Source organism: Nocardiopsis nanhaiensis (assembly GCF_054778635.1).
In genome coordinates, this window is the sequence record NZ_BAAGZJ010000024.1 from 1 (window position 1) to 90192 (window position 90192).

The window sequence follows — 90192 nt, forward strand, 5'->3', positions numbered from 1 at the left end:
GGGGTAGCGTCGGGCACGTCGAGGTCTTTCGGATGGATGGCGTAGGAACCTCCATCGTCGGGAGACCTCGACGTCTATCTGCGGACCGACGCGCCCGGCCGACCTACACCTTCATCTGGGAAGAGCCGGTTTCACTCAGGGATGGTGTGGCTACGGAGAAGCAGAAGTGAAATTCGGAGAATCTCCTACACACAGTGGCTTATACCCCGAAAAGGACAGACGGGCACAAAAATACCCCGACAGCCGAACTGGGAAGGCGCGGCTGCCGAGGTGAATGCCCCACCTGGACGACGAACGAGGTGAGACGAGTGCAGTATACCGCTGAGCCACCCACCCAGGCCAGGCCCACGCCTGACCTGGTCCCGATCGACTACGGTGGCGCGCGCCATGCGGTTGGCATCATCTGCGGCACCACTCCGAGCGCGCTTTTCGAAGCGCAGGACTGGGTCCAGGCCCACGCTGGCGAAGGCATCACCAACGCCCAAGAAGCAACGCGGATCGCTTGGGCGGCAGCCAGTATCGCCTGGGTGCTCATGGACAACGCCGTCCAGCACACCGCCTCTGGACTTCCTGGTGGCCGCATCCAGGTTGAGCTTTCCCGTAGCGGGTTCCTGCTCACTGTGGCGGTGACCGACAGCGGATCCGTCCCCGGGCGGCCGTTTTCTTTTCCGGATTCCGGCGTTGCCCGCAATGGCGGCCTGCACCGCGTCGAGCAGCTATCCATGTTCTGGGAACCGGAGATGCTGGCCGACGGGTTCGTCACGGTCCGGGCCCGGCTGGAACTTCCTTGACCGGGTGGCCAGGGCCAGGCCGTGTTCCCTCGGCAGGGCTTGCCCCTCCACCCTTGTCGGGTCCCGCTATCGGCACGGCGGGACCCGGCCCAACCCCCGCGTGGAAGGAGACCAGGATGGTCCCCCCAGAGCCAGCAGACGCCCCGGCGATCGTCCAACCCTACCCACCGTTGTTCGAGGAGACCGCACCCGCCCAGATGAGGGCAGGCCAGCGCAGCGCTGCCGACATTGCCACCGACCTAGCCCGCCTCCGACTGACCGCGTTCCTGCGGCAGTTGCCCGACGGAGGCCAGGCACGCGAATCCTCCCGAGCGAACCAGGACGCGCACGCCAGTGGGATGAGCACGAGCGCGCAGACCTGGTTCGCCCTGAAATCCACCAACCAGCCAGGGCCCTGCCCCGTCCCCGCTCCGCGGCAGGGAGAACCGTAGACGCCCACTGACTGACACCCGTGTCGACCAGATCTTCCTGGTCAGCACCGCCACCGCGCCCCGGAGGCCGTAGGAGACAGGTACCTGAAGGCCCAACGGCGGCCACGCCACCAGGCGCTCGCACTGCAGCCGATGCGACGTCCAGACCTCCTTCTCACAGCCCTTTCGCGCCAACCGTCACAGGCACACGATCCACCCGCGTTGGAGAACTCATGGCACACCCCGGCGCCGCCCGCAGCGGCACGCTCATCAGCGGCGATGCACTCAGCCTCCCCACCTCAGCCCGGGTGTTCTCCTACCTCGCCTCAGGCAAGGGCTCCTACAACGATGACCGGCAGGTGGCCGAGAGTCTGGTCGCGCACTGGCCCGGGATCATGCACCAGGTCAAGGATCAGCCGATTGCCCGGCAACTCCTGTGGAACCTGGTCACGGACCATGCCAGTCAGGTCGTTGACCTCGGATGCGGCCTGGCAGGCGCCGTGTCCGTGGACGACCCCATGCCCACCACACTTCATGCACAGAACCAGTACCGCCACAAGTCCATGGCCCACACCCTGTACATCGACAAGGACCTCGAAGTGCTGGCTCAGGCGCGGGCGTGGTGGGAGTGGCCAGCTCTGGTGGCCGGCCACAGGGTCGGAGTACTCGACCTGGACCTGACCGATTCCGACTGGGTGATGGCCGCACTCGAGCTCCGGTTCGACCTGTCCGCCCCAGTGGGCGTCGTGGCGACCCTGACGCTGGCGCACCTGGACGACGGGCAGTTCCAACGACTGGCCCAGGCGCTCGCTGACCGCCTCGCCCCCGGCAGCGTCTTCGCCCTGACTCATCTATCCGCACCCGCGGACGTCGAGATCGGTGCGGTCTACAACGAACGTGTCGCTGACTATGGCGGCCACAGTCAGCTCGTGGACCGAACCGGCGAGCAGGTGCAGGAGCTCTTGCACCGCTCGGGGTGGCCCCGGTTTCACTACTACGCGGACAACACCTTCTCCCATCAATCGGGCTTGATCGCCGCCTTCGCTGAGAAGGGCTAAAAGGCTCGGTGCCCCCACCACCAAGTGGGGGCACCGTCGGGCCCACGCGGGCCCACCCCTGGGGATTCGCGGTAGCAGCCGCCCCCAGGGTCCGACCGATATCGGATCTAGAAAGGCTACTCATGCAGATCGTGGAAACCCAGGGCCGTAGGTCCCTCACCCACGGGGTGTGGCACAAGGCCGAGGCATCGCAGGGCGCCACCAACTGCGCGGCTGCCCAGCTCCAGGACAGTGGCGCGGTGGTGCTGGGTGACACCCAAAATCCCGACCGGGTCCAGCTGGCCTTCCCCCGCGGGGCCTGGGCGGCTCTGGTGCGCACTTCGGCCTAGTGGCCTGATCCCTCGCAGGGCGTGCGCGCCCCGCTAACCCGTCTGCTGGGCCCTCTGGCTCAGGGCTCTTCAGGCGGCCGCCCGTCGACGGGTTGGGGGACGCCGTCGGCGGGCGGGTGGTCCCCGAAGCGCTCCTCGGGGACCACCCTGCACCGGTCCTGATACGGGGCCTTCTCCCAGAGCTCGCACCCGACCCAGAAGGAACGTATGAGCACCCCCCTTGTGGCAGCCGAGCAGCAACCCGAGTCCACACTGGCCCTGGCCGAGAATGGTCGCTTCTCCGGGCAGGTGCGGCGCACTGTCCTTGCTGGTGGGCTGCGTGTGATTACAGAACACGTGCCCGCGGAGTCCACGGCGACGTTCTGCATCGTCGCCGCCAACGGGTCCAGGGATGAACCCGCCCAGCTAGCGGGCGTCACCCACTTCCTCGAACACATGTTGTTCAAGGGCACTACCCGTCGCAGCTGGGCACAGATCAACGCAGAACTCGACAGCGTGGGAGCTGAGCACAACGCCTTCACCAGCCGCGAGCAAACCGGGTACTGGGCCGCCTCGCTCGCCGCTGACCTGCCCGCGGTGGTCGATGTGATCTCCGATGTTGTCGCCAACGCGATCCTGCCCGCAGACGAGGTCGCCACCGAGCGCCCGGTGATCCTCGAGGAAATCTCCACGCGCCGCGACCGGCCAGACGTTCACGCCCATGACGAGCTGGCCACAGCGATGTTCGGTGAGGACTCTGCCCTGGGGCGACTGGTCGTGGGAAACGCCCAGAGCCTCGCGCGAATCAGCCGTGATGAGTTGGATGCCTATTACCGGAGCCACTACACGCCAGCCAACCTGATTGTGACCGCCGCGGGCGGTGTGGACCATGATCGTCTGGTCGAGCAGATCCGGCAGGCATTCTCCACCCGGCTGCAACAGGCTGGGGCGACAGCCCCGTCGCTGCCCCGCCAGGCGAACAACTTGGTGGAGGTGTTCAGCGGCACCAAGCACGTGGTTCGTCACAACGAGCAGATGGTCATCACCATGGGGCTGAAGGGCTTGGCGCACAGCGACCCCCGCCTACCCGCCGTGCAGGTGCTCAACGCAATGATCGCCAACGCCCCCAGCTCCAGGCTGTACCAGGAGGTCCGTGAGAGGCGAGGGCTGGTCTATACGATCCGCTCCCGGCATGTGGCGATGGCCGATACCGGGATCTGGTCTATGCGGCTGGGGTGTAGCCCACGTAGGGCCTCTGAGGTGATGCAGGTCTGCCGAGATGAGCTGGCCGCGATTGCGCAGGAAGGGCTCACTCAACACGAGGTGGCCCGCGCCCGCGGATATGTGGCCGGACAGGCAGGGCTGGGCATCGCTTCGACCGGTCATCGGACCGCAGCATTGGCCCAACAGGAGTTGTACGCGAACTCCGGCTACTCCGACCTGGACCAGGAGCACGAGCGCGTGCTCGCCGTCACTGACGAGGACGTGCGTCAGGTCGCCAGTGAACTACTGGGCCAGGCAGAGACCGTGGTCATGGTGGGCCCCGATTTGGAGGACCCGGTGCCCCCAGCACGGAACGGCCGCACGGCGCAGTGAACCCCGCCCCAGGCCGGGGTCCTCTTCTCCACTTCAGGGCGAACCCAGAAAGCACTCATGACCTCTCCGCAACAGGCCGTCAACCAGAAGCCCTGCACCGCAGTGACCCGCCTCGAACCCGGGGACCACACAGGACACGTGCAGCGTACCGTCTTGCCCAGCGGGATAAAGGTGGTAACGGAACGCCTACCCGGGGTGGCCTCCGTGCAGTGGACCGCCACCACTACCTACGGGTCACGGCACGAGCGGACCGAGTGGCGCGGCAGCGCCCACTTCCTTGCCCAAGCCCGCCCATCCGGTCGCCGATGGAAGGCACTCAACCCCAGGAATCGCATTGCTTGACCTGTGCACCAACTGCGGGCGATCTCGCAGCGCATCGTTACAGCCCTGCGCGTGCCTGCCCCCCTCCCTATGGCGCCTACCGGCCATGGTCGAGGCGATCGAACGACTCGATGTCGTCCATGTGGTGCGACTGCTGCGCGCGCACCCGCTCACCCGCCACCTGTCCCAGTCCGCGCTCGCTCGACTGACCGGAACCAGCCAGGCCACCATTTCCAAATGGGAGTCAGAAAAGAGTTCCCCGGACATACGTCGCTCACTCGAGGTCCTTCGCACACTGGGCGTACCGGGCGCGCCTGGGGAGCGGCGGTGGATCCTCCCCAGCGACTACGCCCGCCCTACCGATCCTGTGTGGACAGAACCACCGGCCGAGTGGGACACGTACGTGGTCATCTCCGCCCCCGTGCCCCTGGACGTACAGTCCAGCGCGGACCGGAAGGTGCACTACACCGCAGACGCGGTCGTTATGGTCGTCGATCGCGGCGAGGTGCGACTCCATGTCCCACACGCACGCGACTGGGGCATGACCACCGTCTCCACCGGTGCCACCACCGCCTGGATCCCCTTGAACCCCAAGGACCCACCTCTCGAAATACCCACGGGCCTCATCCCCCATGACGGGGCAGATCAAGGCAGAACCTCCGCGCGCCCGACCAGCGCCACCCACCCCAGACCAGAGTGAACCACCTCCCCCTGCGCCTCAGGATCTGAAATCGCACTCACTAGCACCGGCACGCAACAACCAGCACAAAGGCACACCGCTTTACACCCGGACCGACCTGCACCGATCATTCGTCACACACAGAAACAACCCCGCGGATCCACGAACCACAGGACATCGTAGTCAACGCGGCTTTGCCCTTTCCCTACTGCCTTCTATCCTGTTCAAAGCCGAGTCCACACAGCAGGTGAGGTTGAAAAGGTGTTGTGCACTCACTGCGGCCGCCCACGAACCCGACCTGCCACGAAAGGATGCACCTGCATACCCGCGACATTCTGGACCGCGGAAGACGTGGCACAGGCAATCCAGGACGAGGACGCCGCCACCGTAATTCGTCTCGCTCACCACCAACTCCCCCACATGTCGCGCGAGGCCCTGGCCCGCATCACCGGCTTATCCACAGGCACCATCCACCGCCTGTTGTTAGGCGCTCCACTGATGCGCCTGGACCGCAACCGCCAAGCTCTGATGGGCTTGGGAGCGCCAGAGCACCTGCACCACGACACAGCGAGCCCGCTGACGAGCCACGCAGATCAGGTGCAACACCTACTGGATCGCCCTGAACGGGTGGATGCAGCAACGATCGAGGTCGTCACCCGCATGCTGGCGACCCAGCGGCGGCTGGACGACCTCATCGGCGCCGAGGCCGTTCTGCCCTCGGCCCGATCACACGCAGCGGCCATGGCTGCGGCCGCCGATCGAGCACGTGGGCCCCACTCCGCGGCTCTGAGGACGGTGGCGGCCGAATGGGTTCAGTTCGAAGGGTGGCTGTTGGCTTCTGCCGGCCAACTGGATCAAGCGGTCACCGTCCTGGAACGCGCCGCAGCCCTAGCAAAGGAAGTGAACCAGGGCCCGCTCGTGGCCCAAGCCCGCAACTTTCTGGGCTACATCGCGCGTCGACGCGGGGATGCTCCGACCCTGTTGGCCTGGTTCTCAGCCGCGTGGCACACCCCCGGCGCTCACCCCGCGCAACGGGTGGGCGATGCCATCCAGGCCGCCCACGGGCACGCGCTCCTGGGCGAGTACGAGCAGGCCCAGCGCACGCTGGACAGCGGGATGCGCATCGCCGAGGTGGCGGCAGCACTTCCGCCCCCGCCCACCGCGTACTGGCTCACCCCCACCTTTCACCACCTCAACCTCGGGTTGGCCCACATCGGCCTGGGCAACACCGACGTCGCCCGCGACCTGCTGACCACCGGTTTGGACCACCTTCCGGCCGAGCAACAGGGCGCCGACTGGACCCACGAATACCGGCACGCCCTGACCACCATCGACCACTGACCCCGGGAAGGTAGCTGCTGTGGCCTGCAGCAATTGCGATCAGGACCTTCAACGCTGCCCCTGCATCCCCGCAGGCCTTCTGGCAGACCCCCAACTGCACGCCTGGGTGGCCGACCGTGACCTGACCTCCATCGTGCGGTTGCTCCTGGACTGCACCCGCCTCACGCAGACTCAGGTCGGAGCGGTTCTGGGCGGACTGCGCCAGAGCACCATCTCCAAGATCAACGCCGGGTCACTCATTGTCCAGGACCGGCGTACACTGCAGCGCGCCCTGGCCCGCTTTACGCCCCATGTGCCCGCCGTGCGGGGTCAGCAGGTATCAGCCGCGCCCGAGAGGGAACCCCTGACGGCACCACCGCCCCAGTGGGGAGATATTGACGCCTTGACCGCCTTGGACCGCGCACTCGCACCACCCAACCGACGCACCGCCCTCACCCTGGCTGGAGCAGGCCTGGTGGGACAGGTCATGGGCTGGGCCCTGGCCGCCAGTACACCCCCCATGGCCCACCAACACGGCGTCTCCGATGAATTGTGCGACCAGTTCGCCGACATCGTCGATGCCATCCGGATGGCCGACGCCCAGGGCGGCGCCAGCGCGACGCTGCGTGCGAGCGTGGCACCCCAACTGCAGATGATGCGCCAACTCCTCTCGCGAGGAGGCGCATCCGAGGCTCAGCGACACCGCCTGCTGCGACTGACCGCCGACCTGACCGGCCTAGCCGGGTGGATGGCCGTCGACGCCGGCGATGACAACGCCCAGGAATTGCTGCTGGCCGGGCTGGGGCTGGCCCACGACGCACACGACCCTCTCTTGGGGGTCGGCATCATCTCCTATCTGACCGTGCACGCCTACAGCAACGGCCAAGGCGAGGAGGCGGCCCTGATGGCCTCCACCGCTCTACACCGGGTGCGCGGCCTGGCCAGCCCCCGGGTGGAGTGCCTGTTGTGGATTCGCCAGGCCCGAGGGCATGCGGCCGCCGGGGATGAACTCCGAGCTCGGCGCGCCCTCGACCAGGCCTACGAGGCCTTCGCCCAGGGCCGCTGCGCAGATGACCCGGGGTGGCTGTACTGGATCGACGAGGGTGAGCTGGCCTGCCAGGGCGGAACCGTGCTGCTGCAGACCGGCCACACACAGCAGGCTCTGACCCAGATCGATCAGGCTCTGCTCGGATACAGCCCCGCCCATGTGCGCAACCAAACCAGCGCCCAGGTGCGAGCCGCCAAGACCCTGGTAGCCATGGGAGAACCGGGCGAGGCGTGCGCGCGCACGCACCTGGCCCTGGACCGGCTGGAAGGCCTCAATTCCGCCCGCACCGAACAGCAGATCCGCGACCTGCTGGACCTGCTGTCCCCTTACCGCGGCCACACTGACGTCACCGAAGTGTTCGGCCGCGCACGCACCCTGTTGGAGCCCCTTCCATGAGCGCCTCTTCCCTGATTCTGTGGGACATCGACCGCACCCTGGTCTACGTCGGTGAGACCGACCGGCTCATCTACCGTCAACTGGTCCGCGATCTGCTCAACACGTCGGCCGAACACCTGCCGGCCAAAGGTACCGGCAGGACCGTACCGTTGGCCGTCCAGGAGCTCCTGCGGCGCAACGGAGCGCGCGAGGCGGACCTGGAGGCGTTGGTCAAGCAGGCCCTGGCCGAACTTCCCGACCGGCTCTGGCAGCAACGCGGGCACATGCACGAGCACGGCCAGCTGCTGGCCGGAGCACGTCAGGCCCTGCGCACCGTCCACGCCCATCCCGCCTGGGTGGCGAGCGTGGTCACCGGCAACCTGCAACGCAGCGCCCAGATCAAACTGGACACCTTCGGCCTGGCCGACTTCGTCGACACCGCACTGGGCGGCTACTCCAGCGACGACCCCCACCGCCCCCACCTGGTAGGCATCGCCCAACAACGGGCTGGTACACAGCACAACGCAGACTTCACCCGCCTCAACACCGTGATCGTCGGTGACTCCCTGGAAGATGTCACCACGGGCCGCGAGGGCGGCGCTCAGGTGATCGGCGTGGCTTCGGGCACCACAACCCAAGCACAGTTGCGCGAGGCCGGAGCCGACCGGGTCCTGCCGGACCTGACCGACCCCCAGGCACTGACCGAGGCCCTCACCTCCCTCATCGACACCCCCGGGAACTGAATTCACTGGTGATAACCACCTATTCGAACACCCCCTGAGGGCTTCGAACAACAGGAATATCAGGAATATACAGAATATTCCCAGAGGGAATGGAACGGCTCGGTGCGCTTTTCCATAGTGGGGGCATGGCCGAACAACACCCCTCTTGCCCGGAGTCTGTACCCGATTACCTCACCCGCTTTGTGACAGCAACGCCGAGCGTCGACCACCTGCTGCTCTTCCACACCGACAGCGTCGCCTACGCCTACAGCGCCTCACTGGGCATGGAAGAGGCCGAGCAGCGGTCGGCACTTGTGGGCTGCCTGCATTCGATGGCCAATAGCTGGGGACTCCATCACAGGTTGGGCGAGTGCGACAGCATTGTGTGCCGCTACTCCCGCGGGCCCGTAGTCCTACTCCAGGCCACCCCCGCTCTCGGCCTAGGCGTGTGGGTGGCCGAAGGCTCCACCATCACGGCGGCAAGTAGCGCCGCACAAGAGCTCCTGGCCGCCCTAGACCCGCACCTACCGCAACATGCCCCCGACCGGGTGGGTCAGCTGCAGCACCTGAGGGGAGCCCTCGCCGCATGATTACCGCCCACCTCAAGCATCGTGCTGCTCATCCCCGGGCGACCGCACGCGCCCCCCGGTTGCGCATCTCCGAATACACCTTCATCGCCCCCGCCTTTCACACCACAGCGCCAGCCCCGGAGGCTACCGATCCGGAGTCGCGAGTATTGGCGGCAGCTTGGCAAGCCCAGCGCCCGGTGGCTGTGGTCGAGGTGGCCGCGATGATCGACGTCCCCGTAGCCCTGGCCATGACCGCCGTGGCCCACCTCATCAGCGATCACCGCTTGGTGCCCCACTCACCGATCGCCTATCCCGACGGACCCAGCGCACTGGACCAGGTCCTGGACTGGCTGCAGGGCCGCCCACCCCAGTGCCAGACCACCAAACTCCTCACCGTTGCCCCACACGGAGAAGGGGTGTTGCGGCACCTGTTGAGCCAGGTAGGCACCGTCTACACCGCCGACACCCCCGCTAGCGAGGCAGACCCCGTCCTGCACTCCCTCCAACGCATCAGCAACACGCTCAACCTGGCGATGACCGGTGTGCAGGGGCTACCCACCCTGGTGGGCTTGTGGCCGGACTTGGCCCGCGACGCTGAAGCGGCACTGCTCCTGGTCAACGACACTGACCTGGCCCAGGGCGCCGACAGCGCGGCGATGCTCACCAACCAGGAGGAGCTGCCCCTGGTGGTCGTGGTGCACCTGGCCAGCGAACACGACCTGGACGCCCACCAAGTCCGTGACGCCTTGTCCCTGGCCGAGCACGTACCCGTGGTGATGGTCGATGCGACCGACCCGAGCTGCTTGCTCATGATCCTGCGCGAGGTGCGCTTGCACCGGTCACGAACGGAGGCCTGGGGATGAGCCGCATCATGATCGCCGGGGCCGGGCATGCGGGCCTGGGCCTGGCTACAGCCCTGACCAACGCTGACGCCGACATCCGCGTGGACCTGTACACCCGCCACACCACCGAGGAACTCCTGGATGGTTCCCGGCTGACCCAGATGACCTTCCCCGCCGTGTACGGCATGGAGAAGGACGCCAAGCTCGACTTCTGGTCCGGTCTCTCCCCCGTCTTTCGCACCATCGGATTCACCGTCTCCCCCGGGGATGGAACGCGGCAGACGTTCACCGGCAACCAGAACGGCATCGGCACCGCCATCGACCACGGCGCCAAAACCGCCCAATGGCTCCAGCAAGTGGAGCGCGAGGAGACCACCAACCCCCGCGGCGCCCACATTCACGTGCAGACCCTACGAGCCGAGACCCTGGAATGGTTCGCGCGTAGCGGCATGTACGACCTGGTGATCGTCGCCACCGGGGACAACGACACCCACCTGGCACCGAAATTCCCGCGAACCTACCTGTCCCCCACCACCCGCATCGTCTTCCAAACCCACTTCGAAGGCTCACCCCCCGGCCCTGACGTCCAGGTGACCACCACACCGCACGGCGAAATCTTCTGCTACCCCGTATTGGCCACAAAGACGCGAGGCCAAGGGCTGGCCCCCGATCTGGTTCCCGCCACCGCGGTGCAGGTCTACGCGCGCGCCGATAGCCCCATGGATCCGATACCCGCTATCACACCCGCCAACGGCGAGCCGATCTCCCACAACCGCCGCTTGGACGCGGCCTGGCCTCATGCCCACGCGACTCTGAGCGCCCACACACCCGACCTGGCCGCGTGGACCCTGCAGGCACCCTGCCTGGAACAGTCCCGGCTACTGCGCTCGATCACCCCGAGGGTGCGCCGCCCCGTCATCCATATCGGCAGTACTCCCATCCTGGGCATCGGCGATGCCGTCCTGACAGTCGACCCCACCTCGGGTCAGGGCGCCAACGCCTCCACCCGCGTGGCCGCGACCGTGGCCACACACATCCTCGACCGTCTCGACCAAGGCCGCCCCCTGGCCGACGCTGCATTCCTCGAAGCGGCCTACCAGGACTACTGGACCCAGCACGGCCAGCACACGTCGGTCTTCAGCGAACTGGTCACCGACTTCTGGTCCGGCACCCTGCCCGAGCACATCACCCAACGGTTCGCCGGCAACTTCACCTTCCAGGACCAGGCCGACCGCATGGTGGTCGGCTGGGACGACCCCGCCACCCTCGGTTGGCTCCTCAACCCCTGATTTGCCTGCCTCCCCACCGTCAGCGCGATCGCCGATGTGAGGTTCCCCCATGCCTGAATCCAGCCCCGCCGATCCCCACGCCCATACCAACCAGCCCAACCCCGGCATCTACAACCGGTTCGTCCTGTACGTCATCTACACGGTCTGGGTGCACTGGATCAGCCACCCCCTGGCCTGGGGCATCTCCAACCGGTGGATCCGCCACGCCTACCGCACCCGGACAGGCCGGGCGCACCTGTCCATCGGCCCGGGCAACGGCCGCTTTCTGCGCCACCTGCCCGCGCGTGTGCGCGCTCTGCACCTGATGGACCTCAACCCGCAGTGTCTGGGCATGGCCACCCGCATCCTGGGTCGGCGCCCGATCACGGTCCACGGGCACTGGCAGGACGTACTGGCTGCCTGGAAAGACCTGCCCGATCACAGCGTGGACTCCATCGACTGCATGATGGTGATCCACACCCTGCGCGGCGCTTTGCTGCAGGAGAAGCTGCTCTTCCTCGCCGAGGCGCACCGGGTGCTCAAGTCCGACGGGGTGTTCTACGGCGCCACCATCCTGGCCAGCGGCCAGGGGGTGCAGCTCAACGCCTTCGCGCGGTTGTTGATGCGCATCTACAACGGCCGCAAGAACATCTTCGCCAACACCGGTGACACCTTCGAAGACCTGCGCACCATGGTGCGCGCCCACTTCCCCGACGCCGACGTCGGTGTCCAGGGGTGCACCGGCATCTGGGTGGCGGTGAAGCGATGACCGCCTCGATCGCGGTGGTGGGCCTGTCCTGCCGCCTGCCCGGACACATCCGTTCCCCACAGCAGTTCTGGGACGCCCTCATGGCAGGCCGGGACCTGGTCACCAACCACACTGGTGACCACCCGCGCGCCTCCCTCCTGCCCGCGGCGATCCTCACCGAACCCGAGCTCCGCTTTGACGCCGACCACTTCGGGCTCTCCCCCACCGAGGTGGAGGTGATGGACCCCCAGCAGAAGATGATCCTGGAGTTGGTCGATGAGGCCTTTCAGGATGCCGGGCTGTCCTTGGCCTCCCACCGCGGGCAACGCGTGGGGTTGTGGGTGGGCTCCTCCTGCCTGGACCAGGCGCTCCTGCGCCTGGGGCCGGGGCAGGGCGGCACCATGGTCGACACCGCCGGTGCTCTGCCGTCCATGCTGGCCAACCGCGCCTCCCGGCACCGGCTCATTGACTGGACCGGCCCCTCGGAGACCATCGACACCGCCTGTTCGGCCTCCCTCGTGGCCATCCACCGGGCCCGCCAGGCGTTGGAGTGCGGCGAAGTCGACCTGGCCGTAGTCGCTGGCACCAACATCCTGGGCCTGGACACCCACACCCGCATGTTCGCCGCCTCCGGTGTGCTGGCCAACGACGGACGGGTACACGCCTTCGACCGGGCCGGAACCGGGTTCGTGCGAGGTGAGGGCGGCGCCGTCATCGTCTTGCAACGCACCGCAGATACCCGCGCCACCGCAACCCGGGCCCGGGCCGTACTGGCGGGCAGCCTCACCAACTCCGACGGAGCCAAGCAGCCGATCGGCACCCCCAACCCCGACGGCCAGATCGACCTGCTCGAACGCGCCTACGCCGTGGCCGGCATCAACCCCCACCACGTGGACTACATCGAGGGGCACGGCACCGGCACCCCGGTCGGCGACAGTGCCGAAGGCCGCGCCGCAGGCCGGGTCCTGGGCCAAGGGCGAAGCGAGGACTCCCCCTTGTGGGTGGGGTCGGTCAAGACCAACATCGGCCACTTGGAAGGGGCCGCGGGGATCATCGGCCTGATCAAGGTCATCCTGTCCCTGGAGCACGGGGTGATCCCAGCAACCATCCACCACACCTTTCCGATTCCCGCCCTGGGTCGGATGAACGTGCGGGTGCCCACCACGGCCCAGCCCTGGCCGAGGAGGGCGCACACGCCGACCGCGGGCGTATCGGCGTTGGGGTTTGGTGGGACCAACGCGCACGTGATCGTTCGACAAGGCCCGCAACAAGCCCAACATCACCAGAGCGCCCGGGCAGGGCGCGCGCACGTGGTGCCGATCTCGGCCAGTAGTCCCACCGCCCTGGCCGCAACCGCCACCGCCTGGGCCCAGGACCTGACCGGACACGGGTCCGCCCTGGATGCGGTGGCCGCCACCGCCGCCCACCGGCGTGACCACCACACCGGGGCGCGTGCGGCCACCGTGGCCACCTCGGTGCCCGACCTGGCCCACGGGCTGAACCAGGTGGGCCGGGGCAGCACCGGGCTGCGGGTAGCCGGGCCGCGCCGGTCCCGGGGCCAACCGCAGGTGGTCTTCGTCTACCCCGGGCACGGCGCCCACCCCCACGGACCGGTGGGAGCGCACGGGCTTGGTACCGAATCGGCCTTCGCCCACACCTACGAGCGTGCGATGGCTGCCGTGAGCTCGGCCCGCGGAGGCCGACCGCCTGGGGCCTTCGACGGCCTGGCGTGCATCCAACCGGTGCAGTGGGCCTGGCAGGTGGCCGCCACCGAGCTGTTGCGCTCATGGGGTGTGGTTCCCGATGTGGTGGTGGGCCACTCGTTGGGCGAGATCGCCGCCGCCCACACCGCTCAGGCCCTGAGTCTGGACCACGCGGCCACGGTGGTGGTCGAACGCAGCCTGCTGCTGCAGGAACAGGTCGGCGCGGGTGCTCTGGCAGCTACTTCTTTGCCCCTGGAGCAGGCCCGTGAGGTGACCCGGTCCCGGCCCCCTTTGGCGGTGGCCGCGATCAATGGACCCGCCTCCACTGTGCTGTCGGGCCCTCTTGCGCAACTGCAGGATCTGGCCCAGGAGCTGGACTCCCAGGGTCAGTGGGTGCGCGTGATCGCCGATGCCCCGCCCGCACACAGTCCCCTGGTCGCCGAGCAGGCCGAGCGTCTGCCTGACCTGCTCACCAGCATCGGGGCACGTGTGGTCAGCACCTGCCTGATCTCCACCGCCACCGGTGTGCGCCTGAAGGGCACGGAGATGGACGGCCCCTATTGGGGGCGGCAACTGCGCGAACCGGTCCAGTTGCACCAGGCGCTCACATCGGTGATCGAACCGGGCCGCCCCGTGGTCCTGGTGGAGATCGGTGCGCGCTCGGTGCTGGCCTCGTCCCTGACCTCCACTCTGGCCCAAGCCGATCGGCGCTATGAGGTCGACCCGCCGGTGGTGACCACCGCGGGCCCGGCCGAGCCGCAGGAGAACCTGCTGATGGCGCTGGCCCACTTGTACACCCACGGCCTCACCCCCCGCTGGCCCACACCGACCACCCACACCCCAGTTCGGCTACCTCTGCGGGCCTGGGCCCACGACCAGAGCGAGCGGCCGGAGACCACCACGGTGCGGCTGCGCGAGATGGACCACGACCAGGCCTTCCAGGTGATCGGCGACCAGATCACCCAGCTGGTGCACGGACTCATCAGCGGCGCCACGGGCGAGTGGGACCCGCGCAGCGATTGGCAGGAACTGGGGCTGGAGTCGCTGGCCCGCGCCCACTTGTACACGCAACTGATTACCCGTCTGCCCGACCTGGCCGGACTCGATGCGCACGCGGCCCAGCACGCTCGCACCACCTCCGAACTGGCTCAGGCCGCCCACCGCCACCTGCTGTCGTCTCCACGCGCACAGCCCGTCCCGGAAGGGGTCATCCGACCCGGATAAGCCCACCCCCGGGCGCCTCTCTCCCCTCCTGATCAGAGATGGCGCCTACCGGTCCTCGCCCCGTACTCGGGGTCGCGGGGCGAGGACCCCTCTCTGTTGCCGCCCCCGTCGATCACGGAAGGAGCCCATGGTGACCGCACCTGAGCACGTTGCCCGCCCGGCGTGGATGCTCCCTCTCGTGAGCGCTCACCCGCACACGCTCCCCAGCCAGGTCGAGCGTTGGATCGAGGCGGTCCTGACCAACCCCGACCTGAACCAGGTCTGCCGCACCGCCAGCGCGCAGGACAGCACGGGCCGACCGTGCCGAGCGGCCGTGGTCGGCCAGGACCGCGCCGAGATGGTCCAGGCCCTGCGCTCGCTCCAGGACCGCACGCCCCACCCAGGTGTGTTCGGCCCCCACCACGGCCGGGCTTCGACGGCCACCGCCCTGGTCCTGATTCACGACCTGCGCGGGCACCCCCCACCCCGCTCCGCCGACGTGGACCGATGGCTGTGCGAGGCGGGCGTAGACCACGTCGTGCTGCTTCACGGCTCGCACACCCGGCTCGATCACCAGTGGACCGCCCAGCTACCCAAGGCGCCGTGGACCCGCGTGGCCACCGCACAGGACGCGGCCCACAGCATCGCCCGAGGCCACGGCGGCGTCCCGCTCCTGGTGCTGGAAACCGGGAGCACCCACCTGGCCCCGGAACTGGTGGACCTGTTGCCCAGCGCCCGCGTGAGCTCGACCGGCACCACCCCCCTGGGCGCGGCGAGGGCCGCAGCCGAGGTGCACCTGTGGCGTACCGACGCGCGCCCGGGAGCGCACAAACCCACCCCAGCCCCGCCCGCAGTGGCCCAGGCCGCGCTGCTGTCCGCGCTGGCCAACCTGGCGCACCTGCCCGAGGGCATCAGCCCGGCCCAACGCTGGTGCGACTTGCCGTTGGAGGGCGCGGATCTGGCCCGGTTGGTGCAGCGCCTACGCATGATGCACGGGTGGCCCCACCTGACCTGCGAAGACGTCATGGCGGCTGGGAGTTTCAGCGCCTTGGCCCGATACCAGGGCCGGGTGCTGGTTCCTGCCCAAGCCCGGCCCAGCCAGGCTCACGCTGCCCCGCTGGAGCACTTCCCGACCCGAGAGAGGACCGATGCACGCCGACCCTGCCCGTGAGCATCCCGGCTGGAGCCGGGTGCCCCTGTACCAACCGGTCCAGGGCGACCGCGATACCTACTGGCAAGACATGCGCCAGTCCTACGGACCGATCGCCCCTGTGCTGTTGGAGCCCGGGGTGCACGCCTGGCTGCTGTTGTCCTACAAGCTGAACAAGGAAGTACTGGCCAACGACGACCTCTACGCGCGCGATCCGCGCTGGTGGCGCGACATGGTCGACGGCACGATCAGCCCGGACTCGGGTACCCGGGCCGTGTGGCATAAACGTCCCACGGCGCTGCTGTCGGACGGGGCTGAACACCAGCGCCTGGCCGGTGCCTTGTCAATGGCCTTCGCCCGGCTGCAACAGCAGCGCGTCCTGGAGCAGATGACCACGGTGGCCCACGCGCTGATCGATGAGTTTGCCGCTGACGGACAGGTGGACCTGATCGGCCAGTACGCGCGCCTGCTGCCGTTGCATGTGCTGTGCCGCCTGTTCGGGATGGGCCCGCCCCAGATCGCGGCGATCACTGAGCAGATGAGCCTGATCTGGCAGGGCCACCCCGGAGCCATGGCCGCGGTCAAGGCCATGGGCGAACTGTTGCACGAGGTCGCCCAACGCGCCCGCACCGAACCCAACCCCGCGGCGCTGCCCACGTTGCTGCTGGACCAGGGCCTCAGCGAGCACGAGGTCGGCGAACAACTCGGTTTGGTGGTCTCGGCCGCGGCCGACCCGGTCACCCACACCATCGGCATGGCGCTGCGCCAGTTGCTCAGCGACCCCGATCTGGCCACCTCCTATGCCTCCTCCACCCTGCTGATCGCCGAAACCGTCAACCTGGTCCAGGTCCGGCACAGCCCGCTCGAAACGATCGTGGCGCGCTTCCCCCGCCGTGACGTCCACTTGGGCGGCCAGCTCATCCGCCAGGGCGACTGCCTGGTCGCCGGTTTCGCACCGGCCGCCGCCGACCTGTACCGCGGTATGGACCTGGACCAGGTCGCCTCCAACCGCGCCCACCTGGCTTTCGGTGCCGGAGCCCACCAGTGTCCCCGCTATGGGCGCGACCTGGCCTCGGCCATGGCCGAAACAGCCATCGAGGTCCTCACCCACCGGCTTTCCGATCTGCGTCTGGCCACCCTGCCGGCCACCCACCGGTGGCTGCCCACCTCGAACTTGCGGGGACTGGTCGACCTACCGGCCCGGTTCACCCCCGAATCCCCCCATCGCTCACCCACATCCCCCCACCACCAGCAGGAGCAGGCATGGACACCCCACCCGCCACCGCCCAACCCCTCCTCCTCGACCCCACCAGAGCCGACTACGACCCCCACGCCCAAGCACAAGCGCTCGTGGAGGCCGGCCCGGTGGCGACCGTGGAACTGGCTGACGGGCTCACCGTCAAAGCACTAACCCACGAAGCCGAACTGCGCGCGGCCTTGTCCGATCCCCGCTTCGCCCGCGGGATGAAACATTGGAAGGCCTTGCGCGAAGGCCGCGTGGATCCCCGCCACCCGATGGCGCAGATGATGGCCATCGACTCCCTGCTGGTCTACGACGGTGACCTGCACACCCACCGGCGCCGCATGCTCGCCCCCGCGTTCACACCGGGGGCCATGGAGGCCCTGAAGCCACAGGTGCACCGGATCGTGCACACCCACCTGGACCGGCTCGCCCAGGCCCCGCCCCCGGTGGACCTGAAAACCGAGTACGCCCTCCCGGTCACCTTGGAGGTGCTGTGTGCGCTGATCGGAGTCGACATCTCCCAGCTGCCCGACCTCGATGCGCTGATCCGCGCTTCCATGGCCGGTACCGGCGCCGCGACCACCGACCAGGTCCGAGAGATGATTGCCCACCTGGTCGCTCACCGGCGTGCCCACCCCGACCCCGAGGACCGTTTGGTCTCGGCCCTGATCGCCGGGGCCCAGGACGGCGACCATCCCATGCCGGAGACCGAACTCATCGACACCGTCATGCTGCTGGTCTCTGCCGGTTATGAGACCACGATGGGGGCGCTGACCAACATTGCCCACTTGTTGCTCACCCACCCCGCCCACCTGGAGGCCCTGCGCGGCGGCGAGGTGACCTGGGGGCAGGTGATCAACGAGGGTTTGCGGCACAGCGGCCCCGTCAACACGTTGTCTTGGCTGTTCGCCACCGAGGACATCGACTACCCCGGCCAGGTCATCGAGGCCGGGGAGGCGGTGCTGATGTGCTACCTGGCAGCCAACCGCGACCCCCACCGCCACGGCCCCAGCGCCGGTGACTTTATCCCCGGCCGCGCACGCTCCGCGCATCTGGCGTTTGGGCACGGGGCCCACCACTGTCTCGGCCGCCCCTTGGCACGCCTGGAGTTGGAGATAGCCCTGCCTGCCCTGTTCGAGCGCTTCACCGACCTACGCCTGGCCCAAAGCCCGGTCGAATTTGAGCCTTCGATCGTGATGAACCAACCCGCCCAGCTCCTGGCTTACCCGCAACGTCCCCAGGCAGGACCAGGCCGATGAACGATCCCCAACCCCCCGAAGGCACCGACACCAGCCGCCCCAGTCCCGCTCGGCTCTACGACTACCTCCTCGGGGGCAAAGACCACTACACCGTCGACCGCCAGGTGGGCGAGCAACTCCTGGCCCAGATCCCTGAGCTGCAATCCATGGCCCGCGCCAACCGGGCCTTCCTGCACCGCGTCGTGCGGTACATGGCCCGCCAGGGCATCGACCAGTTCCTCGACCTGGGTTCTGGGCTGCCCGCCGCCAACCCCACCCACGAGGTCGCCCAAGGCACCCACCCCACCGCGCAGGTGGTCTACGTCGACCACGACCCCCTCGCGGTCACCCACGCCAGGGCGATGCTGGCCACCGAGCCTGACCGCACCGCGGTCGTGGCAGCTGACCTACGCGACCCCGCGGCGGTACTGGACGACCACGACACCCGACGTGTGCTCGACTTCGACAGGCCCATCGGGCTGCTTCTGGTCGCGGTGCTGCACTTTTTCCCTGACGCCGTGCGCCCCGAGGAGATCGTGCGCACCTACCTGGACGCCCTGCCCCCGGGGTCCTACATCGCCATCAGCCACGTGGAGAACGAGACCGCCCCCGAGCGCGCCGCGTATCTGGAGCAGGTCTACGCCCGCACATCCGCTCCGGGCCAAACCCGCAATCGCGCCCAGATCGAGGCGTTCTTCACAGGCACCGACCTGGTCGCGCCCGGGGTGGTCTTCGTCAGCGACTGGCCTGGCGACCCCGCGGACGGCCACCTGCCCCTGACGGCCTACCACCCCCCAGAGAAGGCGTGGGTGCTGGGCGGGCTCGCACGCACCTGACCCCGTCTACCTCCGCCCTGTCGACCACCACCGAGGCAAGAGACCCGCGATGTCACCTGGTGCCCTTCACAACCCTGCGCTGTCCTGGCGCCGCCTGGTTCCGGAACCAACACCGGCTGAGTTGATGCCCCGCCACCCGCGGCTGAGCACCCGGGCCGCCTACACCACGCTGGCCAGCGTGCATGCGGCCGTGCTCGGCCTGCCCCTGGCTCACGCGGTGTGGGGGCTGGCCCACCACGGCCCACGGGCCGTGGTGCTTACGCCGCACGCCCAACCGAGCTTGCTCGTGCCGGAATGGGCCCTGTACGTGGTGCCGCTGGCCGTGGCCGCGCTGTGCGTGTGGTCGGTGTGCCGTATGCGGTTGCACCTGGGCCTCGGGCAGGTGTTCGCGCCCCAAAGCGAGTTGGGCCAGGACGCAGAACAGGACCGCACCGCCCAGCGGTGGCGCAGCTTCGCCTTGGCCACGGCGGCCTCGGTGCTGTCTGCGGCAGTGGTGGTGCTGTTGGGCGCACGCGGACCGGGCCCCGTCATCGCCGATGCGCTGGGCCCGGGCTCGGTGGAGGTGCTCACCGGTGTGCTGCTGGCCGGTCTGGCCCACGGCGCCACCGCCCTGATCGCGGGTGTGGTCGGCCTCGCCCTGGTGGTGTTGGCGCTCAGCGCTGCCCGGCGTGAGCCCTGGGAAATCTACCTCATCGCCGTGGTGGCCCAGATCCTCGCCCACCCCTTTGGGGGGATCGCGGCCCTGGGGCTGGCCCCGGCTGCGGGCTTGTCGGTGTGGCTCTACCGCCGCACCGGGCGGTTGTGGCCCCTCATCGCCGCACACGGCACGGCCAGCCTGGCCCTTGCGCTCCTGGTCAGCTCCACCGCTCCCCTCTGACCCAGACCCTCCCCCACCGGGTGCTGCCCGCTCTCCCCTTGCTTGGGCAGCACCCCACGGTGGCCCCGCCTTGGCAGGTGGACCCGGGGCGGGGCCACCTACACCCCCACACACGACCACCCTGAAGGACACCCCCTGATGCCCCCCACAGACACCGACCACACACCCCGGAGCTGGGTCCTCACCGCGACCGGCCTGACTCTGACACTCGCCCTGACCGCCTGCGCCACCCTGTCCAGCGGCACCGACCGCGACAGCGACCCCGAGACGATCTCCACCGCCATCAGCACCGACGTGGAAGCCACCCTCACCCTGGCCTACGCCGATGATCCACCCGCCCCCGAACTCGTCGCGGGATTCCAGACCATCTATCCCAACGTGAACATCGAGCTGCAGCACACCGCCTTCGTGGACTACATCGCCACTATCAACGCCCAGATGAGCGGGGACGCCCCCGACATCGCCCAGTACAACGCGGGCGCCATGCGGTCCCTGGTCCCCGGCGAGCATCTGCTCAACCTGGACGAGTACGCCCAGGCCTACGGGTGGGACGAATCCATCCCCGTCTCGACGGTGGACACCCTGACCCTGACCGAGGACGCCGAAGAGTACGGCAGCGGAAGCCTGTATGCGGTCCCCGGCGCCCTGTCCGTCCTCGGGGTGTTCTACAACCCCACACTCCTGGAGGAGGCCGGGGTGAGCGAGCCCCCCACCACGTTGGACGAGCTCGAGGACACACTGACCGCGGTGGATGAGGCCGGCATCGAGGCGTTCTCCGTCGGCGGCCTGGAGACCGGCGCCAACTTCGTGTGGTGCTCGTTGTTGAACGCCATCGCCGATCCCGACGAGTACCGCGCCTGGGTCTATGGGAGCCCGGAAGCGAGCATCGATACCGACGGGGCCTTGGAGGCCACCGAGACCTTCGCTCGGTGGGTGGAGCGCGGATACGTCCCCTCCGGCGCCAACGCCGTTTCCGATGAGGATGCCCAGGCCGCCTTCGTCAACGGCGAGTCCGCGTTCTTGATCAGCGGCAACTGGGCGGCGCTGGCCTTGGAAGCGGAAATGGAGGACGAGGTGTCCTTCTTCCTCATGCCCGGCGAGTCGGCCGACCAGGCGCCGGTAGCCTCCGGCTCCAGCGTCGCCTACACCCTCTCCTCGACCACCGAGCACCCGGATGTGGCCGCCGCGTTCCTCAACTATTTGGTCTCCCCCGAGGCGGCCCGTATCCAGGTGGAGACCGGGTTCATGCCGGTGGACCTGCACGCCGACACCGAGGCCTACGGGCTCCTCAACACGGTCAATCACGGTTTCGACACCGTCGCGGGCGCTGACAGCATCGTGCCCTTCCCCGACATCGCCGCCCCGGGCATTCTCGATGAGGTCACCTCGGGAGTGCAGGGCTTGATCGCCCAGGAGGACAACCCCGACGACTTCCTGGCCGGATTGCAGCACGAGTGGGCCCAACACAACGATGCGTAGTCACACTCTGGCCAGCGCCTCGGCGCGCCCGGTGGCCCTGAGGGCCCACCGGGCGGGCCGCGGGCGCCCCGGTGCCCGCCCACTGCGCCGAACCAGGGTGCGGGCCTGGCTGTACCTGTTGCCCGCGCTGGGCATCTACGCGGGGGTCGCGCTCTACTCCGCGGCCAGCACGGTGTGGTTCTCCTTCCTGGACTGGGACGGCGTGTCGCCGCCGAACTGGGCGGGGCTGGCCAACTACCTGCGGGTACTCACCGATCCGCTGCTGGCCACAGCCCTTCTCAACGGCCTGGTTCTCATCGTGTTCTTCTCCCTGCTGCCCATCGCGGTGGGATTGGGGCTCACCGCTCTGCTGCTCGGCAGGACGCGCGGGGGGATGACCTTCTTCCGCACGGTCTTCTTCCTGCCCCAGATCCTGCCTCTGGTGGCGGTGGGCATCACCTGGCGTTGGCTCTACAGCGAAGGCGGCATGATCAACCAGGTCCTAGACCTGGTGGGGCTGGGTCTGCTAACCCGGGCCTGGTTGGGCGACTACCACCTCGCCCTCATTGCCCTGGGGCTGATCGGCACCTGGTGCATGAGCGGGCTGTGCATGGTGCTGTTCCTGGCTGGCGCCCAACGCATCGACCCGGCCCTGAATGAGGCCGCCGCCATCGACGGGGCCGGAGCCTTCCGGCGGTTCGTCCACGTCACCCTGCCCGGGCTGCGCCGGGAGATCGGCATCGCCGCGGTCATCACCACCATCGCGGCGCTGGCCAGCTTCGACCTGGTGTTCGTTACCACAGGCGGCGGACCGGCCGGACAGACCAACGTCCCCGCCCTGTTGGTGTACCGGCTGGCCTTCAACGAGGGCCAGATCGGGGCGGCGAGCGCGCTCGCGGTGGTCCTGACCCTGCTCGTCATCGCGCTCGTGGGCACGATCCGGTACTTCGCGCGGGAGGACAGTTGAACCAGCACGCGCCCGGCACCGTCCTGCGCTACGGGCTCCTCAGCCTCCTCGCCGTCCTCATCCTCCTGCCGTTCGTCGGGATCGTCCTGGCCGCGCTGCACCCCTCCAACAGCCAGGTCAGCGGCGTCAGCCTTCCGGACCAGTGGTCCTGGGAGAACTTCCAGCTGGCGTGGGAGGCGGGCAACTTCACCGACCTGATGCGGTCCAGCCTCATCATCAGCGTGGGCGTGGTGCCGCTGACCGTCGCCTTCGCCACCATGGCGGGTTTCGCGCTGTCGATCCTGCGGGTGTGGGGCCACCGCGTGCTGTCGATCGGGTTCGTCCTCGGCCTGACCCTGCCGGTCGAGCTGCTGGTCATCGCGCTCTACTTCAACCTGCGCGAGGTCGGCATGACCAACGACTACCTCGGTGTCATCCTCGCCGAGATCGCCCTGTTCCTGCCCTTCGGCGTCTACTGGATGCAGTCGCACTTCGCGGGTGTGCCCAAGGAGCTCGTGGAGGCCGCGCGGATGGACGGCGCCCGGAACAGCACCGTGCTGGTGCGCGTCCTGCTGCCGATCTCCTGGCCGGCGATCACCACCCTGGCGGTCCTGGTGTTCATGTGGTCGTGGAACCAGTTCCTGCTGGTGCTCGTGATGATGCAGGACCCCGCGATGCGCACCGCTCCCACGGGCCTGGGGCTCTTCGTGGGCCAGTACGGGACCGACATCCCGCTGCTCGCGGCCGCGAGCCTGATCGTCATCGCCCCGATCGTCGTGGTCTACCTGACCTTCCAGCGCAGCTTCGTCCACGGTCTGACCCACGGCGCGATCAAGTAAGGCGGCCCCATGCACCTTGTCCTGCCCACCGGCACTACCACCTGTTGCCCACTCCGTTTCGAGGAACAACCATGACCACCCCGACCCTGAAGCCCGCCAGGCTCGATGAGCAGGTATTGGCGCTGATCAACAACGCTACGGGTACCCGGTTGGACCGGGCCACCTACCTGGAACAGACCGCGCACCTACGCACCGCCGCCCATACCCGGGGTATCGCCTGGCAGCTGGACACCCTGTCCACCCGCCCACCCCACGACCAGGCCTGGCAGGCCTGGTGTGCCGGGCGATACCGCACAGCGCTCAACCTGTTGGCCGGCCGCCGGCCCACGGTGCAGGCCCAGCGCATGATTCGGTACGAGGCCGGTCTCACCCTGCGCCGCCTGGTCGTGGCGCCCGTGGCCATCGGTGCCTCCACCGCGTTCGCGCTCGAAGCCACCCGTGTGCTGGCCGAGTGCGGCGAGCAGGTGCGAGTGATCGAGGTGCCCTTGCCTACGGTGCCTGAGTTCACGATCTATGGCCACACCGTCTTCCGGCTCTGTGCCAGGGCCGATCAGGTGGCCGACGGAGCCATGCGCCTGGACGATCCCCGCCTTTGCGAGGTCGTCCTGCCGAGCCTGGAGGCGTGGTGGGACCAGGCTCAGGACTTCGGATCCTTCTACGCAGACTCCCGCCTAGAACGGCGCCGCACACCGGAAGCCCGGCCGAGGCCACCCCAGAGCTGATTCGTCGACCACCCCCAGTCATTGTCCGCTTGGAGGCACCCATGGCACTGGCACCCAACACGCTGGTGTTCGGCTACCGCGGGATTCTCACCCCGCCCCGAGAGATAGACCACCGCCCGCACAGCCACCACCTGCGCCAAGTCCTCGACCGGCACGGAGTGGACCTGCCCGAAGCAGCACGCACCGACTACGACCAGCGTCTGGCGACCTGGCCCCTGACCCACGCCCGCGCCCTGGCCGATCTGATCGACCTCACTCTGACCCACCACCAGCTGGTGTGCCCGCTCCCGGCCACCGAGGTGGCAGACCTGGTCTGGGAACAGGCCGGGGACGCTCCCATCGACATCCAGGCCACCGCCCTGCTCACCGGCCTGATCGACGAGGGCTACCGAGTCATGGTGGCCACCAACACCGCCCGCCCACACCACCAGCGCGCCAAACACCTGGCCGACGCAGGACTGGGCGACATCGCCCTGGTCACCTCCAGCAAGCTCGGCGTGGCCGCCCCCAACCCGGCCTTCTACCACCACCTGCTGCACCTGACCTCCTGCCCCGCGGGACGGGTGGTGTGGGTGGGGTGCGACCTCATCACCGATGTGGCCGGACCTCGCGCGGCCGGGATGCACGCCCTGCCCGTGATGCCCCACGGAGCAGGCCAGGACCCTGCCGGTGCCAAGCGGCTGGGCGCACACGCAGTCCTGGCATCCGTGGACGAACTCGCCGACATGCTCCTTCCCGCACGCCCGACCCCCTGACCCCAGCCGCCTCAAATCCCCGCCCCCCCAGGAGTCTCTATGAGTGCCCAGGCCGCATGCAGAAGTGCCGACATTGACCCCGACTCCCTGTTCGTCCCTGGCGCCGCGCAGAAGAAGGTCGCAGGCATCTGTACTCCGTGCGGCATGCGCCTTGCCTGCCTTGCCGAGGCACTTCAGGCGGGCATCGAATACGGCGTCTGGGGTGGCATGACCGAACGCGAGCGTCGCAACCTGCGGCGTCGCCACCCCGACGTGCGTGATTGGTCTGCGTTCCTGCACCAGGCCAAGCAGAGCGACCAACGCCACCTCGAAGCTCACACCGCGGCCTGAACGGAGGATCGATGTCCCACCCCTGCCCTCTACCCCTCACCAGTTCCGCCTGGGGATCGACCCCCGCCGGTACGCACACGCGGCCGAACTGGATGCCCGCCATCGCCGGTGGTGGATCCTGTGGGCTCCCTACCACCGCGCCTACGTCGCCTTCTACCTGGGCTGCGAAATCGTGGACCCCCTCACCCATGCCAGCGCCACGGAACTGCTCCACCTCATGGCCGAGGTCGAGCACACCGCAGCCTTGCCCCCGTCAGCTCACCACCGCAGCGGCCCGCGCACACCGGCGGATGGGTGAGTGCTGATGCCCGGGTTCAACCGCCCCACCTCACCCCCCGACCACCCTTTGCTCACCGCCGCCCGCAAGAGCGGCCTGAGTCTGCACCGTAAGCAGGGCCAGATCCGAGTGTCCCGCTTCGGCCACAGCATCGGGCTGCGCCAAGACCCCGACCAAAGCTGGTGGTTGGTCACCGACACAGCCACCGATCACCAACTCGGCCCCTACCAGGACCCAGCGCAACTCCTGCGGGCGGCGTCACAGGCCCTGGACGTCCAAGGCGCACGGTCACGCCAGCGGCTGGCCCGAGGGCCGGTGGACCCATGACCAACCGTCCTGTCCTGCCCGCCCCACCCCCAGACCGCCGCGCGGGGCCCACCAACCCCTTGTCCGGTCACCGCGCGGCCCTGACCTGGGCACGAAGAGCTGTGCCAGGGGCACCAACGACCCATGCGGTCGCTGCAATGGTCCTCTCCCTACCGGCAAGGAGCTGCCGAAGAAGGCGGCCCATACCCCCCGCAAACCGCCTCTGAACTGCTGTGCACCCTGGCGTGCACCCCTGCACGACCGTGACCAATTCCATGCCCCGGACCTGAAAATGCGCAGCCCTGGTCGCGCACCGATCGATCTGGAGCTCCACTTTGTCTTCACAGCCTTCCGAACCCGATCCGAACGTTCCCGAGAGCAGCCAAGACCAGGATGAGGAGTTGAACGCTCCGCCCTGGCGGCAATTCGACGACCAGCTCTTTCGCACACGCCTGTGGACCAAACTCACCCGCATGCCTGCCCTGACCGCGGCCGCCGTGGGATGGGCTTGGAGGGCGAACAAGAAGGATCTGTTGACGGCCCTGATCGCGAGCACCATCGCCGCCGTCCTGGCCGCGGTGAGTCTGTCCTCGGTGACCTGGGTGCTCGACGCCCTGCTGGCAGCGGGCCCCATCGAGGACCGTGTGGCGGCCGCGTTGCCCGCAGTGGCCGTAGTGGCCGGGGTCGCGGCCCTGTCGGGAACCGTCCGCTTGGTCTCGGAGTGGGCGCTGGCACGCATGGGCACCCAAATCGAGCGCCTCGTCGAGGTAGAACTGTTCGATTTGACCACGCAAGCCCAGCTCAGCGCCTTTGACCACGAGGAGTGGGCGAATGCGATGTATCGGGCCAGGGACCGTGGCATGTACGAGGTACCGCGTATGGTCACCGCCTGCCTCGAAGGCATCGCCGGGCTGGTGGGCCTGATCTCCCTGGCCGGGGTACTGGCCGTGCTGCACCCGGTCCTGCTACCCCTGCTGGCCGTCAGTGTCGTTCCCCTGGGGTGGGCCGCTACCCGGGCCGCCCGGATGGCCTACCAGGCCCAACGCGAAATCAGCACGGGTCGACGGCGCAGGTACATTCTCGGAGACCGGATGGCCTCGCGCGAATCCGCAGCCGAACTGCGCTCCTACACCATGCGCCACTCGCTCATGGCCGAATACATCCTGTTGGCCGACCGAGAGCGGCAGAAGATGCTGGCGGTGGCCTGGCGCCAGACACGCACACGCGCCGTAGGTGGCATGGCCAGCGCCGCAGCGACCGCCCTCACCTACACAGTCCTGGGCGTTCTGTTGGTGGCGGGTGCGATGCCGCTCGCCGCCGTAGGCACCGCCGTGTTGGCTCTCCAACGCGCCCAAGGCCAGATGCAACAACTCCTGTACAGCCTGAACCGGGTCTACGAGTCAGGCCTGTACTTCAACGACTTCGCCGAGTACTGCGACCTGGCCCGCGCCCAACTGCCGCCGACCCCGACCGCACCAGCACCCAAGAAATTGGAACGGCTGCAGGTACGCGACGCGACCTTCTCCTACCCCACCGGTAAACACCCCGCGCTCAAGGGCGTGAGCATGGACATCCGGGCCGGAGAGACCATCGCCCTCGTAGGCGAAAACGGTTCGGGCAAATCGACGCTGGCGCGCCTGCTGGGTGGCCTCTACACCCCGCAACAGGGCGCGGTCACCTGGAACGACGTCGACTTCACCGCGATCGGCCCAGATGTGCGCGAGCACATCAGCGTCATCATCCAGGAGCACACGCGCTGGCCGCTATCCGCCCAACGCAACGTCACCATGGCCCAGGACTGCGACACGCACCGGCTCAAGGAAGCAGCCCGTCTCAGCGGCACCGACGAAGTCATCGCTGACCTACCCAGGGGTTGGGACACCCTCCTCGACACGACCTTCGCCAGCGGCGTCAACCCCTCCGGCGGCCAGTGGCAGCGCATCGCCGTGGCCCGCGGTTTGTACCGCAAGGCTGATGTGCTCATCGCCGACGAGCCCACCTCAGCGCTGGACGCCCGCGCCGAAGCCCGATTCTTCGACACCATCCGCGAACACGCCACCCGCACCGGGGCCGCAGTCGTGCTGATCACGCACCGGATGGCGTCAGTGCAGATGGCCGATCGCATCTTCGTGCTGGACCACGGTCGGGTCGTCGAGCACGGCACCCACTCCGAACTGATGGCGTTCGGCGCCCGCTACCACGAGCTGTTCACCCTGCAAGCCAACGCCTACGCCTCATCCAGACCAGAGCCGTCCCCTTGAGCTGAACTCCTTCTACGCCCGCCCATTCAGTTACGTGAGTGATTTCAGGGACCTTCCTTGCCTGCTTACCGACTGCTCCCCCACCAATCAGAAGCACTGAGCGCAGCCCTCACCGCCCTCGCTCAGACCAACAAGAGCTTCCAGGTGCTGGCCTGCGGCACCGGAAAAACCATCCTGGGTCGAGCCCTACAGGACCACCTTGCACCCCGCGGACGAGTACTGACGCTGGTACCACGGGTGTCGTTGGTGCCCCAGAGCATCGGTGACTTCCGCAACCTGGGCGACGAGAACCTGGGCACCGTCATCGCGGTGTGCTCGGACCCGTCGGTGATCTACGACCGGCGTCTGAACGACATCGACGTCCTACAGACCACTGACCCCGGCACACTGGCCAAAGCGGTCCTGAACGCCCCGGGCCGTGTGACCGTGGTGGCGACCTACCAAGCGTTGGACACGCTCATCGGCGCCCACCGCGACCACGGCCTCCCCGAATGGGAAGTGGCCGTGCTGGACGAGGCCCACCGTCTGGTGGGCTCTCCCGAGTGGGCGCGGGCCCTGGACGATGCCCATCTGCCGGTCCGCTACCGCAACGGGGTCACCGCCACCCCTCGGGTTCTGGCCCCGTCCACCTCGGGGGAGCAGGGACTGGTCACGATGGACGACCCCGACCGGTTCGGCCCCCGCTCCTTCACCCTGGGGTTCGCCGAAGCCATCGACCGTGGTCTGCTGGCCCCTTACCGGGTGGCGAGTCCGGTCATCACCCACGACCAGATCCGCTCCCTCATCGACCGCTCCGAATACCTCAAGGTGGGCGGTCAGGCACCGGGCGCACTTTCGGCCCAGGTGGTAGCCGTCCAGCTCGCGGTGATGCGGGCGATGAGGGAGGTTGGCAACCATCGGGCGCTGACGTTTCATCCCCGACTGACCGAGGCGCGGTTGTGGGCGCGCACCCTGCCCCAGGTGGCAACCCTCCTCGATGGGGAGGGCCTGCCCACGAAGGTGTGGTCCCGCCACCTCAACGCAGACCATCCCCAGCACCACCGCAGCCGGGTGTTGGAGGAGTTCACCGCTCCCGTCCAGGGACACCAGATTCGGGCGCTGTCCTCGGTCGGGCTGTTCCGCGAGGGCGTGGACGTGCCCGCCTGTGACACGGCGGTGATCACCCACCAGCTCAGCTCATTGGAGGCCGGTGTGCAGATGCTCAGCCGTGCGCTGCGCATCGACCCCGACCGGCCCGACAAGGTGGCCTTGTTCGTGCTCCCGGTGGTGATGTCCGATCAGACCGACCCCTGCCACCTCGGTGATGTCCTCGCCGACGGCGGATGGGGAACCCTGTGGGCCGCGTTGCGTGTCCTGGGAGCCCTCGACGAGTCCTTCTTCGAGCAGGCGCTGCGTCCCCGCCCCTGGTCCAGTGCTTCCACCCAGGTGTCCGCAGGCAGCACCGGCACGTTTCCCGCTTGGTGGAGCTTGACCGGTATCCCCACCCCGCCCGGCTTCGCCGAGGCCATCACGGTACGTGCGGTCGACGCACTCACCCCACACGCCGAGACCGAACGGTACCTGACTGCGTTTCGCACCTACGTCGAAACCCACCGCACCTCCTACGTCCCCCGCGACCACGCCACCCCGGACGGGCTGGCGCTGGGCCAGTGGATCAGGAAAGTGCACAAACGGTACCGAGGCGGGCACCGCAGTTCCTACGCCGTCACACAGCTGACCGCCGCGGGCATGAACTGGGACGTGCTCCCCTACAAGATGGTGCGCGCCTTCGACGAGGCCCACCTGTACCGGCGTGAGCACGGCGACTTGAACGTGCCCACCACCTACGTCACACCGCGGGGATACGCCTTGGGTCACGCCATACGCTACGCCCAACGCCAGTACGCCAAAGGGCTGCTGTCCCCTGCCCATGTGGCTCTGTGGGAGGCCGCGGGGATGGTCTGGTCGCCGCCCGTGGTGGACCCCCAATACGGTGCGGCGATCGAGGCGTTCTTGGCTCGGGAGGGCCACTTGAGCATCCCGAGCTCTCAAGTGGAAGAGGACGGCTACCCGCTGGGTGTGCGGGCCGGGTACAAGCGCGTACTCCACAACCGCGGCGAGATGTCCGACGAAGAACAGGCCTGGCATGACCAGCGCGGCTTCGTATGGGATCGCACGAAGAACCCCGATCGCACCTGGACCCGAGCACGGTGGGAGAAGGTCTTTGCTCACGCTGAGGCGTTCTTCAGCACCCACGGCCACCTGGATGTGCCCTCCTCCCACAAACCCGAGGGCATCCATCTGCGTACCTGGGTCATGCGCCAGTTGCAGACCTGGGACGAGCTGTCCTGCGAGCAGCGGGACCGGCTCCAAGCCAGCGGCGCCTCGCCCTCCCAGCTGGTCTCGCGCACCCAGAACCGCGAAAAGGCCCTCGTTCACGCTGAGGCGTTCTTCAGCACCCACGGCCACCTGGATGTGCCCTCCTCCCACAAACCCGAGGGCATCTACCTGCGGCAGTGGATCAAACACCAGCAGGATTCGTGGGACAAACTCCCCCCAGCCGAGCAGGAGCGGCTCCGCGCGATGGGCGCAACACCCTCCGCACCCTCGCGTTTGTCCCGGCGCGAACGTTGGGAAAAGGCCTTCGCTCTCGCCGAGGCGTTCTTCAGCACCCACGGCCACGTGAACGTGCCCCTGACTCACCGACCCGGCGGGTTCATGGTGCGTGACTGGCTCAAACGCCAAAGGGCGCGTTGGAACGAGCTCTCCCCTGACCAACAGGACCGTCTGCGCACCATCGGTTGGTCTACCCCCGCAGGTGAAGCACAAGACCCCGCATGACCGCTCAGGAGGAGACCAGCATGCCCACCATTCCGACAAGGGTGTCCCCCTCGTCCGCACCACCTGTGCGCACCATGAGGAACACCCCTGGCACCTCCGCTCTGTGGCATGGCTGTTTGAGCTGGACCAGCATGCCCCGCCGGACCCTGAGCGAGCAGATCGCCCTGGCCGGCTCCCCCGGGCTGGGACAGCTGGAAGTCCACCTGCCCCAGGTGTTGGCCGAAGGGTCCAGCGTGGTGGCCCGCGCACTGGCCCAGCACCGGGTCCAACCGGTGGCCGCCACCGGTCTGCTGCCCGGTTTCCTCCTGCACCAGGACCTGGACCACCGCGAACTCCACCAAGGGCTGGCATCGTTGTACCAAATCGGCTGCCCGGTAGCGGTGGTGACGTTGGACCACACCATCACTGCCCCCTACCAGCAGGCCGAGAACGCCACCCTGGCACGGCTGCGCACCCTGGCCGATACGGCCGCTGACTACGGTGTCCGCCTCGCCGTGGAGGCGCTGGGCACCCCCGGCGGGCACACCCCCGCCCAGGGCAGCGGATTCGCCCCGGGAATTCGCACCCTGCCCCAGGTCGCCGAACTCCTGGACCGTCTCAGCCCTCGCCCCGCCCGGGTCCGGGTGTGCGTGGACGCGGTGTCCTGGGCCGCGACCGGAGCCCACCCCGAACACATCTCCGCTATGGGCCACCCCGTGCGGCACGTGCGGGTGGCCGATGACCCCTGCCCACGTCAGCTCCCGGTGCGCCAGTGGTGGCCCGCCCACCGGCTCATGCCCGGCGCCGGGGCCCTGCCCTGGGTCTCCTTGACCACCGCGCTCACACAGGTGGGCCCGCTGGCCTTGGCCGTGACCAACCCCAGTATCCGCGCTCTGCCCGGGGCGGACCTGGTGGCCGTCCCTCCAGTACCTGCACACCACCACGCCGACGCCAGCCCCTCCATCCGGGCGGCCTGAGGCCAACCACCACACGAGAGGAAGAGCGCCCTATGACCACCGCGGTCACGCCAGGACTGTCACAGCTGCTCTTGGAGAGCCAGACCGCACTCAGCGCCGACGAAACCGACGCCGCCATCGACTCCTTCAGTCCAGCCGTCGTCCCGGGCGCGCTACAGATGAGCGCCTACGCGCGCGCTGGCCTGGCCGCCTGCGGCGTGCGCGAGGAGGACGCGTTGGAGCAGGCCGTGCGCGTGCGGTTGGAGCGCGGCCACCGCGTGCGCGCCCACCCCCGCCAGCACCGCTACCTGATGACCGAAAGCGCTCTGTACGCCCCCTGGCTCGGACTCGGGCAGCAGCAGGAGCAGCGAAGATTCCTTGTCGAGTGCGCCCAACACCTTCGGGTGCGGGTGCTGAGCGGGGAGAGCCCTGTGCCCTGGACCGGCGCGTTCGAGTTCCTCACCTACGCCGATGGCACGTCGGTGGTCAACCTGGAAACTCCGGCCGGTCGCTTGGTGACCCCCAAAGAGATGGTGTGTGCCTACCAGCACCATTTCCAGGAGCTGTTCGAGGCCGCCGCTGACCTGCCCCACACGCTGGCCTCTACCGGAAAGGGGGCCGAGCGCGGTGACGCAGCGCAGTGACACCACCACCGCCGCCCTGGAACGGGAGCTGGTGCGCCAGTGGGCCAACACACCACCCCTACCGGCGCAGATCTACCGCGAGGGCGCCTGCACCCAGGAGCCACGGCTACCCGTGACGGCGTGGTTTCCCACCTACAGCCGCGGAGGCTGGCGCGCCCGCCAGGTGTGTGGGGGCTGCCCGGTGCGACAGGTGTGCTTGGAATGGGCGCTCGCCGCGAACGAGCCCTACGGCATCTGGGGCGGCACCACCCCGGCCGAACGCGCCAGGATCAGCAGCCCACCCCCTGGCCTGAACGATGAGGCCGCCCCGTGACCCTCACAGATGCTATCGACCAGATCCTGGCCGACGACGCGGTCGAGGTGGTTGCCCAGGGCTACGAGGTGCACCTCAACGCCCGCAGTGACCACGGTCTGCTCGTCGCCCGCACCCTCATCCACCGCCCCGGGGGCACCCGATGAGCGCCAACCACCTGCACGGCGTCGCCGGAACCGTTGTGCAGGCGCGCAGCATCACCGGCAACGTACACCTGCACACCACCACAACCCCCGAGACCTCCGCGGTGCCTTGGCAACTGCCTGCTGCACGCCTGTTCCTGGACCGAGGGCAGGCCAGCAGCTGGCTGAACCGTGCCTGGGTCGCCCGGCACGGCCCCATGCGGGTCGGTGTGCAGGGCCCTTCGGGGGTCGGAAAGACCGCGTTGGTCACCGCCTGGGGGCATACCTACCGTGACCGGTGGCCCGACGGCGCCCTGTACACCGACCTGGCACGCACCAGCCCCGACACCGTCCTGCGGGGGTGGCTGCTCGCCCTGGGCCAGACCCACCTACCTCAGAGCCCCGACCAGCTCCGGGCCCTGTGGCGCACCGCCACCGCCACCCGGCGCCTGCTGATCGTGGTGGAAAACACCACCTGCGAGGCGGCCGAGGAGCTGTTCCCGGCCGGTGCGGACTGTGCCGGGATCGCCACCGCCCACCACGGGCTCGACGACCTCGTCACCCTCGGGGGCCGGTGTGCGAGCCTGCCCGGACTGCCAGATGCGGCGGTCACCGACCTCATCACCCAACTCGTCGACCAGCCCTTGCCCGATCCCGTCCTCCAGAAAGCCGTAACCGCATCCGCAGGGCTACCCCTGGCCGCCACCCTCACCGCCGCGGCCCTGACCCGCACCCTGCAGCCCACGCTCACTGAACAGGAGATCACCGTGTCCGCACGTATCGATCAGATCCTCGCCGAACTCCCGGAAGAGGCTGTGACCGCCGCGGCCGCGGTGGCCGCCTTCCCCGGCCCGTCCGTGAGCACTGACGCCACCGCCGCACTCCTGGACACCACCCCCGACCAGGCCCGTGACGTCCTGGACCAACTCAGCCAAGCCCGCCTCCTGGAGGAGGGCGCACACGGGCGCTACACCGTCCACGACCAGGTGCGCGCGCACCTAAAAGACCGCCTCACCCCCCACGCCCACGCCCGCGTGCTGGAGTCCCTCGCATCCTTCTACCGGGTGCGCATCGCCGGAGCCGAGCTGATACTCAACCCCTGGCGATGGAGGGCCGACACCCACGGGTCCGAACTGGCCCGCGCCGCACAGGAACGCGACGCCTGGTTCGCCACCCGTGCCCAGGCGCTGGACTGGCTGGACGCCGAGCTGGCCAACATCCTCGCCGCGGCCCGCCTGCTGCACCAGCACGGCCGCCCCGAGGTGTGGATGATCTGCGACCACATCGGCACCTACGTGGTGCTGCGCACACCCGCAGCCGCCCAGGAGCTGTACCGGTGGGGGGTGGAGGCGGCCCGCGCCACCGGTGACGGGCGCGCTCTGGGGTTGATGCTCCAGCGCCTGAGCACCACCGTCCATCCTGACTGGCAGGCCGCCCTGGATCTCAACTTGACGGCGAAAGAGGCTTATGAGCAGGCCGATTACACCCAAGGGGTGGCCTCGGCCTACGAATCGATCGGGACCTTGCTCGCGCAGCTCGACCAGCTGGCCGAGGCCGAACAGGCACAGACCCGCTCCCTGCACCTGCACGAGCAGATCACCAACATGCGCGGAGCGGCCTTGCAACGCCGGCGCCTGGGCGAGATCCACACCCGTCAGGGCCACACCAGCCCAGCCCTGGCGGCGTTCACCTCCTCCTACCGGACCCTCCTGGAGCTGGACCCGCCGGATGTGTACCAGGCCACCCGCTCGGCCCAGGGCATGATCGCCCTGCTCCTGGACCGGAACGACCCAGGGCAGCTGCCGGTAGTGGAAATGGTGGCCCTGCAGGCGTTGGCGGCCGCACGCATCTGCGGGTCCCTCGTTCAGGAGGCGAGTGTGCACCTGGACCTGGCTGCGCTCGCCCGCGCTCGCGGCCAGACCGCCGAGGAGATCGGCCACCTGCAGCGCGCTCACCACCGCGTGCCCTCCCAGCATCCTGTCGCGCAGAAGGCCGCGGCCCAGCTGGCAGAACTGGGTGCGCCCACACACTGACGCATGGGCACCGCGCCCCTGCGCGGTGAGAACCTCGGCGCCGCACCATGCTTTCGCACCCACATCAGTCACGACTTGGACGGGAGCCGGGCTCTGTGGTGGCTGCACTCCACCGCCTCGCCCTGCCACATCCCCGTGGGGGCCATGGACAGCCACCACCATCCCCACCGCCGCTCTTGGAGGGGACACCGCGTGCGCACCATCCAACCGGCCTAACTCACCGTTTCCGACACCGACGAGCACACCGAGGACGACCAGGGCCTGCCCCACCCCCAACCATGAAAGGCCAACACAATGGACATGGAACGCTTCATCGACGGCCCACGACGATGGCCACCACACAGGCGGATCTGGCACCTATACGCGGTCCCCCGCCTGCACGCACCCGCCAACGCCGACCTCGCCGCACTGCTGCACCAACACCACACCCGTCTCACCACCGACCCCCTGGCCGCCCACCTGTCCGCGGTCCCGGCCCGTTGGCTACACGCCACCGTGCGCAAACTCAGCCTGGACCCGACCGCGGTATCGGACAGCGAACGCCAGACCTACCTCAAGGCCCTGCGCGAGACGCTCACCCCGCTTGAGCCGTTCACTGTGCAGTGCACACCCACAGTGAACCGGTGGTCCACACTCCTGCACATCAACGACCCCGACCGGGGGTTCGAAAAGGTGGACGAGGCCGTCGTCCAAGCAACCGCCGCCACCCTGGGCCACCAGGCCCTGCAACACCCCCCGAATTCGCCGCACCTGACCACCGGCTACTGCACCAGCGCCACGGACTCCACCCCCTACGCGCAGGCCACCCACACCACACCGGTGCCGTGGACCGTCAACACCCTGGTTCTCGCCAACGTCCTCCAAGACGCGACCGCTCACCAGTACCGGTGGGACACCCTGGCCACCTTCCACCTCGGCGGAACGGAGGTGGACCGATGACGGCACCCGCGCCGTGGTCCTGGCGACAGCTCTTCCTGGCCCTGACCTACCGGGGTTTCAGGCTCATGTTCCTGGGCAAGGCGATTTCGTTCATCGCCGGGGGCGCCCTGACCGTGGCCACCACATACCTGGTCTGGCAGATCACCGATGGTGGGGCGCTTCCCACCGCCGCGGTCATCACCATCCAGTTCATTCCGACCATCCTCTTCGGGCCTTTCCTGGGCGGACAGGTGGACCGGTGGGACCGCCGCAGGGCCATGCTGGTCCAACAGGTCCTGGGCGCCCTGGTCGCCGCATCCCTAGCGGGCGTGGCACTGACCGGCACCGCCCAACTCTGGAACGTCTACACGCTGCTGTTTCTCAGCGGCATTCTGACGGCCTGGTCCAACCCGCTTCAGCAGGCCTTCCTGGGCGAAGTCCTACCGAAGACCAACACCGCAGGCCTGCACCCCCGCAAATCCGGCGGATCCCTGAACTCGCTGACCTGGCAATCGGGCAATTTGGTGGGAGCCGCTCTGGCAGGGATCCTGATTCCGATCTGGGGTGTGGCCGGAGTGATGTGGCTGGCCCCCTGTGCCGCCCTGGCCCCCATCATCCTCATCTGGTGCATCCGCCCCCACGACCGGCTCACGCGCTCTGCCAGTGCCGGGACCCAGCGCGGAGGGATCCTCGAGGGGGTGCGCCACATCCGCGCAGACCCTGACGTGATGGCCGCTCTGCTCCTGGGAGCTGCCGTGGGCATGATCGCGATGGGCACGATCCAATCCGGGCTGCAGATCCTGGTCCTGTCGGAATTCGCCGCCAACCCTGACCAGGAAGCCCGGGTGCTCGGGTGGGTCGGGGTCGCGCTGGCGGTGGGAGGGATCCTCAGCCAACTCCTGACCGGTGGTGGGTCCTACACCCCCTCAGGGCGCCTGCTGCTCCGGATCGTCACCGTCCTGGGCGGTGTCCTCATCGCCGTGGCGATGGCCCCCTGGCTGTGGTTGGTGCTGGTCTTGGCCGCGGTCGCCTCCCTGATGGCCTACGCCCACCAGACCGCCGCCCAACTCATCAACCTGCACGCACCCGAACACCTGCAAGGCCGCCTCAGCGGGCTCTGGTTCGCAGCCGGCTCGGGCGGCAAGGCCATCTCCAGCCTGCTGGTCGGGGTGCTGGCCGAACTCGCCGGCCCCCGCTTCGGAGTAGCGGCCTGCGGTGTGCTGCTCGTGGTGGCGGCCCTGCTCGTAGGGCTGTTGTACCGCCGCGTCAGCGCACCCGGCCCCGTCGACTCCGCTGCCCAACACCCATGAATTTCCGCCCATGCCGTAGAAACCCAACGCCACCGCGCCAATAATCCGAACATGCCTCAGAATTATTCAAGAAGCACGACACGAGCAGCCACATCATTCCATCAAGAATGATCATTCCCTGCGTGGTTCCCAAAATGCATAGGAGAGCACGTGCAGATCAACTGGAAGCGCCTGGAGAGCGCGGAGGAATATACACATCCCCGGCTGCGTGTATATCGCGACCGCGTCCTCTCTCCCGCAGGAACTCCGATGGAGTACCTGCACATGCGCAGCTACGATCTCGTACGCATCGTCGCCTGCAACGAATTCGGACAGATCGCGCTCGTGTGCCAAGAGCACTACGTGACGGGCACCGCGCTTCAACTGCCCGGCGGCGCGGTGGGCGAAGACGAGACGCCACAGGCTGCCGCCGCCCGAGAGTTGGTTGAAGAGGTCGGCTTGCGCGGGGGACAATGGCATGCGCTGGAGTCGGTGATCATGCGCCCCGACCTGGATGCAGCGTGCACGAGCCTGTGGTGTGTGACCGGCGCACAACAAGGCATCAGCGCACCGGAGGGGAGTGAAGCCGATCTGGAGATCGCTTGGCTGCACCCAGAGCATGCACTCGGATTGGTCGAATGCGCGGCTTCGATGGCTGGCATCGGCCAATACCTGGCGTCATCATCCCTGAGGCGTCGACCATCGGCCGTACATGAACGAACGTGAGGGCGATGTCAGCACCCTACAGGCGCGCAAGGGAATGCAGCCGCCATCGCCACCAGTGAAGGATATCGAGCAACTTCGAAAAAAGGCCAGTGATTATCCATTCCATGGGATAGCATCGTTATTGAACGAGTGAGGCTCATGAGCAAGCCTCAATGAATAGACCCTTCATCCAGGCTACAGAAAGACCTCTGGGGTAGCGATTCCATGTGGATGCCCAGCAGAGAAAAGGCGAGGAAGGTTGAACTCTGCGAGCTTTTCTAATCTGAACAACACCGGTGCATTTCCACCTTTCCATCAGTCATTGGCGATTTCGTGGGGATCAGCCCTCGCCGGCCTGACACCACCCCGTGCTCGGTGCGACCATGACCGCGGCAGCGGCCGACTAGACCGGAGACCACCGTGCCCCTCCAGCAGACCGACGTGACCATCGCCGGTATCGACGACCAGCGCATCTCCCTCAGCCGGGTCCTCAAGCGCCTGCACCTGTGGGACTGCCAGCACTGCGGCAGCACCCTCCTGGAGGGTCCGCGCCCCTGCCTGGTCTTTGACGTGCTCGGCCCCAGCGTCCAGGCGGCGCTCTACCACCCCTACTGCCGCGAGGCGGGCTGGGTCGACCCCGGCCTATACCAACCCGATCAGTGGAGCACCTACGCCCTGGATTCCCTGTTGCCCGCGGCTACCCCCGGAGCGGTGCCGACCCTGATCCTCAACCCCACGATGGAGTCGGTCTTCCTAGGCCGGTCCCCCGCAGGGGTGTGGGTGCCCATTCCCCTCGGGCCGCTGTTCGATCCCCGGGCCAAGGAGAGCTTCCACATCGAACCGGTCCGTGAAGGTGACCGTTACAGCGTGCGGATGAGTTGCGCACCCACCGCTAGCCCTCCCCTCACCTTCGAGGGCCAGGTGCCCGAGACTTTCTATCTGGACCTGGTCACCCACGGGTGGGCGACGGTGCTCATCACCCACCAGTTCAGCTTCAACAACCCGATGAATACCGGCGAACTCCAGCAGGTGGCGAGAGCGAAAGACACCCTCACCTACCGCATCCCGGTCAAGTAGGTGTGCTACACCTTCATTGTCCCCGACGGCAACCACCTGGACGTCGCCGAGGGCGAGGTGCACCATAACCGAGCCCTGGAACGGCCGCGGCCAGGCCGCGGTGTTCCCCGGACCTTCCTCCATGCTGCGCAATCAGTGTGAGCACTGACCGCCCTTCTCCCGACCGTGGCAGCGCGGTAACCGACTCGGGGGCGTGGGGTGGTGGCCATGGGTCGGTGGTGTTTGTGCTGTGGGCCTGGGGCTTGGGGACGTGGTCGACAGACCACGCGTTTCACACGGAAGCGAGCTCGAGGTCGCCACCCGTGATGTCGCTGAGTTCGGCGTTGACCTGGCCCAGAGGCGCGGCGAGCGCGGCCAGTTCCGTGCGAAACCGGCCGTTGTGCTCCCAGCGCGCCTCATGATCGGCCATGGCCTCGCCCTCGAACCGTATGGTCTCATGCGCGGCCAGCAGCGCGTGCCAGCGGTTCAGGAACGGCCGTAGAATCTGCTCGCGCAGGCGCTCGGCCACCTGATGCACTTGGTCGGCCTTCTGCTCCGCGCCCAAAGCGATAGGGCTGAGAGAAGCCCTGGTTGTGGTGAACAGCGAGTGCAAGCAGGCCAGTTCCTCCCTCAGAAGTCCGCAGTCGTGCGGCAGCCGACCAGGTCCCACTCGGGTGCTCAACTCGATTTGGATTGCCCACGCTGCGTCGATGGCCGCAGCAGCAGGGGTGTGGCCGGGGCAGTGGTCATCGTCCACGGTGGCTCCTCGTGTCGGGGGTAGATGGCCAGTGTGCCATCGCCGCCCCACACGCCGCTTCTGGGGCACGAGCGGGCCCGGTGCGCTAGCCTGACACTCCCACCAGCGGGACCCGGTCGCCCCGGTCACAGGCTCTTTCTGTCCTGTTCACGCACTATCCCGGGGGGCGCTATGTCACCTACACCCCTTCTGCTCGTTGACGGGCACCACCTGCTGTACCGCTCTTATTTCGGGTTCCCCGCGCGTATCACCTCACGCGATGGCGCACGTGATCTGACCGGTGTTTTCGGCTTCCTCGCGCTGCTCCGCAAAGCCCACCTGGACCACGCCGCCCACCATCAGGTCGTCGTGGTTTTCGACGGCGAGTACGGGAGCACGGCACGCATCCAGGCAGATCCCGTTTACAAGGCCGACCGGGCCGAGGCCGACCACAGCCCCATCGAGTCGCTGCCCGACACTAGGCGCGGCCTGGACTTGGCCGGGGTTGCCTGGATCGAGATCGATACCGCCGAAGGCGACGACGTGATCGCCACCCTGACCACAGCGGCCACCGAGGCAGATCGGCCGGTGCTGGTGATGTCGGGGGACAAGGACTTCCTCCAACTCCTGGAAGACCCACAGGCCCGTGTGCTCAACACCGCCGCCAAAACCGGCCGACAGGTCGTTGCCGCCTCCGATGTTCTCGCCCGGTTCGGTGTGCTCCCGGGCCAGTGGCCCGACTACCGGGCGCTGACCGGTGACCCTGCCGACAGCATCCCGGGGGTAGGCGGTGTCGGTCCAGCCACCGCCAAACGACTGCTGTCGGGTGGCGGGGGCCTGGAGGAAGTGCTCGTCGGCGACCGGCTGATTGGAGCCGTCGGCCTGCGCGTACTCGAGCACCGCCAGGACCTGCTGCGGTGGCGTGAACTCATCCGCCTCGACCGCAAAGTGCCCCTCACGGCGCCCGCCGACACCGGGCCGACCCCCGAGTTGCCCAAGGCGGCCCGCCTCCTGGAGGGATTGGGGCTGTGGTGACAGACCCCGTAGAGCTCACGCACCTGAACGAATTGGCGGTGGTCTTCGTCGCCGAGCCCACCGCCATGGACGAGCGTTAACCGGTGCCCGTGGGAGATCCATCCTCATTCGCTACATCCCTTGCGCGCCAGCCCGCAGAACTCATCCATCTCCCTCGCCTGCCCGACCTCCACCGGCTCGGGTCGCCACAGCGGGCATGAGATCACCCCGGGCTCCACCAGGTCCAGCCCGCCGAACAGAGACGTAATCCGTTCCGGGGTGCGCAGGTGGTAGACGGCCGAGCCGGCATCGTTCCATCGGCGCACGGCCTCCTCCATCGCCTCACCGGTCACTGCACTGGTACTGTGCACGATCGCCAGGAAACTCCCCGAAGGCAGCGCCCCCAACAGGTGGTCGATGATCGCCTTTGCCTCGGTGTCTTCGCCGACGAACGGCAGGACCCCGAACATCGTGATGGCGACGGGCCGGCTCAGGTCCAGGGTTTGGGCGGCCTTGGCCAGGATGGCGGCCGGGTCGCGCAGGTCGGCGTGGACGTAGTCGGTGGCGCCCTCGGAGGTGCCGGTGAGCAGAGCGCGGGCGTGGGTGAGCACAAGGGGGTCGTTGTCGACGTAGACCACCCGGGCGGCCGGGTTGGCGGTCTGGGCGACCTCATGGGTGTTGTTGGCGGTGGGCAGGCCGGTGCCGATGTCTAGGAACTGGTCGATGCCCTCGGTCGTGGCCAGGTGGGTGACCATGCGGACCAGGACAGCGCGGGTGGCGATGGCGATGTCGACGATTTCGGGCAAGACCGCCACGATCTGGTCACCCGCCTCGCGGTCGGGCGGGTAGTTGTCCTTGCCGCCCAGCCAGTAGTTCCAGATGCGTGCGGAATGGGCCTGGGACGCGTCGATGGGGGGCGGGGTGCTCATGCATGTACTCCAAGGGGGTGGGGAGGAGCTTAGCCTAAAGGAGGCTGCGCGGGCGCGGCGCATGAATTCCGCCCGGATCGCCTTCTGGCAGGGGATTGCCGCGTGAGAGGCCGCCTCATGTGCCGACGTGAGGTGTGCGCGAGCCACCGACCTGCGCAAATATAATCGAATACATGTTCGACATCGTCGGTGTCTTTTGAATCTTATAGATCGAACAGATGACGCAGCGGCGTGGCTCTGACGGCTGGGTTCCTAACCGTCGTAGTCCAGGGCGGCCCCGCGCGAGACGAACGTATACCTCAGCGAGTGCGGCACGCGAGCGACGGTGGGAAGCGGGACCTTCGTTTCCTCCGCGGCTTCACCGGCGGGCAGCAGGAGCTGATATGTCTCCTGTCCGAGCACGCTGTCCAGCGCCGGTTCTGCTGCTGGGCTACTCGGTAGGGGTGATAGCGATCCAGCAGACGAGGTGAATGTCCTCCTTGTCCGCCGGGGGCAGTGGCTGCACCCTCGGAGGGGGCGTCAGACCGTTGGACTCAGCGAACGTGTACAGGGCCCGCACCTTCTCCTTGTCGGTCATGTGCTGGTCGGCCAGGATCCACCGGACTTCTCGCTGGATGCGAGGCGCATAGGGGGCGTTGAGGCGCCGGTCTAGTTCTACCTGCTTCTCCAGGAAGGACCCGTGGGCCCGGACGAGTGCTGATGCGTCGCGCATGGCCTTGGGCACCTGCGGGGACAGATTCAGCGGATCGGTCTGCCGCTTCCACTGGGCGAGGATGTTCTCCTGAGCCACTTCCCAAGCGTCGAAGGCTGCTTGATACGTCTGCTCATCCAGTACGGGTTCGGTGGTGACGCTTGGCGGTGTGCCCTGAGCCAGGCAGGACAGGACGTCGTTGATGACCACGGCCGTTTCCTCAACGGGGTTCGCCTGAACGGTGAGGTCTTTGTTCATCGGCACGTAGCGCAGCCACGGCTTGGGGTGGTCACCGATGCGGGTGCAGAATACGAAACCCGGATCCGCGCCCGGGCGTTGGAACCCCGAACCCGACCCCCAGGGCAGGCCCAGGACCGTGTCGTTGACCTGGGAGTTCTGGAACTCGTTGGTAAGTTGGCGCCGATACTCCTCACCCGACAGGGAGGAGTTGCCCTCATCCGAGAACAGGATTGATTCCTCCCGGCGTAGGCGCTCAATCTGCTCCCGGGTGTCGGTGATGACACGTTCCACTGCTGCCACGTCGGGCAGGACCGTGTCCTGCCCGATGGACGCGGCAGCCTGCTTGAGTTTGCGCTGAAGGCGTTCTTCTAGACGCAGGACCGCGTCCAGGCCCTGGTCAGGGAAGAAGCACCGCATGAACACCTCGGTATGAGGTGATCCGATGCGGTCGATGCGACCGTGGCGCTGGACCAGGCGCATAGGGTTCCACGGCAGGTCGTAGTTGATGATGTGGCGCGCCTGCTGGAGGTTGACTCCCTCAGCGAGGGTGTCGGTCGCCACGATGATGTCGTAACGGTCCTCCTCCGTGCCGGTGCCTGCAGTCATGGGGGCGAACCCGGTGATGGCGTTGCCGCGGTTGGCCTTGTCGCTGCCCTTTACCAGGACGACTCGGTCCCGGTACGCGGCCAGGGATTCATTGACGGTGATCGCGTGTTTGACCGCCTTGTCCAGGTAGTCGGCGGTGTCGGAGAAGTAGGTGAAGATGAGGACTTTGCGTTTGTTGCGGACGTCGTCCTCTCCGATGCCCTCCTCCTGAGCCTCCTGGGCTATGGCGGCGAGCTGATCGATGAGTTCAGCGACTTTAGGGTCGTTGTGGAAGTCGACCGTCTGGACCTTCGTGCGGAATTCCTGCAGGAGCGCCAGGTCGGCTTCGACTGCTTCCCTCAAACGTTCGACGTCGTAGCCATCGGCGCTGGAGACGTTCTCCTGAGAGTCGACCGCGTCCAGGAAGTCCTCTATGTCCTCACCGGAGAAGTCCTCCCACTCGCTGAGGGCCTTACCGGTCAGCACCATCCCTGAATCCAACGCTTCCAGGAACAGCACATGGGAGTCGACCATTTTGCCCACGGTCTTCTCGAAAGCCCGTGCCGAGGACTCGAAGCGCTTGAGGAGGTTGGACCTCAGCAATCCGGCGTTCTGGGCCTCGTACTGCTCCGCTGCCCCCGTCTTCTTGAACCGCGAGGGGACGTAGCGGGCCATGGTGAGCACCGCCCCCAGACGCTCGAGGATGACCCCGGTGAGTGTGCCGTCGACGGTGTCGGTTTCCTGGTGGTTGTCGGCGCCTAGTGCCGTGGCCAGCTCCTCGAAGATGCCCGGGAGCAGCGTGTCCAGGTTGTAGTCGATGCGCTGCACCCGGCAGGTGGGGAAGCTGATCTCCCGCTTCCTACCGTTGATGACCACCTCGTCGCCCACGTAGTGGTTCTTGACGAAGCGCCGAGTACGGCGGACGGCTACCTCGTCCAAGACGTCGAAGAGGTACTCGGGGGACAGATCGTCGGGGTGCAGTGCCAAGGCCCGATTGAAGTAGGCGCGCAGGCTGGGGATGCCCACGTCCGCAAACTCGGCGTCGTTGGTGGCGAAGTAGCTGATGAGATTGTGGAGGTCGTCGAGGCTGTTGTTGACCGGGGTGGCGGTCAACTCCACCAGGTCTTTGGCCACCGACCCCGCCAACAGCCGCCGCACGGCCGCTGCTCGCTTGGTGCTGTCGTTGCGCAGGGCATGCGCTTCGTCGACCACGACCATTGCGTACTGGTCGGGGTTCTGGAGTGCGGAGTTGTGGGAACCGGCGTCCTCGATGTGGGCGACGAGTTCCTCGAAGGACACGCACTCGACCGCAGCGAGGTTGTGCTCGCGCAGGAACGGCCGCCAGGTGGCGTCCCGCAGAGTGGCCGGCGCGATGATCAATACCTTCTGGCGGCGTTCAAAGACCGCCTCGTGGATCAGTTCTCCAGCGAGGAAGGTCTTGCCCAGACCGACCTCGTCGGCGATCAGGACTCCGCGGCGCCTTTGCAGGATCCTCTTGGCCCGCCACACGCCATCGGCCTGAAAGCGTGTCAGGCCCAGACGCGAGTCACCGTGAGTATCCTCCTCCAGGTCGGCTCCGTAGAGTTCGTGCAGCATACGCAGGAACACGTGCCAGGGCTGGTGCGGATTCCACCGCGCCTCGTACAGGGCCGCAAGGTCGTAGTCGGCAGCGGCTTCCCACTGCCGGTCGAACCAGTCCAGGACCTGTCCGACCACGTGTGGCTGGTAGTGGCCCAGGTTCAGCTCGTTGTTGCGGGCCAGACCGGCGTAGGTGAAGTTGCTGGACCCGGCGATCACCCCGGTCGTGTCGGTCTCCACGAGAAACGCCTTGCCGTGTAGGAATCCCTGCTCGTAGCGCCGCACCTGCACATTGGGGTGTTCGCGCAGCCAGGCGACCAGGCGCCGTTCCCGGGCGTCGGTCTCGCGGGTGAAACCCATCAGGTCCCGGTCCTGGTACAGGGATCGTTGGTGGCCTTCCAGTGCGCGGCGTACTTCGGGGGCAGGTGCGGAACCGCGCCCTCGGCGTTTCTTCGGGCTGTGGTTGAGCGGCCGTACCTGGGGCTGTTCTTGGGCGGGTTCAGCGCCTAGGAGCAGGCGCACCTGGCCGACCTGCTCCAGCTCCTGGGCGAGGAGGGCGAACCCGCCCGGGTTGAAGTAGGCCGTGGCGATGGCCAGGTCCGGCGGCTGCACCAGCCGGGTGCGTAGCCCGCCCAGGAGGGTGTTGATCGCGCCAGCGACCGTCTCCCCTTCCTGCGGGATGTTGGTGGCGAATTCGGGCCTGTAGTTGTGGGGGGTCACTGCGAGGTTCCCTTGCCGAGGTTCAAGGCGGTGCGGAGCTCGGGCGACAGCCCGGTGGTGCTGAAATCCTGCGCCATAACCTCCAGGTCGTGGTGCTGGAGGCCGAAGCCGCGCAGGGTGAGGCGTTCGAGCTCGGCCAGCAGTTCCACGCTGTCGGTGCCCTGGTGCCGGTCGGTGACGTCGATGCCGCCGGCCAGGCGGGTGCTGCCTCCGCGGCTGAGCAGGGAACCGGTGATCGCGGCGGCAGTGGCGATGCCGTCGCTGTCCCACGCGGGGATCCGGAGCTGGTTGATGATGGGCGAGGTGACATGCCGGTCCACGAAGCGCCGCGCCCACCAGTCCATCGTCAGCGTGTTCACCAGACCCACCAGTGCAAGCCGGGAAGTGGGGGACGAGGTGATGTCGTGCATGATGGCGTGCACAGAACCTTTGTTGTGCAGGTATCCCGTTTCGGGCAGTGCGGTGGCGATGAGGGTGCGGCTGTCGTCACTGCGGCTGGGACGGCGGAAGATCAACAACGGGTGTCCCGCCCCCAGGGTGAAAGCGCCGTCGGTGAGGGCCACACCGCGTTTGAGTTCGGAGAGTGGGCGTAGATCGGCGACGAACTGCTTGTGCGGTTCGTCGTCGAAGGTGAACGCGTCCACGTGCCGGGTCATCAGCACCTTCCAAGCACCTGGAGCGTCCTGGGGCGTGACGAGCCGTTTGTCGGGGCCGCTTCCGGTGAAGTCCCAACGGGCATCGTGCGAGGCGCGGATCCACCCCTGCCCGGAGGAGATACGAGGTAGGGCCCGCATGATGTCGAAGACCCTGCGGTCTTCCGGTTCGTTGAACCAGGGGACGACGTTCGCGTCCGACAGGGTCCCCAGCTCATCAGCGGTGAAAGAGATACTGCGGCCCGCGGCAACGGCGGTGACTTCCTTAGGGCTACGGGCGACGCCGACTTCAACGATGCGGTTCCTACGTGGTCCCACCGAGAGCAGAATCACCGCGTAGGAGGCATGGACCTCCTCGAAGATCCACTCGCCGTGGTTGCGTCCCTGGATGATGCGCAGGTCGTGGGAGCCCACTAGATGGCCGCGTAGCTTTTTCCAGCCTGCCAGCACCATGCTCTGGCGCGGCAGTACCAGCCCCAGATGCCCCGTGCGGGATAGCGACCGCAAGGCGCGTTCCAGCATGAGCTGTGCCAGCTCCAGATGGGTGCCGCCGCGCAGCGTGTAGGCCTTCTTGAACAGGGCTTGGAGGGTCTCGCGCTCCCCCCGTTCCTGCTCTTCCCGCCCGGCCTCCATGGGGCGCTCAGCCCGTAGCTCCTCGATCTTCTTCTCACGTGCTTTGTCGGTCAGCGCCATCAGACCAGGAGAGACACCCACCCAGTACGGGGCGGCCTCCCACCGCACCTTCTCCCACGGCGGGTTGCCCAGGACCACATCGAAGCCCCCCTCAGGGCGGAGAAAGACCTCAGGGAACTGGTACAGCAGATGCGTGGCGCGCACCGCGGCAACGGCTTCGCGCGCCTCCTCACTTCTACCCCTGGCGATGGCCTGATCCGGGTCCATGGGCAGCGGGACGGCCCCCATCTGTACTGCCACGGCCGCATCGAGCAGCGCCTTGGCGTCCTCGGCTTCCTGAAGGGCCTGCGCGTGGGCCTCGCGGGCCGCGTGCACCTCCTGCTTGGTCGCCTCGGCCGTCCTGCCGACGCGCAGCAGTCGGGTCCGCGCCTTCTCCAGGGTGGTCTCGATCTGCTCGGCGAAGAAACTGACCTGCCCCGGGGTCCGGTTCGCGTCCAGCACATCCAGGACCTGGTCGATGGTGGCCATCCCGGTGAGACTGTTGCCGGCAACAAGGCCGTGGTCCAGTGCCGACATGGGCAGACCGGGCACGAAGGTGTGGATCCAGATGCCCAAGCGGGCCAGCTCCACCGCCATCGTGTTCAGGTCAAGCCCGTAGATGCAGCGCCGGGCGATCTGCCTGCGTAGCAGCATGGACGTCTCGATCTCCACCTGGTCGGCTTGGTCCCCCAGGGCCGCGCGGGCAATCTGAGCGAGCCGCTCCAGCTCCGCGCTCACCGCAGGAAGCCGGTGCTCGGTGAGGAAGGCAGCCAACCGGCGCTCGATCCGGTCGATGGCCGCGACGAGGAAGTGGCCCGAGCCCATCGCCAGGTCCGCGACCCGGAAGTCGAAGAACGCCTCGGCGGCTCTGGCCTCTTCGCCCTGGTCGATCAGCGCGTGGAGCCGGTGCAGGTGCTGGGTGAGCGCCGGTTCCAGGGACGTGTCCAACAGGTGCTCAACGGCGAAGGACTTGGTGAAGTAGGAACCGGTGGCTTTGCGCTTACCGGAGGCGTTGTGGAAGTACACCCGCCCAGCTGGGACCTCGACCTTGTGGTCGGCCTTGGCCGGGACGAAGGTCTGGTCTTTGGACAGGGTCAGATCAGTGGGGGCGATGCTCAGTGAGGACTCCAGCAGGCCTTCGTAGATCGTGCCGAATTCCCGCACCGACAGGCTACGGAAATCAACCGGACCGAATACCCCATCGTCGGAGGTGTCCACCAGGAGCGCCCGCAGCGCCGGTCCGATCTCGGCGTTGGTGAGCTGCATCTGGCTGATCTCGCGACCGGAAGGATGATGCTCGTCGTCGGCGAACAGGCCGCCGTTGTAGGCGGGCACGTCCCACTCTTCGTTGCCGTCGTTAATGGCGCGCCATACTGCCAACAGGTCGTTCCACAAGTCCGTGGCGTGGACGTCGAACTCCTCGCTCGGGGAGTCGACGAACTCCCTGGCCAGGGTCTTCAATGCCTTGCGTGTGTAGCGGGGATTGCCCGGGTAGGGCAGGAGGCCACGGTCTTCCGCGTAGGCCACGAACAGGAGCCGGAACAGGATGACCAGGGTTCGTTGGTAGGCCTCCTCCAATTTCTCTTCGCTTTCGGCCCCCATGTGGGAGGCGACAGCGACGGCCAGTGCGGGCACGGCTTCGGTGTAGATGCGTTCGCGCAGCCGCGCTCCTAGAGCGGCCACATGGTTGGTGGAGGCCTGCAGGATGTCGTCGACGCTGCCCGTGGGGGACAGGGCGTCGGCGTGGAAGAGGAGCGGGAGGTAGGTGGCGGAGTCCTCGTCCAGCAGGGCGAGGTCGAGCTCAATGTAGGTCTCGGTTTGGCCTTTACGCCCCACCCCTACCTGGGGTTTGGCCGAGTACAACCGCACCTGGGTGTCACGCAGAAGCAACAGCCACGGAAGTTCCTGCTGCTGGGCCATGCTCAGCCCGTAGAGCACCGGCGATTCGGCATTCAGGCGTGAGGAGGGCCGGTCGAAGTGCTCGCTGTCCTCGATCAAGACGGCGACTGCGCGGCGCGGCCCGTCCTTGGTGCTGAGAAGGAAACCCGCGGACTGGTAAGGAGAAACGTCGTAGCCGAGGGCGTCGAGCAACCCCGTCCCACGGTGCGCCACCAGGGAGCGGGCCAGGGCCTTCTGCTCCTGCCAGTCGGGGCGCTGAGGTACCCCTGCGCGTAGCTCGTGGGAGGCAAACAGTCCTGTGTTCGTGAGCCCGAGGATCTGATTCTCCGCCGGGTTCGAGAGCAGCTTCTGGAAGAAACGTTCCCCCTCAGGAACAGTCGGTGAGTCAAAGGCGGCGATGCCCACCCGTACTACCTGCCCGATATCGAAGTCGAATACGACGTCGGCGTCCTCGCGTAGACCGCAGACCGCGGCCCGCTTGCCGTGGGCGGACTCGTACTGAACCACCAGGGCCACGGGGGCTGCGCGCATGGCCCAACGGGCTTTCCATAGCCGCCGCATGTCTTCGACCTTGGGTCTGGCCTGAGCGTGGGCGACGACAACCTCGAGCGCATCAGGCTGCGCTCCGACCAGCACGGTGTCGACGTGCAGTGTTTTCGGGGCATCCAAGGGTACTTCCCAGTGGATGTCCATCGCGTTCGCGTTGTCCAACAAGTCGTCCACAGAGGCACCTCTAGCTCTCGTCCCGTTCGCCAGCCCAATCTTGCCGTACGCGGGTGTCTCCACGCAGGGCGCGGGGCTTGGGATAACACTGACCTTGGCGCAGCGCTCGTAAGCCTTCCGACAGTCAGAAGGGGATGAAGCGGGCGATCGTCTTTACTTGTAATAGCAGCTGCCACCGATATCCCAGGCGATCTCGCAGTTGAGTCCTGACCTGGCCGGACAAGGTCAGACCAGGCGGCCTGCGGAGTTGCTGGCCAGATGATCGACGTGGACGTTGGTGAGGTCGGCGCTAGCCGTCAGGGAGGCATCGGAACCGAGACCAGGCAACGGCCCTTCCCTATGTTCGCTCCAGCCGCGCTGGGGTTGATCGTCGGCGCTCTGACCGCCCCGGCCGCCGCTCGCCGCTTCGCGGCGGGCACGGTCATCGCTGAGGGCTGGCGGCGAGCTGTGTCGGGCTGTTGATGATGTCCTACGGAGCCACCTAACTGAGCCTCGACGAAACCCTGGGCGATTCAAGCAGATGATGTCCGGGGAGTACGCCGTGAGCAGTGCGGCGAACGGCTCCCAATCTCGGTCTCCGTCGACCTTTTGACGTTGTAGCTCATGATGCGCATCGGTACGGCTCCCTTCGTGAGTTATCGGTGACCGGAGCGGCTACTGGAAACGTTGGGCACGGTTTCTCAGGCGCTCCAGGCGTTGGCGCTCGTTCTCGATCACCCAGGCGTTCAACCGCTCTTGCAGCGCCGAGCCGTCATAGGCGTCGACGAGGACTGTCAGACACACGTGGTGGAGCTCATTCACCCAGGTCCGTCCCATCATGCGCAACGGCCCCTGGCCGTTGTTGAGGCGTCCCCCGATCGAGCCGAGGAGCGTCTCGCTGGGGTCGTTGAACAGGTACATCATCCGGCACGCCAGATCGCACAGCCCGCGGTGGTGTCCACCGGGCCCGGGCTGCCGGGGATCTCGGGACAGCGCTTGGCTGACCTCCGCGATCATCTTCCCGGTGACGTAGTCGGTCTTGTCCCCCATCTCGTGAGCCACGTCCTTCCAGAAGAGCTCGTACTCTTCGGCTCCGGGTTGGGGGAGCATGGCCACCATGCGCAGGAGCCGCTGCTCGTTGGAGGTGAACTGGTCGAGATCCACAGAGGGTGCTCCGTCTCGTTGGAGGGGTTTCGGCCCACAGTGCACCGCTGCAAGGGATCCGGTGCGGTGCTTCCGGGCCAGGATGATTACGGCAGGTCAGCGATCCGTTGCTGGAGGTCGAGGTGTTCGCTGTAGAACGGATCGTCATAGCGGGGGGAGGATCCCAGCGCGCTGACCGGGTCGTCGATACCCCGCAGCAGACGATGAGCGATCACATCGACTGCGGTGGGCATCCATTCCTCAACGCCCTGGCGTGGGGGCTCATGGCCCAAGGCGAGGGTGAACCATTTCGGTAGCCGCTGAACCTCGGTGATGGCCTCGGACACCCGTGCGCGCAGGATGCGGGTCAGCTGGGTACGTGCACGTTGCCCGTCCAGGATGTCCGGTCCGACCGCGCTGTTGACGCTCTCCTTCTGGTGCTTGTCCTGGCGCACCTTCTTGGCTTGCTGTTGAGCCTGCTCCACTGCCTGTTGCGCGGCGCGGATCTTGTGCGTGAGGGAGGAAAACGCGGTGACTCGCGCCCGGTAGTCGGCGTGTCCAGGGGCCATGTCCCGCAATGGGCGGCTCAACGCCGATGCCTGGTCGGTGAGTGCGTCGAGGTCATCGGTGAGCTGGTCGGGACGGTCGATGAGCCATTGCAGGCGTGTGAGTTCGCCTGGGGGCGCTACCTTGGTCTCCAGCACCCGCCCTCGCTTGATGCGGGCGACCAGTTTCTCGATGGTGGAGTCGGACGCGTCCAGGTGGGCCTGGGGCAGGTCGGCTGTCTGCGCCAGAACCCGTTCGAGCCAGCGCACATGCGAGCGCATGCCGCGGATCTCCTTCAACGCCTCAGCGAGTTCGTCACGTGCCTCTTCGGCGGTCGCCTCGATCGTGTCCAGTCGTTCGGGGAGTTCGAGGTCCCGGTGGCGTTCGAGATCATCCAGGCGATCAACGGCCTTGTCGACGGTGGAGTCCAAGTCGAAAAACTGGCGGGCAATGTCGTCCAGGTCGTCTCGGAGGGATTGGGGGGTCGGCTCGTTCACGCTGGCCCTTCTGGTTTCAGTTGTCGGAACGAGATGCAGCAGAGGGGGTCCCGTGGAGGTACAGGCCGACTCCCGCGATGGTGAGGATGATGGAGGCGATCATCATCCATGGGTTGAAAGCCCCCCATCCGACCAACACAGAGAGAAGCACAGCGGCTGCCAAGGATCCCAGGCCGCTCAGCCGTCGAGGGATCCCTTCCCAGTGCGGGGACGTTTCGACCCACCAAGCACAGCCGACCAACAGGGCTTGGAGGAGCAAGAACAGGTGGGTCGCGCCCTTCCAGGTCGCCAACCCCACGACGGTGGTCACGAGGGAAAGCCCGATCACCGCCAGAACACCGGCGCAGAGCCATGAACTGATCGTGCGCATGCGCTGCTGGCGCTGACGGTAGTTGAGGGTGAGTACGTGCGCGTCGGCCTCCAGTAACCGTGTGGTGGTGTTGATGATCTGGACTTTGAGGTTGCGCCGAGCCACCTGGGGAAGGTCCTTGGTGTCCAAACGGTGGTGTTGTTCGGCGAGGGTCTCCCGCAGGTCGCGGGCCTCCTGCTGAACCTGTTCGATTTCGGCGTTGTTCACGACCGCACTCCAGGGGGATGAGGGATCTTTCCTGCTTACGAAGAAGAGCTGATTCCTGTGCACCATGGTGGCCTCTCACCGTATTCCACCACTGCGACACAGATATGCACGATGGGGGAAGGAATCCCCCATCCGAACCCTCACAACGGGACACTCACACCGCTTGAGGTCAGCTGATGCATGGGATCTCGTAGCGCATCAACCACACCACGGGACGGGCAAGGCTTCATCTGGTGCACTGCACTCATTTTCGGACAGGCCATAAATCTATAGTTTTCAAGGGTGCATCTAACAGCGCTGCTGGTGTCCGTCCCTGAGTCTTCCGGGAGGCATTCATATCGCGGTCGGCGGCCATCCGTTGGTGACAGGTTCAAGTCGAGCGTGGGACATCACGGCCACAAGGCAGCTTGTTCCCACCGTCCGGTGACGGCATCAGGTGTCGGGGCGCGTCGGTTGCGTGAAGCGTGGTACTCCCGACCTCGAAGTCGACACTCCTGCAAGGCGCGCTCGACCCAACCATCACCGCAAACAGCGGAGAACCCGAGACTCCGTAGGTGCATAGCGATCCTCTTCGAAGCCTCGACGGCACCGAACTCTTGAACATTCGGCACAGAAACGTCATCCTCGCTCAGAAGAACCAGAGGGTTCTCCCGAGCGCGCACCACCCGCCATCCACTTTCACGAAGCCGTTCGGCTTTTTCTCGGTCGCGATCTTCGGCTTCTTTATGCCAGAAGCTCCCGTCGAACTCCACGATGAGGTCGTGGTCAGGCCAGACCATATCGCAACGGTAAAGTCGAGCAGAGGTCCGGATCGACGGATGGCAGGCGTCCAGGCCTGGCAGTGCGAGTGCGAGCGCCAGTTCCATGTCGGTTTGCTGACGGGAATTCAGTGTGGGGGCACACCGGGGGCAGTTCGACCCCCTGCTCCGGGAAAATATATGGGCTTCCCACGAGTGTCCGCAGTCTGCTTTCCACCAAACTTTCCTTGCAGATCCCGCAACGACATCTGAAGGCGTGAGGCTGCCATTACGAGTGGGGTGCCATTCAACCGCGAGGTCCGGCCGCAGCGTCGCAAGATCATTTCCAAATCCAGCTCGATGCCCGGAACAGTAGGGGCACCCGAGGCCTTTATTCCTATGGTTAACCGCCATATCCCACTCATGGCCGCAGGCGCCTTTCCACCAAACTCTCAAGTTCGATGAAGAAGCCACGGTCATGAGTTCCACATCGCGGTTCTTCGTCGGATGCCACTCCTGGGCCAGGTCAGGTCTTGCTTCGACCAGCAGGGCACCCCCGAGGCTGGCCCGCGGCATGCGAGAGCCTCGCGAAGAGCGCTCTCGTGCGCAACGAGGGCAGCCGCGCCCTTCCGCCTGAGAACGGCATACGGCTTCCCACTCATGGCCGCATGCCGGACACAACCACCAAGCGACATAACCCGAGTGCGGGGACAAGGATTCGGGGCGCACCTCACCGTTATGTGTGGAGTGCCAGCGAGCTGCGACCTCGGGGTGCGCAACGGCCAGGTTATGGGCCTCATGCGGGAGCCGATGGGCACAGTAGGGACAACCGGTGCCCGCAATGGCCCGATGTGAGATTTTCGTTTTCCATTCGTGCCCACACGACCCTTTCCACCAGACCGCCCGGTTGGACCAGGGGAGGACCATGGCAGCGGTCAGCCCCCCGTTCTTGGTCGAGTGCCACTGGAGCCCAAGATTCGGGTGGGTGTCAGCCAATGAAAGTTTTCTTGCTTCACCTCCCGAGTCTTCCTCTGCCATGATCAATCCTTGCCTTGCTCCGACAATGGATGCGACACATGTCGGACACCCGTCAGTGTTGCCGCTGCGGGCACGGTCGACCACTCGGGCTTGCCAAGAATTCCCACACGGGCACAACCACCACACTCTTTGCGAGGATCCTGCACTCACTTCCTGGGGAGAAGTTGAGTTTTTAGTCGGGTGCCACTGTTCGGATAGACTTGGAGCCTCTTCGGCCAGAGATGCCCTGGTGCGGGGTCGCTGCTTCTTTTTCGCGGCTCGCTTGAGTGAACAAGGTCGACAGCCTGATCCTTCTGAGCGGCTTCCGATGCGGGCACGCCACTCGTGTCCGCATGATCGGCACAGCCACCAAGCATGGGCGCCAGCGCCCGCTTTGACATCCGCGGCCGTCAAGGGGTCGTTGCGGTAGGGGTGCCACTCCTGAGCCAGCTCGGGTCGGTTCTCCGCTAGCGACGAACCGGGTTTGGGCTTTTGCGGTCCTCGTGGTGCCACGATGTCATCCTTCCTCGGATACGAGAGCACCATAGGAGCCGCTGATGACATTCCTTCTCCTGAGGTCCTGGTGACCGTCGGCGGGGGCATCGCGGGCATGGCAAGCAGGATTCACACGAAAAGGCATTAATCTTATCTGCTGAACTATTTACACCTTTTCGTTCAATATGATTGATTCTGGGAAGATTGGCCTTATTTGTGCAACACGGACCGTTTCGAGGCTGGTCCCCTGTTCCCGGACTCATCGCATTTTCGTGCTTGGGCTCAGCTCGACCAGAGGCGTCCGTCTGGCCATGCAAACCCGTGAGGTGCTTCCTCTAAATATCTGAACATGCACGCAGGTTTCTCATACCAGCACATCAGACCCCTCGCGCCCCTAGCCTTTTGCTGGGTTACGCGGCTGTCTCGTTGCTCGGGGACCGGTAGTCATTCGCCGCAGCCAAGCTATGTTCGGCCAGCTCGTCGCCGAAGGCGGTGGCCTGGTCGACCAGCAGTGGGAGACGGTGTTCGGCACCCAGGTTCAGCAGGGCGTCGGCGGCGGTTTCCGCGGCTTGGTCGATGTCCTGGTCCAGTAGGTAGTGGGCGCGCTCGAGCAGGATCACCGTGTGCTCTAGGAAGTCGTGGGAGTACAGGTCCAGTGCTTCCTCTTGGGTGTCCCACGCATGTTCACCACCGATGTGGCTGAGCACCGATGAGGTGTACATGCGCACCTGCCGGTGCGGGAACCCGAAGAACGGTGCATCGGCGTCTTCGGCTGCGACGTCCTCGAACAGGGTGGCGTCCGTCTCCAGTTCCTGATGGGCCGCGTCGGTGTGCCCGAGCTGGCTGTGCGCCCGCGCGGCAGCCAGCTTGGACACCGTCATCGAACATGAGGCGCTCCTGTTCACCGACGACCCGTTCCTAGCCGTCGACCAGGCCCTGACGCGAATGCGCCCCGGCAGGGTGTTCGTCCGCCTCCTGCTGCACACCGTCGGCCCAGCCCCCGTCGCCACCATCACCGCCACTTACCGGACTGCTGCCTTCCCCGACGCGCCGGTGTTCACCGGGACCGGTGCGGACGAACGCATCACGACCCACCTGGCCAGCCACGGGCTGACCACCCGAACCTGCGAACTCGCTGAGTGGGACGAGCCTCGAACGGTGGTGGCCGTGCTGGCCGCCCTCAAGGCGCGGGCCTGGCCCTACCCCCGCGCCTGCTCCGACACCCGCCACCACGCGGGGTTGGCCGCTGCCACCGAACAGAGCCGCATCCTGATCGCCACAGGCCGCACTCCTGTCGTCCGGATGCGCCTGTGCGCCCTGCTCACTCACATAAGCGCAGCGGCGGGAACCGGTTTTTCCAGCGTTGCCCCCGCTGGGCCTGTAAGGGTTGTCCCATGATGATCGTGTTTCCTCAACGGGCCGTTCGGCGGCGGAAAAACCAGCGTCGCCGACGAGCTCATTCCCCAGGTCTCGGAATGCCGCCTCTTCGACCCCGAAGAGGTCAGCTTCATGTTGCGCAGCCTCCTGCCCGGGCACGCGGACGACTGCCAGGACCTGCCGCCCCTGGCGGACACTCGTATGCCAAATCCTGCTGCATGCCGACACTGTGGCCCTACGCGCACGCATTGCCGGGCACGAGATGTTCCCTGACGACCCCGACCGGGCGGTAAAGATCGCCGCGTTCCGCAACGGCAAGGTGGGCGACTACGAACAGGCGTACCGGGAGTGGCTCGCGTGCGAGGCAGACCTGGTCATCAACACCACCGACCGCACTCCGCGGGAGGCCGCTGTGCTGGCCGCTCAGCACAGCACCGGAGCCCATCCACTCTCATGAGCACCGACACACCTTCCACCCCTTGGCCTCATGCGGTCTCCCACCTCGAAACCCGCCGGTGGATCCTCGTTTTCTCTCAACGCACACGTGGGTCCCCCGTAACAGGCATCCCAGATCCCGCGAACCCGTCGCCTTCCTTGGGAGGGGATGTCAACGCGGCCCCGCTCGGCGATGAGCCGCCTCCGTGGACAGATCTACCGCCGCACAACATCGCCGCCCGCGCGGTCCTGGACGAGGGTGTACTGCGCCCCAACCTCAAAGTCGGCCACGCCCTCAAGCACGCCGGGCTGGTGGACGTCGCCGCCCATCTGGCCGAACAGCGCCACGACCCTCCACTTCGCTGTCCCACCGGATCCGGCCGTATCCGTGTGGACCAGGTCCACGTGACACAGGAGTTGGCTGGCGGTGTACTTGACTACCAGCTCCTGGACGCTGAAGGGCTCAGCGACCATGCGCCGATCCTCGCCAAGCTCCGTCTGGCCTAGCCGTGGAACTCCGGTTGGCCACAACCGGTCGCCACACTGCATGCGAGTTCCGTCAAAATGGCGATCACAGCCATGAACACGAACGAGGACAGAAGGAAACCGTGTTGCGCGACCCTCTCCCCGGCCAGAAGCTGATTCTGCTGGTCGCTGGCTCCCCCTCGTCTTTGGAGCTCCTGCACGACGTGCTGGCCTTGTTCGGCTCCGACACGCGCATCGCCATCAGCGCCACCACCTCCCCGTACGTACAAGGTGAGGCTGCGACCGCCTTGGAAAGGGCGCTGACCGAGGCCGATCTGCCCTTCCTTCCTTGGCAAGATGTGGCTTATCGCTCTGTCGACCTGGTGTTGACCACACAGGACGAGGTCGTCCCGCACTTCGCTGTTCCGGTGGTAGTGCTCACCACCGACCACCTCATACCTGCTGATTCCCCCCAGGTGCGGGTGCGCGCTTTCCACACTGGGTCCCAGAAAGGAGAGGCCAGCGACGACCTGGTCGTCGACCCTGGGTGGGAGCGCATGGTCGCCGCCACGGGCCGCCGCGACCGATACCGCGATGCCCTAGGAACCAACGCCCGACGTCTGGTCGTGATGTGCTCCAACCTGGACCGGACCACGTTCATCAGACAGAGAGATACCATCCAGGGTCTGCTCGGGTTCCTGCCGGTAGACGAATACAAGGTGGCCGTCGTCGCGCATCCGTCACTGTGGTGGTCCCCCAGAGACGATTTCTTGACTGGAGCCGGGGACATCTCCCTTGTGATGTCGGGCCTCGTCGAAGCCGGGGTGGCAGTGATCCCACCGCATGGCCGCAGAGCAGCGATGATCGCCGCCGACGTCGTCTTGGGAGAGCCCGTCTCCACTCGGTATGCCACCGCGCTCGGAACACCGACGTCGAGACTCGATCCGCCGACACCCACCCGTCGGTACCAGGAGGCCCTCTCATGGGACCTGGTGGACGCCATCGCAACAGCGCGACCACCCACACCTGCTCCGCCAATGAAGGAGATGGACGGGGCTCCACGGCTGCGAAGCCTGTTCTACCGCTGCCTCAACACGCCCAAGCCCACCACAGACACGTACTATCAACCGCTTCCGGACCTGCCGGAAGACCGCCATGAAGCCACCGCGTGGCGGATCACCGGATCTTCTTCGCCTGACGGCGCGGTGAGCAGATACCCTGCCGGAGCTCCGCCCCTGAACCCGGCCAGGTTTCCACTGGTGGTCGATGTCGAGGACGGCGACCTACTGCGACAGCAAAACGCTGCGGGCTGGTGCTGTCGTGGCGGACTGTTGCTGTGGGAGGCGCGCGCGTGGGCTGCATACACGTTCACTAAACACCCGATGGCACGCGTAGTGGCCTGCGAGGTCGACGGCGGCGGGGTGTTGGTCGTGCACCGTAACGGTCCAGACGATGGAGTTTTGATCCCCCACACCGGTGAGACCGCTCAGGTCGACGCCAGTATGGTGGCCGCAAATGCGCTGATCGACGCCACCTCGGCAGGGGTTCCCCCTGATGTGCCTCCGCAAGAAGGCCCCCGGTAGTCGCTCGCTTCAAGGAGGACCAGAGTGCTTGACGCCGTGAAGGCTCTGCTGTGTGACGAACCTGAGTGCCCTAAGGAGGTCTGGGCAGCGGCCTCACGGTTGACGGATCGAGCAAGAGCCCAAGGGTGGCAGGTCGCTGAGGCCATTCACGTTCAACACTTCGGCGACACCGTGTCGGTCTCTCGCACAGACCGGTGCCCAACGCACACTGTCCCTGTGCTCTCGCCGGAGGAGGTGTCAGCGCGAACCGGCTGTTGACGAGCAGGGACACGAATGCTCACCCTCAGCCGCGCATGTACGGGATTCTTCCCCTGCTCGTGCCCTGAGCCCTTTAGAGCCAAGGAGAGACCGGCTGTGGGCACGAACGAGTGCGGTGGCTCTACAGGGTGACTTCCGCGATGGTTTCCCACCATGTACAGGAAGCGCGAGCATCAAAGCGCATGCGGATAACCGCCAGGGAAGCGATTTCTACTGTGGTGGTGGGAGATCCGAGCGCGTCCACCAGCTCCTCCACGATGTCCGCGGTGTGGCACCGCGCGAGGGAGAAGTGGGCGATCGCGGTATGACCGCCGACCGGCCGTCTCAATCCACCCAGGACCTCATCGGCGGACTCCTGCACAAACCGTTGAAGGGTATCCAGCCCTTCCGCGAACTCATCCAGGTAGAGGCCAATCTCCTCGGGATTCCCTATGGGGATCATCCGAAGGCTTCCCTCGACGGACAAGGTGTGCCCCGTCGTCCACACCTTGCGTTTCAGGGCATCAGCCAGCACCTCTACCGTCTCTCCGGGCAGGTTCCGGGACCAGACGATAGGCCAATGCAACTCGTGGACTGGCACCGCTGTCACCACATGCGAGTGGGAGACCAGAGTGGGCAACAGCGACTCAGCGAGGTCTGCCAAGTCACCCTCACGCGTCGGCCGAGCCGCGATCACGGTGATCTCATCGCCAGCGCCCAGCCAGTCAGCGTTCACCTCAACCATGATCGGGGCCCCGGGGGAAGGGTCGCACCGTGCGGGATCCACAAGAGCTGCCAGATGGAGACCCGTGACCGTCTCCCCCACCCGCACATGTTGGGTGACGCGGCCCAGTAGCTCGGTGTTCTCAGCCAGCACCGCAGCCGCCTCCGCACGGGCGTCCTCCTCGGAGACCGGATAGCGAACCGACAAATGCGCCAGCTCATCCCGAGCCTTATCGGCCACTCGGTCGAGTGTCCTCTGGTCGGCGCCGTGCTCGATCAGGTACTGGAGCTGCGCGTGCGCGGCAGCAGCGACCATGCGAGCCAGGATCCAGGCGGGCATAGGGTTGTCGGCCCACAGAAAGATCCGCAGCTTGGGGGGCACGTCTCTTAGCGACGCGGACTGCACACGCACATCCGCATGGTGGGCCACCACGAGCATCGCCGCTACGCGAGCACGGACAGCGCCGATCCACACGGTGTCGTCGACACCTTGTCGTGCGTGCGGCTGTTCGAGGGTGAGTTTGAAGGGGGTGTGGGGGGTGCTCACGCGGCCAGCGTAGCCGCAGCTTCCTCCTGAACGGACGTGTGGGGTTCAAGAAATCCAGCAGACTCGATCAGCTCGGCCTGCCCAGGGCGCGCAGGAACGCCAGCGTGGCACCGACCATCTCTGCCGCTGCGCCCACGGTGTAGGCAGGATAGTCCTTATCGTCGAATCGGTCACCGGTTTCGGGACGGGGCAAGTGCGTCTCTTCCTTCTCGTGAACGCACGTCGAGGGCCCCAGCGCGCGGCGGCGCTGGGGTCCGAGAGTTCAATACCACCTACCGGCCGCGGCCGGTCTTCCGCTTCCCGAAGTCAAACGTGGGACGGGATCGCGGGGATCGCGGTTGTGTGACCGTGGACCGCCTTCTTCCGAACCAGGGCACTGCGGTACCCGAGCGGCATCTTCCCTCGCCCGGGCGATCCTGATGGCATCTACTCCCCTAGTTCCTCACTTCGTGCACTTCTTTGACTACGGTCCTACCGGCCCCGGCACCTTATGACTCAGCGCTGGTCGGGCCGTCCTGCTCTCCACCGGCCTTTGGGTGGCCTAGCCGTGTTACTCGATGGCCACGACAGGAAATCTAGCACTTTGGATCATGAATATCTACTATGGTCGATGCAAGTTTCTGAAAGCCCGGAGAGAAGGTTCTCTCAGGTCGAGGGCGCGTGGTGGTACCGGACTTGTCGTGGTCCACCTTGGCGGCGGGCATCTCGACGCCCTGGGTACCAGTCTGGTGGTCAGTGCGGCCCCGCACGACAAGGCCGGAGCGGCAGGTGCGGCGATCGAGACCACGGCCGGACTCGGCACGGGGTTCGCCCGCACACTACCTTCCGAGCTGCCCAACGAGGATTGCCACCGCAGTAGGCGAGTCGATCTCAGGAGCCACGGCCGGCCTCATCGTGCCGGACGAGGAGCAGGGCTTACTGCACGAAAGTTCGCCGGTGTGGCGTCGGCCTCGGGCATGCAAGCCGCGACCTGGACGCAAGAACGCGCGTTCTCTGGCTGAGCTCGATGCCGACACCACAAGGGAAGGGGTGCAGCGGCTGCTCAACCACATCCGCGGGGAGTCCTAGCAGGTCCGTGGCACTTTGCGCGCCCGGGCTGCGGAACGACTCGGCTGCTTAGAGCTCATCTCAAAAGCCCTGCGAGGTGGCCCTGAGCCTGGCATGATCACGTGCTGTGAATGATGTGTTGCCCGATAGGCTCTGGGAGATCGTCCAGCCCCTGCTGCCACCGGCCCCGAAGACCGGCCGCCCCGTGTGGACCAACGCGCGGTGCTGACGACCGTGCTGTTCGTCCAGACCTCGGGCTGTTCCTGGGAGAAGGCCGACGGGCTGTTCGGCGTCACCCGCGCGACCGCCCACCGCTGGTTCCAGACCTGGACCGAAGCAGGCGTATGGCCCACGATCCACCGCGCTGTTCTGGACGAACTGGGCAGAAGGGCTCTGTTGGACTGGTCCCGCGCCACCGTCGACTCACAGTCGATCCGCGCTAAGTGCTCATCTCATTTGGATTCTCGATAACCTGGCCCGGTGTCGATGGTTGAGCGGTTGGTGCCGGACGGACTGTGGGAACTGTTCCAGCGGGTGGTGTCCGAGGCGCCCACCCGGCCTCAAGGTGGTGGGCGGCGCAGACACGGGGACCGCGAGGTGTTGGCCGCGATCATCTTCGTGGCGACCACCGGCTGTACTTGGGCTCAGCTCCCGCCGGTCTTTGGCCCCTCCAGGCCCACCGCGCACCGGCGTTTCACCGAGTGGAGCCGGGCCCGTGTGTGGGCGAAGTTGCACCGCCTGGTGCTGGACGAGCTCGGCTCCCGTGGTGAGCTGGACTGGTCACGGTGCGCGGTCGACTCGGTGAACATGTGTGCTCTCAAAGGGGGGACCTGACAGGTCCGAATCCTGTCGATCGGGGCAAGAAGGGCGCCAAGATCCACTTGATCACCGATCGGACCGGGCTTCCGATTTCCATGGCGACCTCTGGTGCGAACCTGCACGACAGCCAAGCCCTGCAACCGCTGGTGCGAGCGATACCGCCCATCAGGTCCAGGCGGGGCCGCAGGCGACGCAAACCAGGAAGGCTCCACGGCGACAAGGGTTACGACTACAACCACCTGCGCCGATGGCTGCGCGAACGCGGAATCGTCCATCGCCTGGCCCGCAAGGGCGTGGAATCCTCCCAACGGTTGGGGCGACACCGCTGGCAGGTCGAGCGCACCATGGCCTGGATGGCCGGATGCCGCCGACTCCACCGCCGCTACGAGCGCAAAGCCGAGCACTTCCTCGCGTTCGCCGGCATCGCCTGCACGTTGATTTGCTTCCGCAGACTTACCAAATGAGATGAGCTCTAAGAGAGGGGGAGAAGACGGGCCCAAACCCCACTGATCGGGGCAAACCCGACTCCAAGCTCCACCTGCTGTGCGACAACCTAGGGCTGCCGTTGACCTGCGCGATCTCCGCGGCCAATGTCAACGACGGTGAAGCCCTCAAACCCTTGGTACGGGGCATCCCCGCTGTGCGCTCACGCCGAGGCCCCGCAGGCGGCGTCCGACCAAAATCCACGGGGACAAGGCCTACCACTCCCGCGACCGACGCCGCTGGCTGCGTGAACGCCAGATCGGCGTGCGCATCGCCTGCCCTGGCGTCGAGTCCTCACAACGGTTGGGAAGGCACCGGTACAAGGTCGAGCGCTCCATCGCCTGGCTGTGCTCCTATCGCAGGCTGAACGTGCGCTGGGAGCGCAAGGCCTCCACCTTCCTGGCCATGCTCGGCATCGCCTGCATCCTCATCTGCTACAAGCACCTGACCAAGCACAGCGGCGACTTTTGAGATGAGCTCTTAGGGGGCGTGCTGGTCGTGGACGACACCGGGTTCGAGTAGAAGGGTCGCCGCCCGTTCGCCCAAACGAGTAGGGCGATCTCACTACAATGGGTGGAACGGCCACCGCCGATCGTTTGGTTCCAACACGCCCACATGATCACAGAGGTGGGCGTTCCATGTCCTGGACTCGATCAGACTGAGATCTCCAAGTGCGTCTGCTGTACGAACCCAAACCTCAGTCTCGGCCCTGGAGGAGCTTGCCCGGCTGGTGCGTACTTATCGCAGTCCGACCTCCTTCAAGCACTAACTATATTCGGTTTGATTCTGCAGACATTGGGCGATGGGCCCCACACGAGAGACTTAATATGACGGTTGCACTTCCAAGTGAGTTCGAGAACGAGGGGCCCGATATCACCGAGGGCCAACTGTTCCGGGTCCTCACCAATGTCGACGGCTCACTCCTGCTTGAGTTGCGGAACGGCAACACCGCCCACGCGAACGGCTCGGACCTGGCTGACCTGAAGCCCAGCGATGTCTTCCTTCTCACGAACGGCCAGGTCAAGCCGCTTGCCCGTGAGTCATGGCCAGCTGGCGACCGCACAGGAACCGTCGTCTGGGCTGGAGAAACCGACATCGTGGTGAAGTCGGCTGGCTCTACCAACAGCTTCCGACAGAGATCCGGCGATCCCTTCAAGAAGTGGCAGACGGTACGGCTCGGGCCGGACGGTCAACCGGTCGCCGTAATTGCTGATGAGCCTATCGACGATCTCGGCTTCCTCCACGATGACGATTTTGACCCAGATTCCCTTCTCATTCGGAGAGAAGACAACAGCACGTCCCTTGAGGACTTCGGGGGCAGCCAGTCTCTTGTCCGTCGTGCCCGCGACCTCGCCTCCGTAGCGCTGTCACATGACGACCCACTGCGGGCGATGGGAGTCAACACGATCAAGGGAATTTTGTTCAGCGGCCCGTCCGGCACGGGCAAGACATTTCTTGCGCGTGGTCTCGCTGCCACGCTCGATGCTTCCTTCTACAACATCGGCGGACCCACGATTGTCGACAAGTTTGTTGGCCAGACTGAGCGCCGACTCCGCGAAATCTTTGAACATGCGAACGCCAATGGTCCTGCGATCCTGTTCTTCGATGAGATCGACAGCTTGTACACACAACGGGGCGAAAACAACCATGAGTCGACCAACCGGCTTGTGGGACAGTTTCTGTCTCTTGTTGACGGATTCGTGCCTTACGATCGAGTTCTTATCATCGCGACAACAAACCTCCCCGGAGCGCTTGACGATGCGCTCCTGCGCCCTGGACGGCTGGGGCACAAGCTCCTCTTCTCCCTTCCGTCCGAAGAGGACAGGAGCCGGATTCTCGTAGCATCGAGTCGCAAGGTGATCTTCCGAGAGACTCCTGACTTTGCAGCGCTCGCTCAACGCACGGGCGGCTGGACAGCAGCCGACCTCGCCGCGATCTGGACCGAGGCCGGTCTTGCCGCCGCCCTCGACCATCGGCTATCGATCGCATGGGAGGACATCCTCATCGGTGTGGAGGCGGTTGACCGCGACCGCAAGACTCATGTGAAGGCAGAATGATGGCTATCTGGAACCGCAAGCGCAATGAACCCCGCGACCGCCACCGCGAGTTCATCTATCTCGACGAAGTGAGTGTCATTAGCCTTCTTGCCGGCCTTCAGGGTGAGATCAAGAACGCCGTCACCGAGACCCTGGCGCGCACGACGGACCGCAGCCTCAGCGGGTCCCTTGGCGTGGCGAGTGAGGGCACCGCTGTGGAGTCGCGTCTTGGCACCTCGCGAACCTCGACCAACGAAGTTGTCCGGCGCGCTGTCATCCAGAGCACCTTCCGCGACCTTTGGCGACGCGACGTAGGGGTTCTTCTTCATGACGCCGCCGGGGTCAAGCGCAAGTCTCGCAAGACGATCCACTCCTACAGCGGCCTTGAAGACGCCCTTCCACGACTGAAGAAGTCGAAGCTGGCCGTCCCTCTCGGCAACATCACGCGTGGCGACATCGTGGAGCTCGACATCGAGGTCGAAGCCGATGAGTTCTTCAAGATGATCACGGTCGCGACCACACTCCTCGACCTCTTTAGAGGCCGCGATGAATTATTCGATGCCTCCGCTGCAGAATTCCGCAAACTCGAACCCATGATCGAAGTACTCAAAGAGCTCCTAGTTGGACTTATCCCCGTGCGCGGACTAGCCACAAGCCACAGGGTCATCGCTGTGGCCGGTGAGCAGGTCGTGATCGCAAGCGAGCTCCTCGGAGAGGACCTTCAAGCGGATGCGAGGCGCGTCGAACTGGTCGGTTTCGCCGAAGCCAACTCCTTTTGGCGTGACCTCCGCCGGACGCTGTTCTCGGGATCCACCTTCACCGTTTACGCCCGGGCTGAAGGACCTCCACTCACCGATCCGTGGTCCCCCTTCAAGATCGCAGACCTCCTTGAATCGCTGTCACCCGGCCTACGCGACGAGATGGTGCTTCCCCTGCAAGGATTGTTTTTCAAGAACGCTCGGGCTATGGAGGCACCCGATTCCACGGCCACGGCTCGGTTCCAGGTAACCAGCTTCGCCTCCGAGCTCCAGTCGGCCTCAGGGGCAAACCCCGACGCCGCATCGGTCAACCAAGCAGTAGAGGAAGCCATCCCGCGCCTCGCTTCGGCAACGAGCCGTGACGAACGACGTCATATCGTTGAACCGGTTGTGCAAGCCGTCGCTGGCGAGGACGTCAATCGCTGCCTACTTTTGACCACTAGGTCAAAGTGGATCGAAGAAGCACCCGTGCCCGAGCCAATCGCTGCCCCGACATCGCCCCCACCTACAGAGCCGGGCGTGCCACCAGTCCAACTCGAAGTCGGATTCGTCGCGCTCTACTGGTGACCTACGCATCAGACCTGACTTGCACAAGTTTAGTGTGCCAAACGATCGAGGAGGGTCTGGGTCTCGGCGGGTACACGTGGTTGAGCGGTCAGGGACTGCCCGTTCACCCTGACCGTGACCTCTTGTAGCGGACGTAGGGCCTGCACGAGTTTCTTGATCGAGACACCCGTGACCGCTTGCAGATAGCGGGCCATAGCCAAAGCGGCGAACACGACCGTCAGATGGGCCTCGACCGCCCCGCGCTTGTGGTGGAACATCGGTCGGGCACGCAGATCGGTCTTGCTCATCCGGAAGGACTGCTCGACCTGCCACAACGCGTGATAAGAGGCGATCACCTCGCTTGCCGGCATGACCGAGGCGCCGATATTGGTGACATAGCCCTTCAACCCGACCAGGGAACGGGCACGCTCAAGAGCCCCGGCATCCAGGCTCCGGCCCGCACCGGCGGTCTTGACGAACCGAGTGTTCTTCACGGGTTTATCGCCGTCGATGATCGCTCTGGCCCTGTTCTCCTGCGCGGTCAGCGTCTTGCCGTCACGCACGGCGCGTTTGCGCGAGTACTGCCAGATCGCCCGCCAAGCATGGGGGTGCTCCTGGCGCCGCCAGATGGGCTCCGCCCGCCTGGCTCGGTCCCGGACCGTGCTCTTACCGTGTCGGGGGGTGATCGTGTCGATCACCTGCCCGTCAGTGAAGGCATCGCCGTTCCACGCGAAGTGGCCAGCCAGGTCAGCGGGGGCTTTGGTCTGGCGCGAGCCCACGACGAAGCCCAGGTCCGCCTGGTCCAGCTCGCGCAGGTTCGCCGCTGAGAGCATGCCGGCGTCGGCCACCACGACCATGCCGGTCAGGCCGTGGCGCTGTTGGAACTGTTCGATGGTGGGGATGATCGTGCGGGTCTCGGCTTTGTTGCCCTCCAAGCAGCCGATCTCCAGTGGGAACCCGGTGCGGTCCACCAGCAGCCCGACCACGATCTGCGGATCTACGCGGCGCTCTTTGGAGTAGCCGACCTTGCGCGGCTCGTCCTCGTGCTCGGCCTCGAAGTACAGGGTGGTCACGTCGTAGAGCACCAAACTCACGTCTCCGCTGGTGGCGGCGTACCTCAGGCAGGCCTTGGCGATCCGGTCGCGGTAATCGAGGGCTCCGCCTCGTTTGAGTGTGTTGGCGAAGGTGTTGCGGTGGGCGGGGTTGAGTCCGATCTCGGCCAGTACTCGGGGCGCATCGCTCATGGAGGTCGGTTCTACGAGTCTGGCGGTGACCAGTTGGAAGAAGGCCGGGTCGTTGATGGCCTCGAAGCCGAGCTGTTTCCAGGCGGTGGTGATCGTCTCGATCAGCAGCTGGGAGGTTTTCGTCTCGATCGTGGCGGTGGTGGGGTCCTGGGCCGGGTTCAGTCCCAGGTCCAGCGAGAGTTGGCCCTGGTGCAGCTTCTGGCGCCCGATCTGCAGCAGGGCTTCGAGTTCAGCGGGCGAGTGGGCTGATCCGAGGTGTTCTAGGACGCGATCACGACGCCCGTCTTTGACTGCGATCTGGACCGCGGTCGCTCCGGAGGCGGTCTTGACCTTGCGCAGATATGCCACGGGACAGGATCCTACAAGCGCTCGTTAGTGTGCCAGATTCACTTAGCGCAACGCTTCGACCTGCAAATACGCTCGCTGGTGCCACGAAAACCGCCACCAGTTGTGCAAGTCAGGTCAAAGATCAGTAGCGCAGGTCTGCCCCAACCCGAAGGCGTTGAGGAATCTGGCCGGATCTGCACGGACTAGCGCAGATTCACCCGATCAGTTCACCAGACACCGCTCGAAAACGAAGAATCCCGACCCATGGAAGATCAGAATATCGTAAATTCCCCATCTTGGGCCTTAGAAATAGAGATAATCATCAGGTCACGAGCGGCATCGAAGAATTCCTCACCGACTCCTTGCATCGAGCTGATAATTTCAGCCAAGCGAGCCACCTGATAGAAACCTTTTCCGTAACGGCGCTGCGTTTCCATGGGCAGCACAGGCAACACCAAGCGGCGCGGATCAATCCGCAGTACCCTACGCACTCCCGAGCCACCTCGTGTCACCTGGCGAGCCCCCTCACCCGTGGTCAGCATTCCTGCCAGGAACCAGGAATCGAGAACTGCCCGATCAGGCCGTATCACATAAACTCCAGGCCCAGGGTAGGCGCCCGATTCCCTCTCACCGGCCACCCGGGCCAGGGGTCTTCGCCCTGGCAGCACAGAGGGCACGAGCACGTCACCCTCGCCGATCGGTGGATTGCTCATGGGATCCAGGTGAACAGCTTCAGCCACTGATGGAGATCGGCCTTCAACAAGGTCTTGGACCGTGATCGCCCTCGCGGCCAATGCGTCTTTACTTCCCTTGCCGCGAGGATCCGGTGGACGCCGCACCGTCACCGCTCCGCGCTCAGCCAGCTCCCCGACAGTCACGAACCGCAAGGACTCGTGGCCCGTCCCAGGAAATGATGGAACGGCATCGATGATCCTTCGGCTTTCTTCGACAAGCCGACCGAGCTCCACACGAAAACGCTCCACTTGCGCTTCGGACTCTTGAACACTGACCCGAACGGACAGATGGCGACGCGGCGTCAAATCGACTTCTTCATCAAGGAGGTCCATACGGGATACGGCACGCACTTTCCCGGGCCGCTCGGAGAATTCGGAGGACCGTTGACGGAATCCATCCCACGAACTGAGAATGTCCTCAGTCAGGTGGGACCACTCTTCATCGCTCTTCGCAGGCCCCGCGTTCTCAGCGTCGATGAAGAGCACGGGTGCCGTGGACCCACCCGTTTCAGCGGGTCGTTCCAGAATCCACAGGTGCAGTGGCAGTGCATGGTGAGCAGCCAGGCCAGCAGGCAGGGACACCACTGCCCGTACAGCTCCGCTCTGGACCAGGGAACGTCGGATTCGTCGACCGGAGTGACGCTCCGCCGTAGCCGGCGGCATCAGTGCCACGACACAGCCTTCGGGGCGAACTTGAGCGAGCGCGTGCTGCACCCATGCCAGTTCGGACTCCAAGCGCGGCGGCACACCGTGCAGCCAACGCCAGTCGTGTTCGAACTCTTCTAGGCCCCAGTTCCGGTCACCGACCGGTGGTGCGAACACCACCGCATCGGCGCAGCCCATCGGGTAGGCAGGCCGACGCAGGGCGTTGTCGGCATGGACGTCGATGTAATCCACGGAAGAATCATCGATCGCGAAAGCCAGGCGTAGCGCCGCCACCCAAGCGGCGGTCGGGTCCCCGTCTTGCGCTCGGACACGCCGCCAGCTGCGGCTCACGCCGGCAAGCAGCACTTGGCCTCGCCCGCATGCCGGGTCGACGAGCTCCGCCCCGGGCTCGCCTGCCAGTTCGACCATCAAGGCAGCGACCCGACGGGGAATCGAACGTACCGAAGGACCTGTCACCGCTTCGTCGTGCCGGACGAGCGCCTCGAAGAGCTGAGCAGGGTCGACTTGACGGGCGGCCTCGGCTGCTGCGACGAGCAAACCCTGAATGTGCGGTTCCAGGTCCAGTTCCGGGCGGTGCGCGGCCATGTCCTGGATCCCCGCGCCCGCCCAGCGGGCTCCGGTGAGATCACGCTCGGCGCTGGTCAACAATTCCCGGAGATCGTCGATGTCCGAAGGGACCTCCGAGCCCGGGTTCCGGTGGAGATGGAACAGCAACAGACCAACAGTTCCGAGGTGCTGGTGCCCCGATGAGTTGTCGCGTACGGAATCGAACGTCTGGAAAAGAAGGTGCTGGGGGTCGATGGGCTCACCGGTACCGCGCGCGGCCAACCAGGCCTCGACTTCGGCGAGGTCGAAACGAGGGCTGCGGCCCGTTCCCCCGACAGGCTTGGGAAAGTCGCTGTGGCGGCGCCGCCAGTTGCTGACCGCCGCCGGCCTCACTCCGGCGAGTCGGGCGATGTCAGCAGATGTCACCTCGATTCGGACCGCAGCCATCGAAACACCTCTCACCTGCTTGTTCACAGTTACCCGGGCTGACTATACACATCGCAACCCATCCCGATCTCGCCACCACCACGAATCAATCTGTTAACACACTCAACCATGCTACGGTTAACGCCAGCTTCACTTGCTGTCGCACCCTGATGCGCATGTTTTCCTTTCTCACCCGAGGTGACCCATGTCGTCGCGATCTTCTGACCTCCCCACTGGTCTCACGGGAAGCCTCCGGCTCGTCCGTATCAGTCCCCGCGCCGCCAAGGACACCCAGCGTGGATGTCCGGCCCATCTCGCGGCCAAGGCCCATCCCGCACTGTCCGCCAAGAAGCGTGTCCGCAAAGGACATCACGCCCTGGAGACATTTCCGCTCGGTTCCGTCCAGCAGCGGCTGGACGCTCTGGAGTTCTCCGGCTCTGCCCCACCTTCCACGAAGGATGACCAGCCAGTCGGCCTCCACCCCGGGTTGGCCCGCTACGTAGACCACGCTGTGGACCAGTACGAGCCCTACCTCCACCGCCCCAACGATCCGAAACTCCGGCCCGTTGGCCACCACTGGGTCGCTCAGGGACGCCGTGAGCGCATCTGGGAGATGTTCACCTGGGGCCGCCGTTATGAGTCACCCGACGGAAGCACACGGGAATTCCGTTTCCTTCGCATGGGCACCGTCGACGGGACCCTCCACCCTCGACGGGAGCGCCCAGCAGCCGAGATCGCGATCGCGGCGCACACCACTGCCATCGGTCTGCCCGCTTGGTGGCCTTCCCCACGCGAGTGGAAGAAGCCATTCACACCGATTGGCCCTCCTCCGGCCTCGGGACAAGTCCGGAGCGTCCGCGTCGTCGAGATCGGTCTGCTCGACGGTTCACGCAACATCCTTTTCGACGGTTCCCCGCACGATGCCAAGGTCCATTATGAGGAGCATGGCCGTCCCTTGAACATGGCGATCGTGGCCGGAGGAACACCCGTACCCGGGGCTTCCTGCGCTGAGTGCAAGGCTCTCAACACCTGTGAAGAGCGCGTTGCGGCCCCCGGCTTGCTGGGCATCACACCATCCGGCGCACCGTTGCGAACCGTGTCGGTCAGCGACCTGCGGCACCACAGTGAGTGTCCCGCCCAGTACCACCTGCGGACTTTGCGACTGCCCAAGACGCAGGAGTACTGGGCCGGGCACCGGCGCGGCAAGGCGGTTCATGCGTGGTTGGAGGAGGCCCACCGGCCCACGGCCGCCAGGAAGTATCCCTGCGCTTCGCGTGATACCCCCAAGGATCCGGCATCCTGGAGCTCCCCCGAATGGGAACTACCCCCCGACGAGGCGCGACTGGGAGCGCAGATGATCGCCCGGCACGCCGAGGTCTGCCCTTTCACCAGCATGACCACCGACATTCGCCCCGAACCGGATCTGGCTTTCTACGACGCACACGCCAACGCGGTCGTGGTGGCCAGACCCGATCTGCTCTTCTACGAGGAAGGCGCCCCGGTGTGGCGCGAGACCAAGACGCTCCGCTCAGGCCGGGTCTCACGACGTCACATTTTTCGCCGCTATCCCCAGCTCGCCCTGGCCCTGCTCATTCTCGACAGCGGACATCTGGGAGGAGAACGGGAAGGCGCCCGTGTGGAGCTGGAAGTGCTCTACCCCGACCGCTTGCCCACTCTGATCACTCTTCACCCCAATGAACCCGAAGACATCGAAGAGGCCCGAGAGGAACTCCACGCACTCACCCGTTGCTGGCATGACGACACTGCCTTTCCGTCACGACCGCAAGAGAAGGCTTGTGGCTCCTGCCCCGTCTCCCGTTGGTGTCCTGACGCTGTCCTACCGGAAGGCGAGTGAGTTGAGTACCGCCGGCGTTCCTGAGCCTTCGGGCACCGAAGACGACTTCTACGACGGTGAGAATCTGCTCCGCGTCGTCGCCACCGCGCTCATGCGGCTCGCCCACGGTCGCCGAAGTGGCGGCGGGCTCTACGAAGCCAACGTCCAGCAAGCCTACGACCACCTGGTACTGCGCAGCCTGCGCACCCACACCGAACCTCCGCACAGTGTTGCGCGCATGATCCGCTGGGCGACCGAGAAACCGCTGTCCGACTGGCCGCTCAACCTTCCTCCCGAGGTGGTGCCGCCCGAGACCCTGCTCATCGACCCCGAGACCCAGACCCCCTCTCAGCAGTGCGGCGAGTGGGCGATCAGTTCTCGCTCCGCTGTCAGCGAGGTGTATCAGAACACCATCATGCGCGGGGCCCTGGACTCCGCGCGATCCTTGGAAGCGCCGGAGACATACACCGCCTTCCGCCGGCTGTTGATCGAACGTCCCGTCATGACCGGCGTCGAGTTGATCCAGATCGCTTCCGAACCCGATCTGGATGCCATGCACCACCTGGTCAAGCGCGCCTACCTACGCGCTCCGGCCGCCCACCTGGAGAACAACGTGTTCTCCACATGCGCACGCTGCCATTGCCTACTAGTACGCGGTGCCTCCGAAAAGCTCGTGTGCGAGTTGGATCGCTGTCGGCGCCAAGGTCGCCCCCGTATCGGCGACCGCCTACCTGCGGACAGTGACGGCGGTGTCTTCCAGATCGGACGTCCACTGCGGACCTTCGTCACCGGACCGGGCCTGGCCGAGACCGACCTGGAGGCGACCCTGGTGGACATGGGTCTGACCGTGGAGATGTGGCCCCACTTCGATGCCTACGACCTACGTGTGGTCTTCCCCGACGAGCAGGTCTGGGCCATCGACGTCAAGGATCGCGCCAATCCCGCTCTGCTGGGGCGTTCGGCGCACCCGCTGCCCGCGACTCCGCCCTACGACCACGGTTTCCTGGTCATCCCCCGTTACCGGTTCGACGATCGGGAGGACTACGCCCGAGTGTTCCGGCATCACCGTCCCGACAACCTGTCAGGCCGCTTGGAGTTGCTCGCCGACGACGCTCTGGTGGAACGAGCCCGCGGTCGCCTCGCGGACAGCGGTCAGCACTCCCGCTCAAAGAAGTCCTCGACCCCGAAATCAAGCACGAGCAAGGAAGGAGACGGTGATGCGTGACCGGAGTTCCTGGCACCGAAAACTACTCCCTCAGTTCAAGGACGCCTGGCCGGGTTCCGCCACATCCTTTGGCCCCGGTGATCTCTTCGACGTGGAACTCGGTCTCTTCCTGCTCGGCACGGCGCTGCCGGGGCGGACCGCCATCGACACCTGGACCCTGTTCGACGGTTACCCGTACAGCCAGGCCTTCGGCGGTGCTGACACCCCGGAAGTCCAGTTGCGCATCCGTCGGGCCCGCTACTACCTCACCGGGGTACGACGCCCGCGCGAATGGCTCCTGGCGCTGCGCGCCTATATCGACCTGCCCGTCGAACTACGCGGCTACATACTCGACTCACCGGAGAGCATCCCTCAGCGAAGGTCGCCCGCACGCGCCGCGTCACGGTTCGAAGTCTATGAGCGGGTCCTCACCACACCACCGCCGTTCACACGCCGCCGCTTGCCGGTGGCCGAGGCCGGTGAGCACCGATTCAGTACCAAGGACCGCACCTGTTCGATCGCGTTCGACGATCAACTGCTCACAGCCGTGAGCGAGAACAAGGGGACACCCGCCGCGCACGATCTCACCGCGCCGCCGGTTCTCGGCGGGGCACCGATCACCGTGACCTGGGATGAGCTACGCGCGGCGGCAAAGGACATGGATGCTCGCGAGGCCGCCCTCCCCGGAGTTCGTTCCAGCCACTGGGCCGATCGGTTGGACCGCGTTGAGCTTCGCGTGCGCGATGAGCGGAGCGGCCAATTCTCCGACGCTGACAAGCTCACCATCGGCACCATGACCCACCTGGTCGGTATGGTCGGCGCTGGCAAGTCGACACTGCGTGACATCCTCACCTTTTGGGCCGCGACCGAACATGGAACTCGCATCACGGTGGTCGTGTCCGATGTCGCGGAGACCCTGGAGGTCGTGGAGCGGTTCACGCGACTGGGGGTACGTGCCGCACCGGTTCTGGGGCACTCCACTCGAGAACGCAACGCCGCCCGGTTGCACCACAGGTTGACCAGTGGTCACGCTGTTTCTCCCCTACAGCACACAGGCGACGTGTTCCGTTTCCTCAGCACCGCCTGCCCTGTCGACGCCCTCCGCGGCACCGAGTCCCACCGACCGTTGCCGCTCACCGACGCACCGTGCGGCACCCTGCTTCCGGTGCCCCGCCCAGCAGAAAACGGACCCTGGGATGAGGCCGGAGCGGATACCGAAGGCGCTGCCGACACGGGCATTCCCCTGGGCTTCGAGGATGCGGACCGTGACGAGCCCACGCCCACCGAAGAGAAGATGGTCCCGCATGCCTGCCCGCTCTGGGGTGCCTGCCCCAGGAACATCGGCGCCCGCGAGCTGGCCCGAGCCCAGATCTGGGTGTCCACCCCCGCCGGGTTGGTACACAGTGGGGTTCCCCCACAGATGAACGAGGAGCGCATCCGCTACCTGGAACTCGGTGCGCACCGCAGCGACCTCTTCTTCATCGACGAGGCCGACCGCGTCCAGATGTTCCTGGATACGGCGTTCGCACCGTCGGCCACCCTGGTCGGACGATCTCCGAACTCCTGGCTGGACGAAGTGTCCCGGCACAAGGTCGCCGAACTGGCCGGCCAGGGACGCATCCAGCTTTCGGCCCGCGATGTCGACGACTGGACCAACGCTGTCAATACGGTCGTCTCCGCCACTGACCGCTGCTATTCACTGCTGATCACCGACGCCGACTTGCGCGCTTGGATCACCAAGGACTATTTCAGCGCTCTCACCCTGCATCAGTGGCTCGTGATGAACTGGTTCCCCGACATCGTGCGCAAAGAGCCCGATGCCCCGGGTGAAGGCCTCCCACAACGTGGGACTGAAGCATCCCCCAAGCGCCGCAGGGCCATGGAACACGTCGATGCCGTCCTCGACCGTTTCCGGGACTCCCCTTTGCAGACCGATGAGCCGTCGGACCTCAACGACAAGGTCACCAAGGACAGCAACCGGCTCACCCACCTCGCTCTCGAACTACTCCATGCGCTGCACGGCTCCAAGACACGCGAGCACCTACGAGGGGTGTTAATCGAACTCGTCGAAAACGACGAAGACATACTCGCGGACCTGGACCTCCACGCGGTCCGATTCGAATTCACCCTGCTGCTGGCCGCCCTGCACCACCACCTCAACACCATGACTTCGCTGTGGCCACGGGTGGAGGCGGCGCTGAACCTCCAAGACACCTCCAACGTGCTGTCCCGCCGCCCCCCACCCGACTACGACCCGGTGATCCCCGAGTCACCCATGGGCAACGTCCTCGGGTTCCAATTCCAGAGCGACGACACGATTAGGGACGGTGTACAGAGCGGGGAGCTGCGATTCTTCCGCTGCAACGGCGTAGGCCGGGAACTGCTGCTCACCCTGCCGCACCTTCCGGAAGTGGATGATCGACCAGGTCCGAACGTCCTGCTCATGTCGGCCACGAGCTGGTCCGGAACATCAAGCCGCTACCACGTCCACACCCCGGTCACCGCAGTCCTACGCCCTCGTGCGGAGGAAGTCGAGGCGATCTTGGAGACACGGTTCGAAAAGCTCCCACTCTACTGTCCGGACACCTCCCAGCCCCTGCGTCTGTCCGGTAGCCCCACTCCCGAGCTGCGCTCGGCCTCGCTCAAGAAAATGCTCCACCAACTCGCAGTTCCACCTCGAGGGCTCCCCGGCGCGAAATCCCTCCTCCAACAGGAGCTCGACGACCTGGAGGACGCTGAGCGCCGACGTGCCCTCCTGCTCGTCGGTAGCTACAGCGAGGCCAAGGAGGCGGCCGAATACCTCGACGGCATACCGGAGTGGCGCGGCCGCGTCATCCGTCTCGTTCCCGACGACGCGGATCTCGACGACACCTGGATGACACTGCGCCGCGGTGACGTCACCGGATTCGCTTCCTCGGGCCAGGGCCACGTGCTGGTGGCACCGCTACTGGCTGTCGAGCGCGGCCACAACATCGTGCTGCCCGGCGGCAAAGCCGCCATTGGGTCGGTCTACTTTCTGGCGCGCCCGCATCCTCGACCCGACGATATCGCCCTGGCAGTGCAAGCCATCAACGACTGGGCGGTGCGCCAGATCCGGGACCCCGGGCAGGGATTCATGCGCGCGGACCGGGCCAAGGGAAACCCGCACGACGCCGGCCTGGCTTTCCGGGCTCAGGCCCGTCGCCAGTGGAACCGTTACCTGACACGCCGCCTGGCGTGGTCCAGTTTGCCCGAAGAGGAGAAGACCGCGTTCACATGGGACCAACTCGTCGTGATCTGGCAGGTCATCGGGCGCCTCGTGCGAGGTGGGGTCCCCGCGCGCGCGGTGTTCGTGGACGCGGCGTTCTTCCCCCAAGAGGCCGCCCACCGCAGTAGGGACACCCCTGGAACAGGGTTGCTCGCCGGAATGCACGCCGTACTCGACCACTACCTGAAGCCGGGCAGCGACGCCGAACCCGTGGATCGCTCGTTGGTGAAAGCCCTGTACGAGCCGCTGCACACCGCACTCACCGAGATCGACTAGGGCGACCCACCTCCGGTGGGATCGTCAGCCCTTTCCGACGAACCGAACGAAAGGAGATCGGCATGGTTTCCTACAAGGCCATTCAGCCAGCCGCTTTCATCCACAGCCCCGATGCCGACCCCCTCTACCATCACTTCCACACGATCTCCTTTCCCGCTCAATGGCGTGAAGCCGTTCTCGGGCTGTACGCCGACAGCGTCCCGGAGAAACGTCGGGACAAGGTGCTTCAGCGGCGCCGGGTTCCCATCCGCCGCCTGGACCGCCTAATGAGGGCAGCAGCACCCAACCTGGTGGCAACAGGCAGGGACGCCTCCATCGACGATGAGACACCCTGGCTGTACGCGAACACGCCTTATCCTCCAGCGGTGCTACGCGGTTTCCTCAGTGCTTGGCTCCGAGACATGTTCGATCCTCGGCACGACGGCCGCGGCGAGCCGGACGCGGAATCCTACCGACGGATTCGCCAATCCATGAGGATCCTGGACACCTCTGACCTTCAGTGGGAACTAAACGGCGTCGATCTCACCAGCCAAGAGCTCTCCGACGGCGGCACGTCCGTTCCTGACCCCCGGCTGTTCCGGTTGCTCCCCGAGCACCTGGCTGACAAGATCGCAGCCTTCTCGGAAGAGTCGCCCTACGAGCACGGCGGTGAACGGCTCCGCTTCCGACGCGCTGCCGGGCTCATCGACACCGAGGCCGAGCTGATCTCTTGGCCTCCGCTCCGTTTCACGAAGAAGTCAGGCCATGTGGCCCACCGCTACTCGGCCTACATCCGGCTGTCTCTACGCACTTCTCCCTTTTCTCCGATCCCTCGGATCCACATGGCCACGGGAATCCGCCGATGGGTCAGCAGCAAGGTGACGATGAAGGGAGTACAGGCCGCCTCCGTCTACCTGCTCGCCGACTCTTCCCTGGTACCGGACGGTCCGGTACCCGAAAGGTTCGCGGTGGCCGATATCGCCTGGAACCGCCACACCAGGCAGGTGGAATGGCGCGAGGGTGGTCCGGGTGGCATGCTCACCCGAATCTCGATGCTGGACGCGCTCCCCCCGGCCGATGTCCTCAGGAAAGACGCCGCCGACTGGATCGACGGCCAGGGTGGCCTCAGCCTGGCCGTGACCCACCACACCACGATGGGAAGCCACGGTGTCAAGGCCGGTCTGATGCCCGAGGAACGCAGACGTCTGGTCGAGTGGGCCGGGCAAGCACTCGCTCCTCAGCTCACGCCCGTGGCCCCGTTGAAGAAGTCGACCGTCTCCAAGCGGAACCCGGCCGCCGAGTTGGAGCAGACGAGATCGATCAGGAAGGCCGCCAGCCCTGAAGAGCGGCAGGACGTCGAGGCAGAGAACGAACGCATCTCTGCCCGCAACGCCGCTCGGTACCGGGCACGAGCAGCGACAGCCTTGGGAGAGGAGGGTCTCGGCAAGCAGGCCCTGTCCGCTGTGGTCTTTCACCAGAGCACGGTGATGCGCGACCACCTGCTCCAGGCGGCTGAGAATCACCTGGGGCTGGCGCCCTACCGACAGCGCAGCGGTCCCGACGAGTGGGTCTGGTCCACACCTGAGCTCGAGGTCTACGTTAAGGTCACGGACCTGGGCGAGCTTGGCGCTCCACTGGGCGGTGAGCACGAGTCCCTCTCCCGTAAAAAGATGGAGGAGGCGATCGCCGCGCGACGCGCCGAGGCCACCGCGAAGATGCAAGAGGTCCTCGGCTCGACGAACGACGTCGAGGTACCGTTTCTGTCCTTCGTCGAGTTGGAGGGCCCGTTTCGCCCTTCGACGTTCAAGGGTTTCCGTCCCCGGAACGATCCCAAGGGCGCGCTCCGCCTCGGTTTCGCGGACGCCGGCCTGGTCAGCCAGTTCTTTCGACCGCTCGATCGCGAAGTGAAGGAGGACAAGCGCGATCAGGATGCCGCCTATCGCGCGAAAGCTGCCTGGGCGGACGGACTTCGCCAACTCGGCATCGTGCTCACCCCCCGGCACACCCTCGCTCCCGAGGTCCCGGAAGATCTCGCCCAGGTCGCTTTCTGGATCGTCAAGCGAAGTGTCGATTCCAAGAGCAACCACCGACAGTTCACCCCCGTAGCGGTGTACACACGTGGTGACAGCCTGGTCCTGGGACGCACACCCGAGTTGACCGAGTGGATCCCCTACCCCGAGCTACTCAAGAAACTGACCGGACGAGTGAGCACCACTACCACGGCGCGGGCACAGACGGAGACCACCGCCACCTTCGTCAAGAACACACTGTACGCACTGCGCGGAACGGACACACTGGTGATCACCCACGCGCAGAACGCGCGCTATCGCTGGCCGTGGCTGCTGAACCCCGGGCTCCTCGAGGACCGGATCGTGCTGGGAGACGGTCCGGTCCAGCGCATGCGAGCGCGCTGGAAGCGGTTGCGGGTCGCCCGTGTCGCGACGAACGATCGCAACGAGACCCCCGACTGGTGGGCCGTCCCCGAGGAAGAGGACAAGCCGGCCGGGATGGCCAAGGGGGTGTGGCTGCCAGAAGACCTCGATCCCAGTGGGCGCGTCTTCTACGCCTCCGCCCAGCGCCCCGACTCCATGCAGGCCCACACGGCGACCACCAAGCTCACGCCACACTCGATCAAGGGACGTCCGAAGGAGCCGGGTGAGAAGGCTCCGGACCGGAACATGCACCAGCCCGACGCTCAGGTGGGCACGCCTCAACTCATCGAGCTGACCATGGCGGGCCTGTGCGAGGGAGACGACCCCGAAACCTGGGCGATGTTCTTGCAGCAACAGCGGAACACCGAAGACGTCAGCACCGAGCTAGTCCTGCCCTTCACATTGCACATGGCGGCGCTCACCAAGGAATACGCGCTCCCCTACGAGAACGTCCCCGACGACGACACCGTCGTACCGACAAGTGGACCCGAGACGGACGAACCGCTGCAATTGGCCCCGGAGTTGGAAATCGAGAAGTCCGAAGAGTGAACCTGTGGGGGTGTCAGCTGACGCCCCCACACGTTCCTCTCGGCACTTCCCGGCCCAAGAAACCTGAACTCTACACAGCTGGATTAGCGTGATGGAGGGCCCTTGGTAGACCTGACAACTGCAAAAGTTTCAGGAAGCCCTCGGCGCAACAGCAACACTACCTGTAAACCCGGTCGTTTACTCTTCGAGGCTGACGGGAGCACCCTCGTGTGGTTGGGTCGGACCCCGCACTTGCGTGAGAGGATGCCCGTTCGTAGAGTCCTCGTTCCTTCACTAGTCGGCCCCAGCGCTCCTTCCGGCCGAATCGTTCACCGAACTTCTTCCCGTCGGGCAGCTCTCCGTGCTCCTGTTCCCACTCCTCAGCCCACATCTAAGCTCGGGCCTGGAACGGTCAGCCTTTTTCATCCTGCTTCTCGGAGCTGAAGGAGCAGAACAGGGCCATGCCCCTGGCGTGGTTTAACTCCGGGTTCAGGGATCTGACCTGCAGGGCTATAGAAACCAGGCGAGCCATCGTGTGACCGTCTGAGTGAGAGAAGCTCTGAAGTTCCTCACCCAAGGACACACGATGGCTCTTTCCCAGCATGACCTACAACAGCTCCTGGAGTCACTACAAGCCGCCGAGAATGTCGACATGGTCCGCCTGGTGCTTTGAACTGGGTGAATCCTTGTTGGCACAGGTCACTGCGAGACCGGAACTACCTCGACACGGTAGACGTCACCGGAGGCAGCGCATCAAAGCGACCCTGCTTGCCCCATTCTTTGATCAGTCGCCCCCACCGTTCCTTCCGGTGGAAGCGTGCCGCGATCTGTTCACCAGTCGGCAGTGAACCGTCTTCCTGGGGGTTCTTCAAAGCCCACTGCCAAGCATCCCGCTGCACCTTAGGAGGAAGCCGATCACCGGCACCTGCCTCCGTCAGATCGATGTCTTCTGAGACCACGGCCTGCTCGTGCACCACGTGCAGATGCCGCCTGCCCTGTGGCTCCGCAGTGGAGGTCTCCATATCCGCCCGGTCCTGCAGTGGGGGTTCGTCACCCGAGTGCGTACGCGCTGCGTCAGCACTGCGTACGCTGCGCGCGGCCGTGCGGAACTCCCGCATGAGAAGTTCATACGCACCGATCAGAGCGAACGAGGGCCAGGCGTGGATGATCCGCGACCACATCGTGGGGTCGGCCACCGCGACATTGGCCGCCAAGGACGCTCCCGAGCCGATGACGAGCAACATCCAGGGCAGCAGGCCCCCTTTGCGGCCGTGGCGAGCGTCACTCAATAGCGTCATGGAAGAAGCGACAATCATGCCGTCGACCGATAGTGGGAACAGAGCCGCGCGCCACTCGGGCTCGCCATGGCGAAGCGCCAACTCATACATGTGGCTGTAGCTCACCACAGCTGCGATGAGCGCCAACAGCAGAACAGAGACGATGGTGACCCACCGGGACCAACGCGAAGTCTTCATCGCGATCACTCCCCCGCACCCGGACGCTCATCCCGCGAACCGCGGTAGCCGTCCCGACGGACCTTGGCGTGAGCAGGCAGGAGTTCGATCTGTGGCCCCTCGATCACAGGCTGAAGGTTCGCATTGTGTCGGGCTGGGTGCACCACAAAACCCCAGGTCAGACGGGGTGAAACAGCCTCACTCTCGTCGTACTCTCGTACTGATGGGGCCAGGATGGGGCCGAGGTGGGGCCAGCCCTCTACGCACCCTTCGTGCCCTCCCTCGCCGATGGGCTCTGCCCGCATCGCGCAGCACCAGCCACGCCGTGCGCTCCGCCGCCTCCCGCGCCACCTGCGGCAACACCGTGGAATAGGTATCCGCAGTCAGCACGATGCTCGCGTGCCCCAGCATCGCCTGGACCACCTTCAGCTCAACCCCCGCCGCCAACGCCAACGTCGCCGCCCCATGGCGCAGATCATGCAACCGCACCGGCGGCAACCCGCTCTCAGCGTTCAGCTTCCGAAACAGGCGCGACAACCGCTCAGGAGCCAACGCCCCACCCCGCAGGGCGGTGAACACGAACCCCCGCGGATCCCACACCCGCCCCTGACCCTGTGCTTCCTGCTGCTGGTACCACTGGTGGCGGCGCAACACCCCCAAGGTGGTGTGGTCCACCGACAGCATCCGTCGACTCGCCGCGCTCTTGGGAGCCAGCTCCACCAACCTTCCCTGGTGCGACTGCAGCTGGCGCTCCACCCGCACCGTCCCCCGCACCAAATCGATGTCCGGCCAGCGCAACCCCACCACCTCGCCCCGACGCAGCCCCGTCATCACCGCCAGATGGAACAACCCGTACAACCGGTCCTCGCGAACGTGGTCCAGAAACGCGCGGGTCTGCTCCACCGTCCACACCGCCACCACCGGCCGCACCCCGCCATTGCGCCAGTCCGCGACGGCCTGCTCGGTCCACACCACCGGCCGCGTCGCACGACCGCCCTCCAACCGCAGCCCTCGAGCCGGATTCGAGGCCAACCCCTCCCGCACCGCGGTGTTCAACGCCGCCCGCAACGTGGCCCGCACCCGCTGCACCGTCGCCGCCGACAACAGCACGCCCGTAGGCGACCTGTGCTGAGCAATGGAGGCGAAGGCCTGCGCCACCACGGCGGGAGTCAGCTCCTCCAGGACCAGACCACCCAGGTGGGGTTGCAGGTGGCGGTGGATGTGCTCGGCGTAACTGGTCCGGGTCAGCGGCCGCAACCGGGTACGGGTGGCCAACCAGTGTTCCAGCCACTCCCCCATCGTCAACACTGCCGGATCGGTGTCGCCTCCCTCGAGCTCCCGCGCCCGGCGCAGATCCTCGCGGGCTGCTTCCCTGGACACGAACCCGCCCCGACGCACCCGACGCCGACCACCCGGGTCATGGTCCAGCTCCAGCGCGAAGTACCAACTCCCATGCCCTCGCCTGGCCAGCCCAGGGCACCGACCCTCCCGAGCCTTCACACCCCTGACACCACGGCACCCGCACCGCTTGTAAACCCAACCCGATCCAGACACGTCGAACACCCCCACAACCAGTGTCCGCCCCAGAACAGAAATGATGCGATGCCCGGTCTCCACGGGTGAGTGACTTGCAGGATCGCTCACCACCTCCCGGGTGACGGGAGGCGATCCCGGCACACAGGTGGGCCTCCATCGAACTCGGCACGAAACAATTGCTGCCACTCAGAGGGCCCGAATGCCTCGACGCGCGGAGACGCTTACAACCAGGGATGGTTTACCGCTGTCCGGGTATGTCCTGTACTGGTCAGCACCCCACTGGCAGGCACCAACCAGATAAGATCTCTGCTGACACCAGTGACCAGTGTGAGGAGGGAGCCGTATGTATCCCCCGGACCTTGCGGTAGCCCTGTCAGGCGCAACACCTGCTCAGCTCACGCACTGGAGACGCAAACCTCCTGTACTGGAGCCTAGCTATCACGATGGCAGTAGGGTCTATTACTCCTTCGCTGATGTAGTCGCCCTCCGCTCACTTGTCTACCTTCGTGAGCAGGAAGGATTGTCCCTCCAGGCTATCCGCAAGGCCATTAATAACGCCAAGGACTTAGGCAAGAATGAACACTTGTCTGAGTATAAGTTCGTCAAATGGGGAGAAACGATCGTTCTCGCTCACGGCGCAGAAGCGATCGACGTGCTCAAAAAGCCAGGCAACTATGTCGTGGCCACCCTCTTCGACGTCCTTGACCGGTTCAACTCGAACCGCACAGGAGAAGTGCTGCCATTGAGGCAGCCAGTCTCGGGAGTAAGCATTCGCAGCGAGGTTTGCAGCGGTTATCCGGTAATTGAGGGAACTCGGGTGCGCTACGACCAGGTCTCTTCTCTCATCGTCGATGGAGTTGCACCCGAAGAGATCAGGGAATTCTACCCTTCGGTCTCTGCTTCTGGAGCAGCGGGCGCTAAGAAGTTTGCTGATTATATTTCCGAGCGTGCGACGCGGGGGCCGCTAGAACAGGCCGCTGGGTGAAATTCCTGCTTGATGAAAACGCCCCCACACAGCTACTCGACCCGCTGAAACAGCTCCTCCGATCCCATGAGGTAGATCACACAGAAAACCTGGGATGGAAAGAAACCTCAGACACGGGACTCTACGCGAAAGCTAGCAGGTCAGGCTGGGACGTACTGATCACAAATGATGGTAAGCAACTCCTCGATCCCCAAACCTGCAAAGCCATCAAGAGGTCAGGACTTCACTATGTCCATTATGAGCTAGCGAATGGGCTTGGCGGTGCCGCCCGAGCCTATGCTTCCGTGCTGTTTGCAATCCGGGGGATAGCAGATACTTTGGAAGAATCTGATGGACAGCGAATCGTGAGCATTACCAATCTTCGGCAGCGCGCGGAAAATTTTAGAGTGCTTCATCCTGGAATCGACCATATCTCAAATTATTGGCCTGGCAGGCGCAGGCACGGAAATAATCGCCCCTCCAAGTCCCTTCCACAAAATCCATCATCCCGTTAGCGCGCCAACACAACCACCATCATGGATGCTATGTCTCCGACCTTATATTTCGGAGAATACAAGCACCCCACACAGCGCTGCAAGTAATTTAGATTCGACCTGAATGCGTGAATTAAAGATCCTGGGATTGGACAATCATCCTGAACCCCAAGCCTCTTTTAATTTCTCTGAACACTTGCCACGAATCAATGATCTTGGATGCCTTCTTTTGTGTATGCCGACTCCGTGAATATCGAGTCAATCCAGTCATGGCTGTTAATTTTTGCAGTCATCCTTGCTCTGGTTCTGGCCTTTTCGGCCTTCCGGGCAAGCCTAAAGCAGGAAGAGACAAGTAATTCGAAAGAGATAGCCCCCACGCTTTTTGAGTCCCCCGAAGAGCTTGAGCGTTCACTTGCAAGTGCCGAGGAGATGAATTCTCATAGCGCGATCATGGGCCAAGAGCCCGATGTTCGAATAGGGAAAATCTTGCACTACTCCCCACGCGACTATCAATCTGCAATTGGAGAGGTGTCGATGCGTTTTCGCGAAAACCGGGTGCTCTCGATTGACCTAAAGGGAATGAGTCCTCGACAGGCAGCTCGACTGGTTGACTTCTGCAGTGGGATGGCCGTTGCTTCGAGAGGATGGATATACCGCGTAACAGACCAGGTTGTAATCTTGACTCCTCCTGATTAACTTGAATCGATTGGGCATCGAATGTCAGAGTCTGTTGAAAAATATGACCTTCTCCACTTCAATCATCAGATCAGGCAGAAAGAGCATAGCCTGAAGGTGGCGCAAAGTCGGAGGATCCGATCAAATATTGCCCTTGCCATGGGACCAGCATTCGGCCTGATTCTTTACGTACTATTTTGGCTTCCGTTTATAGATGGCCTAATTAAAATCGCTGTCTTCATTCCGGCAATTCCAGCTGCTCTCTATTTTGCTTTTTCATCTTTTTATCTAAAGAGAACCCCAGGAGGGCTTCCACAGGCTGATTCGGAATCTACAAAAGATGTTCCGCTCGACATTCGGTTCTGGGACCGAATTCTTAAAGGTGACAAGCGGCGTCCAAGTGAAGGTGACCTGGAGTTGCGATTGGCCACCTTGAGAGACCAGCGAAAGCTAGTTGTTGCAAACAAAGATGTTCCCCCAAAGGTTCGTAGAGTTGCGTACAAGGAAGACGCGTATTCTGATATTGATCAATTGCGTACCGAAAGTCGCTGGTACCGCCGGGTGAACAACCTGCTCCAAGGTGTGGTGATTGTTGGTTCGCTTGCTGCGACAGGTGTCGCCGGCCTCGCGGGTCAGATTCTGGAATTTCGTTGGGTTGTTATGGGTGTTACTTTCTCAGTCGGCGTCGCAAGCGGCTTTATGGGATATTATAAATACAAGGAACGCAGTTTCTACTTGCAACAGACCGCGGATGCAATTGAAAGCGAATGGGAGGCAGTTGAAATTGGCGTGGGAAGATACAAGCACATTGAAAGAGAGGAAGATCGACTAGAGGAATTTGTTGCGGAAGTTCATCGATTGAAATCGGAACAGAAAAAGCGACAGCAAAACCTTGAACAACCCCCGGAGGCTCGCGCAGTGAGTGAATGACAGGTGTATTTCGATTGGTTCTGTCGAAATCGCGAAGGACAACTCCTCACCCAAACGCTCGCAGTCCCCACGGGATTATGGTCGATCAGTGGCAGGCCGAGAAGTACCTCTTGATAGCTCCGGTGTTCCGGAAGCGCATGGTCTGTGGTGGTCTTCCATGGCCTCCAATAGCATAGCGGGCCCGTAAGGCCGGAACGAATCACCACACACCAGGCGAATTACCTGCCATCCCGTGGCTTTTTAATCCGCGGGTTCAAAGCCGATCCCTTCAGACTGGCTGGCGGCTGACGGGAGGTGGTCACGGCACACACCGCAACCTCCCGCACAGCCTGTAGGGAACAAGCTCTAAGCAACCAGAAACAAGTCATCCCACAGCATAGGGTCTCATGTCCCTTGACTCTGATCCATACGACGGAAAGGCAGGCACCATGTCCTCTTCATGGGTTGCCATCGATTTTGAGACGGCAAACGAACACCGGGGAAGCCCTTGCGCTGTTGGCATGACGAAAGTCATCAACGGCCGTAAATCTGATACCTGGAGCACCCTGGTTCAGCCGCCCTCTAAGCTGAACTACTTCAACTCATTCAATGTCGGAATCCATGGCATCAACTCCGATGATGTGGCAGACGCCCCACCCTGGGAAACGACTTTAGCTGACATCATGACGTACTCGGATGGCCTTCCCCTTGTGGCCCACAACGCTGGCTTCGATATGAGCGTTATCCGAGCCGCGTGCGACGCCGATGGCCTGCCTTGGCCCGAAGTTCGTTACACATGTTCGCAGGTCGTGTCTCGCCGTACTTGGAAACTGCTTTCTTACCAGCTTCCCTACTGTGCGGATGCCGCTGGGATCGCCTTCACCGATCACCATGACGCAGGCGCGGACGCCACCGCAGCAGCCGAGATTATGCTCGCGTCTTTGCGAATTGCCGAGACCGAATCACTGGGCGATCTGTTGCGTGGCCATCAGATCCGATGGGGTTACATGGCGTCGACGGGCAAGTGGCTGGGCAGTCACTACCGCGGTCACAGCGCGAGGCGTAAAGCTTTACCCGAAACCAACTTCGATGCTGACCCGGACGGTGCTTTCTACGGAGCGATCGTGTGCTTAACAGGAAAACTGACTTCTATGACCAGGCAAGAGGCACACAGCAAGCTCGCTGAAGTTGGTGCACAGGCGACGCAGAGCGTCACCAAGAATACCGACATCCTCGTCTCGGCAACCCAGAACCAGCTCAATCCAGAGAACACGCTGAGCAACAAGGCTCAGAAAGCTGAATCGCTCTTGAAATCCGGACAGGACATCGAAGTTATTGACGAGGATGAGTTCCTGCGACGCCTGCACAGCTAACATGACCACGCTTGCGTTGAAGGGCCGGAACTTGGCCCCACGCCTTGGACACGCCGAGCCATTGTGTGCTCCGTTTGTGCTCCGCAGTTTTGGACTGGGACGTCAGCAGGGGGTATTACACGACACGGGACGGCATCCTGATTCGGATAGTGCGGGACGCACCGGCACGAAGTAACACGTGGCGGTACGCGACCATGGAACTTCTAATCCGACGGCCGCAGGTTCGAATCCTGCCGGGTGCACCACAAAACCCCAGGTCAGAGGGGTGTACGAGGACCCCGAGAGGGCTCCTCGCGGCGTTTCGGGGCGATGTGTGCTCCTCGTGTGCTCCCCGGTACAAGGTAAGTGCAGGTGGGGGTGGACCTCGCGGAGCACTTTGCCCTTTCCTGGCCGTGTGGGACTCTGCCCAGGACGGCCCCGCATCCGCCAACCAGCGCTCTTGCAGACCCGCCACACACATCCCAGCACCCTTGGGGGCTACACAACCCTGAATCCGCGTGAACGCCTTTGACAGCGCCAACGAGCGTGGCTGGCGGATCCCCCGCTCAACCGCGCTGTGCCTCGATGCACTCCCTCCAATTCGGGAAATCCTCCCAGGTCCAATTGAGGATCTCTAGCGGATCACAGCGGACATCGGGTGCGTACCACTGGGCGACATCCAGAGCTCCGGGATCTGGTTCGCAGGGGCTGTCGCTCCACCCCAGGACCTCCCACGACCCGTACCCATGGGCTACCAGCCACAACAACGCCCGGTGTCGTCACGGACGGGGAATCTCACGACGTGACCGGGTTTCAACGACGGTGATCGCTCCCGACGGGCACACTTCGACGGCCTCCGCCACCTGATCACGACGGTCGGTCGGAGGCTCCGACGCCAGGAGCACGACCCGCCCGTCCTTTTCCCCCTGGTCGAACACCTCCGGCGCGGTAAACGTACACATCCCGGCCCCGACACAGACCGTCCGGTCCGCCTGAACCCTCATCTCTGCTCCCCATCCCAGGTGACGGGAATCCTGTGGACGCCGTAGATGGCCATGTCCTCCCGTGTCGGAACGTCCTTCTCTGGCACGGCCAGCTGCAGAGTCGGGAACCGGGCGAAGAGCGCCGGGAAGGCAACCTGCATCTCCACCCGGGCGAGCTGCTGGCCCAGGCACTGGTGAATGCCGTGGCCGAAAGCCAGGTGACCGCCGGTCGAACGGTGCGGATCCAAGGCCTCGGCTTCGGGGAACACCTCCGGGTCGCGATTGGCCGCAGCGGTCGAGACGGTGACCGTCTCGCCCTCACGAACCAGCCTCCCGCCCAATTCGAGGTTCTCCAGTGCCGTGCGCGTGATGAAGGGAACGATGCTCAGGTAGCGCAACAACTCCTCGACGACGCGGACGCTGTGCTCGGTCTCCCGGCGCAAAGCGACGATCTGCTCCGGGTGGAGCAGCAGTAGAAACGCACCAAGACCAAGCATGTTGGCCGTGGTGTCCAACCCGGCTATTAGCAGGAGAAACGCGATATTGGAGAGCTCGTCGTCCGCCAGCTCACTGGTAGTGACCAGGTCACTGAGGAGGTCGTCGGTGGGCTCAGCGCGTTTGTCGGCCACCAGCCCGGTCAGGAACTCTTGCATCTCGGTGAAGGCGGCGGCCTTCTCTGCCCGGGTGGAGTCCGTCCGCGACACCGCCTCCACGGCGTGCTGGAATCGGTCCACCGCATCGCCGGCGACGCCGAGCAGCTCCCCGATCACCAAGGCGGGAATTGGAGAGGCGAAGGCCTCCACCAGGTCGATCGGCGGGTCGAGCTGTTCCATGACGTCGAGGTGTTCAGCGGTGATCTGTTCGACGCGTTCGGTGAGTCGACGCATCCGGCGGACAGTGAACTGGCCGGTGAGCAGGCGTCGGTAGCGCGTGTGCTCGGGTGGGTCGTGGCTGAGGAACATCCCCGGCGGAGCCGGGTGCGGCGGAGTGGGATCCGCTCCGGGCGCGGGGTTGTGCCCGAGCTCGCTGCGGGCGCTGAACCGGGGGTCGGCCAGGACCTGTCGGACCAGAGGGTAGCTGGTCACCAACCAACCGGAGTGGCCGTCCGGGTAGGCCAGTGGGGTGATGGGCTCCTCCCGGCGCAGCAGCGACAGTTCGGAGGGCGGGTCGAAGGGGGTCGGGCGGGTCGTGGGCAGTGAGGTGGTTGCGGGCGTAGGCTCGCTCATCTCAGGTCTCCTTCGGTTGCGCGTGGTGGCGTTCGGGGCGTTTGGCGTCGGCGCTGGCGAGGGCCTCACCTCGTGCGACGAGTCCGGACTGGTCAGATAGCGGGATCTGCTTTACGAAGAGCGCGACCAGCAGTGCTGCGACCAGGAATGGGATGAGGTACCAGAACACTGGAGCCAACGCATCGGAGTAGGCGGCCACGACGCCTTCGCGGACCTGCTCGGGCAGCTCGCGAAGAGTCGCCGGATCGATGGTTGCGGCAGCGGTGGCGGCGTCTCCAGGACTCGCGTCAGCACCTGAGAAGACCACCGTGAGGCGTTCGCTCAATCGGGTGGTGAAGAATGCGCCGAATACCGCGACACCCAGCGAAGCGCCGACTTCTCGGAAGTAGTTGTTGGTGCTGGTAGCGGTACCCACCGCTTCGGCGGACACGGCGTTCTGGGCCACCAGCACGATGATCTGCATGACCAGACCGAGGCCGAGCCCGAACACTGCGAGGTAGGTGCAGATCAGCCAGACCGGTGTTGTGGCGGTCAGGGTGGTCAGAGCCAATAGCGCGAGGATCGTCAGCACCAGGCCGATGATCGGGTAGATGCGGTAGCGACCGGTCCTCGTCACAAGGACGCCCGAGAGGACAGCTGTGCCCATCAACGCTGCCATCATGGGCAGCGTGAGCAGCCCCGAAGCGGTGGCTGAAGTGCCGACCGACATCTGCAGGAAGGTCGGTACGAAGGAGATCGTCGCGAACATTCCCAGACCCAGGGCGAAGCCGATCGCTGTGGTCTGGACAAAGATCCGGTTGCGGAATACCGAGAGCGGGATAATCGGGTCTTCAGCGCGAGATTCAACCAGCACGAACAGGCTGGCGGCCAGGACCAGGCCTGCTCCCCATGCCCAGGTCGCCGCCGAAATCCAGCCATGATTAGTGCTTCCAACGAATTCAGTGACGAGGATGAGGCATGTGGTCGCCACGGAGAGAAGCACCGCGCCGAGAATGTCTATCTTTTTCTCAGCCCGCTTGCTGGGCAAGGTAAGTGTGAGCACCGAAATGAGGAACGCAGCGATGCCAATAGGGATGTTGATGTAGAATTCCCAATGCCAGACGAGGTGGTCGACGAAGAACCCGCCCAGCAACGGTCCTGCGACTATCGAAATACCGAAGACGGCGCCCATCGGGCCCATGTATTTTCCGCGTTCATTGGCTGGGATGATGTCGGCGATAATCGCCTGTGAGAGAATCATCAATCCGCCGCCGCCCAGCCCTTGGACGGCACGGAAGACCACAAAGGTCCAGAAGTCCCCAGCTAAGGCGTAGCCGACCGAAGCACAGGTGAACAGCGCGATGGCAATGAGGAACAGCTTGCGTCGGCCGAACACATCACCGAACTTGCCGTAGATCGGCATCACCACCGTGACTGCCAGCAGGTACGCGGTCGTGATCCATACCTGGTGTTCAACACCACCGAGCTGCCCGGCGATCGTCGGCATCGCAGTGGAGACGATCGTCTGACCTGAGTTCACCCATTGGGCTTAGTGACCCCGATTGCCTCGAGGATCGTCTTCGCGTGCTCGGGGATCTTGGGCTCGAGGGTGAGTTCTTGACCGTTGATGTCGACGGTCGCTGAGCGGATGGTCCG

Annotated in this window: 74 protein-coding genes and 3 pseudogenes; 57 read left to right on the forward strand and 20 right to left on the reverse strand. The window is 65.5% G+C overall.

The genetic code is table 11. The features are described from left to right. Nucleotides 1–308 precede the first annotated feature (308 nt). The 38 genes from ACYVD1_RS13630 (at nt 309) to ACYVD1_RS13815 (ending at nt 39055) form a co-directional block, all read left to right on the forward strand. Nucleotides 309–791 carry an ATP-binding protein gene (locus tag ACYVD1_RS13630; RefSeq protein WP_460771972.1) on the forward strand — a complete coding sequence of 161 codons (483 nt, stop codon included), beginning with the start codon at nt 309–311 and terminating at the stop codon, nt 789–791. Between the two features lie 116 nt (nt 792–907). Next, a complete protein-coding gene (locus ACYVD1_RS13635; RefSeq protein WP_460771973.1) occupies nt 908–1222 on the forward strand; it encodes a hypothetical protein in 315 nt (104 codons plus the stop codon). A gap of 212 nt (nt 1223–1434) precedes the next feature. Further along, a complete protein-coding gene (locus tag ACYVD1_RS13640; protein WP_460771974.1) occupies nt 1435–2259 on the forward strand; it encodes an SAM-dependent methyltransferase in 825 nt (274 codons plus the stop codon). A gap of 122 nt (nt 2260–2381) precedes the next feature. After that, the gene (locus ACYVD1_RS13645; RefSeq protein ID WP_460771975.1) at nt 2382–2588 is read left to right on the forward strand and encodes a DUF397 domain-containing protein; all 207 of its coding nucleotides are present in this window, start codon (nt 2382–2384) and stop codon (nt 2586–2588) included. Nucleotides 2589–2795: 207 nt separating this feature from the next. Continuing rightward, the gene (locus ACYVD1_RS13650; protein WP_460771976.1) at nt 2796–4163 is read left to right on the forward strand and encodes a M16 family metallopeptidase; all 1368 of its coding nucleotides are present in this window, start codon (nt 2796–2798) and stop codon (nt 4161–4163) included. Nucleotides 4164–4590: 427 nt separating this feature from the next. Continuing rightward, complete coding sequence (locus ACYVD1_RS13655; RefSeq protein WP_460771977.1) at nt 4591–5184, forward strand: helix-turn-helix domain-containing protein; 594 nt, start codon at nt 4591–4593, stop codon at nt 5182–5184. 330 nt (nt 5185–5514) lie between these two features. Then, the gene (locus ACYVD1_RS13660) at nt 5515–6504 is read left to right on the forward strand and encodes a hypothetical protein (RefSeq protein WP_460771978.1); all 990 of its coding nucleotides are present in this window, start codon (nt 5515–5517) and stop codon (nt 6502–6504) included. Between the two features lie 19 nt (nt 6505–6523). Beyond that, a complete protein-coding gene (locus tag ACYVD1_RS13665) occupies nt 6524–7927 on the forward strand; it encodes a hypothetical protein (RefSeq protein WP_460771979.1) in 1404 nt (467 codons plus the stop codon). Then, complete coding sequence (locus ACYVD1_RS13670; protein WP_460771980.1) at nt 7924–8649, forward strand: HAD family hydrolase; 726 nt, start codon at nt 7924–7926, stop codon at nt 8647–8649. The genes ACYVD1_RS13665 and ACYVD1_RS13670 overlap by 4 nt, the downstream gene beginning before the upstream one ends. Nucleotides 8650–8774: 125 nt before the next feature. Beyond that, entirely contained in the window at nt 8775–9218 is a 444-nt protein-coding gene (locus tag ACYVD1_RS13675; RefSeq protein ID WP_460771981.1) for a roadblock/LC7 domain-containing protein, read from the forward strand. A gap of 200 nt (nt 9219–9418) precedes the next feature. Further along, entirely contained in the window at nt 9419–10060 is a 642-nt protein-coding gene (locus ACYVD1_RS13680) for a hypothetical protein (protein WP_460771982.1), read from the forward strand. Then, complete coding sequence (locus tag ACYVD1_RS13685; RefSeq protein WP_460771984.1) at nt 10057–11328, forward strand: hypothetical protein; 1272 nt, start codon at nt 10057–10059, stop codon at nt 11326–11328. The genes ACYVD1_RS13680 and ACYVD1_RS13685 overlap by 4 nt, the downstream gene beginning before the upstream one ends. A 49-nt stretch (nt 11329–11377) precedes the next feature. After that, entirely contained in the window at nt 11378–12076 is a 699-nt protein-coding gene (locus ACYVD1_RS13690) for a class I SAM-dependent methyltransferase (protein WP_460771985.1), read from the forward strand. Beyond that, nucleotides 12073–14982: a type I polyketide synthase gene (locus ACYVD1_RS13695; RefSeq protein WP_460771986.1), complete on the forward strand. Its 2910-nt coding sequence runs from the start codon at nt 12073–12075 to the stop codon at nt 14980–14982. The genes ACYVD1_RS13690 and ACYVD1_RS13695 overlap by 4 nt, the downstream gene beginning before the upstream one ends. A 127-nt stretch (nt 14983–15109) precedes the next feature. Next, on the forward strand, nt 15110–16132 hold the full coding sequence (locus ACYVD1_RS13700) for a hypothetical protein (protein WP_460771987.1): 1023 nt from the start codon (nt 15110–15112) through the stop codon (nt 16130–16132). Beyond that, nucleotides 16110–17522, forward strand: a complete 1413-nt coding sequence (locus ACYVD1_RS13705; RefSeq protein WP_460771988.1) for a cytochrome P450 family protein — start codon at nt 16110–16112, stop codon at nt 17520–17522. Before ACYVD1_RS13700 ends, ACYVD1_RS13705 begins: the two co-directional genes overlap by 23 nt. Nucleotides 17523–17911: 389 nt before the next feature. Beyond that, entirely contained in the window at nt 17912–18613 is a 702-nt protein-coding gene (locus ACYVD1_RS13710) for a cytochrome P450 (protein ID WP_460772077.1), read from the forward strand. Then, the gene (locus tag ACYVD1_RS13715; protein WP_460771989.1) at nt 18610–19428 is read left to right on the forward strand and encodes an SAM-dependent methyltransferase; all 819 of its coding nucleotides are present in this window, start codon (nt 18610–18612) and stop codon (nt 19426–19428) included. The genes ACYVD1_RS13710 and ACYVD1_RS13715 overlap by 4 nt, the downstream gene beginning before the upstream one ends. A 124-nt stretch (nt 19429–19552) precedes the next feature. Continuing rightward, nucleotides 19553–20305, forward strand: coding sequence for a CPBP family glutamic-type intramembrane protease (locus tag ACYVD1_RS13720; protein WP_460771990.1), 753 nt, complete (start codon nt 19553–19555; stop codon nt 20303–20305). A 138-nt stretch (nt 20306–20443) separates the two neighbouring features. Continuing rightward, nucleotides 20444–21784 carry an ABC transporter substrate-binding protein gene (locus ACYVD1_RS13725; RefSeq protein ID WP_460771991.1) on the forward strand — a complete coding sequence of 447 codons (1341 nt, stop codon included), beginning with the start codon at nt 20444–20446 and terminating at the stop codon, nt 21782–21784. Then, nucleotides 21777–22730 (forward strand): carbohydrate ABC transporter permease, encoded by a 954-nt coding sequence (locus ACYVD1_RS13730; protein ID WP_460771992.1) that lies wholly within the window; start codon nt 21777–21779, stop codon nt 22728–22730. The genes ACYVD1_RS13725 and ACYVD1_RS13730 overlap by 8 nt, the downstream gene beginning before the upstream one ends. Then, nucleotides 22727–23548 (forward strand): carbohydrate ABC transporter permease, encoded by an 822-nt coding sequence (locus ACYVD1_RS13735; RefSeq protein WP_460771993.1) that lies wholly within the window; start codon nt 22727–22729, stop codon nt 23546–23548. The genes ACYVD1_RS13730 and ACYVD1_RS13735 overlap by 4 nt, the downstream gene beginning before the upstream one ends. A gap of 71 nt (nt 23549–23619) precedes the next feature. Continuing rightward, on the forward strand, nt 23620–24270 hold the full coding sequence (locus tag ACYVD1_RS13740) for a DUF6879 family protein (protein ID WP_460771994.1): 651 nt from the start codon (nt 23620–23622) through the stop codon (nt 24268–24270). A 41-nt stretch (nt 24271–24311) separates the two neighbouring features. Then, nucleotides 24312–25025 (forward strand): HAD family hydrolase, encoded by a 714-nt coding sequence (locus ACYVD1_RS13745; RefSeq protein WP_460771995.1) that lies wholly within the window; start codon nt 24312–24314, stop codon nt 25023–25025. A gap of 39 nt (nt 25026–25064) precedes the next feature. Then, on the forward strand, nt 25065–25355 hold the full coding sequence (locus ACYVD1_RS13750; protein WP_460771996.1) for a WhiB family transcriptional regulator: 291 nt from the start codon (nt 25065–25067) through the stop codon (nt 25353–25355). A gap of 304 nt (nt 25356–25659) precedes the next feature. Continuing rightward, nucleotides 25660–25959, forward strand: coding sequence for a hypothetical protein (locus tag ACYVD1_RS13755; RefSeq protein ID WP_460771997.1), 300 nt, complete (start codon nt 25660–25662; stop codon nt 25957–25959). Nucleotides 25960–26411: 452 nt separating this feature from the next. After that, complete coding sequence (locus ACYVD1_RS13760; RefSeq protein WP_460771998.1) at nt 26412–28199, forward strand: ABC transporter ATP-binding protein; 1788 nt, start codon at nt 26412–26414, stop codon at nt 28197–28199. A 57-nt stretch (nt 28200–28256) separates the two neighbouring features. Continuing rightward, entirely contained in the window at nt 28257–31019 is a 2763-nt protein-coding gene (locus ACYVD1_RS13765) for a helicase associated domain-containing protein (protein WP_460771999.1), read from the forward strand. Nucleotides 31020–31135: 116 nt separating this feature from the next. After that, nucleotides 31136–31975 (forward strand): sugar phosphate isomerase/epimerase family protein, encoded by an 840-nt coding sequence (locus ACYVD1_RS13770; RefSeq protein WP_460772000.1) that lies wholly within the window; start codon nt 31136–31138, stop codon nt 31973–31975. A 32-nt stretch (nt 31976–32007) separates the two neighbouring features. Then, nucleotides 32008–32598, forward strand: a complete 591-nt coding sequence (locus ACYVD1_RS13775; protein WP_460772001.1) for a Scr1 family TA system antitoxin-like transcriptional regulator — start codon at nt 32008–32010, stop codon at nt 32596–32598. Then, nucleotides 32582–32911 carry a WhiB family transcriptional regulator gene (locus ACYVD1_RS13780; protein WP_460772002.1) on the forward strand — a complete coding sequence of 110 codons (330 nt, stop codon included), beginning with the start codon at nt 32582–32584 and terminating at the stop codon, nt 32909–32911. Before ACYVD1_RS13775 ends, ACYVD1_RS13780 begins: the two co-directional genes overlap by 17 nt. Beyond that, nucleotides 32908–33057: a hypothetical protein gene (locus tag ACYVD1_RS13785; RefSeq protein ID WP_460772003.1), complete on the forward strand. Its 150-nt coding sequence runs from the start codon at nt 32908–32910 to the stop codon at nt 33055–33057. Before ACYVD1_RS13780 ends, ACYVD1_RS13785 begins: the two co-directional genes overlap by 4 nt. After that, complete coding sequence (locus ACYVD1_RS13790; protein ID WP_460772004.1) at nt 33054–35066, forward strand: hypothetical protein; 2013 nt, start codon at nt 33054–33056, stop codon at nt 35064–35066. Before ACYVD1_RS13785 ends, ACYVD1_RS13790 begins: the two co-directional genes overlap by 4 nt. A 300-nt stretch (nt 35067–35366) precedes the next feature. After that, nucleotides 35367–36005, forward strand: coding sequence for a hypothetical protein (locus tag ACYVD1_RS13795; RefSeq protein ID WP_460772005.1), 639 nt, complete (start codon nt 35367–35369; stop codon nt 36003–36005). Beyond that, nucleotides 36002–37294, forward strand: coding sequence for an MFS transporter (locus tag ACYVD1_RS13800; RefSeq protein WP_460772006.1), 1293 nt, complete (start codon nt 36002–36004; stop codon nt 37292–37294). The genes ACYVD1_RS13795 and ACYVD1_RS13800 overlap by 4 nt, the downstream gene beginning before the upstream one ends. Before the next feature lie 150 nt (nt 37295–37444). Beyond that, nucleotides 37445–37999 carry an NUDIX domain-containing protein gene (locus ACYVD1_RS13805; RefSeq protein ID WP_460772007.1) on the forward strand — a complete coding sequence of 185 codons (555 nt, stop codon included), beginning with the start codon at nt 37445–37447 and terminating at the stop codon, nt 37997–37999. Beyond that, the gene (locus ACYVD1_RS13810) at nt 37986–38132 is read left to right on the forward strand and encodes a hypothetical protein (protein WP_460772008.1); all 147 of its coding nucleotides are present in this window, start codon (nt 37986–37988) and stop codon (nt 38130–38132) included. Before ACYVD1_RS13805 ends, ACYVD1_RS13810 begins: the two co-directional genes overlap by 14 nt. 266 nt (nt 38133–38398) lie before the next feature. Continuing rightward, complete coding sequence (locus ACYVD1_RS13815) at nt 38399–39055, forward strand: hypothetical protein (protein ID WP_460772009.1); 657 nt, start codon at nt 38399–38401, stop codon at nt 39053–39055. A 271-nt stretch (nt 39056–39326) separates the two neighbouring features. On the opposite strand, the gene ACYVD1_RS13820 is transcribed toward ACYVD1_RS13815, so the two are convergent. After that, nucleotides 39327–39791: a hypothetical protein gene (locus ACYVD1_RS13820; RefSeq protein WP_460772010.1), complete on the reverse strand. Its 465-nt coding sequence runs from the start codon at nt 39789–39791 to the stop codon at nt 39327–39329. 171 nt (nt 39792–39962) lie between these two features. On the opposite strand from ACYVD1_RS13820, the gene ACYVD1_RS13825 reads away from it, so the two are divergent. Beyond that, nucleotides 39963–40805 carry a 5'-3' exonuclease gene (locus tag ACYVD1_RS13825; RefSeq protein ID WP_460772011.1) on the forward strand — a complete coding sequence of 281 codons (843 nt, stop codon included), beginning with the start codon at nt 39963–39965 and terminating at the stop codon, nt 40803–40805. Nucleotides 40806–40909: 104 nt separating this feature from the next. Here the strand turns inward: ACYVD1_RS13825 and ACYVD1_RS13830 are convergent, their stop codons facing one another. The 10 genes and pseudogenes from ACYVD1_RS13830 to ACYVD1_RS13875 all read right to left on the reverse strand — a co-directional run bounded on the left by ACYVD1_RS13830 (nt 40910) and on the right by ACYVD1_RS13875 (nt 55346). Continuing rightward, complete coding sequence (locus ACYVD1_RS13830; protein ID WP_460772012.1) at nt 40910–41713, reverse strand: SAM-dependent methyltransferase; 804 nt, start codon at nt 41711–41713, stop codon at nt 40910–40912. A gap of 252 nt (nt 41714–41965) precedes the next feature. Further along, entirely contained in the window at nt 41966–42115 is a 150-nt protein-coding gene (locus ACYVD1_RS13835; protein ID WP_460772013.1) for a hypothetical protein, read from the reverse strand. Nucleotides 42116–42143: 28 nt separating this feature from the next. Beyond that, the gene (locus ACYVD1_RS13840) at nt 42144–45527 is read right to left on the reverse strand and encodes a helicase-related protein (protein WP_460772014.1); all 3384 of its coding nucleotides are present in this window, start codon (nt 45525–45527) and stop codon (nt 42144–42146) included. Next, entirely contained in the window at nt 45524–49474 is a 3951-nt protein-coding gene (locus ACYVD1_RS13845) for an Eco57I restriction-modification methylase domain-containing protein (protein ID WP_460772016.1), read from the reverse strand. The genes ACYVD1_RS13840 and ACYVD1_RS13845 overlap by 4 nt, the downstream gene beginning before the upstream one ends. A 654-nt stretch (nt 49475–50128) precedes the next feature. Next, nucleotides 50129–50617 (reverse strand): hypothetical protein, encoded by a 489-nt coding sequence (locus tag ACYVD1_RS13850; RefSeq protein WP_460772017.1) that lies wholly within the window; start codon nt 50615–50617, stop codon nt 50129–50131. An 86-nt stretch (nt 50618–50703) separates the two neighbouring features. Continuing rightward, on the reverse strand, nt 50704–51639 hold the full coding sequence (locus ACYVD1_RS13855; RefSeq protein ID WP_460772018.1) for a hypothetical protein: 936 nt from the start codon (nt 51637–51639) through the stop codon (nt 50704–50706). 16 nt (nt 51640–51655) lie between these two features. After that, the gene (locus ACYVD1_RS13860) at nt 51656–52216 is read right to left on the reverse strand and encodes a hypothetical protein (RefSeq protein WP_460772020.1); all 561 of its coding nucleotides are present in this window, start codon (nt 52214–52216) and stop codon (nt 51656–51658) included. Between the two features lie 389 nt (nt 52217–52605). Then, a complete protein-coding gene (locus ACYVD1_RS13865) occupies nt 52606–53082 on the reverse strand; it encodes a DUF559 domain-containing protein (RefSeq protein ID WP_460772080.1) in 477 nt (158 codons plus the stop codon). Between the two features lie 39 nt (nt 53083–53121). Further along, a pseudogene (locus ACYVD1_RS13870) lies at nt 53122–54582 on the reverse strand (zinc-ribbon domain-containing protein); the annotation flags it as partial. 293 nt (nt 54583–54875) lie between these two features. After that, on the reverse strand, nt 54876–55346 hold the full coding sequence (locus ACYVD1_RS13875) for a hypothetical protein (RefSeq protein WP_460772022.1): 471 nt from the start codon (nt 55344–55346) through the stop codon (nt 54876–54878). Here ACYVD1_RS13875 and ACYVD1_RS13880 point away from each other — a divergent pair. The 4 genes from ACYVD1_RS13880 (at nt 55333) to ACYVD1_RS13895 (ending at nt 58325) form a co-directional block, all read left to right on the forward strand. Further along, nucleotides 55333–55863 (forward strand): hypothetical protein, encoded by a 531-nt coding sequence (locus tag ACYVD1_RS13880; protein ID WP_460772024.1) that lies wholly within the window; start codon nt 55333–55335, stop codon nt 55861–55863. The two genes, ACYVD1_RS13875 and ACYVD1_RS13880, sit on opposite strands and share 14 nt — an antisense overlap. 208 nt (nt 55864–56071) lie before the next feature. Continuing rightward, nucleotides 56072–56299: a hypothetical protein gene (locus tag ACYVD1_RS13885; protein ID WP_460772028.1), complete on the forward strand. Its 228-nt coding sequence runs from the start codon at nt 56072–56074 to the stop codon at nt 56297–56299. Nucleotides 56300–56436: 137 nt separating this feature from the next. After that, the gene (locus tag ACYVD1_RS13890) at nt 56437–56784 is read left to right on the forward strand and encodes a hypothetical protein (protein ID WP_460772030.1); all 348 of its coding nucleotides are present in this window, start codon (nt 56437–56439) and stop codon (nt 56782–56784) included. A 14-nt stretch (nt 56785–56798) separates the two neighbouring features. Further along, the gene (locus ACYVD1_RS13895) at nt 56799–58325 is read left to right on the forward strand and encodes a hypothetical protein (protein WP_460772032.1); all 1527 of its coding nucleotides are present in this window, start codon (nt 56799–56801) and stop codon (nt 58323–58325) included. A 379-nt stretch (nt 58326–58704) separates the two neighbouring features. On the opposite strand, the gene ACYVD1_RS13900 is transcribed toward ACYVD1_RS13895, so the two are convergent. Beyond that, on the reverse strand, nt 58705–59832 hold the full coding sequence (locus ACYVD1_RS13900) for a hypothetical protein (protein ID WP_460772035.1): 1128 nt from the start codon (nt 59830–59832) through the stop codon (nt 58705–58707). A gap of 79 nt (nt 59833–59911) precedes the next feature. Further along, nucleotides 59912–60025 (reverse strand): annotated as a pseudogene (locus tag ACYVD1_RS13905) (MerR family transcriptional regulator); the annotation flags it as partial. A 1007-nt stretch (nt 60026–61032) separates the two neighbouring features. On the opposite strand from ACYVD1_RS13905, the gene ACYVD1_RS13910 reads away from it, so the two are divergent. From ACYVD1_RS13910 to ACYVD1_RS13930, 5 genes and pseudogenes are all read left to right on the forward strand, one after another. Then, nucleotides 61033–61350, forward strand: a complete 318-nt coding sequence (locus tag ACYVD1_RS13910; protein ID WP_460772083.1) for a transposase — start codon at nt 61033–61035, stop codon at nt 61348–61350. Between the two features lie 15 nt (nt 61351–61365). Then, nucleotides 61366–62162 (forward strand): IS5 family transposase gene (locus ACYVD1_RS13915; protein ID WP_460772085.1). Its coding sequence is split into 2 segments (ribosomal slippage): nt 61366–61702 and nt 61702–62162, totalling 798 coding nucleotides; the frame shifts between segments, so codons are not numbered across the junction. Between the two features lie 14 nt (nt 62163–62176). Further along, a pseudogene (locus ACYVD1_RS13920) lies at nt 62177–62652 on the forward strand (IS5 family transposase); the annotation flags it as partial. 356 nt (nt 62653–63008) lie between these two features. Beyond that, nucleotides 63009–64238 carry an ATP-binding protein gene (locus tag ACYVD1_RS13925; RefSeq protein WP_460772037.1) on the forward strand — a complete coding sequence of 410 codons (1230 nt, stop codon included), beginning with the start codon at nt 63009–63011 and terminating at the stop codon, nt 64236–64238. Continuing rightward, the gene (locus ACYVD1_RS13930) at nt 64238–65542 is read left to right on the forward strand and encodes a DUF6414 family protein (protein ID WP_460772040.1); all 1305 of its coding nucleotides are present in this window, start codon (nt 64238–64240) and stop codon (nt 65540–65542) included. Before ACYVD1_RS13925 ends, ACYVD1_RS13930 begins: the two co-directional genes overlap by 1 nt. Before the next feature lie 29 nt (nt 65543–65571). Here ACYVD1_RS13930 and ACYVD1_RS13935 read toward each other — a convergent pair whose 3' ends face one another. Continuing rightward, nucleotides 65572–67113 carry an IS1634 family transposase gene (locus ACYVD1_RS13935; RefSeq protein WP_460772042.1) on the reverse strand — a complete coding sequence of 514 codons (1542 nt, stop codon included), beginning with the start codon at nt 67111–67113 and terminating at the stop codon, nt 65572–65574. A 251-nt stretch (nt 67114–67364) separates the two neighbouring features. After that, complete coding sequence (locus ACYVD1_RS13940) at nt 67365–69512, reverse strand: N-6 DNA methylase (RefSeq protein ID WP_460772045.1); 2148 nt, start codon at nt 69510–69512, stop codon at nt 67365–67367. Between the two features lie 631 nt (nt 69513–70143). Here ACYVD1_RS13940 and ACYVD1_RS13945 point away from each other — a divergent pair. From ACYVD1_RS13945 to ACYVD1_RS13960, 4 genes are all read left to right on the forward strand, one after another. Beyond that, nucleotides 70144–71319, forward strand: coding sequence for a PD-(D/E)XK nuclease family protein (locus ACYVD1_RS13945; RefSeq protein ID WP_460772048.1), 1176 nt, complete (start codon nt 70144–70146; stop codon nt 71317–71319). A gap of 1 nt (nt 71320) precedes the next feature. Beyond that, complete coding sequence (locus ACYVD1_RS13950) at nt 71321–72523, forward strand: pPIWI_RE_Y domain-containing protein (protein ID WP_460772051.1); 1203 nt, start codon at nt 71321–71323, stop codon at nt 72521–72523. Continuing rightward, entirely contained in the window at nt 72516–76025 is a 3510-nt protein-coding gene (locus ACYVD1_RS13955) for a pPIWI_RE_Z domain-containing protein (protein WP_460772054.1), read from the forward strand. Before ACYVD1_RS13950 ends, ACYVD1_RS13955 begins: the two co-directional genes overlap by 8 nt. 62 nt (nt 76026–76087) lie before the next feature. Next, nucleotides 76088–78985, forward strand: a complete 2898-nt coding sequence (locus tag ACYVD1_RS13960) for a pPIWI_RE module domain-containing protein (protein WP_460772056.1) — start codon at nt 76088–76090, stop codon at nt 78983–78985. A gap of 695 nt (nt 78986–79680) precedes the next feature. Here ACYVD1_RS13960 and ACYVD1_RS13965 read toward each other — a convergent pair. Together ACYVD1_RS13965 and ACYVD1_RS13970 are read right to left on the reverse strand one after the other, a co-directional pair. Then, complete coding sequence (locus ACYVD1_RS13965; protein ID WP_460772087.1) at nt 79681–80439, reverse strand: DUF2637 domain-containing protein; 759 nt, start codon at nt 80437–80439, stop codon at nt 79681–79683. 177 nt (nt 80440–80616) lie between these two features. Continuing rightward, a complete protein-coding gene (locus ACYVD1_RS13970) occupies nt 80617–81798 on the reverse strand; it encodes a tyrosine-type recombinase/integrase (RefSeq protein WP_460772058.1) in 1182 nt (393 codons plus the stop codon). A 499-nt stretch (nt 81799–82297) separates the two neighbouring features. Between ACYVD1_RS13970 and ACYVD1_RS13975 the strand changes: the two genes are divergently transcribed. The 5 genes from ACYVD1_RS13975 (at nt 82298) to ACYVD1_RS13995 (ending at nt 86369) form a co-directional block, all read left to right on the forward strand. Continuing rightward, nucleotides 82298–82939, forward strand: a complete 642-nt coding sequence (locus tag ACYVD1_RS13975) for a MerR family transcriptional regulator (RefSeq protein ID WP_460772060.1) — start codon at nt 82298–82300, stop codon at nt 82937–82939. Then, nucleotides 82936–83433 carry a PIN-like domain-containing protein gene (locus ACYVD1_RS13980; RefSeq protein ID WP_460772063.1) on the forward strand — a complete coding sequence of 166 codons (498 nt, stop codon included), beginning with the start codon at nt 82936–82938 and terminating at the stop codon, nt 83431–83433. Before ACYVD1_RS13975 ends, ACYVD1_RS13980 begins: the two co-directional genes overlap by 4 nt. A 225-nt stretch (nt 83434–83658) precedes the next feature. Beyond that, the gene (sepF, locus tag ACYVD1_RS13985) at nt 83659–84108 is read left to right on the forward strand and encodes a cell division protein SepF (protein WP_460772065.1); all 450 of its coding nucleotides are present in this window, start codon (nt 83659–83661) and stop codon (nt 84106–84108) included. A gap of 21 nt (nt 84109–84129) precedes the next feature. Continuing rightward, nucleotides 84130–85017: an SLATT domain-containing protein gene (locus ACYVD1_RS13990; RefSeq protein WP_460772067.1), complete on the forward strand. Its 888-nt coding sequence runs from the start codon at nt 84130–84132 to the stop codon at nt 85015–85017. Nucleotides 85018–85445: 428 nt separating this feature from the next. After that, complete coding sequence (locus tag ACYVD1_RS13995; RefSeq protein WP_460772090.1) at nt 85446–86369, forward strand: exonuclease domain-containing protein; 924 nt, start codon at nt 85446–85448, stop codon at nt 86367–86369. Nucleotides 86370–87127: 758 nt separating this feature from the next. On the opposite strand, the gene ACYVD1_RS14000 is transcribed toward ACYVD1_RS13995, so the two are convergent. Genes ACYVD1_RS14000 through ACYVD1_RS14010 form a run of 3 tightly spaced genes read right to left on the reverse strand, consistent with a single transcriptional unit; the run spans nt 87128 to nt 90076 of the window. Then, a complete protein-coding gene (locus tag ACYVD1_RS14000; protein WP_460772069.1) occupies nt 87128–87352 on the reverse strand; it encodes a ferredoxin in 225 nt (74 codons plus the stop codon). Continuing rightward, nucleotides 87349–88557 (reverse strand): cytochrome P450, encoded by a 1209-nt coding sequence (locus tag ACYVD1_RS14005; RefSeq protein WP_460772071.1) that lies wholly within the window; start codon nt 88555–88557, stop codon nt 87349–87351. The genes ACYVD1_RS14000 and ACYVD1_RS14005 overlap by 4 nt, the downstream gene beginning before the upstream one ends. Nucleotide 88558: 1 nt before the next feature. After that, on the reverse strand, nt 88559–90076 hold the full coding sequence (locus ACYVD1_RS14010; RefSeq protein WP_460772074.1) for an MDR family MFS transporter: 1518 nt from the start codon (nt 90074–90076) through the stop codon (nt 88559–88561). Nucleotides 90077–90192: the final 116 nt, after the last annotated feature.

Excerpts from the sequence above, each read along its gene's own strand:
- ACYVD1_RS13695 (WP_460771986.1), top strand. The coding sequence starts at position 12,073 with ATGACCGCCTCGATCGCGGTGGTGGGCCTGTCCTGCCGCCTGCCCGGA.
- ACYVD1_RS13825 (WP_460772011.1), top strand. The coding sequence starts at position 39,963 with ATGTCACCTACACCCCTTCTGCTCGTTGACGGGCACCACCTGCTGTAC.
- ACYVD1_RS13945 (WP_460772048.1), top strand. The coding sequence starts at position 70,144 with ATGGGCACCGTCGACGGGACCCTCCACCCTCGACGGGAGCGCCCAGCA.
- ACYVD1_RS13650 (WP_460771976.1), top strand. The coding sequence starts at position 2,796 with ATGAGCACCCCCCTTGTGGCAGCCGAGCAGCAACCCGAGTCCACACTG.
- ACYVD1_RS13655 (WP_460771977.1), top strand. The coding sequence starts at position 4,591 with ATGGTCGAGGCGATCGAACGACTCGATGTCGTCCATGTGGTGCGACTG.
- ACYVD1_RS13775 (WP_460772001.1), top strand. The coding sequence starts at position 32,008 with ATGACCACCGCGGTCACGCCAGGACTGTCACAGCTGCTCTTGGAGAGC.
- ACYVD1_RS13875 (WP_460772022.1), bottom strand. The coding sequence starts at position 55,346 with ATGACGGTGTCCAAGCTGGCTGCCGCGCGGGCGCACAGCCAGCTCGGG.
- ACYVD1_RS13715 (WP_460771989.1), top strand. The coding sequence starts at position 18,610 with ATGAACGATCCCCAACCCCCCGAAGGCACCGACACCAGCCGCCCCAGT.
- ACYVD1_RS13720 (WP_460771990.1), top strand. The coding sequence starts at position 19,553 with ATGCCCCGCCACCCGCGGCTGAGCACCCGGGCCGCCTACACCACGCTG.
- ACYVD1_RS13640 (WP_460771974.1), top strand. The coding sequence starts at position 1,435 with ATGGCACACCCCGGCGCCGCCCGCAGCGGCACGCTCATCAGCGGCGAT.
- ACYVD1_RS13930 (WP_460772040.1), top strand. The coding sequence starts at position 64,238 with ATGGCTATCTGGAACCGCAAGCGCAATGAACCCCGCGACCGCCACCGC.
- ACYVD1_RS13635 (WP_460771973.1), top strand. The coding sequence starts at position 908 with ATGGTCCCCCCAGAGCCAGCAGACGCCCCGGCGATCGTCCAACCCTAC.
- ACYVD1_RS13730 (WP_460771992.1), top strand. The coding sequence starts at position 21,777 with ATGCGTAGTCACACTCTGGCCAGCGCCTCGGCGCGCCCGGTGGCCCTG.
- ACYVD1_RS13925 (WP_460772037.1), top strand. The coding sequence starts at position 63,009 with ATGACGGTTGCACTTCCAAGTGAGTTCGAGAACGAGGGGCCCGATATC.
- ACYVD1_RS14000 (WP_460772069.1), bottom strand. The coding sequence starts at position 87,352 with ATGAGGGTTCAGGCGGACCGGACGGTCTGTGTCGGGGCCGGGATGTGT.
- ACYVD1_RS13760 (WP_460771998.1), top strand. The coding sequence starts at position 26,412 with ATGCCTGCCCTGACCGCGGCCGCCGTGGGATGGGCTTGGAGGGCGAAC.
- ACYVD1_RS13740 (WP_460771994.1), top strand. The coding sequence starts at position 23,620 with ATGACCACCCCGACCCTGAAGCCCGCCAGGCTCGATGAGCAGGTATTG.
- ACYVD1_RS13685 (WP_460771984.1), top strand. The coding sequence starts at position 10,057 with ATGAGCCGCATCATGATCGCCGGGGCCGGGCATGCGGGCCTGGGCCTG.
- ACYVD1_RS13755 (WP_460771997.1), top strand. The coding sequence starts at position 25,660 with ATGCCCGGGTTCAACCGCCCCACCTCACCCCCCGACCACCCTTTGCTC.
- ACYVD1_RS13975 (WP_460772060.1), top strand. The coding sequence starts at position 82,298 with ATGTATCCCCCGGACCTTGCGGTAGCCCTGTCAGGCGCAACACCTGCT.
- ACYVD1_RS13725 (WP_460771991.1), top strand. The coding sequence starts at position 20,444 with ATGCCCCCCACAGACACCGACCACACACCCCGGAGCTGGGTCCTCACC.
- ACYVD1_RS13830 (WP_460772012.1), bottom strand. The coding sequence starts at position 41,713 with ATGAGCACCCCGCCCCCCATCGACGCGTCCCAGGCCCATTCCGCACGC.
- ACYVD1_RS13995 (WP_460772090.1), top strand. The coding sequence starts at position 85,446 with ATGTCCTCTTCATGGGTTGCCATCGATTTTGAGACGGCAAACGAACAC.
- ACYVD1_RS13800 (WP_460772006.1), top strand. The coding sequence starts at position 36,002 with ATGACGGCACCCGCGCCGTGGTCCTGGCGACAGCTCTTCCTGGCCCTG.
- ACYVD1_RS13750 (WP_460771996.1), top strand. The coding sequence starts at position 25,065 with ATGAGTGCCCAGGCCGCATGCAGAAGTGCCGACATTGACCCCGACTCC.
- ACYVD1_RS13960 (WP_460772056.1), top strand. The coding sequence starts at position 76,088 with ATGGTTTCCTACAAGGCCATTCAGCCAGCCGCTTTCATCCACAGCCCC.
- ACYVD1_RS14005 (WP_460772071.1), bottom strand. The coding sequence starts at position 88,557 with ATGAGCGAGCCTACGCCCGCAACCACCTCACTGCCCACGACCCGCCCG.
- ACYVD1_RS13990 (WP_460772067.1), top strand. The coding sequence starts at position 84,130 with ATGTCAGAGTCTGTTGAAAAATATGACCTTCTCCACTTCAATCATCAG.
- ACYVD1_RS13745 (WP_460771995.1), top strand. The coding sequence starts at position 24,312 with ATGGCACTGGCACCCAACACGCTGGTGTTCGGCTACCGCGGGATTCTC.
- ACYVD1_RS13710 (WP_460772077.1), top strand. The coding sequence starts at position 17,912 with ATGGCCGGTACCGGCGCCGCGACCACCGACCAGGTCCGAGAGATGATT.
- ACYVD1_RS13690 (WP_460771985.1), top strand. The coding sequence starts at position 11,378 with ATGCCTGAATCCAGCCCCGCCGATCCCCACGCCCATACCAACCAGCCC.
- ACYVD1_RS13645 (WP_460771975.1), top strand. The coding sequence starts at position 2,382 with ATGCAGATCGTGGAAACCCAGGGCCGTAGGTCCCTCACCCACGGGGTG.
- ACYVD1_RS13700 (WP_460771987.1), top strand. The coding sequence starts at position 15,110 with ATGGTGACCGCACCTGAGCACGTTGCCCGCCCGGCGTGGATGCTCCCT.
- ACYVD1_RS13670 (WP_460771980.1), top strand. The coding sequence starts at position 7,924 with ATGAGCGCCTCTTCCCTGATTCTGTGGGACATCGACCGCACCCTGGTC.
- ACYVD1_RS13965 (WP_460772087.1), bottom strand. The coding sequence starts at position 80,439 with ATGAAGACTTCGCGTTGGTCCCGGTGGGTCACCATCGTCTCTGTTCTG.
- ACYVD1_RS13790 (WP_460772004.1), top strand. The coding sequence starts at position 33,054 with ATGAGCGCCAACCACCTGCACGGCGTCGCCGGAACCGTTGTGCAGGCG.
- ACYVD1_RS13795 (WP_460772005.1), top strand. The coding sequence starts at position 35,367 with ATGGAACGCTTCATCGACGGCCCACGACGATGGCCACCACACAGGCGG.
- ACYVD1_RS13810 (WP_460772008.1), top strand. The coding sequence starts at position 37,986 with ATGAACGAACGTGAGGGCGATGTCAGCACCCTACAGGCGCGCAAGGGA.
- ACYVD1_RS13705 (WP_460771988.1), top strand. The coding sequence starts at position 16,110 with ATGCACGCCGACCCTGCCCGTGAGCATCCCGGCTGGAGCCGGGTGCCC.
- ACYVD1_RS13675 (WP_460771981.1), top strand. The coding sequence starts at position 8,775 with ATGGCCGAACAACACCCCTCTTGCCCGGAGTCTGTACCCGATTACCTC.
- ACYVD1_RS13865 (WP_460772080.1), bottom strand. The coding sequence starts at position 53,082 with ATGGAACTGGCGCTCGCACTCGCACTGCCAGGCCTGGACGCCTGCCAT.
- ACYVD1_RS13680 (WP_460771982.1), top strand. The coding sequence starts at position 9,419 with ATGATCGACGTCCCCGTAGCCCTGGCCATGACCGCCGTGGCCCACCTC.
- ACYVD1_RS13955 (WP_460772054.1), top strand. The coding sequence starts at position 72,516 with ATGCGTGACCGGAGTTCCTGGCACCGAAAACTACTCCCTCAGTTCAAG.